We start from the raw sequence: 93,365 nt of genomic DNA on the forward strand, positions 1-93,365 counted from the left end.
CCATGCCGAACTCAGTAGTGAAACGAAACAGCGCCGATGATAGTGTAGCATTTGCTATGTGAAAGTAGGACATTACCAGGCTTCAAATTGTAGAAAGCCCGAATCTAACGATTCGGGCTTTTTTACGTCTGTAGAAAAATAAAATGCGCGCAATTAATAGACACTCACATCAACATCCATCACGTAGGCCGGGCGAGCGTAGTGACTCCTGGCGCTAAAGTTATGTTTAATCACACCAAAATCACTCAATATCTCTGCACGCCGATAAGTATGTAGCATTTGCTAGGTGACTTTTTACCGCTGTGGGCACTACTACATCCTACTGCGTAGCGCACCGACTTCAAATTGTAGAAAGCCCGAGTCTAACGATTTTGGTTTTTTTACGTCTGCAGAAAAGTGAAAACGCGCAATTAACACACACTCACAGCAACACCCATCACGTAGGTCGGGCGGGCGTAGTGACTCCTGACGCTAAAATTATGTTTAATCACTCAATATCTCTGCACGCCGATAAGTATGTAGCATTTCACTGTTGTCCTTTACCGTTGTGTATAATAGCTTCTATTGCGTAGCGCACCGACTTCACATTGTAGAAGGTCCGTATCTAACAATTTGGGCTTTTTTGCGTCTATAGAAAGGAAAATATGAGTGAATAATATCGATATAAAATATATAAGCAGATTGGTATTACATAAAAAGTATGAGATTCTCATAAATTAAAGTTATTTTTAAATTAATGGTATGAGTTAATGACTAGCCATTAACAAACTACTGACTTAACTTGTTTATAAAGGCAATGAATACTAATATAATTTCATGACTATATAACTAGAATTTTTTGAGTTAGTTGTTTTAAAATTATCACCAATAATGATTGTGAGCTGTAACTAAATGCACTATGAAACATTTTTAGATGACTCTACTTCGCTAGTTGAATTTACACGTATTTACTTAGCTATTTTTTATACTTTTGTTGCGGGGTTTTATACATTTAGAATTATTTATAAAAATAGAAACACACCATCTGGCGTTGTTTATCCAGGAGATAAATTTTGTTCTAGTTGGTGGAACCATATGGTTTTTAAGTTTTTCAGAGCTGCTATTTGGTTTGTATGTGTAGTGAGAGTGTTTGTACCTGAGTTAGATAGTTATTTGGGTCTGTTTTCGATATTTAATGGCTGGCCAGGAGTATTGTTTGGCGATATTTTATTAAGTGCGGGTTTTATTTTGACGATGTTTGTACATTTCCATATGTCTGAGCTTTGGCGATCAGGAATTGATCCTAAAGGACCGCATGAGCTTAAAACCTCTGGGTTATATGAATATTCTAGAAATCCGATGTATTTAGGTATCGTAGCAGCACAAGTAGGTTTCTTTTTAGCCTTACCTAGTATATTTAGTTTGATCTGCTTAGTGGTTGGTTTAATTGCTATATATAGACAAACTTTAGTTGAGGAAGCTCATTTGACCCATCGTTTTTCTACACAATATAAAGAGTATAAATTACTTGTCCCTCGCTGGTTATAGCTTGAGGTAAGGCTATAAGTATATTGAACGTAAATTAAGAGTTATGGGGTTTTCTATGTTGAATTGTAAAAGGTTCACACGATAGACAAAAATTAGATCACTTCTTTTTGTTCTATGTATTTTCCCATAAACTCTTTTTTAGAAATAGCCTTTGAAAAGAAGTAGCCCTGAATATAATCACAAGCAAGATGCTTTAATAGGTTGTATTGTTTTTGTGTCTCAACGCCTTCAGCAACAACCATAACATCTAGGTTGTGCGCCATGGTAATAATAGCTTTAACTAGAGCAATACTATTATCATTTGATTCAATATCTTTAATGAATGAACGATCTATTTTTAATATATCTATGTCTAAGCGCTGTAAATATGCAAGCGAAGAGTATCCAACACCAAAGTCGTCAATGGCTATGTCTATATTAATTGTACTTAAGCGTTTTAACTGTTGTTGTATTGAGGAGTCTGGGTCCATTAATGTATTTTCTGTAACTTCAATTAAAATAGTATTTGCGGGAAGTTGGTATTTTTTGCTTGCGGTAATCCAATCATCCACCCAGCAACCAACACGATCAATTTCAAGAGGTGATGTGTTCACACTTATTTGAATCGTTTTCTCACTCAAAATATTAAATTGGACGGTATCTTGAATTGCTTGAGATTTAACCCATTGCCCTATTCCGTTTATTAATCCATTTTTTTCTGCTACAGGTATAAACTCATTTGGTCCTATTAGACCTCGCGTAGGGTGATTCCAACGTATAAGGGCTTCAGCTTTTGGTACTGATTTTCCATCAATTGAAAAAATAGGTTGGTAATATAATTCAAATTGATTTTGAATGATTGCAATACGTATCTCTTCTATTAAACGACGCTTTTCTGTAGCTTTTTCTTCAATAGCATAAGAAAAGAACTCATAGCGATTACGCCCTTTATTCTTAGACAAGTACATTGCTTGATCAGCACGTTTAACGAGCTCTTCTACTGTTAAGCCATCAGCAGGGAAAAACGTTAAACCTATACTTGCTGTAACATACACTGTTTCTTTTTTTATTTTTATACTTTGCATTAAGCTGTTTTTTACAACTTCGGCAATTTTTGATGCCTCATCTGAACTACTTACGCCCTCTAAAATCAACGTAAATTCGTCTCCGCCTAAACGAGCTACTGTATCTTTACTTGTTATACAGCTTTGAAGTCTGGTTCCTACTTGGTGTAATAGTAAATCGCCGTAGTCATGGCCAAGGCTATCGTTTACCTCTTTAAAACCATCTAAATCGATAAATATAAGGGCGAATTTCATTCCTTCAACACTTACTAAGCTTTGTAGTTTCTCGTAAAAATACCGTCTATTTGGTAAATCGGTTAACCCGTCTTGGTAAGCATACTGTTGAAGCTGAGAATTTGCATTTTCAAGTTCGTTAGTGCGAAGCCTTACTTGATTTTCTAACGAATTTTCCCTTTGCTCAATATTGTGCAGCATATCGTTAAAACAAGAAGTAAGTTGTCCCACTTCATCTTGAGATAATAGCTTGGCACGTAAGCTGTAATCATGTGATGTTGTTATTTTATTAGCCGTTTGCGCTAAATACAGTATTGGATTTAAAAATCGGCGCCTGAGTAATAAAGACAAAAGTAAACTTACTGCAAACGTAAAAGCCATTAAAATTAAAATAAACTTAATATAAAAAGTAATTCTATCTCTAATATAGCTGTCATTTGCACGTATTTGTAGGTCTCCATAATGGTTAGTGTCGAGCGTTAGAGGGGTATTTACTTCAATACTATGTTCAACCTCCATTGCTTCTGATTTAGCTATTGCTAATTGTTTTCCAGTCTTATTATTTACAGCTACGCTAATAACATCAGATCGAATCAGTATTGGATTAATAAGCTCCTGAATAGCTTCTATATCATCAAACATAAGTGCTGTTGTTATATTTGGGGAGAGCATCTTTGAGAGAGAATCTAAGCTTTCTATTTGGTCTTCTTTGGCACTTGTAATTTCATAAGCACTGAATACAAGAGTAACAGTTGCAGTAGAAACAAGTGCCACGCTCATTAGGATGAATAACAATTTTTTGCTTATTGTATTTAGTGCAAATAATTTCTTCATTGCATTACCTATCTACAACGCGGGCAAGGCGTAGTACTTTTGAACTCATAGTAATGCCTGCATCTTTAAGTTGCTTTGGCGCAATTTCAAAGCGAATTTTTCCACTCGATAGAAAAAATCGGATATGACCACCGCTTTGAATAAATACATCGGTTTCACCTACTACCATTATATTATTTTGCATTAAAGGTTTTGCAATGTTCCAAGCCTCTACAGTATCGGATGTAATGAATAGCATGTTGCATTTTGTACTAGCTAATTCCTCGAATGAAATAAATTTACTACGAAGTGGTAAGTCCTGAATTGTTCTGTTTTTCAAAGCAACGTTTGCTATATCAATGAAGTTTTGGTCTGGGCTACATAAAATAAATGCTTTTTGTTCACTCAACGAAGTATGCCATTGCCCAAATCTAGCGAAGTTATATAAAAAGCCTGCTTTTAACATATATTCTTTTTCCATAGCATAACTGTTCGTACTAAGTGAAAGTACAAAAAGTATTATAAGGCTATGAAATGATCGTTTAAATTTCAGCATTTATTAACTTAAAATGTCGCTTTAATAGTAAAGGTAATACATTCATCAATATAGTTAGGTATTGTGTAAGTTTCGCGAGTATTTCCATATTCTATATGAGAACCCGCAAATAAATTTTTACCTGAAAGCGCCGTTGACCACTTTGGATTGATTTGATAGTTCCAAGTAAGATCTAGAGTTGTGTAGCTATCGGTATTGTAAGCATCAGAATTTTCTACGCGCAATGTCGCAAATATATTATGGTTCTTAAGTAGTGTGTAATTGGCTTTAGCAAATAGCTGCCTATTCGTTGAATCAAACCCAATGGAGGGGGTTGTGCCTACTGGTAAGTCGTAATCAATCCTTGTGTAGCTGTAACCAACTTCTGTACTTAGTGTATTTAAAGGGTGCCATGAAATAACAGCATCAAGGCCATTAGTCGTTGTTGCCCCTACAGATACTAAATCTAAATCAATTTGTGTTGTTGTGAGTGCTAAGGCCGCTTGCTGAAATTGCCCTGCTTGAAAAAAAGCGAGAGCGGGCAAAAACTGATCTGCGTGCGTATTTAAATTAATGACTGCAACGTGCTTAGCATCAGTATGAAAAGTCGAGAAGTCCACTGACCATTTTTCATCTGTAAATCGGTAACCTAATTCGTAGGATGTATAATTTTCTGATTTAACGTCATCGTTACCATTTAAAAATGTAGCAATACGATACTCGTCAATTGCTATTACGCCAGTGCTTGAGCCTAACGCTTCGATAACTTTAGTACCGTTTACTGTAAAGTTATCATTAAACTCAATAAGGGTGGGTGTTCGTACACTTCTTGATAGAGCGCTCCATACTAAATGGTTTTCAATTGGTTTATACACGAGTCTTGCAGATGGTTGGTTTTCCCATCCAGTTAAATCATTATGATCGAATTTAGTGCCAATTATAAAGTCTAGTGTATTTGGAATGAAGTTATATTGAGCCTGAATAAGCCCGCCATATTGCTGTAAGCTATCAAGGTCTTTATCGCTGTCTAAAAACACGCTTTTTTCAAAAGAAATACTATTGTATCGATAACTCAACCCCCAATCTAATTGTAGGGACTGATAAATAAAGTTCATTTGATAATCTATATCAATAGATTCAAAATCTTCCTTTATATATTTTTGAGAACCGTTTTGTTTAAGCCAAGAGACTTGTAACATTTGATTGGCATCAGGCGAGATTCGATTTTCTAAGCGAGCCATAACGCGAGAGTCTGTTCTTTCTAAGCCGTCTGAGAAAGAAATGTTTTCATTAGTATCATCAATCACACCGCGATAATTTTGTCCTAAATCAGAATGAGTAATAGTACCTTGAAACAATCCAGACCATTCATCATTAGGCGTAAAGTCAGCTCGGATACCAAATGATTGTTGTTTTGTAGTGTCACTAGGTGTCAGTGAAACACCTTTTTTGGATTCATTGGCATCTTTTAAGTGGCCATAAACACGGTAACTGCCGATGTTACTTATATCACCACCGTAGCGAAGATTTGCATCTGCATTTATTTGATTACCAGTTGTTACACTGGCGTACCCTCCGCGAGTATCAATACTGTTTTTAGTAATTATATTAATAACGCCATTATTTGCGTTACTACCCCAAAGTAGTCCGCCTTGCCCGCGTATTACTTCAATGCGTTCAATATCGTATAAAGGAACATTTAGCGTTTCCCAATAGACTGCGGCAAATTTAGGTGTATATAAACTTTGCCCGTCAATCATTACTAACAGTTTGCTTGAAAAACGAGAAGCAATACCTCTTGAAGAAATAGCCCATTGATTGTTATCAAGCTGACGTACAATTAAACCAGGTACCATTTTAAGGGCTTCGGGAACTGAGGTTGCTCCAGACTTTGTTATTTGCTCTTTGCTAAGCACATAAATTGATGAGGCTGTATCGAAAGCTGACTGTGCTCTTTTCATCGCGGAAGTTACTTGCACATCCATACCCATTAAGGCATCAAGATCGAGGTCTTCATCTTCAAACGGCTCAGCCGTTACAAGAGGGCACACAAAAAGTAATGGCCAAAATAAACGTTGTGATATTTTCACCCGAAAGTCTCCTGCGCAATCAAAAAATCAAAAACAATGACTGTTTTTGTAATACATGTGATATCACACAATATTAACATACATTAACAGCGTAAAAGTATAAATGCGATTAAATCAAAATAACTAATGTTGTAGTAGTTAATAATTTAACTACGGCCAATAAAACAATAAAACAATAAAAAATACAGTAGATACATTTTATACAAGTACATTTATTAAAGAGTAAAAAAATAGAAGTTACTGAGAGCTATATGGTTATTTACAATTTAAAATTTAAGCTATTTTTGAAGGACTTCAAAGTATTTTGCGGTTATTGATTATTTAACTTTGCATATCATGCTTTTGCAGGGCGATATTAATTATACGTGCACGATTAATCTAACTTTGTATTAATTATTAGTGTAGTTTCAATTACCTTTGCTTTTATTAAAGGTATATAGAATACTTAAATTCGCTTGGTTTTGCTTTAAAGGCACCAGAGTATGATGAAAAATGAATTGATTAATGTAGAAGAAGTACTCGATTTAATGCTTGATGCCGTGTGTGTGGTAGATAAACAAGGCACATTTGTTTTTGTAAGTGCTGCATTTGAGCAAATTTTTGGTTATACAGCCGATGAAGTTGTTGGCAAAAAAATGATTAACTATGTTTACGAAGGTGATCATCATAAAACCCATAACGCAGTAACTTCGCTATTGTCTGGCGAAACGGTAAACCCTCGCTTCGAAAACCGCTGGATGAGAAAAGATGGTCAAGTAGTCCATATATTATGGTCTGTTCGCTGGTCAGAGCAACATCAAGTAAGAATTGCAGTAGCGCACGATATAACTGAGCGAAAAGTAATGGAAGAGCAGCTCCATTACATGGCTCGGCACGATGTGTTAACAGGTCTGCCTAATCGATCTTTATTGATGGACCAGTTAGAAAAGGTAATTGTTAGTGCAACCAGAGACAACACATTTTTTTCCTTACTGTTTATAGACATAAATGGCTTTAAAGCAGTAAACGACACCCACGGACACGAAACTGGCGATAAGCTTTTATGCGCCATTGCAAAAAGGCTCTCAGCATCGGTTAGACACTACGATACAGTAGGGCGTTTAGGCGGAGATGAATTTTTAATTATTTTAGATAATTTAAGTTCTAGCCACGAAACTGTCAGAATCAAAAATAAAGTCCTCACTGAGTTTAAGGCCGTCTTTAAGTTAGGTGACGTACTATTAAATATTTCACCTAGTATTGGTATTGCAAACTACCCAGAGCACGGTCAAACAGATCACGAACTTATAAAATATGCCGACCAAGCTATGTATAAAAATAAACAACGAGGATTAGATAACGTAACCTACTTACCTCAGTAACTAAGCTGAATTACCACCTTAGATTAAACAATAGTCAAAACGCCCTTAACTATAATACCTTACTTGTCGCCATATTTTTAATATCGGTTTGCCAGTGCTGCGCTAAAAAGTCGATGAAAGCACGCACTGCCGTTTGCTGATAATTACGTGATAAATAAACTGTCCACAAATTATGTCCAGATGATAATGAAAGCGATTACCGTGTTGGCAGCAATACATATTTTACTAATGACGCAGGCGAGAGCAAAGTTTTGGTCACTGATTACGCAACAGCAATGGTTGATGAAGCGCAAAAAGGAGTGTACGTAAATCAGCATATTAGTATTGCCTACTAATATGATTACTAATCAAAAACGTTTGATTATTTAGATATAACAATACTGGCTCATAAGGCTAAAATAATTTAATCTGAGCGTACTAATTCTTATTAAATTACTTGCCTTATGAGTCTTCTTTTTTCTCTTGCGTTAGCAAGCCTTCCCGCTTTACCTGAGCCAGTTGCGAATAATGCTGTTGCTAAAGTTATAGTACAAAACCAAACCTATTTTTTAAGCTTTATGGGATTAGGCAGCGATAAGCTGCACTCGTCAGTGCATAACAAAGTGTGGGCGCTTAAAGTTGGCGATTCACAGTGGCAATCTAAAACTGGTGTGCCTTCAAGCTTGCCATTAAAAGGGCGCTTAGCTAGCACCGCAGTCGGTTTAGGCGAGTACGCCTATGTATTTGGCGGCTATACGGTAGCAGAAGATCATACTGAAGTTTCAAGCCCAGACGTTTATAAGTACGACGTAATAAAAGATACTTACACTCATCTTGCGAGCATGCCAGTACCCGTAGACGATAGCGTAGCGCTGAGCTACAAAGCGCGTTACATTTATCTAATTAGCGGTTGGCATAACGATGGCAACGTAAACTTAGTGCAAGTATACGACACGCAAAATAATACATGGCAACAAGCCTCGCCATTTTTAGGTGAACCCGTGTTTGGTCAGGCAGCTGCAATTAGTGGGAATACCATTGTTATTTGTGATGGCGTTAAAACACAAGCTAACCCTGATTCGCGTCGCTCGTTTACAGGTGTAGCACAGTGCTTAAAAGGCACAATAGATTCAACTAATCCACAAAAAATAGATTGGCGTACGTTGCCTCATCCAACGGGCATCGCTCACTATCGAATGGCAGCTAGCAGCTATAATGGCAATATTTATATGATGGCAGGCTCTAATAACCCATATAACTACAGCGCAATAGGTTACGACGGTAAGCCTGCACCAGCAAGTGATCATGTTTGGCGTTTTAGTGTGGATAAAAACGAATGGCAGGTTTTATCACCGGCTAAAGTAAAAAGTATGGATCACCGTGGTTTACTTGAGCACAAAGGTGTTTTATACCGAGTTGGCGGTATTGATAATAACCAGCAAGTAAGTGCTAACGTACTCAGTTATAAGGTTGAAAAATGAACACCCTTTACATTACCGGCGCAGGAGTAAGCGCAGCCAGTGGCATTCCCACTTTTAGAGGTGAGGACGGTTATTGGACCATAGGCAGTAAAAATTATACGCCTATGGAAATGGCAACACGCGCAATGTATCAAAATGCCCCTAAAGAGTTTTTAGCATGGTATTACCATCGCTTTGCAACGTATCGCAACCACGGCCCAAACGACGTGCATCATTGGCTGAGTAACAAAAACCTAATTACTCAAAACATAGATGGGCTTGATGGCAAAGCAGGTAATAAAAACTACATTGCTATTCATGGCAGGCTTGACCAAATGACCTTATTTCATGAGCAAGGTGATGACGTAACCCCATTTACAGCTCCGTGGGAAGAAGTTGATGAAAGCTGCTTACACAACTCTTTATTTGAAGTGTTTAATATTCAAAGCCAAGCACCTGAGCTTAATTACTCTTTTAAACCCTTTGTTTTATTGTTTGATGAGTACTACACCGAGCTTTATAGAATTAGCGAAGCGCAAAAGCGTATGAGCAACGCCGATAAAATCGTATTTATGGGTACCTCGTTTAGCGTTAACATTACGCAAATGGCGATTGAAATAGCCCGCGATTACAATATTCCCATTGAAGTTGTAGACCCCGAGCCAGCTCATATTTTACACCCCAATGTGAGCTATAAAAAAATGACGGCACTGGAATACATTCAAAACAATTAAAGTAAGCATTTTATGAGCATTTAACGTGCAATATTTAATGTTATTTACAATTTTGCAAAGTTTTTATCTCTCCAGTTATACATGTTGTTCTATAATGAAAGTAATCGCCTTTAAAAACATAATAATATATAAGAGACATAAATGAGTGATTTAACCGCAATATCCAATTTATCAATATTATTAGTAGAACCTTCAGACGTTCAACAAAAAATAATTATAAAATCGTTATTAGATAGTGGCGTTAAACAAGTAGAAACGGCAACCACACAAGAGCAAACATTAGCACTCCTTATTAAATATCAACCAGATTTAGTAATAAGCGCAATGTATTTGGCCGATGGAACAGCCGACACCTTATTGCAAAAAATCAGATCAAACCCAAGCACCGAACATCAACCGTTTATGCTCGTATCAAGCGAGCGAAATAAAAAGTATTTAGAGCAACTACGTCAATCGGGTGTATTAGCCATTTTACCAAAGCCTTTTAGTGCAACCGCTATTACACGCGCTCTTAAAGCCACGCTAGATATAATTAGTGAAGAAGAAGTAGACCTTGAACATTTTGATGTAACATTGCTAAGAGTGCTGGTTGTAGATGACAGCCGCTTTGCGCGTAAACACATTATTCGTGTACTTGCGGGTATGGGAATACCTGCCCCAGTAGAAGCCGAAAATGGTAAAGAAGCTATTGAGCACTTAAACAACCAATCATTCGACTTAATAGTAACCGACTACAACATGCCAGAAATGGACGGGCGAGAACTAACCGAAACCGTTAGAAGCTCAAATAGCTACTCGCATATTCCTATTTTAATGGTGAGCTCAGAAGCCAACGAAACGCACCTAGCAAACATAGCCCAAGCAGGGGTCGATGCAATTTGTGATAAACCGTTTGAGCCAGCAACCGTAAAAGATTTACTGTTTAAAATAATGTCTTAAATTATTAACCCAAAGGCTAACGTTAAAACACATTAGCCTAAGTGAATATAATAAAAGCAGCGCTTGTTAAAAGTCGCTGCTTTTATTTTATTGGCTAGGTACGTTATAAAGACTAAACGCCACAAAACATAATATAACTGCAATTGCGGTATCAAATACTCGCCATCTAAATGGTGAACTTAATATGCCTTTAAGTTTAGGTGCAAAAAGTACTAAGCTGCTAAACCAAATTATTGAGCCAACACAAGCGCCAAGTGCAAAATGCATTGGGTTTGGTTGTAAAGCGCCAATATTGCCAAGTAATAACACGGTATCTAAATACACATGTGGATTTAACAAACTAATTGCAAAGGCCGAAAGAGCAGTACTCCACCAGCTTACTTTTTCTACTTGGCTTACCTTTAAACCCGAAGTCCCTTTAACTGCTCGCATTGCAGATCCATACGCTAAGTACAAGAGCATCGCAATACCGCCCCACGTTAACCAAGGTAGTAAGCCCGGTAATAATTGCTGTAATTCATTTGCTGCAAATACACCTATTAAAATAAGAGTCGCGTCACAAATAATGCATACCGAGGCTAAAACAAACCGATTAGCGCCAGCCATACATTGGCTTAAAATCCATATGTTTTGCGCGCCAATAGCAATAATTAAACTTAGTCCCAGAATCACACCCGATAAAAACGACATACTTTAAATCCACTCAATTATTCAATGCCTTGCAGGGTAGGGGGTATTCTGTTACAAATCCAATGAATATATTTAGGGTTATATGCGTAAAACTCATGATTGATTATCAACTACTCAATGCACTTTCGGCGGTTATTAGTGAAGGCGGGTTTGAAAAAGCCTCTAAAAAACTATTTATTACGCAATCGGCAGTAAGTCGGCGAATTCATCAACTCGAAGCCAAACTTGGAGAGCCTGTAATTATTAGAACGCAGCCACCTCGCCCGACCGCTCTTGGCAAGCGTTTACTTAATCATTTACAGCAAGTGCTGCAGTTAGAAGTTGCTTTAAACGTAGATGCACTTAACGAACACTCCAGCTTAAATACACCTCTTAGTGTAAAGTTGGCTGCCAATGCTGACTCACTAGCTACATGGTTGCCAGAAGCCCTTGCCATACTAGATACAGAATCTGATTGTAAATTTAGATTTGAAGTGATCTCAGAGGATCAATCCATCGCTCATAAAAGAATGAAAGATGGCGAGGTAATGGTGTGTATCAGCTCATCTCCTGAGCCTGTAAATGGCGGGTTAGCAAGCCCATTAGGCGCTATACGCTACAAGGCAATTGCGAGTCCTGACTTTATTAAACAGCATAATCTCACTTCGCTTTCGCAATTGGCGCAGCTGCCCTGTTTAGTTTTTAGTGAGTACGATAAGCTACAGCACCAGTTTTTAGAAGATATTAACGGCTCAACGCCAGAGTATATGCATATATATCCTTCATCAGAGGGATTTAAACAAGCCATGATAGCAGGCCTAGGCTATGGTTTATTGCCGACTTTGCAGCTTGGCGATTCCTTGCAAAAAGGGGAGTTAGTTGACTTATTTCCAGAGTATTATATTGATACGCCCTTGTACTGGCATTATTGGCAAAGTGAAAGCCCGCAACTTAAAGCACTGCGTAAGTTTGCAATGCAAGTTGCGGCTAACCGATTAGAACCAATTTAAAGGTGTTTATAACTGCCCTAATCTATAAATGAGTAATGCAGTTTTTTTAATGTTCTTATCAAGGCTGGTTAAATCGGCCGTTTCGTTTTTAGTGTGCGCGCCGCTGCCCATTAAGCCTAAACCATCAAGTGCCATATCAACATGGTTTGCGGCAAACGAAATATCTGCCGCGCCTGCATTACGTGGATTAGCGGCTACTACTTTGTTAAAGCCTAAATCATGGCTTGCGTCGCTGTATAATTCTAATAGCTTTTTATTGCCATCAGTTAATGCCATTGGCGGGTAACCGTCTTCAAAAATAAGCTCTGCTTTACTGCCATTTAGACTGTTGCTAGCAATAAGTTGCATTGATCTTTTTGCGTTTTCTAATTGTTTTGGTGAAAGTGCGCGTAAATCACCTGCTACATGCACGGTTTGTGCTATTACATTACTTTTACCAAACGCCGTTGCTGACGAATTAGCACTGTCGTAATCGGCATTTGTACCGCCCACAATAAGCCCCGGATTAAATGTTAAGTTAGGTTGCGTGGCAAGCTGCTCTCTAAAATCATTTAAAATACGTGATGCCTCGTAAATAGCGCCATAACCAACGTTTTCGCTAAATATTTGCGAAGAATGCGCCGCATTTGCCGTTACGTTTAGCGTCCAACCGGTATAACCACGGCGCGCCGCCATAGCGGTTTTAATATTGTTGTCGCCATTTTCATAACCAAGCGCTACATCAGCCCAAATTGCTGCATCAACAATAGCTTGTTTAGATAAGCTAAGCGGGCGACCGCTGCTTTCTTCATCGCCAGTCAGTAATACTTTTATGCTTACATTTTCGAGCAAATTAAGGGCTTGCAAGCTTTTAAGTGCGGTAATTATTATCGTGTTACCGCCTTTCATATCGGCAACGCCTGGGCCACTGGCTGTATCGGCATCAAGTTGTTTGTAGGTAGTAAAGTTATCGTTTTTGGCAAATACCGTATCTAGATGGCCGATCATCAGTATTTTTATTGCATCGGGTTCATTACTCTCATGGGTTGCTAATACATGCCCTGCGCGGTTAAACGCAATGCCATCTAGCCATTCTACTTTAAAACCTATGGCTTTAAGCTGCTCGCTTGTCAGCGCCCCTACTTTTTTTACACCTTCAATATTAAGCGAACCGCTATTAATATTTACGGCTTGCTCTATTTCTTCAAGTGCTTGGGGAATGTTTTTATCGACCTGTTTTACTATTTCACGCTCGTTTTTATCAAGCGCAGCATGGCTTGTAAGCGGTAAGGTACTAGCAAGTGTGAGAATAAGTGCATGGCTAAATTTTAAAAATGACATAACAGCATAATAAGTGAGAAATAAGAGTATTTAATATGAAGTAAAAATACACAGGATTCAATAGGGAAGGGGGTTGAAAAAGCTGGTTTATCATATGAGGTATGTTGTACCTTAGACTTTAACTAGTTGGTTATATCAAATTATAACCTTTCACTCATTTTATAATTATTCGTTAATACGTACAGCGCTTTTATCGAGTTTTATTTGGTATTTATGGACAGAAAAAAATTAGATGCTTGGCAAAAAGCACCTGTAAAAATAGTTAGTGAAGCAATTTATCATGCGGAAAAGCAGAATGAAGAAGATAATTTAATATCCTTTTTATTGCTAGATGTTGGTGCTGAAATGCTATTTAAAACTTATCTAGGGTTACCAAAACATATTACGGGGTCAATAACTCTCGAAGATGAAAGGTATAATATTATCCGTAAAGGCTTTCATGGTGTTATTGAGGGAGTTAAAAATAGTAGGCAGGGTATTAGTGCTAAAGAGCTTGCTAGAGTCGAGTTTTTCCATGGTTTAAGGAATAAGCTTTATCATCAAGGAAATGGTTTAACAGTTCAGCGAAGTCATCTTGATGAATATATAGCTATTATTAAATCACTTTTTAAGCAGCTCTTAAAGGTCGATATTGATGAACAACTCTCAAGTACTACTTTAACAAAAGATGAGGCAGAGCGCATAGCTGAGTTGAGAGAGGAGATTGATAGCTTATTAGAGTTATCACAAACTAAGAGTAATACCCTGAAAACACTGTGCAGCTTAATTGTTGAAAAAATCGCATCACAACTACTTTTACCTTCATTTGCTAGAGAGTTTGAAGTCCTGCGAGACAGAGCTTATAGCGAAGAAGGCTTTAGCATAAGTAAAGGTGAGGTGACTTCTTATAAAACTTTACCTAATGATACCAGCATGCGCATGGAAATTTTAGGTTGGTTTGAAGAGCTTATTATGCCCATTATTAAAACCTCTCCTTACTTTGAGACCTTACAAAAAAAGGTAAAAGTTGGTAATAAACTCCACATAGATTCATTGTCCAGCCACTTAGGTATAAAAAACGTAGAAGTAGTAAGGCATGAAGTACCTGTTATATTGAGTATTATTTTTGACGATTTTTTTAACTTAGATGACTTTTATTTTAATATTGTTGAAATTATTGTATTTGGTGATATTGATTTTCAATGGCAGTGGAACTTTATGTGTTTTACCCTAAAAGATATTTACCCAATGCAACATAATGAGACCGAGTTGGAATATTGGGTATCTACATTGGATACATGCAATTCACAAAATAGAAAGTTAGATGGCTTTATTAAGCAGGCTAACTATTGGTTAGAGAACGGATGTAGACTTTGAATATACAAATATTTTAGTTTCAAATTAAGAATCAGAACCATCAGGTTTAACGCCATTGGCATTAAACCTGACAGCTCAAACTCAACCAAGCAACATTTAATTAGTTGGCATTAAATAAATCTCGCGTACGCTGTTGCGCTGGTTTGCTTCAATAGCAAACAGTACGGCGTCGGCTACATCTTGTGGGTCGAGTTTGTCGGGTTTAGCTTCATCAAAAAATGGGGTGTTTACCATGCCTGGTGCTATGGTTGTGCAGCGGCCATTCCACTCACTCATTTCCTCAGCTAAGTTTTGTCCAAAGCCATAAGCAAACCATTTAGTTGCACCGTAAATAGAGCCACCAATTGGCTTACGGCCAGCGGCAGAGCTGGTTAATATAAAGTGACCTTTATTTTGGCGTAAATGCGGCAGGGTTAATTTTGCAGTCCACAGTAGGGCTTTAATGTTTATATCAATCATGGTTGACCACTCATCTGGGTCACCTTTTTCGGTGCCTGCGGTTGAAACGCCCATACCTGCATTAGCAAAGGCTACGTCTAATCGACCAAACTTTTCAATGCCTTTGGTAACCACGCTTTCAAGTGCGGTAAAGTCGGTTGCATCTGCAGCTACGCTCAGTGCGTTATTTGAGCCTAATGATTCAACTAATTTAGTTAATTTGTCTTCGCTTCTGGCGGTTAAAATGACTTTGTGGCCATTGTTAACCAGCGTTTTTGCGGTTGCTTCGCCAATACCGCTTGAAGCACCTGTAATGAGGACTATTTTTTCTTTCGCCATGATTATTTCTCCTATGTTTACATATTCAAAATTATGAGAATAGTTTTACTAATGAGTTGGTCTTAAATGTATTTCTCTGATGTTATTGCGCTGATTTGCCTCAATGGCAAATAACACAGCATCGGCAACATCTTGCGGGTATAACTTGTCAGGTCTTGCTTCATCAGTAAAAGGGGTATTTACAGCGCCTGGGGTGATGGTTGTACAGCGCCCATCCCACTCACTAATTTCTTGTGCTAGGTTTTGAGAAAAACCATAAGTAAACCATTTGCTTGCACCGTATATAGAGCCTTTAACAGCTCTGCGACCAGTTGCTGAGCTAGTAATAATAAAGTGTCCTTTGCTTTGGCGTAAATGCGCAAGCGTTAGTTTTGCAGTCCACAATAGGGCTTTAATGTTTATGTCGATCATGGTTGACCACTCATCGGGGTCGCCTTTTTCAACCCCTAAAGTGTCTAGCCCTTTACCTGCATTAGCAAAGGCAACATCTAAACGACCAAATTTTTCAATGCCTTTAGCAACTACGTTTTCAAGCGCGGTAAAGTCTGTTGCATCTGCGGCTACGCTAATGGCGTTATCTGAGCCCAACGACTCTGCTAATTCAGTTAATTTATCTTCGCGTCTAGCGGTAAGTATTACTTTATGACCATTGTTAACCAGCATTTTTGCGGTTGCTTCGCCAATACCACTTGAAGCGCCGGTTATGAGTACTATTTTCTCTTTTCCCATAGATAACCTCTTTTGTGAACATTGAAAGCTTAAAATAACCATACCAATAAACGATTAACCTATATTGAATAGGCGCTATAAATTAGCCGTAAATAGGCGGGCTTTACGTATCAAAAACCATAGTTTTAACGGTATTTTTAAAGTTGAAATAAGTGATTAAAAAAGATAGGTTTAAATTTTTTATTCTATATACTCGCGCCACTTCTTTTGAAGTCGGTTTTTATTAGATTTAACCATTATTTTGCTGAGTTTCAGCCACATTTATCGGAACAAACATGAAAGATAAGCTTTTAGCGTTTTGGCAAAGCCATTCAGAAACAATCATCACTTTAGGGTACAAAGTGATTTTAGCGTTGGTGATTTTAGTTGCGAGTGCCTTAATTGCACGCTCGGTTAAAAAAGCGATTAAAAACTCTAAATCTCCATTAAAAAGAGTAGATAGTACGCTACTCCCACTTTTATCGAGTATTGCTGGTTATTTAGTTTATATAATTGGCGGGCTATTTATTTTAGATATTTTTGGCGTTAATACGGCAAGCTTAATTGCGCTAATGGGCGCTGCGGGTTTAGCGATTGGTTTAGCCCTTAAAAATACGCTGAGCAATATTGCTGCGGGTATTATGCTGCTAATACTCAGACCTTTTAAAATAGGCGACTTTGTTGATGCCAGTGGCACGCTTGGTACTGTGAACGAAATAAACCTGTTTACCACTATTTTTAAAACCACCGACGGTCTTTATATAGCATCGCCTAACGGCAAAGTATGGGGTGGCAATATTAAAAACTTTACCCGTAATGGCAAAAGACGGATGGACATAGTGGTGGGTATTTCGTATGCCGACTCTATTGATGTTGGCTTAAATGTACTTAAAGAATTAGCCGCATCAGAGAGCCGATTACTTGCAGAGCCTGCACCTAAAGTAATGGTGACATCAATAGGTGAAAGCGCAGTAAACATTCAATTACGTGCGTGGGCTATTAATGGTGATTATTGGCAAACCGTGTGGGATTTAAATAAACGTGTTAAAGAGGCAATTGAAGGCGCTGGGCTGAGTATTCCGTTTCCGCAGCGTACGCTGCATATATCGGAGTCGATGGCGTCGGCAATAACTGTTAACAAAGATGCTTAAATATGTATTAACATAAACATAAACACGAATAAAAATAGCGAGCCTTTGCTCGCTATTTTTGTATTAGCCTTTGTGCTGACTAGGTATTAACCTTCTAATTGAAAGTCGTACACTGAGCCTAAATTAAGTAGCTGCGTTAGCTCATCAAGTGCTTGGTAGCTTTCGGTGAGTAGGGCTGAATCTGCAAAGTCACTTGCGCCTAATTTGTCGCGGTAATTACGTTTTGCCCAGTCACACAGTTGTGTGTATTTAGTATCAGTTAAAATAACCTCTGGGTTTACTGCAGCAAGTTCTTGCTCGTTAAGGGCTACACGTAAACGCAAGCAAGCTGGGCCGCCGCCATTTTGCATACTTTGGCGTAAATCAAAAAACTGCACTTGGTTTACTGGGTTATCAGCCATAATCATTTCTTCAATGTAGGCGTTAACCGCGCTGTTGCGTTTACACTCTTGTGGTGCCACTAACAGCATTGAACCATCTTCAAGGCTCACTAACTGGCTATTAAATAAGTAACTACTTACAGCATCGGAAATACTTACTTTGTCGGTAGGTACTTCAATAATGTAAAATTCTTTATTGCCTACATACGCTTCGCGAATATCTTGCAGTGCCAGAGCTTGGTTTAAAAATGCTTGCTGGTGGCACAGTAATACATTGGCGTTACCTACTGCAATTACATCATTATGAAACACACCTTGGTCTATTACGTCTGGGTTTTGCTGTAGTAAAATTTGGCTTGAATCTTTTAAGTTATGTAAACGACAAATTGCTTCTGAAGCTTCGAGTGTTTGCCTTGCAGGAAACTTAGCGGGTTTTGGTAATTGGCTGTTAAACGCGCTGGCACCAAATACAAACATTTCAAGGCCTTGTTCGCCGTGGCTGTCACAAAAACGAGTATGGTTTGCTGCACCTTCGTCGCCAAAAAAGCCTTGGTCTGGCAAATGGGTATGGTGCGCAAAGTATTTGTCGTTATTAAACATCGCTTTTAATAAGCGTGTAGTAGTTGCAGGCTCTAATGAACGATGAAACTTATTATTTAAATTAGCTGAAGTAAAATGTACTTTGCCGTCGGTTGTATCAGGAGATGGCGATACCGTAGCAGCATTGGCTGTCCACATTGCTGACGCTGAATAACATGCGCGTAATAAAATAGGGTCAGCTTTAAACGCTTTATGAATTACTTGTGCATCGTTACCGGTAAAGCCTAAGCGGCGCAGTACGTTTAAGTCGGGGCGCGCATGAGGGGCAAATACACCTTGAGTTAGGCCTTTGTCATGCATGGCTTTCATTTTTTCAAGGCCTTGAAGTACTGCCTCTTGAGGATTTGAAAAGCTTGCTGCGTTATTTAACGAAGCAACATTACCATACGATAAACCAGCGTAGTTGTGAGTAGGACCCACTAAGCCATCAAAATTAACTTCCAAAGCGTTCATACACGTTCCAACTAAAAATTTTCAATAGGGTGCAACAATACAACGCAATAGGGTTGCTTGCAAAGTTATAAACGCAGTGTTTTTACTAATTTTTGATGTTTTTAAATGAGGAATTTATTACAAGGGGGGTTATTTTTATATTGAACGATTAATTTGAAGTTTAACTAAAATGTACATATAAATTTCATAGTGTGTAAAAGCTTAGCCTAAAGTAGGTTTATACATTTAAGCTTTATGCCAAGCCTTTACACAATACGATGTTACTTAACATAGGCGCGTTCTTTATCAGCGGTTGTATGGGTATTTGTTGGATCATTAACTTGCCAAACGCTAATGTCTAAACGCCATAATAGATAAAGGGTATGGTATAAATTGAACATGGTTTTTCCTTGGTATTTTCACTGAACACATCAGTTTATAGGAAGAAGTATGCCAACATTAACTTGAATATTTTATGAATAAAAATCAGGTATTTAGTATTTAAGTGTAAATACATACTTAAGGATTAGCACCAAAGAGGTGAAGTATTACTAAAAGATGCACCAGTGTGGTGTTTTTAGCAAAAAGCCCTGCAACTATTGGGTCACTTAAATGTGCAAGGCTTTTTAAAAATGTAGTCACTTAAAAAGTAAATTAACGGCCTACTTTTCCTTTTACTAAAGGCTCGAACGACATTACTTTAAACTTGCCGTGGCTTTGATTTTTGCCATTATTAAGCACTGGAGAATTATGTAAATCGTCAACGGTAAAGTATATTTTATGATCGGCTCCATAACTAAAACCATCAGGCCAGCTCAAACGTTCGTCTTTAAATAATACTTCGTAGTCGCCAGTGGGTTTAACTACGCCAATTGCGCCATTGGTTATGTCGGTTACATATACGTTACCGCCGCCATCAACAATAATACCGTCTGAAATTGGCTTAGTGCCGTAACGCGTAACTTTGTCTTCAAGCGCTTTAGCCGAAAGGCTCTCGTTATTTATAGCGCTGGTGGCAATGCGGTAAACCGACGTGCCCGACATAGATCCAAAGTAAAGCCAGTCTTCGTTAGGGTCAAGCGTAATAGGGTTAACACCTAAGCGGGCAGGTTGGCCGCCAAGGCTCATTGTGCGCCCATCAATAACCATATCGACATTTTCGGCAGTGGTGTAATGGCTGTCTTGTAATACTCTGCGTGCGACACCTGTTTTAAGGTTTACCGTAATAATAGCGGCTTGGCTGCCTTGGGCTGTATCGGCAATGTATACAACGCCATGCTTATTATCGATGACTAAATCGTTTAAAAACGAGGTGTCGGTAATGGTTGGTTTAGCCAGATAAATGATTTTGTGCAGTTGCTCTTTATTTGTATCCCAACCTACTAAGCGCCCAGCGTGATCGGGCCCTGAGGTGTCGAGCATCCATAAAACGCCATCGCTTGATACGTTTATGCCAAGCACATCGTAAAAACCTTTACCGTTATTGTACGCGTATGCCCACTCTTCATTAGGGTAGGGCTTAGTTGTACCATCGCTTAAAAGCTCCATAATTTTTTGCTTTTGGCCAAAAAAACCATGCACAGATAAAAACTTTCTGCCCGATGGAGTAATAGCAATGTTACCCGGTGGATGCTGCGCATCAAATGTGGCTACTGTTTTTAAATCAGCATTTTGATTATCGGTATTAGCAGATAAAGCGTTGCTACCTAAAAGAGCCGTGCTACACGCCGCTGCTAATAGTAATTTTTTAATATGGGTCATTTTTAGAACCTTTTAAAACACGTTTATTGTTTAAAAATTAAGAGCCTAATCGGCTAAGTCGTTTACTACTAAATCGAGCAGCTGAATTAACTGCTGTGCTTGTGTTGCATCTACACTATCAAATTTACATAAAATATTTTTAGGGATATCGGCTGCTTTTAATTTAAGTGATTGGCCATGCTGGGTTAGCTGCACTAGGCGTTTGCGTTTGTCGTGCTCATCTTTAATAACAGCCAGTAATGATTTGTCGCTCATTTTTTTGAGTATTTGGGTCATTGCACCGCCGTCTATCGCGGTTTTATCTTTTAGCTCGGCAATTGTTATTTCATCTAGCTCCCACAGGGCCATCATTACTACGTATTGTGGGTAAGTTAAATTTAGTTCACTTAAAGGCTCGCGATACGCACGCGCAATGCTGTTAGATGCCATGTATAACCGATGACATAACTGATTCTTTAACTTTAATTGCTCAAACGACATAACTTTATCCTTCATTTCGATACATGCCATTTTAATTTGCATGCAAAATATTTGCAATCTCTAATTACTTGTTCTATTATTTTGCACACAAACTAAATTGATTGATATTTTTAAACTTTGGAGTTCATTATGAATGTATTACAAAACGTAGCTTACACAGCAAAAGCAACTGCAACTGGCGGCCGTGAAGGCGTAGCTAAATCTGATGATGGTCGTTTAGATGTAAATTTATCAACACCTAAAGGTTTAGGCGGAGACGACGGACAAGGAACTAACCCAGAGCAATTATTTGCCGCAGGTTATGCAGCATGTTTTATTGGCGCACTTAAATTTGTTGCAGGTAGCGAAAAAATAGAATTACCAAGCGACACGCATATTAACTCACAAGTGTCTATTGGCGCGATCGAAGGCGGTTTTGGGATTGCGGTAAAACTTGCTGTATCATTAGGTGATATGGATAAAACAGCAGCGCAAGAGCTTGTAGATAAAGCGCACCAAGTATGCCCGTATTCAAACGCAACACGTGGCAACATCGAAATAGAGCTTTCAGTTATTTAATAACTAAATAAAGAAAAGTTATAAAAGCACACTTCAGTTACTGAAGTGTGCTTTTTGCGTTTTAGGGTAAAATCACTTTAATATGCAAAAAATCATATATTCACTATTCCATATGTTCTGTTTTTGTTTTATTGTATGTGTACTAACACAGTGAGGACAGTATGGAACAATTCAACCCACTCCAATTTTATAAATGCCTAGCAGACGATACGCGTTTAAAGGCAATGCTATTAATTAGCCATCAAGAAGAGCTATGTGTATGTGAGCTGGTTGCTGCACTTGAGTTAAGCCAGCCTAAAGTGTCTCGCCATTTAGCGCAGTTAAGACAATGCGGATTATTGAGCGACCGAAAACAAAATCAATGGGTTTATTACAGTATTAATAAAGCCCTGCCAGAGTGGGCTAAAAATGTATTATCGCAAACCCTGACTGCTAACCCTTCATTTTATGAAAACGATTTAACGCGCTTAAATGTTATGGGTAATCGCCCTGAACGTATTACTAGCTGCTGCAACTAACTAATAAACTAACTTATTAAAGGTATTTAATTATGACTATTAAAGTAGGTATTAACGGTTTTGGCCGTATGGGGCGTTTAACACTGCGTGCAGCAGTTGATTGGCCAGAAATAGAGTTTATTAAAGTAAATGATGTAGCGGGCGATGCTAAAACCCACGCACATTTAATTGAGTTTGACTCAGTACACGGACGTTTAGCACAACAGGTTTCTAGTGACGATAATAGCTTTAGTGTGGGTAAACACACGATTGCAGTTACCAACAACAAAACCATAAACGAAACTGATTGGTCAGATTGCGATGTAGTTATAGAAGCCAGCGGTAAAATGAAAACCACTGAGCTGTTAAATCAATATTTAGCGCAAGGTGTTAAGCGTGTTGTGGTAACAGCACCTGTAAAAGAAGACGGTATTTTAAATGTAGTTATGGGTGTAAACGATGATCTATATAACCCAAGTGAGCATAAAATTGTTACAGCAGCTTCTTGCACAACTAATTGTTTAGCGCCAATAGTAAAAGTACTGCAAGAAAAAGTGGGTATTAAGCACGGCTCAATGACCACTATTCACGACATTACTAATACTCAAACGATTATTGATGCCCCTCATAAAGATTTACGCCGTGCGCGTTCTTGTGGCACAAGTTTAATACCTACTACAACCGGTAGTGCAACGGCTATTACGCATATTTTCCCTGAGCTAAAAGGTAAATTAAACGGCCATGCTGTACGTGTACCGTTAACTAATGCATCCATTACTGACTGTGTTTTTGAGCTGGAGCGAGGTGTTACACAAAGTGAAGTAAACACGTGGTTTAAAGATGCTGCAAATAATGAGCTAAAAGACATTCTAGGCTACGAAGAAAGACCGCTTGTATCTATAGATTACAAAACAGATCCGCGCAGCTGCACCATAGATGCCCTTTCTACTATGGTAATTAACAACACTCAACTTAAATTATACGCTTGGTATGATAACGAGTGGGGTTATGCAAACCGTACTGCTGAGCTAATGCTTAAAGTTGCAAAAAGTGATTTAGTTTAATCTCATTTAAAAGGTTTAACGCTATGTTTGCGCAGTTGGCTAACTTACCGAGTTCTATAAAACAATATTTAATAATTACTGGTAACTATTGGGCATTTACTTTAACCGACGGTGCACTACGCATGTTGGTGGTGCTGTATTTTCATCAGTTAGGTTATGGTGCATTTGCAATAGCCATGTTGTTTTTGTTTTATGAAATTTTTGGTGTGATCACTAATTTAGTCGGAGGTTGGCTTGGCGCGCATTTAGGGTTAAACAAAACCATGAATGTAGGGCTTGGGCTGCAGCTTGTAGCTTTAGCTATGCTTTGCGTGCCAGGGGATTGGCTAACCGTTGCCTATGTTATGGCAGCGCAAGCATTGAGTGGCATAGCTAAAGACTTAAATAAAATGAGTGCCAAAAGCGCCATTAAGTATTTAGTACCGCAAAGCGATGAGGGGCAAAGCCAATTATATAAATGGATTGCCATACTTACAGGCTCTAAAAATGCGTTAAAAGGGGTGGGCTTTTTTTTAGGCGGCTTATTACTTACTGTATTTGGTTTTGTAGGTGCACTAATAAGCCTAATTGCATTACTTAGTGTTGCGTGGGTTATTAGTTTAATTTTTTTGAAAGGCGATATTGGCAAAGCTAAAAACAAACCTAAGTTTAAAGAGTTATTTTCTAAATCTCGTGCAATCAACTTACTTAGTGCTGCGCGTTTATGTTTGTTTGCAGCGCGTGATGTGTGGTTTGTCGTTGCATTACCGGTTTACTTAGCCGCTCAGTTTAACTGGGATCACTGGTGGGTAAGCGGCTTTATGGCTTTGTGGGTTATTGCTTATGGGCTGGTGCAATCGCAAGCTCCGCGCATAACTGGGCAAAGCGATTCAAATTCACACTCAGTCAAAAAAGCATATTGGTGGGTTGCTTTATTAAGTGGCGTAACCTGTATTTTAGCGTTGGTGATGCAATTTGATATTGCGATACATTTTACGCTTGTAATTGGCTTACTTATTTTTGGTGGTGTATTTGCCGTAAATTCATCACTGCACAGTTACTTAATAGTAAGTTTTGCTAAAAATGACGGGGTGTCCCTCGACGTTGGTTTTTACTATATGGCTAATGCAATAGGGCGCTTGCTTGGTACGGTGCTTTCTGGCTGGGTTTTTCAAGTGTATGGGCTTAGTGCATGTTTATGGGGGAGTGTGTGTTTATTAATTGCGGCCTCAATTACAACGGCACGCTTAGCTAAACTTTAAAAAACTCAACATATTGTATTAAATTCAGTTTCTTTAACGATATTCATAGCTTCGTTGGTTAGATCTACTAAACTATATCAGTAGTTTTAATTTAAGGGTGAGATGAATGCGGGAAATATCGCTAGCAAAAAAATTACTTTGGCTTACTGTCGGAAGTATATTTATCACTGTATTAGTGCTTTCGAGCATTTTGTGGTGGCAGTTATCTGCAAGTAATACCGAACTAGCAAGCAAGTCAGAAGATTATATTGTTGCTGAAGTGGAAGAAAAGTTAAATGCGAATGCAGCAATATATGGTGAAAAAATAGCGGGCTTTATTAACGAAGCTTACCGAGTGCCATACTCTTTAGCTGCGTTATTAGGTGATGCAGCTAAAAGCGAAAGCCTTAGTCGCGATACAGTAGTAAGTATTAATCGCTCTATTTTAGAACAAAATACATTACTATCATCTATTTACTCTCAGTTTGAACCAAATGCGTTTGATGGACAAGATTCAAGTTTTACAACCGGTTATAAGCACTCGGTTAATGGCGATGGTACGCTAGAAGTTTATATAACACGCGATCAGAATAACGTGATTGAGCAGCAAAAAGTAGCTAATGCCGCTGATAAATATATTACCTCACTTAATGAGTTCGGCATTCGTGAAGCGCATTGGTACTTGTGTGCAAAAGACACACTCAAGCCTTGTATTATGGAACCGTATTTATACGAAATCCCATCTGGCGATTCAGTAATGCTTACCTCATTAACAGTGCCTATTTTAAAATCGGGTCAGTTTATTGGTTTAGCGGGTGTTGATTTAACACTGCCGACCTTTCAGGCCATGACTGAGGAACTTTCTAAACAGCTTTATAATGGCCAAGCTAAAGTAACCGTGCTTAGCGATATTGGTTTAGTAGTGGGAAGTAGCCATTATAAATCTAAATTAGGGCGCCCATTCAAAGAAGCTGTTAGTTCTAACTTGTTTAAAGAGCTTGAAAAATTTAAGGGCCAAAAAGGCATATTTAAAACATCGTCTGAGTACTTAGTTAATTACCCTATAAATATAAAGCTAGCTAATAGACAGTGGTCTTTACTTATTGAAGTACCTAGTAACTTAGCTTTAGCGGGCCCTGATGCACTGTCACAAGATATGGCAGATACTGCAAACGATTTAGGCGCGATGATTTTAATTACAGGTGCTGTTATTGGCGTTATTGCATTTTTAATAATGAAATTTGTTATTGGTAGCGTGGTTGCGCCTCTTCAGCAAATTCAACAACGTGTAGATAACTTAGCAAGTTCTGAAGGCGATTTAACGCATACACTTCATGTTGAAACTCATGCAGAGCTCATTGCTTTAGCTGGTGGCTTTAATGCCTTTTTATCTAAGTTACGTATTTTAATTACAGAACTTAAAGATGTGTCTGATCAAACCAAGCAACAAGGTGAAATAGCGCAGCATATAGCTATTGATACTAAGCACAATGTTCAATCTCAATTTCAAGAAATTGAAAGTGTGGTAACGGCTATGAACGAAATGAGCGCAACAGCACTCGAAGTCGCCAGAGCATCAGAGCAATCAGCCCAACAAGCCGATGAAATAAACAGCTTGGTAGTAAGCAGTGAATCGAGTTTATCGTCAGCGATGACGCAAGTTAAAACCATGTCTGAAGAAATTAAAGAAGCTAATCAAGCCGTTGAAAAAGTAGCTTCGCGCAGTAAAGACATTACGCAAATATTAGATGTAATTCGTACTATTTCAGAACAAACAAACTTACTTGCTCTTAATGCAGCTATTGAAGCTGCGCGCGCTGGTGAACATGGCCGAGGCTTTGCCGTTGTTGCTGATGAAGTACGTGCACTTGCTTCTAAAACGCGTTCATCAACAGATGACATAAGCCAGTTAATTGATAGCTTATTATCTGAAGTGGGTAATGCGTCTACCGTTATTGAAAAAGGCGTAGTACGTGCGCAAAATGCTGTTGATGAAACATCAGTAGCTTTTGATGCTCTGCACAGTGTTGTCGTTAAAGTTGATGAAATAACCAATCAAATTACACATATTGCAACCGCTGCTGAAGAACAAAGCTTAGTGACCGAAGAAATTAACCGTAATTTAACGCTTATATCTGATGCCGCCTCGCAACTTGCTGACTTATCTACACAAGCGGGGGATAGTAGCGAAGCGCTTAACAAACTTGTTGCGCAGCAAGACTCAGAGCTAAATAAATTAAAAACATAATACTTATTAAGTATTCAGATAAAATAAAAACGGCAGTAATTTAATTACTGCCGTTTTTTATTCAAATTATTGATTGGAAGGTGTTTATAGGCTTTTTATGATCTTGAACATTTGATTGATCATAGGCTGAGCAAGAGACTCTACACCTGGGCGGTTAAAGTAACCACGTAACCCAGTAAATTGAACTTCAAAAAAACGTGCATATTCTTGCGCTGATATATTATTACTCAACTCATTGTTTTCAATTGCTTGCTCAAAAAGAATCGAAAGATAGTTTTCAAACTTATCAGCTAAATCTAAACTTAGTTGATATAAATTGCTATCTTTATCGGCAAACTCGCAATTAGCTTTTACCAACATGCAAATAGCACTCGGTGTACTTTCTTTCTTTGTGACGACATCCTCAACAAAAGCACGTAAACCACCAATAATGCTGTCTGATGTAGATAGGCATTCTTTAATCTGGCTTTCCATTTGCACTGTGTAGTCTTTTAACGATTCAATATAGAGGCCTTCTTTTGAACCAAAAGCAGAATAGATACTTCCTGGGCGCATGTTTACAACATCTTGTAAATCACGCGTCGAAGTTGCATGAAAACCCTTTTCCCAGAATAGCTGACTTGCAAGGCGGACAACTGTCTCGCGCTCAAACTTCACCTTATTAACCATGTTGTTTCTCAATTAATTTGAACATTTGCTCAATTTTAACTTGAACAGTCGCTCAAAATCAAATATTATGTGTCTCGAAGTTACTTAAACCTAATTATTTATTGGAGCTAAACATGGCAGAATTTACTTTATACACAGCAGATAACGCACCTGAAGAATCAAAATCTCTAATGGCTGATTCAGTAGCTGCATTTGGTATGGTACCTAACTTACACGCAGTAATGGCTGAAGCACCAACATTACTTAAAGGTTACCAAGTACTGCATGAGCTGTTTCAAAAAACATCGTTCAATGCAGAAGAGCTTACAGTGGTATGGCAATCAATTAATGTTGAGCACGCGTGCCATTACTGTGTACCAGCACACAGCGCCATTGCTGCGTCAATGAAAGTTGACCAAGGTATTGTTGATGCACTTGTAAATAAAACACCACTTGAAAATCCTAAGCTAGAAACTCTTCGTGAAACTACACTAGCAATGACACGTGAACGTGGCGTGATCAGTGATGAGCAAATCGAAAAGTTCTTTGCAGCAGGTTACGGCAAGCAGCAACTACTTGAAATTATTGTTGGCTTATCTCAAAAAGTAATGAGCAACTACACTAATCATCTTGCAGATACACCTGTAGATGCACCATTTAAAAAATTCGTAAAATAATTTACGACTTTTAAAGAATGAAATAACAAAAAGGCAGCCTAGGCTGTCTTTTGTATTTATAAATCGCGGCTATTTAAATTTAACCACTTTTGTACTGCGTGTATAAGTACGGCTTTCAGGTTTAGTCCACTCACCCTTTTTAAGATAAGAGGTCGATACAATAAATTTATCGTCTTTCAAATCACTAGTCGATTTAACCTTTGTGATCCCATCTTTGCTGCCTGTTACATCTTCATAAGCGACAAACTGAGTAGGGCTTAATACCTTCATAATCCCTTTTGTATAAAATCCTGCGGTGGTAAAGTAGTAAAATACGAGTGACTGCTTTTTAGTATCGTAAAAAATCATCGACTCGCCACCATACTCACCTTCATTAATTGAGTGCATAGTGCGTATAGCCTTACCATTTAGCGCGCGTTCCCATTTACCCACATCTTGCACAGGTTTTGCACCTTCAGGTACTTTAAAGTCTGCTTGCCACGTTCCTAAGTAAGGTTTAAACACTTCTAGCTCTTTATCAAGGTTACTGGCAGTTTCATTAGCAAAGCTACTAAATGTGCACAAACATAATACTAAGAATAGAGATTTAAAATATGTCATAATTTGACTCTTGTTGTTAGGTTTTTATAAGCCCAGTATAGGTGATAATTAATTGATAAAGAAAATATTAATAACGTTCTCATTACTTTACTTAGCTGCCATTTGGCTGGCTTACCCACTGCAATACTTACCCGTTTATATACCAATATATGTACCTGGTTATATAAGTGTATTAAGTGCTATAACCTTTTTTATGTACGCGTGGGATAAGCGACAAGCTAAACGCTCTTCACATACAAAAGTAAACCGTACACCAGAGCGCACACTGCAGCTTCTTGCATTATTTGGAGGATGGCCAGGGGCATTAATTGCTCAACAATTACTTCGTCATAAATCGCAAAAGCGACGTTTTATTATTGTGTTGTGGTTATGTGTTTTAGTGAATGTTGCGGCTATGGGGGGATTATATTTTTTTGTGTAGTTTAAAATTATGCCTTTAATACATGTGAAATGTTCAAAGGCATAATTAAAGTTTAGATATTGGACTAGTTAGCCGCTTCAGTTGCTGCTACTTCATCTAAATTTACTGTTAAAATTGTCTTTTTATCGACTACAACCCACTTGCGGTAAGTTAAGTAACCTGGCTTGCTTACTTCAACGTCATACTTACCTTCTTTAAGTTCAATAGCATCTTGGTACACAGGCGCAATGTTCATAATGCGTACGCGTGCATCACTAGGGTTAGTGATTACAGTTAATGAAATAGGTGCTACAGCTTCAACAATTTCTTCTTGTACTTGAACTGCTTCTTCTTTTGCAAGTTGCTGCGTTTCATCTACAGACGATGTAGTTGAACAACCACTTAGTATTAGTAATGCCGCTAGTGCGCTTATCTTTTTCATAGGTACTCCATAAACTCATTTAAATAGTGATAATTACGAAAAATCTTGGAGGAGTTTATGCAAAATGATCGCTCAACCCGTCGTCCTTGACCTTCGTTTGTTAAAACAAAACGTTTGTTAGTTTAATATATTTTTAGTTATTTGGTGATGCTCACGAAATAAAATAGTTGTTTAAAGCATTACATTATCAAGAGATTGAGTAATAGCTTCACTTCTTTCAACTAATTGTTCTGCTGTACGGTACATCTTTCTTTTCATTAACGTATTTGCCATAGTGATATAGCGTCTAGATAATTCTTGTTTTAAAGAAACGAGTAATGAAAAGTCTTTAGGTAATGTTGCAGACTCGGTATTGATTAATTCTTCAAAATCTAATAAATCTTTGTACTCTTCAATCGCCTCTAGTTTTTGTGTGTATCTATCAAATCTAGGACCGTAAAATACGATGGCATCTTCAGTAGGAAAATCAGCTGGCTCACCTAGGTTTACTTTCTTTTGGTAAAGCGTTAAAGCATCTATCGCCGACTCTCTTTTTAGCAGATTGGCAAAGCCAAGTTCGTTTTTTTGATTATTGGTGAAAATAGCTTTACCAACATTAAGTAAAGATTTTTGCGTGATAACATCATCTTCTTCAATAGCTTTATCTAAGGCAAGTTTATAGTTATCAAAATGTACTTCAGACGGGCGATAAACGTAGGTGCTATCGACTACACTTAAATCATTGATTAATTGTGGAATACTATTATTGTCCAGTTCACTATAGCGAGATTGCTCAAGTAACAAATCAATACGAGAAGTAATATCTGAAATTATTGATTGGCGCTCTCTTAAAATGCTTTCGAGTTGTACCGATAGCTTTTCTGAATCTGGGTAATACTCCAAGGCCTTACTATAAACATTAATTGTTTCATCAAAGTCTTTAAACTTGTTAGCGCTTGTATTGATTTGATTCGCTCTGTAATCAAAACGTTGTAGAATATTAGCTTGATTAGATCTTAATAAGCCTTGTTTTAATACCTCGTATTGAGGTGGGATTTCTGCAAGCTTGTTTAGAATCTCCGGTCCATTCCAAGACATCCATGTTTCTACTTGTTGGTTTATTGCTTTTGCATTATCTAATTTAGCTTCAAGCTGCTTTATATTATTTGTATTTGATAGATAGTATTGACCAGCCAAAAGGGCTAACACAACAGTACTGGCTGCAAGTGCTATTGCCGGTTTAAAGTTACTTTGAAGCTTATCTAAAACAGGCTTTAACGAATCAGTTCTTTTTGCTGCATCTAAAGAAATTGCTTTATTAAGCGTGCCCCACAACCATAAAGGGCAGTTACTAGGACGTTTTGCCGATGTATCTTTAGGGAGTGTGTCTGCTGCAACACGGTTATATGGATGTTTGCTACTTAATAACTCTAGGGCAATACACGCATAAGAAAAAACGTCATCTTTAACGGATGCTGCAGCACCTTTTAATTGTTCAGGACTTGCATAGGTTGGCGTATAACCTCCTACAGTGCCTAGGCTTGATTCACTATTAACTGCATAGGCATCTTCAATGGTTTTGTGTTTAGCAATACCAAAGTCAAGTACCTTGAGGCTACCATTTGAATCGAAGATTATATTCGATGGCTTTAAATCGTTATGAATAACGCCACGAGAATGGGCATAAATTAATGCATCAGCAAGTTGGTTGAGAATTACATTCGCTTTTTTGAAAACCATTCCAGAGGGTTTATTGCGCTTGATTATTTGCTCAAGCGTTTCGCCTTCTACTAATTCCATGGTTACATAATGTAAACCATTATCAGAGCCTGCAGAATATACTTTTACAATATTAGGGTGAGAGAGCTGTTGTGTTTTAGTTGTTTCATCTTTAAGAAGTGAAATAGCTTCTTCAGAATGAGAAAACTCTTCTAACAATACTTTAATCGCTACAAAAACTTCAGGACGACTCGCACTTTCTAAAAATAAATCTCTGGCTCGGTATATGTAACACATACCACCTTGGCCGATAAGTTCTTCAACTAAGTAGCGATCCGATACTTTTTTACCAATAAGGTTTAATTTATTTATTGCTTTTGACGTGCGAAGTTTTGAGTCAAGTGAAGCTATCTGCGTTTTATCATTAGAACTGTTGACACCGCTCATTATAAATCCTTTTATTGTGCATATTAAAATAATCGCAAAGGTGAGTTTTTTATTATTTATCAATTCTCCCTTTGATAAGGGCCGTATTTTTACAAAAATTAGCTAACTTAGCAATGTTTCTATAGCAGAACTTTCGTACAAAACTTTAAAAAATTTAGGGCTTTTATATTAATTTTTGAAATATCGTTTAATTGCTATTTGTTTTTATAAACAGTGTAGGCCTACAGGCATTGTTTTGTAACACTTCTAGGTGCTTAAAATGAATAAAATGTAATGCTAATTATTAAATAGCAATTTTTTAAATGGGAACATACAAAATATCTTTTGTAAGCTTTGGAAGGGCTTTTTTATAGAGGTTTTGTTTAATTTAATTTATTTAAATTTGAGCTTTTGTATGGTTGAGTATATTTTTATATATTAATTTCAATGTTGACAATAGTTTCTCTTCTACTTTATCCTAATGAGAATGTAGATTTATGGGACTAACTTATCAAATGGAACTGATACTAAACATCACTAGTTATCATAGACTCTCTCCAGAAATTGAAGCAACTAAAACAGTAAAAGACTCTCTAATATTTGGCCGTTCAGAAGTATGTGATTGGCATTTTCCGGATCCTGAAAAAATCATTTCTAGTAAGCACGGACGCATAGTAAAAGAGGGTGATTCCTTTTATGTTTACGACACATCTACAAATGGTACTTTTGTAAATTTTGGCGTAGCTCCATTAGGTCAAGGTAATAAACAACGCTTGTCGGATAGTGATACGATCACCGTGGGTGATTTTCAAATAGAGGTGAAATTAGCTACTAATGAAAAAACACCTGATACCGATTATGGTAATTTAAGTGCAGCAGCTAGTATTAGCAAAGAGCCAGCAAGATCTTATCAGCATCCTACTGAGCATTTTTCTGATCCAGAACAGTACTTTAATGAATCAATAATGGATGAGTCTATGCCTGCGGTTTCTATGACTCAGGCAGCTGACGATAATTCAGCAAACCAAATACCTGAGAACTGGGATGAGCTTGCTCACTTAATGAACCCTGGCGCTGTAACTCAACAAGCACCCGTTGCAAGTAAACCACAACAAAAACCAGCTGTTGAACAGCAAATTTCAGTTAATACACCAGTACTAGATACGCCTGTAACTAAACCTCAAGCAGTAAAGCCTGCTCATAAACCAGTAGTGCAAAAAAATCCAACATCACATAATGAAGACACCGCTTTAACTGATGCTTTTTTAAACGGGTTGGGGGTTAAAGCTGAGTTACAAAATTCATTAAACTCACAAGAACTTTGGTTTGAAATGGGCCAAGGGTTAAATCTATTACTGACCGAGTTGATGGAGTCTCTTCGCCAAAGAGCGCTTGTAAAAAACCAATTGCGTTTAAACCAAACGATGTTTCAAACTCAACAAAATAACCCAATTAAGTTTTCGGCAGATATTGATGACGTTATTCAGAATTTATTCATCAGAAATAGTGCAAGCTTCCTGTCGTCTCAAGAATCAATCAAAGAAAGCTTTGTTGATACGCGAAGACATGAACATGCTTTATTAGCAGGAGCTGACGGCGTATTAAAAGGGATGTTAGAGCAAGTTTCTCCCCAACATATAAATCAACAAATAAATGATAATTCTAACGTATTAAAAATCATCCCTGGCCAAACAGAGTCTAAGTGCTGGAAGTTATACCAAAATTTATATGATGAGTTATCTCATGATGTAAATAGTAAGGGAGCTATGGCATTGTCGGATGATTTCTTAAAAGCATACAACGATAGAATTAAAGAATCGTTCTAGAAAGGAAAGTAGATAATGAACAAATTTAAGCTCTTTTTAATGAGTTTCAGTTTACTGTTTTTAGCCATGGGTTGTTCAACTGTTAATAAGTTTGTGCCTCCTTCTACGGATCTAAAAATTAATGTGTCTAAAAATGTAAACCCAGACACGTCGGATAGACCTTCACCGGTAGTAATGAAAATTTTTGAGTTGAGCTCGAGGACAATTTTTGATACTCAGGATTTCTTTAGCTTGTATGAAACACCTGAAAAACAATTAGGCCCAGACTTATTAAAGAAAGATGAATTAGAATTACAGCCAAACTCTGTTCAAGAATATAAAATGACCTTAAACCGCAATACACGATATGTTGGTGTTGTTGTAGCGTACAGAAATATAGATCAAGCACGATGGAGAGCTGTAATCGAAGTTGACCCAACTGGCTATGACGATATAGATGTAAATGTTGAAGCAATTGCTACATACATGAGAGAGCAATAAAAAGGATTTGTATAATGAGTGATAACACTCGTGTTGCCTGGACCGAAGGGATGTTCTTAAGGCCGCAACACTTTCAGCAGTCAGATAAGCACTTTTCGCATTTAATTAAGCAAATTTGTAATGGGAACTTAGCAGATCCTTGGGGCATACTTGATATAAGTATTGACACTCAACTATTAAGTTCAGGCCAGTTTGCTATTGAGTCATTGTCAGCTATTACTCCTGATTTGTTACCTATCGATATGCCTCAATCAACCTCTTTGCCTGAGCCTTTAGTGGTTGGCAAAGATGTTTATGACGAAATAATTTATTTAGCGGTTCCTGCTCTAAAAGCCAGTGGTATTAATATTTCATCGTTGGATGAGGATATTGTTACGCGTTATAAACTTAATGACTTATCAGTAAGCGATGACTCTTTAGGTGCGCAAGCTCAAGAACTTATTCAAGTTGCTAAGGTATTTAGTAAGCTAGTATTGTCATCAGACGATCACGCTGGCTATATATTATTGCCATTAGCACGCATTGTTGAAGTAAGTAGCGAAGGGCAAATTAAGCTCGATTCAAAGTATATTCCAGCTTCTTTAAAAGTAGGTCAGTGTAAGCCATTACTTGGTCTAGTGAGAGAAATTGGCTCAATGATAAAGCAGCGCTCAGAAAGTATCGCTGTTAGGTTGTGCCAAGGCTATGCGGGGAGCACATCTGTAGCTGATTTTATTATGCTGCAAACGCTAAATAAGTATGACGCTGTTTTTGAAAACCTGTTATCAGTTAATAACCTTCACCCAAATATTCTTTATACACGTTTAATAGAGCTTGCAGGTGAGCTATCTACTTTTAGTACAGTAAACAAAAGAGTACCTAAATTACCTAAGTACGATCATAAAAATTTAGGTCCGGTATTTAGTGAAGTCGTAAACTTTTTATATCAATCTTTAAGTCATGTAATCGAGCAAACTGCAACAGAAATAAAGCTAGAGCAGAGCAAGTTTGGTATTTCTTTTGGTGCGCTCAAAGACAAATCTGTACTTAGCTCAGGTCAATTTATATTGGCTATTAAGGCGAGTGTTCCTCACGAAGAGCTTCGTAAGATATTACCTTCTCAAATAAAAATAGGTAGCGTTGAGACGATCCGAGATTTAGTAAACAATCAGATCCCAGGTATTACAATCAGTAACTTACCAACTGCACCGCGTCAAATTCCTTACCATGCAGGTTTTCATTATTTTGAATTAAATAAACATGGTGAGCATTGGGCAAAACTTCATTCAAGTGGTGGTATTGCTATTCACTTGTCAGGAAGTTACCCCGAGTTACAACTAAGCCTATGGGCAATAAGAACTTAACTTTTAAAAGGAAGAGTTTCAATGGACGAAACCATTATAAAACCACGTCCTGGTCGATTAGGGCGTGATGCCTCAAATAATAATCAAGTAGATAATGATCCAGACAAAACAGTCATGTCTGTTGAGCCTGTAGCAAGTAGTATTCCTAGTAATGCAAAGGTATCTATATTTAAAAACCCATTAATGGAAGCAGCAACAGACTGCTTTTCATTGGTTATTTCAATTAGAAAATCAGTTGAGATGACTAACTTGGCTGCTTTAAAGCATCGATGTGTAGAGGCTATTAAACGCTTTGAAGTCGAAGTTCGTAATCAAAACCTATCAAAAGATGTAATCAAAAACTCCCGTTATTGCTTATGTGCAATTTTAGATGAGTCTGTTTTAAATTCTAAATGGAGCTCTATGGAATGGGCTGACGAAAGCTTGCTTTCAACATTTCATAAAGAGACCTTTGGCGGTGAGTACTTTTATACTTTACTAGACAATGCATTGTCTCAGCCAGAGCAACACAAAGCCTTTTTAGAGCTTCAGTACCACTGTTTAAATTTAGGTTTTAAAGGTAAGTACAGGTTAGATACTGTGGGTGATAATAAAGTAGAAGAATACCGCTCACAAATGTACCACCTATTAAATCAATTAGATGGGCCAATCAATAATAAGCTTTCTCCTAACTGGAAGCAAAGAGTAGCCGCTGGTGTAGAATTAAGAAATCAGGTGCCGTTGTGGGTTATTTTTTCTGTTCTGGGCTTACTTTTACTTACTGTTTATTTATTTATAAATATGAAGCTAAATGATGATGTTACGACTGTTAATGACAAGCTTGCTATCATTCATCCTCTAGCTGAAGACCAAGCAATAGACAAAAAGGATCAGCAGCTACTTGTATTAGAGCAGCTATTACAAACTGAGATTCAAATGGGGATTGTAACGATAAAGAAAAATATCGATAGAATCAGAATCTCTATTAATAGTGAGAGCCTTTTTAACCAAGGTGACTCTAAATTATTACCTTCATTTCAACCTATTTTAGAAAAGCTAGCATTGAGCCTTGGAGGAACTAAAGGACGTATTTTAATAACTGGCCACACAGACGATACACCAATTAGAACTGATAAGTATCCTTCAAATTGGCACCTTTCTTTAGCGCGCGCAACGCAAGTTGCAAACTCTATGGCTAAAAGTACAAACCTCAGTGGGCGTTTATGGCCCGAAGGTAAGGGCGCAGCAGAGCCTATTGCCAGTAATTCAGATTCAGCTTCTCGGTCACTTAACCGACGAATTGAAATCGATTTATTATTTTAAGAGGCTGAAATGAGTTTTTCACAAAAAATAAAAAAAGTGACCTACGCACTTACATCTCGTACGGCAATGCTAGTTATTGGCTTTTTGGCCTTATCATTACTAATTTGGTTTGGCGGCCCATTAATAGCGATAGCTGACTATGTACCACTACAAAGTATTGCAGCAAGACTGTTTACTATTATATTGGTTTTATTGGTTTTTTCTGTGTCTAAAATTTATCGTCTTATGCAACAAAGCAAACGAGACGAAAAAATGGCTGATGAGTTAATTGATAGTAATAGCGATACAAATAGCTCTGAAGTAAATGAAGAAATTACCACGCTTAAAACGCGAATGAACGAAGCTATCGATCTTTTAAAAGATGTAAAGCTGTTCAAAGGTAAAAACATTTACCAGCTGCCTTGGTACATAATGATAGGACCGCCAGGGGCTGGCAAAACTACCGTTATTCATAACTCAGGGCTTGATTACCCACTAAAGGATAAGCTGGGTGTTGATTTAGTTCATGGTGTTGGCGGTACGCGTAATTGTGATTGGTGGTTTACCAATAAAGCTGTTTTAATTGACACTGCAGGGCGCTACACAACGCAAAGCAGCCACGCAAAGCATGATTCACGTGCATGGGAAGGCTTTTTAGGATTACTTCGTAAGTACCGTCCTCTTAGGCCGATTAATGGTGTAATGATCAGTATGGGTATTTCTGAGCTTATGAGCCAGACCAAAACTGAGAGAAACCTACATGCTCGCGCTATTAAACAGCGATTACAAGAGCTACAAAGCCAATTAGGCATGACTTTTCCTGTTTACGTTATTTTTTCTAAAGTTGATTTAATAGAAGGCTTTAGAGAGTTTTTTGGCGAATTAACTGAAGAAGAATGTGAGCAGGTCTGGGGCGTAACCTTTGAACTTGATTTAGATAAAGACACGCAAGTAGATGCATTTAATAAAGAATTTCACACATTAATTTCTAAATTAACCGAGATGTTAAATCGTAGATTAATTAATGAAAGAAACGAAGAAATTCGCGCTAAAATATTCGAATTCCCAAGGCAGCTTCGTGTGCTACAAGGTGTAGGAGATGCTTTTTTAAAAGAAATATTCACTCCTAATGCATACGAAGAACTACCAATGTTTCGTGGTGTTTATCTTACAAGTGCAACGCAAGAAGGTACGCCATCAAGCTTTTTAAACGAAGCAAACGCAGGCGAATCTGGATACATTAACCAATCTAAAAGCTTTTTTATAAAGAATGTATTAGAAGGTGTAATTTTTCCAGAGCAAAACTTAGCAAGCACTAACAAACATCATGACAAACAAAATAAATGGCTTCGTGTTGGTAGCATATCGCTTGCATGCATAGCTTTATTTGGTTTTTCAACATCGTGGTACTTTAGTTTTGCTTGGAATAGTAACTTAATTTCAGAGACTGAGGATGCGATTGCAACGTACCAAGAGCTTGATACCGCCTCATTTGATCGTAATAACTTATTGGTATTAAACGACAGATTAAAAGCTCTTAGAAACTTACCTGCAAGCAACCCTGAACTTGTTAATACACAAGAGTCTAAATCAATTGGGTTTAACAAACTAAATGAAATAAAAATGGCTTCTACACAAGCCTACGACCGTTCATTGCAAACGTATTTAGAACCGTTTATTGCAAGTACCTTAATTAAAGAAATGGAAGCTCATCCTGAGCACTTGAGTTATTTATACGAAACACTGAAGTGTTACCTCATGTTGTTTCAGCCTGAATACTTTGAAGGCGAAGATATAACGGTATGGTTTAACGCGTATTTAGAACGTAATTTACCAGGCGATAAAAATATGCAAACCAGAGTAGAGCTGATGGAGCATGTTGCTACATTACTTGAAAACGGTGTTAGCCAAATTGAAATTGATAATCAAGCAGTGCGTGTTGCACGAGCTGAGCTAACTAAGCTACCAATTGCTGAGCGAGCATACCAACGACTTCAAGCCGACTTCTTAGATAGCAGTATCCCGCCATTTAGGCTTACAGATATTATTAGTTTCGAAAGTGCGCAAAAATTTACTTTTAGAAATGACGGTGAGCTTACGCGAAGTATTCCTGGCTTATATACATTTAATGGTTTCCACGGCATTTTTAATGTTGAGAAAAGTAAAATGCTTGGTAATTTAATGGCAAGTAGCTGGGTGTATGGTGAAGAGGCCACGGGTACCTACGATATTTCTAAAGATGAAATAGAGAAAAAGCTAGAGCAGCGATATTTTCAAGATTATATCTATTATTGGCAATCATTTATTGATGATTTGAGCCTTAATCAATATAGCTCTCCTGCTGAGGGGGTTAATATCACTGATGCTCTAGCGGGTTCTGAAGCTCCTATTAAAAATATTATCACTGCTGTTCAAAAAAATGTGCAGCTAACTAAATTACCAGTATCTGATAATCAAAAGGCTGCAGGTAAAGTGGCAGCAAATGCTGCTGAAATTGCTATGCAAACAAAGGCTAATCGTATCAAACGATTTTTACCTGACGAAGCCCCTAAATTTGATATTAAATTACCGGGTCATCAAGTTGAAGAAGCCTTTGAAGATGTAATAAAAATTGATGCCCAACAATTAGATAATATTCAGAAAAACCTGAGAGAGTTAAACGTTTACTTAACCAAACTTGATAGAGGCGATCAGTTAAAGTCGTCAATTAAAGATCAAATTAGCGGTAAAAGTAAGCCAAGCTTTATTCGTCAACTTGAGTTCCAAAGCCGAGACTTACCTTATCCGTTTAATAGTTGGTTGTTAGATATCAGTCGTGATACTAGCAATATAACTAAAAATAGTGCCAACAGACACTTAAACGAGATGTGGAAAAGTAAGGTGTTACGCGAATATAACGCTGCAATTGTTGGCCGTTATCCGTTCTCTCCATACGCAGATAAAGAAGTGAATATGAAAGATTTCACTCGATTTTTCGGCCCAGGTGGAACAATTGATAGCTTTTTCACAAACTATATTGCGCCTAGTGTAGATATGAGCTCAACGCCATGGAAATTTGAAAAAGATATAGGCATTAGCCGAGATACATTAGCGATGTTTGAGCTTGCTAATCAAATTCAAACTGTCTTTTTTGATGGCGGTAGTGCAACACCAAGAATTGAGTTTGGTTTAAGGACTGTAGAATTAGATCAATCAGTATCAAAGTTCAGGGTCGAAATTGATGGGCAATCTATGTCATATCGTCATGGGCCAATCAAAATAACTAACTTTGTATGGCCAGGATCAACAGGGCAAAGTAATACTCGGATTGAATTTACTCCTCCAAGTGGTGGTCGCCCCATTAATACAACTTACCAAGGTGAATGGTCGCTATACCGTATGTTAGACGAGTTAAGTGCTAAAAGAGCAAAAACACGTGAAGACTTAGAGTTACATTTTTCACTCATGGGGAACAATGCGAAAGTCGAGTTATTGCCTAAATCAATCAGGCATCCATTTTGGAACAAAAGTGTAGAGAAGTTTTCATGTCCGACCCGATTATAAATATTGGTTATCTTGGCAAAGTGCCTAGTTTAGGTGACTTTGTACAAGATAACGTATCGAAAGAGTTTTCAGAGCATTGGGAGCAATGGCTACAAGCTGCTATTGCAGTGAGTAAAGAGCAACTAGGTGAAGTATGGCAAGATAACTACTTAACCGGACCAGTATGGCACTTTGCATTATCGCCAAATATTGTTGGTGACAAAGGGGTTATGGGCACGTTGTTTCCGAGTATGGATGCCGTGGGACGACATTACCCTTTTACAGTTGCAAGCACATTAGAGCAAGCACCGATTGAAGTTTTAAACTCAGGAGTGTTCTCTTTAGAGTATGAAGATACTGTATTAAAAGTTCTAGATAGTTCCGTTGATTTGTTTTCTTGGCGTAAAGAGGTTGCTAAGTCTTTAAGTGCTATATCTGGAGTTAAAAAGCAGGTTAGCTTTTTAAATTCAGCAGATAAAAATAAAAGTGCAGAAGCATTTGAGTTTTCAGGTGATGAGTTATCGAATGAAGTTCTTCAAGATGCAATGCATGCTCTTTTATTAAAAAGACATGGCGATTACAGTGTTTGGTGGACGCATGGCTCTTGCAACATAAAACCAATGGTACTTATAACTCCTGGCTTGCCTGCGGTAAATCAAGTTGCGGCAATGTTAGATGGAAGGTGGAAACACTGGGAATGGAATTTTACACAGGTAAGAAATAGTGATTAGCAAGTTTAGTACAAGTTATGCAATTACCCATCGTGGTGCTGTCAGGCAGCTTAACGAGGATGCGCATGTAGAAATAAACAGCCATAACTTATGGGTTGTCGCAGATGGGATGGGTGGTCACGAGGCTGGTGAAGTTGCCAGCCAACTTGTTGTAGATGTATTAAGAGCAAAAATTGAAGAGCTTCCACTTGAAAAACTAGAAGTATCATACATAGTTGAAGCCATTGAAGATGCTAATAGGCAATTAAACGAATACAGTGCCCAATATCTAGGTAGTAAAACCGCGGGCAGTACAGTTACCGCATTATTTTTAAAAAATAATAAGTACTATGTTTTGTGGGTTGGCGATAGCAGAGCTTACATGCTGCGAGATGGTCAACTTAGGCAAATATCAAGAGATCACAGCCAAGTAAATGATTTAATCGATGAAGGGATTATCTCAGTAGAAGAAGCTAAGACGCATCCATTATCAAATGTAATCACAAGGGCTGTAGGTGTAACCGAAGAAGTAAAAGTGGACGTTATTCAAAATGAAGTGAAAACAGGCGATATATTTTTACTTTGTTCAGATGGGCTCACCGGCGAATTGTCAGATGAAGACATATGTTTGTCATTAGAGCCAAGTAGTATTATTGATTCAGGAATGGCGTTAATGCACTCATCATTAGTGAGAGGTGCAAGAGACAACGTAACGTGTATTTTAATAAAGTACGATGAAAGTTATGCTGGCAATAATTCAGAAACATTCAACATTCAAGATGAAGCTACAATTCCATTGTTTTCAAGGTAGCTCTATTTTAAAATGAAATTGTTTTAGTTTACTTTATTTGAGTTTTTACTTTAATTACATTTATTAATTTAAAGTATATTAATATTCTAATTGTTTATGTAAAAGCAATAATTAAGGTTTAAACTCAATTGTAACTAGGCTTGTAATTTATTATAAAGAATGTAATATAAAATCCGCTCAGCTTTATTAGAGTTTTATGGATAATTATTAGGACGACGGAATGTTTTTATTTGAAGAGTATATTTCCCCTATTTCAGACACCGAGATTGCAGGTATTGATCCCCGTTCTGATGTTTCTCCTACGTCGACTTATTACGCCTTAAAAGATTTAAGAAACCAGCTTCGTGCCGCAGAAAGAAATGCGTTGGTTGATGAAGAAGGTATTTCTTCATTAGCAAGAGATTGGCTTCCTTTATTAGAACAATGCAGTAAAGCAATTAAAAACGAAAGCAAAGATATTGAATATTTAGCTTGGTTTATAGAAGGCCTTTGCCGTATTCACGGTTTTAAAGGCTTAGCTTTTGGTTTTAAGGTTGCTCATAATCTGCTCGATAGTTATTTTGATAAGCTGTATCCGTCATTAGATGACGATGATGAGTTATCCGATAAAATTTCAGCTTTAGTTGGTCTTAATGGCTCTGCTGGTGAAGGTACTTTAATAATTCCTATTAAAAGCATCTACTTGACAGACAGTTCCAGTATGGAATCGTACTCTTTTTGGGAGTATCAACAAGGCTACGACATTTCTCGTTTAAGTGATGAAAAAAGAGAGAAAAAGCTTAATCTAGGCGCGGTTGACTATGAACTCATAGAAAGAAGTGCATCAGAAACCAGTACTGAATTTTTTGTGACTTTGAAGCATGATATCGAAAGTGCTATTGAACAGTTTGCTTTATTAAGCGAAGTTATGGATAGAGTGACAGGTCAACCTCAGCCAACGTCTAACATAAAGCAAGCGTTAGAAGTTAGCCTTGGAGCTGTTGAACATGTTGCGGCTGATAAACTTGAAGCTGCAGAAAAAGCTAAAGCAGCTCTCAATGCGGTACAAGAAGTTGTTCACAGTGATGACGAAGAAGGTCAAACTACTGTAAATCAAACTGTAAAAGCTAATAACGAAATTAACTCAAGAGAAAGTGCGATAGATAAACTCAAAGAAATTGCATCTTTTTTTAGAAAAACAGAACCACACTCGCCTATGTCTTACACCATAGAGCAAGTAATTCGATGGAGCGAGTTGTCGCTACCTGAATTGTTAAATGAATTAATTACAGATAGTGATGCTAGGACTGGGTACTTTAAGTTGTCTGGCATTAAAATCAGCGAAACTGAAACATAAGTAAAAGGAGTTCTCTATGAGTATCCATGATAAATTAAAACGAGTTCGTAAGCCTCGCGTACACATCACTTATGATGTGGAAACTGAAGGCACTGCAGTAAAAAAAGAATTACCATTTGTTGTTGGTGTTATGGGCGACTTCTCTGGTGATAACACTGAAGCATTAAAACCACTTAAAGATAGACGATTTGTGCAAATAGATCGTGAAAACTTTAATGACGTTTTAAAGCGTATGAGCCCTTCACTAAAATTATTAGTTGATAATACGCTTAATGATGATGGTTCTGAATTTGAAGTAAAACTTAACTTTAAATCGATTGACGATTTTGAGCCAGCAGCTGTTGTGAATCAAGTTGAACCATTACGTAAATTAATGGAAACACGCAACAAGTTACGCGATTTAATGACTAAGATTGATCGCTCAGAAGAATTAGAAAACGTACTTGAAGAAGTATTAAGCAATACAGCAAGCTTAGACTCTATCGCAAAAGAACTAAAAATAGAGGAGACTGAAAAATGAGTACAGAGCAACTAAGTACTGAATTAGAGTCTACTTCAGAAGCAACGTCTTCACTTTTAGAGCAAGCAATTGGCGCAACTAAACAAACAGATGCAAGCCGTGCAGAAGAGTTACTTAAAACACTGACAGAAGAAGCCTTAAAAGGGACTGTTCAGTGGAACAAAAACATGACAGTGACGTTTAATGAAGCGATTCAATTAATCGACCAAAAAATATCTAAACAGCTAAGTGTAGTTATGCATAGCGAAGAGTTTCAAAAGTTAGAAGGCTCTTGGCGAGGTTTGCACCATTTAGTGATGAATTCTGAGACAAGTGCTACACTTAAAATTCGTATGCTAAATATGAAGAAAAAAGAACTTCATAAAGACTTAAGTAAAGCTGTTGAATTTGATCAAAGTCAAACATTTAAGAAAATCTATGAATCTGAATTTGGTACTCCAGGTGGCGAACCTTACGGTACTATCGTAGGTGACTTTGAGTTTACTAATCATCCTGAAGACGTTGAAACATTAAGCCTAATGTCTAATGTTGCAGCAGCTGGTTTCTGTCCGTTTATTGCAGCTTCATCTCCTTCATTATTTGGTTTTGATAATTGGGAAGAGCTAACTAAACCTCGCGATTTAGAAAAAGTATTTGAATCTCTAGAATACACAAAATGGCGCTCGTTTAGAGACAGTGATGATTCACGCTTTGTATCACTAACAATGCCTCGTTTCCTATCTCGTCTGCCTTATGGCGCAGCTTCAAAACCAGTTGAAGAATTTAACTACGAAGAGTTTGAAGTAGAGCCAAAAGATGGCCGTTCATTAAGCACTGATAACAGCGACTATTGCTGGAGTAATGCTGCATATGCTATGGCTACTAATATGACTAAAGCATTCGCTCAGTATGGTTTTTGTACTGCAATACGTGGTGCTGAAGGTGGCGGTAAAGTAGAAGGTCTTCCTACGCATATTTTCACTAGCGATGATGGCGATCCAGATCTTAAATGTCCGACTGAAATTGGCATTACAGACCGACGTGAAGCAGAACTAAGCAAGTTAGGTTTCTTACCTCTTTGTCATTACAAAAATACAGATTATGCAGTATTTTTTGGTGGCCAAAGCTGTCAAAAACCACAAATTTACTCTACTCCTGATGCAACAGCAAATGCGGCAATATCGGCTCGCTTACCTTACTTGATGGCTACTTCTCGTTTTGCTCATTACTTAAAAGTAATGGCGCGCGACAAAATTGGTAGCTTTATGGAAGCGGAAGATGTTGAATCTTGGTTAAACCGTTGGATCTTATCGTACGTAAATGCGACTGAGGGTGGTGGTCAAGATATCAGAGCGCGTTATCCTCTAGCTGATGCAAAAGTATCGGTTAAGGAAATTCCAGGTCAGCCAGGTGCATACAATGCAGTTGCATGGTTACGACCTTGGCTACAAATGGAAGAGCTTACTTCTTCTTTACGTCTTGTAGCTAAAATTCCAGAGATCGGTTAATAAACTGATCTTTAGCGTTAAGGATAATGCAGTAGAATGAATCACGAAGAGTTTTCATTTATAAATCAAGACTTCGCTTTTGTACAAAAAGCGCAGTCTAGAATAAGTGATAATGAGGCTTTACTCGATAGGTTTTTAAACGAAAAAAACCTAGATAAAGCCTTGTTGTTATGGCTTGAAGGCTCTTCAGATTCACCTATATCTTGGACTAAAGAATCACTTGGTCCTTATTTACAGCGCGTAATTGTTGAACTTGATCAACTCATTTCAGAACAATTAAACCTCATAATTCATAATGATAGATTTCAAAAGCTAGAAGCCAGTTGGCGTAATCTTTGGTGGCTGATACTTCAAAGCGAACAATACGACAAAGAAAATAAAGTAAAAATAAAAGTATTGAACTGCGATTGGGCAACACTCTCTAAAGATGTAAACAAAGCTATTGATTTTGACCAAAGCCTATTTTTTCAACTACTTTATCAAAGTGAGTTTGATAGCGCAGGTGGCGAGCCATTTGGTGTAGTAGTAGGTGATTATGAAATTAGTAACATGTGCTCAGCAGGCACAATTTATAATGACATAGACACAATAAAAGAAATATCTAGAACCGCTGCCGCTGCTTTCTCTCCATTTATTTGCTCAGCTTCTCCTAACTTATTTGGTGCAGACAACTTTTCTGATTTAGGCTATTACGCAGACTTATTTAACCAGTTTGAACAACCCGAATACGCTAAATGGCAAAGCTTTCGAGCGATGGAAGAATCTCGTTTTATTGGGCTTACGCTTCCTCATGTATTAGTTAGACCGCCATATAGCAATGATGGAAAACGTCATCAAGATTTTTACTTTAAAGAACAAATTAAAGACCCTGAAAGCGATATGCTTTGGGGCAATGCCGCATATCAATTTGTATCTACCTTAATAAGAGCATATTGCGATAGTGGCTGGTTTGGTCACATTCGTGGTATTGAGCCGGGTAAAATTTCAAAGGGGCTGGTTACAGGGCTGGCGAGAGACAGTTTTGCAAACGACACCTATCAAAAAGAAGCAAAGCCACCACTAAACTTGTTAGTGACAAGTAAGTTTGAAAAGCAATTTTCTGAACTTGGCTTTATTCCAACATCGTCAGTGACTAATACAGAACACATTGTTTTTTATAGTAATGCATCGGTTCAAAAAACCAAAAACTATGAATCAAGTGCCGCTAATATTAATGCGCGCTTATCTTCAATGCTGCAATATATTTTGTGTGTATCTCGTTTTGCTCACTATTTAAAGCTACTAGCTCGAGACCGTGTCGGCTCTTATAACACGGCACAAGCTTGTGAGCGAGACCTACAAGCGTGGATAAATAATTATACAACGGCTTCAGACTCCTCCTCCGAGCATATAAGAAGTAAGTACCCGTTAAGTAATGCCAGAATAAAAGTCAGTGAAAATAAAGCCAATCCAGGGCATTACTTTTCTGTTTTACAATTACAGCCACATTTTCAATTAGATCAGATGATCTCCAGTATTAAATTAATTACAGAGCTCAGTCCTCATCATAAAATAAAGGAATAGTCATGAAAAAAATACATAGCTTAATTCGCGAGGGGAAACTTACTGATGCATTATCTTGTTGTGCTACAGAGCTTCAAGATGAGCCATTAAACTTTGATATCAGAAGTATTTACGCCGAATTACTTTGCATAAATGGTGAACTTGAAAAAGCCGATAAACAGCTAGATTTCATGGTACAAAAAAATCCAGAATTTGCAGTAGGTGCAGTAAATTTAAGGCACTTAATTCGTGCTCAGCAATCTCGTGTAGATTTTTATCAAGGTAAAGGCATTCCTAAGTTATTTCATGATGCGAATGAGTTAGACACACTATTTTTGAAAATGCATGTTGCTCTGTTAGAAGGCTCAACTGACGAAGCAGCTCAGTTAGCTCAAGAGATGGAGTCTTTAAGAGTTAGCACAGACGAGGCATCAACAAGAGATCTCGATGATTGCTTAAGCCCGTACCTAGAGGTTTTAGGTACTAATGGTGAGTTTTATCTAGCAAACTTTAACGAAATTGAATCGTTAAAAATGGAGCCAGTAGAATCTTTATTAGAAAGTATTTGGTTACGTGTTGAAATTACAATTAAAGATGGTCCGTCAGGTACAGCTCATTTACCACTTGTTTATATTAACTCTGAATCGGAGCTTGAAAAGCTAGGTCAAGTGTCTGACTGGGTTGAGTTAAAAGATGAATTTATTATAGGTAAGGGCATGAAAATGCTGTTTGTTGATGATGAGGCTATCACCATCCCAAATTTAAAAATAAGCTCACTTGAAACAGCATAATTTAAGCTTAAGCAACCATGATAGAGCATAAACAACAGCTTCAAGCATCCATTATAGATAGGCTCATTGACGATGAGCCCGACTTCCAGGATGCACCATCACGTACCGAAGGCATCACTATTAGTGAGCTTAGAAAAAACGTGCGCAGAGATATAGAAGCTTTGCTAAATGCTCGAATTCAATGGCATACATGGCCAACTCAATACACCGAGCTGGCTACTTCATGTTTGTCTTATGGTTTACCTGACTTTTCGAGTATGTCTGTAAGCTCTCACGAAGGGCGCGCATTACTGTGCGAAACCGTCAGAAATACAATTTTAAAATTTGAGCCACGGTTTCTTGAAGTTGAAGTGTTCACTGACGAAGAAGTACCTTTAAATAGAGTATTAAATTTAAGAATAAATGCGCTTTTATACGCCGATCCTGAGCCAGAATTTATTAGTTTTGATTCAGAAGTAGAGCCCGTGAACTTGGGTATGAAGATTATTGAGGCATCATTATGAACGATGAGTTATTGAAGTATTACAATCGTGAATTAGCATTTGTGCGTCATCTAGGTAAAGACTTTGCTGAAAAATATCCAAAAGTTGCAGGGCGTTTAAAGTTAAGTGAAGATCATATTGAAGACCCTCATGTCTCAAGATTAATAGAATCTTTTGCATTTTTAACTGCCAATATAAGGCAAAAGCTCGACGATAGTTTCCCGGAGTTAACGGATGCTTTGCTAGGGCAAATGCTACCAGATTACCAAGCGCCAATTCCATCAATGTCAGTTGTTAAGCTCGAAGCTGAGAACTTATCTACGGCAGGTGTGGTTATACCAAAGGCAAGTGAAGTAGAAACTAACGTTGACTCAATGAAGCAATGTAAATTTCAAACGTGTTATGAAACCTACCTTTGGCCTGTCGAAATAACAAATGTGCAATTTGATAATAGCCCATTTGTAGCGCCTAAGCCTCGCTGGCAAGAAAAAGCAAAATCTATTTTCAAAATAGAATTAACAGGTGAGTATAAAGGGGTTTCGCTTGCAGAAACTGGCCTTGAAAAATTACGAATTTTTATAAATGGCCAATGGCATCATACACTTAAAGTTTACGAACTACTGTTCAAACATAGTATTGGTATTGCTATAGACAATGGCGATGAAGGTATTCGATATCTGTCAAAAAGCCAATTAAAAGCAGTGGGCTTTGATTCTAACGAAGCAGTGGTCCCTTATTCGCAGCGCTCATCTGCCGGATATCGTTTGCTCGTCGAAAACTTTACTTTTCCTGAGAAGTTTAGGTTTTTTGAGCTTGAAGGCATTCTTTCATCACTCCCTAAGCAATCTAATAAATGTAGTATTTATATTTACCTAGATACTGAATCTGCTGAGCTTGAAAAGCAAGTAGATAAAGATATGTTCTTATTAGGCTGTACACCAATAATAAACTTATTTGAACAAGAGCTTGAGCCAATACGACCTGAGATCAGTGAATATGAATATCAGTTAACACCACGTTATATGGACTCGGAAATATCAGAAGTAATTGGTATATCGGAAGTTATTGCATTTGACCATAAGGGCAATAAACAAATTGTTTCGCCTTTTTATGGTCAAACACATCCTAAATATCATGGACATGATGATTTGTTTTGGCATATTCGTCGAGAAACTGCCTCTTGGGCTGGCGGTTATGTAGAGTCAGGTACCGAAACATTTTTATCGTTAGTTGATGCTACTTTTGAAAACAGTGCTATGGAATATGGTGACGGAAACTCTGTACTTACTGTGCGCGCAAATTGTAGTAATCGTAACCTACCGGCAAGCATGCCATTTGGTGATGATGAACTTGGTTTATTAATGCCTGAGCGCGGCGATGTAATTAAAAAAATTAGATGTTTAACGCCATTTACTCATGCAGTGAGACCTATATTAGCTGATGCAACACGGTGGCAGTTAGTTAATCATTTAACGCTTGATACCTTTAGTGGTGAAGACGCATGTAATAAGCTTAAGGAAGTTTTGCGTTTATACGATTTTAGAGCATCACCACAAACTAAAGGCATGATAGATAATATTTATAGAGTGGTAATAGAGCCCTCAACTGCCCGTGTGATTCAAAAAGGTAAAGTAAGCTTTGCAACAGGCAGCGAAATTGAAATTACATTTGCTAACGATGACTTTTCTGGCAGCGGGATGTTTTTCTTTGCATCAATACTTGATCACTTTTTTGCTCAATTTGCAGCAATAAATAGCTACACACGTTTAAGCTTAAGGCTTAAAGAGCAAGAACAAATTTATTTTCAATGGCCTGCAAGAGTGGGTGACAGTCCATTATTATGATTAAGCAAATAATCTCACAAGCTTCTCAAATTGATTTTTATAAAGCTGTTTTCATAATTGAAAATCAGCTCAAAAAGCGCGGCTTAGATTATCGACATGTCGGTTACGACAGTAATCCAAAGCAAGAGTTGATTAAGTTTACAGCTACCCAAAAGTTTGGCTATCCAGGTAATGCAATTACCAAATTAGAAGAAATAGGTTTCGAAGACGGTATGCATAAAGTAAATATGCAGGTTTCTTTTATGGGGCTAACGGGTTGTTCAGGCGCTTTACCCCAGTTTTATAGCGAACTCGTGATGCAGCGTTTGCGCTATAAAGATACAACCATGCGTGACTTTTACGACATGTTTAATCATCGTTTAATCTCACTGTATTACCGTGCTTGGAAAAAATATAAACCATCGCTTAATCACGTAAATAAAGATAGAAACAGAGATCCTTATACACAAATACTGGGTCTATTAAGTGGTGGTTACAACGAACACCAACTGCATTTTTCGGGTTTATATAGCCGTAAAATTAGAAATGCATTTGATTTAAAAAATGTACTTTCGTCATACTTAGGCTGTGAAGTATCAATTAAACAAATGGTTGGCCAATGGCACGAGCTAAAAGAGCAAGAACAAACCCGTTTAGCAAGCCAAACATTATATGAAGGCCAGCACGCCCGTTTAGGCGTTGATACCATGATTGGAAATAAAGTATGGGACGTATCTTCTAATATCGAAATTCACATAAAATCAGATGATCCAGATAAAGCAAAACAACTTTTGCCCAAAGGTCCGCTTTTCGAAATCGCGAATAAAATAACAAAAGACTATGTTGGAAATGCCATTAACTTTCGCTTAGTCATTGAGTCAAATTTTCAAAATTTAGGTGCCGCTAAACTTTCAAAAAATGAGTGTCAGTTAGGTGCCAATAGCTTCTTATCTGTACAAGATAACAAATTAAAATCTAACCCTACTAAGTTATCGTTTAAGGGATAATTAAAATTAAAAGGAAAAAAGTATGTCTTCGATGACACTGAATAAACTAGTTGAAAAACTGAGTCCTGATTGCAGAAAAAGCCTAGAAGGTGCTGTTGCTATATGTAATAGCCGCAGTCATTTCACGGTTGAACTTGAGCATTGGCTACTTTCAATGATTGAGCAGCAACTAGATGACGTTAGACTGATTTTTGGCTCATTCGATATAGATATTGATAAAGTTCAGCAGGATTTAAATCAATCATTAGAGTCGTTTAAAACGGGTAGTGAGTCATCTCCTAGTTTGTCAGTGCATGTAACCAGTCTCCTCAAGCAATCATGGTTAAGTACTAGTATTGAGTTTACAGATAATCAAATTCGTAGTGCATATGTTATTTATACCCTTACCAAAGACGATACATTATCCAGCTTAGTAACACGTTGTAGTAAGTTATTTAATAAAATAGAACCAGGTCAATTGCTTCATGCATGGCCTGAAATCGTTGCGCAATCTCAAGAGCGTAACTATTCAGTACAAAATGCGTCGACTCAGGCAAATGCTGGCTCTAAAACCCCAAGCTTAGATCAATTCACTGTTGATTTAACTGCCCAAGCACTCGCTGGAAAAATCGACCCTATTCTTGGTCGTGACTTCGAAATTCGCCAAATGGTTGACATTTTAACAAGGCGTCGTCAAAACAACCCAATTTTAACTGGTGAAGCAGGTGTAGGTAAAACAGCAGTTGTTGAAGGGCTCGCGTTAAGAATTGCTCAAAAAGATGTACCGGCTGTATTACAAAATGTAAAAATTCACAGTTTAGATTTAGCACTACTACAAGCTGGTGCGGGTATGAAAGGTGAATTCGAAAATCGCCTCAAATCGCTTATCAACGAAGTAAAAAATGCGGTAAATCCGGTTGTTTTGTTTATTGATGAAGCACATACCATGATTGGTAGCGGTGGTGCAGCGGGTCAAAATGATGCGGCAAACCTATTAAAGCCCGCTTTAGCACGTGGCGAATTACGCACAATAGCGGCGACTACTTGGGCTGAATACAAAAAGTTTTTTGAGAAAGACGCTGCATTAACGCGCCGATTCCAAGTTGTAAAAGTTGAAGAGCCAACGCCCGAAAAAGCCGTAGCTATGTTACGTGGCTTAGTGCCGGTAATGGAAAAGCATCACAAGGTGTTTATCTCTGAGCAAGCACTTGAAGGCGCAGTGCATTTATCTCATCGTTATATTACGGCTAGACAATTGCCAGACAAAGCTGTGGCGCTATTAGATACAGCTTGTGCACGTGTTGCAATGAGCCAAGCATCTACTCCAAATACTATTGAGCAGCTTGTAAATCGCTTAAGCGAAATAGAAACACAAGTAAAAATGCTTAATAGAGAACAAAAAACAGGTTTAGATCACGCAGAGCAGTTAGACACTTTAAAAGCAGAGCTTATTACAATTGAAGAGCAATTAGAGCCTTTAAAAGCGCAATTTAAAACTGAAAAAGAAATAGTCGCTGAGCTTAATCAAGCGTTAGAGCTTATTAACTCACAAGATGAAGAGTCATCTCAAGAAGTACTCAATAAGCTTAGAGCTAGTAAAGAAAAACTAGCCGCTTTTGAACATAATATGGTGCATTGGCAAGTCAACGAGGAGCTAATTGCACAAGTTATTTCAGATTGGACGGGTATTCCTGTTGGTAAAATGCATGAAGATGAAATTCATGGGATTTTAAATTTAGCCACACAAATGAAGCAACGCGTTGTAGGGCAAGACCATTCTCTTGATTTAATAGCTAAAGTTGTTCAAACATCGCGTGCTCAGCTAGCAGATGAAAGCCGCCCTAATGGTATATTTATGTTAGCTGGGCCGAGCGGTGTAGGTAAAACCGAAACAGCTCTATCACTTGCTCAAGAAGTATATGGCAGTGAAGACAACGTTACCGTAATTAATATGTCTGAGTTCAAAGAAGAACATAAAGTGTCTTTATTACTTGGCTCACCCCCAGGATACGTAGGTTACGGTGAAGGTGGCATATTAACCGAAGCGGTAAGAAGAAAACCATACAGTGTTGTACTTTTAGATGAGATGGAAAAAGCACACCCTGGCGTGCAAGATATTTTCTATCAAGTGTTTGATAAAGGTACAATTAAAGACGGTGAAGGCCGCGATATCGATTTTAAGAATACAATTATAATTATGACCTCAAACGTGGGTACAGACACCACAATGAGTTTATTTGAAGACGAAGAAAGTAAACCGAGTATTAAGGGTTTATTAAAGGCATTACAAGATGATTTACTCGCGTCATTTAAACCTGCGTTTTTAGGGCGTATTAATGTAATACCTTATATACCGTTAAGTGATGATATTCTTACTGAAATTGCAGCTATTCAAATAAACAAAATAATTAAACGAGTTAAAAAACACTACAATGCAGAGCTAACTTATAATAATGATGTAATTGAGTATATTATTGCTAATTGTCAAAATGCAGGCTCAGGCGCACGTAATATTCACACTATACTGCAAAACAGAGTGCTGCCATTATTGTCTGAAGTTTTACTTTCTAGCATGATTGAAGACAAAGAAATTAATAGTATATCGTTATTAATAAAAGATAATGAATTTGAACTAGAGCTGAATTAAAGATTAATTAAAGTTAATTTGAAATAACTTGTTATTAAGGTTGTTTCTTTAGTTTGAGGGCATTATAATTTTGGTGCCTGATATCACTACATGGAATTTTTGAGACATTGTCTTCATCTAAGGAAAGGAATCAGAAGGCCTTTTCATTGCTGTATTAAAGATAATGGTTTCAAAGGAATTTTGGTATAAGCCAAAGTAAAGAATCCAGTATTAATGGATAACATTGTTTAATAAAAAGGAGCATTATCGAATGCAAGCAAATACATATTTAAAATACGGTTCAATCAAAGGCGAAACTACTGCTGAGTCTTTCAAAGATTTAATTACAGTTTTATCTCTTGATTGGAATGTAAGTCGTGAAATTAGCTCAGCTACTGGTACAGCGATGGACCGTGAGTCAAGCTCTACTCGTTTAGGCGATGTAACAATCACTAAACTTCAAGATAAAGCATCTCCGGATCTTTTCAAAGAAGCGACAATCGGTAAAGGTTTACCAGCTGTTTTCCATATCACTAAACAAGGTGATAAAGTTGAAGAAATCATGAAAATCGAACTTACAGATGCAATGATTTCTAGCTACTCAGTATCAGTACAAAACGATCGTCCGATCGAAACAATCACTATCAGCTACACAGAAATGATGATGACTGTTACTCCAACAGACGACAAAAATAACATTACTGCTCCACTTGTATACGGTTACAGCGGTGTTAAAGGTCAACAAATGTAATATTTGTTACCTTCATAATGGCTCTGGGCATTGCTCAGAGCTTTTTTTGATCTTTAGGACGGGAAAAGCAAGGAATGCAAAAAGCAACACAAGATAAAAACGTAATTCAAATAAGCACCCCTGCTGGTAAAGATGCCCTCTATTTAACTCGTTTTGTTGCCCAGGAGGCAATGTCTGATTTATTTGTTATGTCTGCCAATATGTACACCATTGGAAAACAAATAGCACACGAAGATCTAGTTGGTAAACCTGTATCAATTAAAGTAAAGAATGCAGATGGCGGTGGTGAGCGTTACTACCACGGCATAGTCAGTCACTTGGTTTCAAACGGAAGCCGTACAGCAGATGTAGACGAACAAAAAAACTATATCGACTATCAAGCCACCATAGTTCCTTTTGCAGCTTCTATGCGCAACCGTAAAAACAGCCGCATCTTTCAAAAGAAAACAATTAAAGAAATATTTGCTGATTTATTTGGCCAACACAATGTTGCCTTTAGCGATAAAACAAGTAAGACCTATCCTAAGTACGAATATTGCGTTCAGTACCAAGAGTCCGATTTTGATTTTATTCAGCGCTTATTTCAACAAGAAGGTATTTTTTACTTTTTTGAACACTCAAACAGTAGCCATACGCTTGTTTTAGCTGATGATATAACAGCCTATGAGGTGTGTGGTGAAGGTAAGGTTGTATTTTCAACTGGTCACTTAAGCGAATCGCATGTATCGCGTTGGCAAGGTGGTTTAAGTATAGCCCCAGGTAGCTTTAAACGTGTTGGTTACGATTTTAAACAGCCATCTCGATATCCTGATGGCGAGCAAGCAAACCCTGAACTTCCTACGCAGTCGGTCTCTGAGATTTTCGAATACACGGGCGAGCAAGAGTGCCACCCGCGTGCTGCTAATTTAGCGTCAGTACAATTAGAATCACTACAAAGAGACATGAAGCTTTCGAGTGGCCGCAGTGACTGTCGCTCATTTACGGTTGGTAAATTATTTAGTTTTAAAAAACATGAAGACCCACGGCTTGAAGGTAAAACATTTGTAATTACCTCTATGATGACTTCAATTACAGTACCCAACCAATCAGGTTCGCAGCAGTCATCGCTAGAAGAAGTTTATTCAAACCACTTTGAATGTGTACCAAAAGAAATTCCTTACAGAGCCCAAATTAATAAGAAAAAGCCTGTAATTAACGGTGTGCAAACAGCCATTGTAACCGGTGATAGCGCCGATGAAATAATGATTGACCAATTTGGACGCGTAAAAGTACAGTTTGATTGGGATCGTGAAGGTAAAAAAGATTCAAAAAGCTCATGTTGGATCCGCGTATCGCAAAACTGGGCCGGTAAAAAATGGGGCGCTTTTTTCTTCCCACGAGTTGGCCAAGAAGTCTTGGTTGATTTTATTAATGGCGACCCTGATCAACCAATAATAAGTGGGGCAGTGTATAACGCAGACTTAATGCCTCCGTACGCATTGCCTGCTGAAAAGACACAAAGCGGTATAAAAACCCGCTCTACAAAAGAAGGCGGGGCTGATAATTTTAACGAGCTTAGATTTGAAGATAAAAAAGGCAGCGAGCTTTTATATATTCAGGCAGAAAAAGACAAACAGCTATACGTTAAAAACGATCAAAATGACAAAACAGACAATGACCATAATGTTGAGATTGGCAACGACAGAAAAGTAGATATTGCTAACAACGACAGCCTTAAAGTTGCTAAAAATCGTATTGCCGAAATGGGCGACAACGATACTTTAAAAGTTGGCAAAACATTAAATATAGAAGCTGGTGATGAAATTATTATTAAAACAGGTTCAGCACAAATTAAAATGAGCAGTAGTGGTAATATAACTATCGAAGGTACTAATATAGATATTAAAGGTAGTAATGTTAAAGTTGACGGCAGTGCTATAACTTTATCAGCCGGAATAATTAAATTAAATTAGTGCAAATATGGAAATAATAAACAGTTATTACACAGGGCTAAGAAACGGAATTAATAATAACGGATATGTTGTATATTGCCGTTATGGGTTGGCATATTTAATATGCTTACCAATTAATAGACCCGACGATCCATTGCTAAATCCAGCATTAAGTCACTTAAAAGCAATGAATGGTTATTACGCTAGCCAGTTTTTAAATAATTTACACCCAGCATTAAATAGTGAAGATATTGTGTCGGGATTATATCAATATGCTATGCAAAGCCCAGTTGCACTTTCAGATTACTCTCAAAGTGAATTAATAGAGTGTTTATCGCTTTTAGTGGCGCACAGTAAGTTATTAATAATCCCTTTATTTGATTAGTTTATTATAAAAATATAAACAGACAAGGAGTCTTTATGGGTAAGCCCGCAGCTACAATTGGTCACATGCATGTGTGCCCTAAAACAACCGGCACAGTGCCGCATGTAGGCGGCCCTGTAGTTATTGGCTCAACTAATGTGTTAATTGGTGGTATGCCCGCTGCGCGTAAAGGCGACATGATGGTGTGTATTGGCCCGCCAGATAGCATTAAATCGGGTTCTGGCTCAGTTAAAATTAACGGTAAGCCAGCCGCTAGAATGGGTGATGACAGTTCCCATGGTGGTAAAATTGTTGTTGGCAATCCTACAGTATTAATAGGTGGCTAACCTTGCTATATACATACCTAAGTAATCATAAAGCGCAACTGCTAGCAATTAGTGAAGCACAATATTGCCCTTTTACATGCGTAGGTTTTATAAAAACGCTCAAAACAAAGTTACTAGAAGCTTGTTGGTTAACGGCTAAAAAAAATAACGTAACACAAAAATTCAGCCAGCCAGATTTAGCACAATTAATTGCTTTTTTACAAAGTGACACCAACATTGATTCCACAGCACAAGCATGTATTGAAGTTATGGCTAATTTGCCCCAAAACATTAACCTAGCGTTTATTAACGCTTTAATGAATGAGCCCACCTTACATAGCCTAACTAAATTAATTATTTATAAAGTGTTATTACAACAACATAGCTTTAATTTAATCGCTTATATTGATTTAAAAACGCTGGGCTTTGCATTAACCACTAATCAAGAGTCGCTTGAGCATTTGCAGCCTGCGTTGGATAAAAATTTTTTAGTAAGCAGCCAAACAAAAAATACCGATGTAATAAATACGTTTAAACACTTATGCAATGCTGGGCTTATTAATTCCCCGTTAATGTCGCTTTTTTTATTATCACTAAGTTGGGAACAAGTAAACGTAGTTGGCAACCATGCAAGTAACACCTTAACGGTTGATCAAACCATGCAGATATTACTGCAAAGTAGCTTTGCAAAACTTGTTCCTTTAGCTAATACCTCTTTAAGTAAAGTTGAAGAACCACGTACTATTATTGCTTTAATAAGGCGCTTGCTTGGTGATAAGCTTGATTTATTGGTGAGTTTTGAAACGCAATTACAAGCGTGGCAAGGTGATGCGCTATCCTGCAGTGAATTTAAGCGCCAGTTACAAACTAACTGGCCAAAGTACGAAAGTGAGCTTTCACCTTTGCGCTTAATAGCTGGAAAGGCATTAAATACTAAGTTAAATGCGATAGAAATGTCTGCTATGGATAGCTATAGCCAAGCTGTATTTAACTTATACAGCTATTACCAGCACGCTACAGCTAAAAAGCTAGATGCGAAGGCACCGCTATGAATGCTTTTAATATTAATATGGAGTCCTTTTTAGCGCCATTTTCACAAGACATAGATGAGCTTTTATACGGCGAAAAGCCACCATCAAATGAGTTTAAAGAATGGCAATCGTGGAATGCATGCATTTACGATTGCGTATTAAAGGCAAAAGAATTATTTGCAAAAGTTGAAGACTTACAAGCGCCTTTAGTTTGGTTGCTTCCTGCGCTTGAATACCAAGGCGAGCTCAAGCAACTTTTAGCAAATAGTTTAAAGCAGTTATTTCCACAGCATGTAAATCATATTTTGTTTTATGGCGCTACAGGCGCTAATGCAATGATTGAACTTGTACAGAAAAATCAGTGGGAAAAGGTGAATGTACTTGCAGTAGATGCAACATACAAAGCTAATATTAACGGTGAATATACCTATCAAGGTGTTGGTGGTGCATTTGCAACGGTTACAGCAGGTAAAGCGGGTTGGATGCAACAAAGCCACGAACTAGCTCCATCTGTAGATTTTATAAAGCATAATCAGTTAAGTGGGATGTTTTCTAACATTGCGCTTAATAGCAAAAAACAAATAGATTTTATATGTGCGCCAGGTAATGGCGTAAACCACGAAAGCGATGTGTGGTTAACAAATTTACAATTGCTCAGTAGCTTAATTAGTGAGCATACACATTATGAATTACCTAATTACAAATTGGGTAAAATTGGTGCGCTTGAAGGACTCGTCAATTTATATCAATTGACCTCAAGCCCAGCTATTGTAAATCACTTTAAACACGCGTTAGTGATTTCTCAAGAACAATCAAAATACCAAGCTGCAGCATCATACTTATGGATAAGTGAGGAAGTACACAACTAATGCAAAGTAATACAGTTGTTTTACAAGGAACAAGTTACCCCATTTGCCTCGTTGCTGGTAAAGGCCAAACGCCCTCTGGCTATGCACCTGCAGTAGCAAACACGGCACAAAGTGCTAAACAGCAAATAGCTGAAATTGGTGGTGCGCTAACTGGCGATGCTGCCAAACGCCTCGACGTAATTAACTTATTAAATAGCGCTGGCGTTAGCTGCCCACGCAGCGCCTCTGCCCGCGAAACCGCAAGCGTACTTACCCAGGCCTTAGTAAGTGGCGCAGTAACGTGTTACCACCAAAAAGCAAAATCGACCATTCAAGTAAGCGATAATACTAATAGTGGCTCAGCGGGAAAAAAGTCGAGCAATAAATCAAGCTCAACCGCATCAGGGAAAAGCGCATCGCAAGCACCCGCTAAAAACACGGGTGGTGCGAGCAATAACACCGCAAGCGAAGAGCCCATTACAAATCAAGAATGCCGCTCAGATCCGGTTTCAATGCTCTCTGGCGAAGAAATCCTCCCGCTTATCGACTTTACCCTAGCAGGGAGTCGCCAATTAATATGGCGACGTTTGTATCGCTCATCTCATGCTGATGTGTGCACAACAATGGGTAATGGTTGGCGCCACGACTTTATGGCAAGCCTTACTGAGCATTACTTGCCACCGCCAAAAGTGGGCCCTAAACAAAAAGGGACATACTGGTTAGAGTACCAAGACGAGCACGGCGCTAAACATAGATTCGAAAAGGTAAAACCTGGTCAATCGAGCTATCAGTTAAGTAGTAACCTTGCGCTACATTACCAAACAAATGGTAAGCAAGTACTTGTAACACCAGATGACCAACACCTTACCTTTAAACCAGGCGAAAGCGCGTGGTTGCTTGAAAAAATAATTAACGAAAAAGGCCAAAGCATCGCGTTTTATTACGATGCTAAAGAGCGCCTACACCGTATAGAAGTAAACAAAGTGCGCGGCTGTATTATTAGCTACAACGCGCAAGGTTTCTTAAGCAAAATAGCAGCGTACTACACCGATAAAAACAACAAACAACAATTGCTATCGCCATTACTAGCAAGCTATGAGTACGACGAAAACAAAAACCTTGTTCAGTCTACTAATCAGCAAAACGAAACTGAGCGCTACGCCTACAACGCCGCTAATTTATTAACAAAGCGTACCCGAGCCAGTGGCTTTAGCCATCATTTTGAGTGGGATAGCTACTCACCCAGCGCTAAATGTATAAAGCAGTGGGGCGATAACAACACCTATACTTACCAGTTTGAATACAACCTTGAGTGCGGTGAAACAACCTGTATAGACTCTCGCGGTCACAAAGAGCACTTTGTACATAACGCACAAGGTAAATTGGTAAAACATACCGACCCTAACGGCAATGTTTGGCAATATACATACAATGCACAAGGCCAAAAACTCAGTGAAATAAAGCCCGATAGCAGCACAACGCGCTATAGCTACACACCTTTCGGCCAATTAGAAACAATAACGCAGCCAGATGGTAGCCAAACCCATTTTGCTTACAACCAACTTGGGCAACGTGTATTAACTACCTTACCTGATGGCCAAACCATTACGCGTAAATACAGTGTGGCTGGCTTATTACAAAGCGAAACCTTTGGCGATGGCCGCACCACATTATACAGCTACGATAAGCTCGGCCAGTTAACCCAGCATATTAATAAAAATGGGCAAATCACCAAGTTTATTTGGAACGAGCAAGGCGAGCTATTAGCAAAGCATCATAACGATGAGTTAATACGTTACAGCTACGACAGCTTAGGCCGCGTAAATGCCACACTTAATAACGCAGGCTTACTCACTCAATATAAATACAATGAGCACGGCCAGCTTACACAAACAGTTGCCTTTGATGAAAACGAGCCTGAAAATAAACAGCATCAATATTTTAGCTACGACGAAGCAGGGCGATTAATTAGCTCGCAAAACAGCAAAGGCGACACCACAGAGCAATATTTTGAAGGGCTAAGCCAACCGCATTGTGTTATTCAGCCCGATGGCAGCGCACTGCATTTAACATACGACAAAGAGCGAAACTTAACAGCCATAGAGCGAAGCGACGGCCATGTATACCGCATAAGTTACGACGCGAACGAAAACCCAACACAAATAACCGGGTTTGATGGCACGTTACAGCAATATAAATACGATGCCTGTAACCGCTTAGCCTCAGTAACGCAAAGCAACAAACGCCATGTAAAAATAGAGCGCGACAGCCTTGGCCGCGTAACTGCGCAGCATGCAAGCCTTGCAAGCGACTCACATATAATTAATAACGCCAATTACTACAGCTATAACCTGCAAGGTAAAATTACTCGTGCACATAATGCGCAATCAACACTTAAACAACGCTTTGATAAAGGCGGCAGGCTACTGTGCGCCGAGCAAATTAATAACCAGCAACAAGCGCATACCTTAAAATACAGTTATGACGAATACGGCAAAAGGCAAACCCTTACGCTGCCAGACTCAACCACGCTTAAATACAGCTATAACCAGTTTGGCCAGCTAAGCGGTATTAACTTACTGCAAACCAACAGCAAAGAGGTAGAACTTGCACAGCCGCTCGTAACATTAAGCTACGACAGCCAAGGTAATATTAAGACCCAGCAGTTTGGTAACAGTATTACCCTTACTCAACAGTTTGATGTATTCAACCGTTTAACGCAGCAACAGCTTACACATCCAGCGCAAACATTATTTGATACCTGTACGTACAACTACGACAGCGTAAACCAGCTTATTGCCCGTAAAAACGAAGGTGTAAGCAGCCAAAATATCAATTTTGAATACAACAGCCTCGGCCAGTTAATACAACAAACATTGGCAAGCTCACGTGCCGATACAACCACACATTACCAGTGGGATAGCTTTGGTAACCCGCAAAGCCAAACAGTTAAATCAAACACAAGCGATGCAGACAATAGCGGAACAGACACTAGTAATACAGCTAACAGCGAGCAAGGTGCAAAACATAAGGCTGCCAGTAACGAGCATACAGCCAGCTCTTCTATTGATTTAACACACGCCACCCATAGCGAATACAATGAGTTAGCACCAAACAGTAATGAAAGTAGTAGTAAAAGTAGTAGTAAAAATAGTAGCAACGCTGACTCAGTAGCAAACAATAAAAGTACTAACAACACCACAATAAACAGTGCCACCGACGCTGACCGCCTAACACAATTTGGCGACAGCGACTTTTACTACGACGAGTTCGGTAACCAAATACGCGAAACCGGCAAAGGCATAAAAACCCGTCGTGAATACAACGCGTTTAATCAGTTAAGCTGTTTTAACAACAACGGCACGCTCACCCAATACGACTACGACCCATTAGGTCGTCGTATCGCCAAGCACACCGAGCACGGTAAAATTGACTACATTTGGGATAACGACCAGCTAATCGGTGAATGCCAGCACGGTGAATATACGTGGTACATTAACCTGCCAAATCAGTTTCACCCAGTCGCGTTGATAAAAAAAGGTGAGGTGTATTACTACCACCTAGACCAACTTAACACCCCACGCTTTGTAACCAACAGCAAAGCAGAAGTCGTATGGGAAAACCAAGCCGATGTATATGGTTATGAGGAGCCAAAAGCTGAGCCTGACACTAATAAAGAAAACACCTTCACTCAGCCAATTCGTTTTCAGGGGCAATATTTAGATGAAGAGAGTGGCCTGCATTACAACCGTTACCGCTATTACAGCCCCAAACAACAGCGTTTTATAAATCAAGATCCGATAGGGCTTGTGGGTGGCATAAACCACTATCAATATGTGCCAAATCCGGTGAATTGGGTAGATCCAATGGGTTTGTTGTGTAAAGAAGGGCAAGCAAAAGTAAAAGCTGCACTTGATGCTAATTCAGCTATACCATCTAAATTGAGGAAGAAGTTGATTGAGCTTTCAGAATTAGAAACCTCTCCTTTTACAGCCGATGAAGTTATTTTTGGTATAAATAATACTTCTATCTCCTATTTGGATATGCTTACGACAGATGTAAACAATCAAGGAATACCTATTTCGTATCTGGACGAAGTCGCAAATGCAACAAATAGGACAAGAGCGGAAATAGAAAGCCTTTATGATAAGCTTGAAAATGAAACCGGGGTCGATTATAAAACGCATATTGAAAATTATGTAGATAATAATGAGCATGAAATTAATTTAAAGGATGCTTACTTAATAATGGGTTATACAACAAACTTTTTCATGAAGGGCAGGCTAGCACCTAAGATGCTGAGTGGTGCTAAACTAACTGAAGCTGAAGAGGCTTTAGTTTGTAGCCTAAATTTAGCATTGGACAAACTACCTTCTGAATCAGGAGTATTTTATCGGGGACTTGGTAAGTCACCTCTTCCAGATTGGTTTGATGATAAATATAAAAGGGGCTCAGTGTTGACTGAAACATTCTTCGCTTCTGTTAGTGAAGAGTTAAGTCCAGAATATGAGGGAGGGAAAGTGATGATTTTTAAAGCGAATAATGTAAAAGACGTTTCACCGCTTGCTATGGACGTCCATTTTGCTGATAAAATTGGACAGTCACCTGCTAAATCCGAGCATCTCATACAATCTGGTCATAAGCTGGTTGTTGATTCAAATATTGAAGGTGTTGTTAAATTAACTCAACTTTAAGGATGCAATTATGATCGATATAAATAACTTTAACTTGGATATATATAATTTACATAAAGAAGATTTTTTATCCAGTAACGAAGAAGTAATAATAAGGTTTTTCTTAATAGAAAATAATAATTTAATTCTCGTTCAATTTATTTCAGACAATAATCTCAATTCTGCTTTCTTTAATGTTTCCGATTTGCAAAGGATACCCAAAGAAGCTCGCTATAGAGAGTATCATGGCAAAGAGATGAGAGAAGTGATTGAAGAATATTCATTAATCGAAACAATTAAGGTTGATTTAGAAACGGGTGATGAGTCCATTGTTGGAAAGGTATTTAAAGAAAATAAAATTGTTTATGAGTGTTGTTATAGTCGATACTCAGATTCAATTGAGCCTACTTTATGGGAGCTCTTTCAAATATCAGAAAATAGGAAAGTAAAATCTGAATTGAGACTTGAAGAAGATGTTTTAAGATTCCAAAAGATGATTTTTCTTGAAAAGGTCGAGTTTCTCCGTTCTAAGTTTAGAAGTATTTATAAAACACGCTGGGAGTTAGGTATTGCGCCTGAGGAATGCTTTTTAGATAAGCAAGAAATTGTGAAATATAGCGCAGATCTGGATTTTAAAAGTGCCTTAAAAGAAGTGCTAGACTTAGAAAAAGAACTAACAGGAAAATCTGTTCTTGAAATGTATTCGAATATTATAGCTCAAGGTGATAATTAGTTAATGTTAATAGAAATAGCTATAGCAGATGCCTATGGGGCTGGTTTCGAGTTTTCTTCGGAAAAAAAAGTGGTACTTTATAATGATCTGTCTAGTTATTCACGACATGATTTATATGGGTTCTCAGCTAAATATACCGATGATACCCAGATGACAATCGCCATAGTGGAATTAATGTTAAATAACGAAAAATTTACGAGCGAAATTATTGCAGATAAGTTTATTGAATGCTTTAAGCGAGATCAACGCTTAGGATATTCAAAGGGCTTCTATCAACTTTTATTAAGTGTAGAATCTGGATTTGATCTAATAAATATAATCAAGCCCAATAGCGAAAGAAATGGTGCAGCTATGAGATCTGTACCGATAGGTTTTTTTAAAGAAAAAAATAAGCTTCTCGAATTTGCTAAAATGCAAGCCCAAATTACGCACAATTCTTCTATAGCTATACAATCTAGTTGCGCTATTGCCTTAGCTTGTCACTTTGGCATCCATCACAAAGGTAAATTATTAAACTTAGAAAAGTTTTTAGAAGGTGAAGGTTATGCCGATTGGGATTTTGACTGGGGCAAGGAGGTTTCTATTAAAGCATTCGATACTGTTAGTGCTGCCTTTAGCTGTTTAATAAAAAATAGTAACCTTAAAGATTTACTGCAAAGCTGTGTTGCACTTCGAGGGGATACAGACAGTGTCGCTTCTATAGCTGTTGGATTAGCTTGCTGCTTTGATGAATACGAGAAGAACCTGCCTTTAAATTTGATTAAAGATTTAGATGAGCCAAATTATGGCATTCTATTTTTGAGCAAGCTAGATGAAGAATTAAGAAAAAAATTCACTTTGTAATGTTGTCTCAAAATAAACTAGACAATTACCCGAATAACAGTGACACCTACTCTCAGTTTTGGACTCTGTGAAACGAAGAACTAGGTTTTTTAGAGTAACAAAGACACCCACTTTAAATACTGGCATCGATTTACTACTAATACATTGTAATTAATAGATATAATATTAAAGAAAAGGATACTTCGATGGCAGCAATCAGAATAACCCAATCTGTTGGATTGGGCGGCACTAACAGTTTAAATGATGTAAAAACGGTACAAACGGCTTTGAATAAATTACTAAAACTTATTCCACCTACACAAGCTTTAGTTGTCGATGGTCGCTTACACCCTCGCCCAGATAGCTCTAAAACTATTGCCGCCATTAAATTATTTCAAAGTAAAGTATTAAACATTGTTCGTCCCGATGGAAAAATAGATCCTAATGGGTGTACACATCGAAAAATCAATGAAAAGCTAGCAGCTTCGACTAATGCTAATTTATCTATAGTATTCAGCACTAAGGGAGTTGACTTATTAAAGTCAATCGAGAGGTTTCGAAGAAAACCTTATGATGATCAAACAGGTGATGAAATTACTTCGTGGGTAGAGGGGGCAACTATAGGTTATGGCCATTTGATTGCTGAAAGTGATTGGCAAAAGTATAGTACCCCAATTACAGAAAGCGATGCTTTAACTCTATTTAAGAGTGATTTAGCTCCATTCGTTAACATAGTTAGACAACAAGTAAAAGTACCACTAACTCAGCAACAGTTCGATGCATTAGTTCTGTTGGTTTTTAATATTGGTGATAACTTTAAATTTTCCTCTGTGTTAAAGCTTATTAATGATCCTACAGCGATTACATCTTATTCCAGCCTAGAGTTAGCGTGGAAAGCATGGAATAAATCTCAAGGTGAAGTTATGAAGGGATTAAATAATCGCAGAAATAGTGAGTGGAATATTTATACAAAAGGGATCTATAAAGGATGGTAAATAAAATTAAAGCAATTATCGTGTTATCCATGTTAGTGAGCGTTTCATCATGCTTTGCTATAGATAATCCTGATGCACCAGACTACGTTAATAATTTTTTAACTGAAGTAAAAGTGTACGAAGATAAGATATCCGAGTGTAATTGTGACTCTATTGAACTACGGGATCGATATGGTGATTTCAATATGTTTTTAGAAGAAAAATTATCACATGCAAAACGTTTAGTCGGACACTTTGTTGAGGGAGAAGCAAAGGAAAAGTTTCTTTCCTCTCAAGCAGCTTGGGAGATATTCTCTCAAAAAGAGAAAGAGTTTGTATCGGCTAATTGGACTAGAGAGAGCTTTGGTACTTCTTATTTATTATCTCGTTTAAATTACACTAATAGTATAAATAAACAGCGGGTAATTACTCTTTATTATTATGCGAAAAATTATCCAGCTTTATAAAGAATAGTCTTTGGAAAATAGATGCATCCATTTTAAATTTTTCAAAATAACCAAAAAATAGCAACGGCACCTACTTTAAATAGTGGGAAAACAAACAAGACACCCATTCTAATTTATACAGTTTGGCTAACTAAGTACTAGTTTTTTTCAGTGTAAAAAACAAGCAGGGTGTCTTATGGCAATCGTAAGAAAGCGTCAAGTAAGTTTGGCTGATACAAAATATTACCACTGTATCTCGCGTTGTGTTCGGCGAGCTTTTTAGTGTGGTGAAGACTATTCCCTGGTATGTATTACGCGCATCGCAGAGGCTGGGTTGAAGAAAAGTTACTTATGCTTGCCAAAGTGTTTTGTATTGATGTGTGTGCTTATGCAGTAATGAGTAACCACACCCATTTAGTGCTGTATGTAGATGATAAAAAAGCGAATCGATTAAATGACAAAGCGATTGTTATTCACTGGCATAAGCTGTGTAAGGGCACCGAACTTACGCAAAAGGTCATGCAAGGTGAAGAGCTAAGTAAAGCTGAATCTATTTTTTAATCGAACGGTCAAACAGTATCGCGAGTAGCTGAGAGGTATTATCTGGTTTATGCGTTTATTTAATGAAAACAAGATAGTAGAGCAAAAAATAAGGTAACGTTACAGGTTTCTTTTGGGAGCCAATTCAAATAGTAAGCACTATCAGATGAAGCTGCACTTGCTGCGAGTATGGCGCGCATTCAACATGCTATGGCTAATGAGGTAACGGTTGAAAGTGATTCACTTCCACGTTTTTTAATTAATGGTACTTATTTTAAATAATTAGAAATATAGGTAAGGAGGCCCAAACCACTATGTTTGGTTTAATAAAAAAATATGACGTACATATGTGCTCTGAAGTTAAAGGAATTATTACTTTAAACGGCAATCCCGTTGAAGGTGTTTTAATTAATCGCAGCCTCAAATTTGCACATAAAATTGAAAAAGAAGATCAGGTCATTACAGCTTCCGATGGCACCTTTAATATGCCAGAAGTTGTTGTTGAGTCAAAAATACCCGGTGATATGTTCTCCCATGAAGTTACTTATCAACTTATTACTGCAATTCATGGCGGTGAAGAGTATGAGCTTTGGAATAGTGAGCTACGTGGTATTGATGAGCCCGACGAGTACAAACAAAAGCTAAGCAGTCTAAACGCCGATTTAGTATCACCTAATGTGGATTTTATATTTCCTAACCATGCTCATGAAAATTTAGATTTTTATGGCTCGAGTATTTGTAGATGGGAAAGTGACTTTGAAATCTATGAAACTGGAGACGACGATACGGATTATTTTAAAGATTTTAAATAATAAAAGGATTTTACATGAAAATTTTATCTCCTAGCATAGCGGCACAACTGGCTGATTTTGCGTACAAAAGCATTGCGGTTTCGGCGGCTGGTGATCAGTCAAAAAAAATAAAGTCGAATCCAATTATTAGTAAGCATTTTGCATTTGATTCAAAAATATCAACACTAACAGGTGTAAGTGGCACAACAGCAGAGCATGTATTGAACCAATCTACTGGTTTTGGCTTTTTTGGTGTAGGCAAAGGTACCGGTAACCATGCGGGCGAGATTGTTATAGCAATACGGGGTACTGCTGGGCTTGCTGATGCGTTAACAGATTTACACTGTGGTGTTACCGTTGGCCCAAATTTAGCTCCGGTACATTCTGGATTTAATCGTACTTTTGAAACTATTAAACCGCAACTAGCAGCAATATTGAGTAAGGCAGGTGGGCGCCCTGTTCACTGTATTGGCCATAGCCTTGGTGGTGCTTTAGCAACGTTAGCAGCAAATTGGATTAAAGCTCAATATAAGGTGCCTGTAAAACTTTATACTTTTGGATCTCCAAGGGTGGGTCTTAACCCTTTCGCAATTAAAACAGAGACAAGATTAGATGGCATTTATAGGGCTGTTCATCGTAGCGACCCTGTAGCTATGGTTCCTGTTTGGCCGTTTGTACATGCGGGGAGCGAATATAGGCTAAGTACGTGTGTTTCATTAACGGGTGCGGCGCATAAAATGGCAGGTAATGCGCCAGGTTATATTAACACTGCAGCTAGTTACCCTGACTATAAAAGTATGCAGAAAGGCTCGATATCTAACTTAACGATGACACGTCTAAAGTACTATAACCGCCATCATGCTTCTTTTAATGCACATTGGTCTGAAAAAATCACAAGTGCCCTTATCACTTTATTACGTGAGAGCGGTAAGTTAGCAAGTATTATGGGTCAAATAGGCACATCAGGTGTTTTAACTATTTATGATTTATTAGCTCGGTCAATTGTAGAGATTTCTCAAATGTCGATTAAGTTTGCTGAAGATAGTAAAGGGCTAATTGGGCATATACTTAACTTTGTAGGAAAGCCATTTGTTGCCGTTGATATAACTTATGCAGGTGTAAAAAAAGCTTTAACTTGGATGTTAGAAAAACTTAAAACACTAGTAATTGCTGCGGTCAAAGTTTCACCTCATATCGCCTTTGGCTAGTAATTAAATTAAGGCTCAGGTAACTACTGAGTCATTTTTATAAAGCGGGCCACAATTAGTAAATGTAAAATATCTAGTTTAAAAGCCCTTCGAAGTTATTAAACATAAGGAAATACAGTGAATAAAATAAACACGGATGTAAATTATAAAACAATGGCCGGTAATGCGCGCTTAGTGATGCTTGGTGAATCAAGCCATAGCACTGCCGGATATAAATATGAAGCAATAAAGGCAATCAAACAGCTAAAAGCTGCTGGTTTCACGCATTTTGCAATCGAAATGCTACCAAGAGCTATGCAGGAGAAAATAGACTTTTATCAGCGCACAGGTAAAGGTTTTAATGTTATACAGCAGTATTTTAATAAGTATTGGACCCATGGTTATTTAACACCTCATGCTTATGGAGAACTTGTTAAGGCTGCGCGCGATATTGGAATGAAAATAGTCGCGCTCGACGTATTAGTTGAAACAATGGATATAATGGATAGTGTATGTTCTTCAGAGAAGGGTATAGGAGGCGATTGCTTTGATACTCATACTTATAGAAACGCACTTTGGGCAGTTAATTTAGCTACTATATTAAACCGTTCAAGTCAGAATAGAGTTGTTGCTTTTATGCATCGTTTTCATGCTGTACTAAATGCAGCAGACCAGCCTGGTGTTGATGTATTTCTTAAAGATCACAATATTTTCAATGTACGCTTTATCGACTTTATTGGAGGACTTAGTTGCATAAGTGATAGACGTTGCTCAGGTGACTCGAATCAGGATAAATCCCTAAAAGAGCTTTATTTTTATCGAGAAGGCTACCCGTACGATTCATCTGTTAAATCTTTTCAAGTGCACATACCTGAAAAGCGTGTGAATAGTGATGGTTCACTACAATGGTAAAAATAATATCAATAATTATCTTTACTTGGTGTTTTGTATTTTCTTCGGTTTTGAGAGCATCACTTTTTCCTAATATAGATATTAACTCCCCTAACCTAACTGTAGAGAAGGTCGCTAAGCAATGCCAAAAAAGCTTAATGCATGCACCTGAACAATTAGAAGCATGGTGTGAAAAAGCATATAGTCTTGGTGATTGGGAGGCTTTATATTACATAGGCGTGCACACTGGAGATGGTACTCGTTATTTAGAGGAAATTAATTCTCGTATTGCAAATAACGAGTACAGTGCTTTAAAAAAACTTGCTTGGATATACCGAAGTGGCCACTTCGTAAAAAAGGATTTAAGAGAATCTGCACGATTATATGAATTGTATTTACTGCATGATAATGAAATAAACTTTCAAACTGTTTCGGCACATTTTGAACTATCCACTATTTACCAAAGACTTGGTATGTGGAATAAAGTGATTACCCATACTGATTACGTTATAAATTATGCAAACAGAGCTGATTGGGAGCATCGCGCTAAATATATACAAAAGCAAGCTAAAGCCTCGTTAGCTGAAAATTAAACTTTGAATGTATTTACCTAGAAATATAAAAGGAGCTACAAACGCCTAAGCTAAGGCGCTATAGAAATGATATGGAACAACAAAACCAACACACACTAACTAACCTTGTTTACGATATATACGAGAACCCAACTTTAATAGAAGAGCATCAAGTGCTTATAAACCCTTTGTTGAGCGATTTAGTTGCTAGTGCGCCAGCTGGGTTTGAGGGCATGGCGACGATGATTAATACTCATATTTCTAATGGGTTTAAATTCAAAAATCCTAAAATACAAAAATTTGAACTTGAGTCGGGGCTTTTAAAACTTAAAACGTATTTTCAAAAAATAAACCTGTAATACAGTTCATAATTACTCACTCAATTTTTAACGCTGTTTTCACAAGCTTTATTTTTATGTTTAGCTCTTTTTAAAGAGACAGAGTAGAGAGCCTCAAGTCGTCTGTTTTAGTGGGAGTGCTCTATCTGGAACGGTGAATTCACTTGCAATTGGAATATATGAGGAGTTGAGTAAGTAGTGTCTAAAAACGATGAGGTATTTCTATTATTTCCACCATGGAAGCTTTTACGTAGGTTTCTATTAGTAACAGTGCTCTTACTTTTGGGTACTGTATACTCCGGAATGACTGTGTTAACGCAATACTTTGATACAGATCCTGAGTGGCTGTTAGGTATTTTATTTTCTGCTGGGATAGCATTTTGCCTTATAAACTTTAAAGTAAGCCAAGGCTCTTTTTTTTGCGCAAATATATTAAAATTCTATGCTTTATTTTTAGCTGTGATTTGCTTACCAACTTTTATAATTTTAGAAGGTAATGGGTATTATATTGCAACAGCTATCAATATAGCCTTTATGTTGCTCTCTTTTTATTTAATTAAAGGAGAAAAATACCAAGGTCTTATTAAATATCAGTATGATTTTTTTAAAGATATAAAAGACGCTCGTGCTGCTGTCGAAAAAGAAATGGCAAAAGGTAACCGAAGGAACAAAAAGTAATAAATTTTATTTACCTTTATTCAATTTAGAACTCTAGGGAGCTATAAACGCCTAAGCTAAGGCGCTATAGAAATGATATGGAACAACAAAACCAACAAACATTAACTAACCTTGTTTACGATATATACGAAGACCCAACTTTAATAGAAGAGCATCAAGTGCTTATAAAACCTTTGCTGTGCGATTTAGTTGCTAGTGCGCCAGCTGGGTTTGAGGGTATGGCGACGATGATTAATACCCATATTTCTAATGGGTTTAAATTCAAAAACCCTAAAATACAAAAATTTGAACTTGAGTCGGGGCTTTTAAAACTTAAAACGTATTTTCAAAAAATAAACTTATAACACCTACCTCTCTTTATTATTGAGCACCCACATATTTAATTTTAATGCAGCACGTGTGCTGCATTCGTTTCTTCTCATTAAGGATGATGTATGAGCCTTATCACCACGAGTATTTTAATGCTGTTTTTGCAGCCTTTATTTGTATATTTAGCTTTTTTTAAAGAGTCTGAGCGGAGTGCCCAAAACCGTTCACTTGATAACGAAGATGCTATGTATCTATTTATCGCGCCAGGGTTAGCTGTATTTTATCCTGATGACTTTTGGCAGGCAGTACTTTATTTAGGAAGTGTATGCCTATTAGGTTTAATGCTTGCCATTATTGTAAAAAGCAAAGCTAAAAAACGATTAACAAGGGATGACGCTATCGGGTTTACTATTGCCAGTTTTTTATTTTTTTGGCTTATAAAATTAATTATTGGTGGGATAGGATATTTTTTTAGCGAAAATGCCGCGAATGCTTCAGCGCCTGTCATAGGTGAACAAACTTATTCATCAACTACAGGTGAGCTTTTAAACTGGGGCTATTTGTATTATCAGTTTTGGCCAACGCTATGCTTTTTACTCTTTATGTTAGCAACATTAGTTATAAAAATAATTGAGAGCCGGTTTAATAAATATTCATTTTCAGGCTCGCTCTTAATATTGGGCGCAGTTTTGGCAGGTGTAGCACCGTTATTTGGGCATGCTTTTATTTTAGGCGTTATCGCTAACTTTTTTATATTTTTTGTTGTGTGCACGGCATGTATAGAAATTGATAAAAGGAGCGATCCTTCAGCTGGTGCTATTAGTTTTATATATGGTTTTTTGCTTATGGGCGGCATTATGTTTAGTGGCATGGGTAAATTAATATATACACTATTTTATAATTAGATTAGTGATTGTTTTTTGATTAAAAAACATGCAGTATAATTGTACCTAATTAGACCCCTGTTTTTTTATATAAATATGGCTTGTGTAATTAATTAGCCATATACATTAAGTAGCTTATAGCTAGTGGGAGAGTTTTTACTTTGTTTTTATCGCGTTTAAAAATTTTTGTGTTGGTAATAGCCTCTATTACCGTTGTTTTTTTTACTACATCACAGGCTTGTGCAGATATGTTTGGCTTTTTTAATAAACAAGAATTTTATTTATCGGCTCCAGTAAAAGGTCAGCTATTAGATAATGGGCAGCCAGTTGCAAACACTAAAGTAATGCGCTCACTTACTTATGGCGATGAATTCGTTGATGAAACCACGACAGATGAACAGGGGTATTTTACTTTTACAGAAAAAACAATAAAAACAGGTAAACCCTCTAATATGTTTGATAACGACTCGTTGGTTCAGCATATTTATTTAGAAAACGGCACGCCAGAAGGAATTGTTTTATGGTACACGCTTGTTTCAATTCATGAAAAAAGTGACACACTTAAAGAGCTTCTTGCAAACTTGAAGTGTGATATTTCTAAAGAGCCGCAAACATACGATATTCCAATTAAAGAAGATACAAGCCACGCTTTTGCGATTTACACATCATGTAAACTTTAACTATTAATTTAAAGGGAACTTATATGAATACTTTGACGCCAACCCAAGCTGTACAGTTAGCTAACCTTGCTTATAAAGCAAAAAGCATTAAAACCACTAACTTACTTCATCGTTCACTTCATGCATCTTTGCGCGACAATTTTAACTTTTCAGTTAACCCAGGCGCAGTACAAGGTGTAACGGGCGGTTTTTTCTCCCATTTATTTAATTTAAGTACGGGTTTTGCTCTAGTAGGGCATGGGCTTGGCGATTATCAGGGGGATTCAGTTATAACAATTCGTGGTACTAACTCGCTAAGAGATGGCTTAACTGATGGTCATTTTGGTTTAAGTGGAGGCTCAAACGGTAGTATGGTGCATGCTGGGTTTAATAAGACCTTTTACAGTATGAAGCCCGCGTTACAGGAGTTTGTTGAAGCTAATATTAAAGATAAAGTAACTGATTGTATTCATTTAGTTGGCCACAGCTTAGGTGGTGCATTAGCGACGCTTTCTGCTGATTGGATTAGAGCTGAATATTCAATACCTGTAAAGCTATATACGTTTGGCTCACCGCGCGTTGGGCTTGAAAACTTCTCTCGGGCTGCTACATCGAGAATTGATAAAATTTATCGCTGTACTCATGGCGCAGACCCAGTTGCTAAGGTACCTTTGTGGCCGTTCTCGCATGCGCCTTCTAGCGGTCAAGAAATACGCTTAGATAATGGGCAAGGTTTAAAAGGTGCAGCGCATACCCTCAATGGTACGCCTGGCTATATAAACACAGCCAATAGTAATAATTGGAACAACTTAACCATTCAAGCTAATCATTTTTTGAGTACCCCCGTACGTTTGAAGTTTGAAGATAGAAATCAAGCCTCTTTTACTTCCCACTGGGCTGATAAACTAGGGGCTGCGTTAGTCACACTTTTAAAAGATGCCGGCTATTACAGTGCAGTTGCTGCCCAAGCCGCTATTGGTACTGGGCTCACTTTTTACGATATGTTGGCGCGTACTTTAGATAAAATAGCTAAAGCGTCAGCCTCGTTTGCAACACAAACCTTAGGTTTACTAGGGCATATGTTAGTGTTTGCAGGCAAAGTAATTAGTAAAGCGGTGGAGCTTACATATAGCTTTATAAAATCTGTATTCGATTCAACCCTAGGTGCATTATACCGAGCGGCGAGAGAGGGGCTAAGCGGCTTAGATTAACTTTAATCTAGCTCTCAATCTCGCTCTAACAAGATAGCACCACTTTGGTTTTCGCCTAAGTGGTCATTTTTGTTATAAATAGGGCATTTACTCATAGATAAGCACCCACAGCCAATACATCCATCAACGCGATCACGCAAACGCTGCATATACGCTATTCGCTCGTCCAGCTGTGCTTGCCATTGCTTTGAAAGGGCTGCCCAGTCTTTTTGCGTGGGTGTGCGCTGATCAGGTAATGTTGCCAGTGTTTGTTTAATTTCATCAAGGGTTATTCCCATGGCTTGTGCGGCTTTTATTACCGCTATACGTCGCAGTACATCTTTTTTGTAACGGCGTTGATTACCGCCATTTCGCCAGCTACGTATTAGTCCTTTTGTTTCGTAAAAATGCAGGGTTGATACTTTTACGCCGCTACGCTTTGCTACATAACCTACTGTTAAGTTGGCCTCAGTTAGTTTTTTTTGATCTGTTTGCATTATTTTTTAATTTCCGTTTGACCTCAATACAACTTGAGGTTTTAAGCTTCTTTCAACATTAAAAAAGGAGCTAACTAAATGCAACAAAAACTTGAGCGTAGTACGGTTATTATTTATTCAAGCGCACGCAAAAATGGTAATACACAGGCGCACGTTAACGGATTTGCAGAGCAAAATAATGTGCGTGTAATATGTTTGGATGATTATAAAATAGCGCCGTACTGCTATAACAAAAACTATAATAATGATGACTTTTACGCTGTGTTTGAAGCACTTTTAACGTATGAGCATTGGGTGTTTGCTTCGCCAGTTTATTGGTACAGCACCACAGTACAAATGAAATTATTTATTGATAGAATAACCGATTACATGGACGATGAAGCATTAAAACCTAAGCTTCGTAGTTTACGTAGTAAGCATTTTTCAGTGCTTTCGAATGCGTCATCAAGCGAAGCTCCCGCCTGTTTTGTCGAGCAGTTTAAAAATACGTTTAGCTATTTAGGTATGCAGTTTATTAACCACAACCATAAAAGTACCCAAAAGGTTGCTTAAATTGCAGCCTTTTTTGGTTGTCTCTGGTAGTTTAGTAATACGCTTAAAAAACAAAGGATAGTTTAATGAAATATTTACTATGGTTAGTACTAATTTTTAGCCCGTTTATTAATGCTAATGAGCAACCAATTAAAGGGTTTGGGAATTATTACAATGTTCCTCAACATGATGAAATAAATGACTCTACGGTATTTAAAATAGCCTTTGATGTTGCAGAGGGCGCTAAAAAAGGTGAGCAGAACAATTCAATGAACTCACTTGCACGTTTTATTAATATGCATGTAGCACACGGTGTAAAGCCAGATAACATTCAATTAGCGTTAGTTGTGCACGGTAGTGCAAGTGTTGATGTGTTAGCTAATAGCGAATATAAAAAACGTTTTGACGCTGACAATAAAAACCAAGCGTTAATTGAGCAGCTACTTGCTAATAACACTAAAGTGTATGTTTGCGGGCAATCGGCTACTCACTTTAAAGTAACGCCAGAGCTTTTAATTGATGGCGTAAAAATGTCACTTTCTGCGATGACAGCACATGCTCAGTTACAACAACAAGGTTATACACTTAACCCATTTTAATGACTCAAATGATAAAAAATATACTCTGCTTTGGTGATTCTAATACCTGGGGATTAAACTCTATAACGGGTAAACGCTTTGGTGAAAATACCCGTTGGACATCGCTATTAGCTAAGAATTTAGAGTGTGCTTTTGCTATTATTGAGGCGGGGCAACCTAACCGCACGTTAGTGCATAACCCGCCTTTTGATGGTGTGCTGAGTGGTGTTAGCTATTTAAAGCCTTATTTAGAGGCGCATCGAATTGACTTTATTATTATTGCCCTTGGTACAAACGATCTTAAAAAACGTTTTAATTTAACTCCTAGTTTAATAGCAGATGGCTTGAATGATTTAATTAACTCAATACATAGTTATTATCAGAAAAGTAGTACTTTAAAATCACCTAAAATTATTATTGCTAGCCCACCTAAAATAAGAATTACCGAGCAGTATTCGCGTATTTATGAAGATGCAGATATAAAAGCAACAGAGCTCTCTAGTGCATTTAAAAGTGTTGCGGCTAATAATAAGTGCGCTTTTATTGATTTTAACTCGTTTATTAACATAACAGATGGTGATGGGATTCATTTTGATGATATCCAACATTTGGCAATAGGCTCTAAAATAACGCAATTGGTTCAAAACTCACTCAACAATTCTTGAATCTATCTATTTGAATTTAGTACGACTTATGTAATCATCTAAAAAAAAGCGACATAAATTAACAACTTCGAGATGCTATGAAAAAGTACCAACAAAAATCTATTATAGCCATTTTAACCGGAGGGTTGGTATTTGTAGCTGGCTGTTTTATTTTGCTCAACTTTGCAGCTCAACAATTAACAGCACAAACAAAATCTGATGCTGAGTATATTCTCACTCATATAGAAGGTGCAATTGCGGAGAGGCGTCGAATACTTACCCCATTAAATAAGCTTGCGTTTAAACAGTGTGACAACACAACTCTTCTTGAGATGCGCCGCGCTTTATTTGATGCAAAATATGTAATTGATATAGGCTTTTTTAAAGGTAACCAGCTAGTTTGCACTACGGGTGCAGGCTTACTAAGTAAACCAATTAACGACAAACAGCCTGACTTTATTCGAGATGATGAACAGGTGAGAGTTCGTTTTGAGCCAGAGCTTTATCTATTATTATTTAGTGAGCGCCCTATGGAGGTAATTATAGTCAGGCAAGGGGACTATAATTTAATTATGCAGAGTACGCCTTTTACCAACATTGGAATTACTGCGCCAGATTGGGAAGTTATTTATAAAACACCAAATGCTTTGCATCATTTAGCAGGTAAAGAAGGGCTATATCAGCAGGTAAAAAGTAATATTTTTTTTCCTTACGAAACTAATTCAGTTTGTAGTTCTACAAGTAGTCAATATTGTGTAGTAGTGCGCTTACCTTGGAGTCTGTTTTTTTCTAATAATCACTTATTATTAATAATTTCGTTAATTTTAACTTGTTTAGCGGGCATATCGAGTGCGTTAATAGTTGATGCGAGAATTGCTGCACGCCGCTCTACCAATCAGCGTATTCGTAAAGGACTTAAAAAGGGGTCATTTTATTGGACTTACCAGCCCATTATTTGTTTGCAAAGTGGCAAGCTGATTGGTTGCGAGGTACTTGCACGTTTTGAAGATAAGTACGGAGCTTTATTTCCTGATGAGTTTATTCCGGTTATCAGAAAAAATAATTTAACATGGACTTTTACTGAAGCAATGATTGCAACGGCAATAAAAGAGTTAACCTCTATAGAGGTATTGCCAGAAGGCTTTAAAGTGTCGCTTAATATATTTCCGTGTGATGTAGAGCTGGGTAATGTGTCGTTACTGCCGCAAATTACAGAGCTTACCAACTCACGCTTTATTATTTGTTTAGAGATAACTGAAGACGAATACCTTGATACAAGTATCGCGCATGCTCATTTTAGAACCTTGGTTGAGTCGGGATTTAACTTATCATTAGATGACTTTGGTACGGGTTACTCAAATTTAAGAAACTTACAAAATTTGAGTTTTCATCAACTAAAAATTGACCGTACATTTGTACAAGATATAGCCACTGAGGGCTTAAAAGCCTCTATGATCCCAAATATTATGGAACTTGTGCATAAGTTTAATTATACCTGCGTAGCAGAAGGGATTGAAACTACAGAGCAAGAAGCTATTTTAAAAATGGCGGGAGTACATTATGGACAAGGTTGGAAGTATGGCAAGGCCATGACCGCGTCTAAATTTAAAAATTACATAGCTAATCAACACTTTTAGATCTCAGCTGCCATACTAAGCGTATCGTTATGAAATTTAAAAAATATTAGGTTTATTATGATCAAATTAACATTAAGTGCTTTTGCATTTTTACTACTTAGTGCATGTACAACACAATACCCAAACCAACAATTAACAGGTAAACAGTTTCCAAGCATTAGTGGCGAAAGCCTAGAGCAAAGTGTGGTGACTATACCTAGTGATTTTAAAGCAGATAAAACACTGCTGCTTATTGGTTACAAGCAAGACAGCCAGTTTGATATAGACCGTTGGTTAATTGGCTTAGACATGGCAGGTGTTACGCTTCCTACCTACGAGCTACCTACTATTGCGGGCATGGCACCACGGATGTTCAGCACATTTATAGACAGCGGTATGCGCAAGGGCATCCCTAAAGAATTATGGGGTGGAGTAATCACTATTTATAAAGACGGTGAAGCTGTTCAAAAATTTACAGGTAACCAAAGTCCAAATAACTCTCGTGTAGTACTTATTAATAGCAGTGGCGAAATTTTATATTTTTACGACCGTGGTTTTTCGGTTGATGCGCTGAATAAATTAAAAGCGAATATTGAGTAATTTAGCTTTTAAGTTTATTTGTTTAGGTTAATTAAAATGAAAGGGAGCGAATGCTCCCTTAATCTTATCAAAGTTAAAACGCGTAGCTTACACTAAAGCGAGTGGTGCGCGGCATAATGTAACGGCCATTTGGCGCATCGGCATTACGTGGATCACCCTCGGTAATACCTTGCTCATCAGTTAAGTTATCAATGGCTACCTGAAGTTTAATACCTTCCATTGGCTCTAAAATTAGTCCTAAGTCTACTTTTTCGTAGCCATCTAGAGTAACCGTGTTTTCGTTGTTACCAAAACGGTCATCAACTGCCGAAAGTGTACCGTATAAAGTTGCATACATACCTTGCAGTTCAAAGTCGTAGCTTGGTGTTACACGTACTTGCCATTTTGGTTGGCGCTGCGACTGGTTACCATCGTTTGTTGGGCTCTCTGTAATTTCAGCATCTTGTAATGTCGTATTTAAATTAACAGAAAAACCAGACTCATGATTAAAGTTGTAATCAAGCTCTATACCGTATGCTTCGTTTGTTAAAATTTCTGCTGGTACGCCAGGTCGTCGTACAAATGTGTCACCTTTAACTTCATTTACAAATACGGTTGCATAAAAGTCGGTTGATTCAGTAATTAACTTATAGCCAAGCTCGCCTTGAGTTATCTCTTTAATAAGCTTTTCGCCGCCTTCGTAAGCATCAAAGTTATCTCTAAAGTCATCAAAGTAAGGCATTTTATAACCACGGTTAACACGGGCAAACACACCCATATCATCATTAATTGAGTAGTTTAACCCTGTAGTCCACGATGTTTTACTTTCATCATAGCTAACGGTTTTAGTAATAATACCGTCAAGGCCTTCATCTACACTGTATTCTACTTCGTGGTTTTCTTGACGTACGCCAACATCAAGTGTAAACGCATCAGCAAATTTGTATTCACCGGTGACATAAAACGCGTTAGTGCGCGCATCACCTGTTGAGCTTATGTCGTAGTTAAAATCACAACCATCGGTGCTTTGATTACATTCAATCCCAGTCAATGCTTCGCCACCTGATTCAAGTACATGGTATGCAGTGTTACCTAAGCTCCACCAATCTTTTGCTGAAGTACTTGCAGTGTAATACCCAAAGGTTGTTGATAGGTCGCCAAATTTTTTCGAAAAAGCTAAATCATTAGTAAATGAGCTGATTTCTTTAAGTACTACCCATCGACCAAGTTGTTGGACTGGGGTGTCGCTTTCGTATTCAGTGTTTGTAACTGCTCCAAATGCAGTTTGGCCGTTATCAGCAACTGCTCCAACCGTTGTTGCTGAGCCACTAGGTACTAAACCGTAGGTATTTGCATCGCCTTTGGTAATGTTAAAGCGATCTGAAAAATGCCAACCATCTTTTAGCTCTAGCTTAATACTACCGCCCGAAACATGGCCGTCCCACCCTCGGCCATCACCTAGGTCAATATCAAGTGCTTGTGCATCGGGGCCTGTAAATATTGTTGCTTGACGATTCAGCGTACCAAGTTGCGAATATTCTGCGTCAATTCCATCAACATTAAGGGGTGTTGGTAAGTACCATGCGCCGTGATCGTCTGTTTGGCGGGTATAAAAGTTAAGCTCACCGTTGTCTAAATCTTTAGTAATGTTGATTGTAAATTGGCTACCTTTTTCTGAAGTAAAGCCCGCATCACGAATACCCGGAGAGCTTTTTACGTAACCGCCAACCATAAAGTATAAATCGTCAGTAATTTCACCACTCATCACAGCATCAACGCGCTGTAAGTCGTAATCAGAAGTCGTGTATTTAAATAAGCCTTCTGTTTCTTCGCCACCACGTTTTAATCTAAAGTTGGTTGTTAATCCAGGTTGTCCGTTAGATAAAACAGGATTAGGTCCACCACGCAGGGCTTCTACTGTCTCAATGGTTTCATCAATACGAAACATTGATGAGTTTTCTAAAAATGACAACGTTGAAGCAGGATAAATAGGTGAGCCTTCAATGCTGAGTGTTAAAAATGGGGCATCACCCCCACCAGGAAAACCACGAACAAATACATTAGCACCCGATTCACCACCTGAGCTTTCTACCCAAACACCAGGTATTGCTTTAAACAAGTCGGCAGTGCTTTTAGGAGACAGTTTAATAATTTGTTCACTATCGATATTAGTTACCGCATAGCTGGCATCTATTTTTCTAACTCCAACACCGGTAGGTGTTCCCGATACCACAATGCGCTCAACTTTCTGTTTTTCTTGTGTTTGCTCTGCTGCAAATGCGCATTGAGTGCTAAGCGCTAAAGTAATTGCACACGCTAATGTGCTTTTGGCTTTATTGATTTTCATGTGTGTGATCCCGTTTAGTGTGTGAAACAGTGTGATTTTTTAGCCTTAACTCTTAAAATTTAATGTAAATAGGCTGTGTATGTTGAAACCTTAGAGATAAATGCAAACGTTTGCAATATTTATTTGTAAATTATTTATGAATTTATATAGTTTATTTATTGAGCTTATTTATCAGATAAACAATTTTTAAGGCGTTGTTCGCGCCAGCAAAAAATAATAATGCTATATTGTCAGCAGGTTAGATAATTGTATAAAGCAACCAGAGTTCAGGTTTATTAGTGGCAACCGGCGATTTAGGAAAATCATGAATAATAAAAAAATTAAATTAATTGATTTAGCAAAACTAGCAGGTGTATCGACTTCAACAGTTTCGCGTGCGCTTAATGATAATCCGCTAATTAAGCAAGAAACCCGCGATAAACTACAGCGCTTAGCTAAAGAACACAATTTTAGCCTGAATACTGNCGGTTATAATTAACCTTGACGAACAAACAGAACAGTCGATTAGCGACCCTTTTTTACTTAAAGTGGTGAGCGAAATTAACCTTGCGCTTAATCAACAAGGGTTAGAGCTTTTATTATCAAACTCAATAATGGCGCAAGGCGATTGGGCTAATTACTTTATTAATAGCCGCCGTGCAGACGGCATTATTGTGGTAGGTCAAGGTAAGAGCCAAACCAATATCGAAAATGCAGCTAACGCAGGTATTCCGCTGGTAGTATGGGGGGATCCTAAAACACCCTGTAATTATGCCATTGTAGGGAGTGACAACTATTTAGGGGGCTTGCAAGCAACCACGCATTTAATAGAGCATGGAGCCAAAAATATTATATTTTTAGGTGACCCAGAACATGGTGAAATTAGCGAACGTCATCGAGGGTACTCTGCTGCATTAGCAACCCACAAATTAAAGGAACATGTTGTATCTATTGATATTACAAGTAGCTCTGCGTACCAATCTATTAACCAATTACTGCGTGAAAAAGGCCTTTATTTTGATGCTATAGTTGCATGTAGTGACATGGTTGCTTTAGGGGCAATGAAAGCCTTAAAAGAGCGCTATGTAAGTATTCCTAATGATGTCGCTCTAGTAGGCTTTGATGATATTGCTATGGCCGACATTAGCCACCCTTCATTATCGACCATCCGACAAAACACACAGTACGCAGCCACGCTACTAGTTCAAAAGCTAATGCAACAACTCGCTGGTGAAAAAGTTGAATCACAAGTGATTGATATTGAATTAATTACCCGTCAATCGAGTAAACGTTAACTTATAAATGATGTTGAGTTAATGTTAAAATCATAATGCAAACGATTGCATTGGAGGTTGTTCTAAACTAAACTCAAATCTCACTGATATAAATACACACAGTGTATGCACTCATTATGGGCATACAATAAAGGTCGTTATAGCGTTTAAATAACGCTGTAAAGCGGGGGCAGTTATGAGTAAAACAAAAGTCACACTGGCTATTGCAGCAAGTTACTTTATTTTCGCTATTTTATTAAATAGTGTAGGTACCGTTATTTTGCAGGCAATAAATACTCTAGGGGTAAGTAAAACAGAGGCCTCAGTTCTAGAAGGGTTTAAAGATTTATCCATTGCGGTAATGTCATTTATAGTGGCTTCGTTTATTCCTCGTTTGGGCTATAAGCTTGCCATGCTTGGGGCGCTTACTATTGTTGCGCTTGCTTGTGTAAGTACGGCTTTAATTAGTGACTTTTATGTGTTTAAAATTTTATTTGCAGCTATTGGTTGTGGCTTTGCTGTGGTTAAAGTATCTGTTTACTCTATTATTGGCCAAGTAACAGACGATGCAAACAGCCACTCCTCATTACTAAACACCATCGAAGGCATTTTTATGGTTGGTGTATTAAGCGGTTATTGGATTTTTACTGCTTTTATAGATCCAAGTGACTCAACCGCTTGGCTTAACGTTTATTACTTGCTGGCAGCTCTAACCCTAATTGTTATAGCAAGCGTCATTGCAGCACCTATAAAGCCAGCAATTGTAAGTAAAACTAAACGCTCAAGCTGGTATGACTTTATAGCGATGCTAAAGCTAACATATCAACCATTAGTGCTTATATTCATAATTAGCGCTTTTTTATACGTGCTAATTGAGCAGGGCGTAGGTACTTGGTTACCTACATTTAATAATGAAGTTTTAAAACTCCCTGTCGCTATTAGTATTCAGTTGGCTAGTATTTTTGCTGCGGCACTTGCGCTTGGACGCTTAGTGGCAGGGCAAGTACTTAAACACATTAATTGGTTTGCTGTATTGTGCAGTTGTTTAGTTGCTATGGCTGGTTTAATACTCATCACCTTGCCACTTACTGAAAATATTACTGAAAATAACGTAACTAGTTTGTTTGACGCTCCTCTCGCTGCATTTATTTTGCCGTTAATTGGTTTTTTTATGGCACCTATTTATCCGGTACTTAACTCCGTTATGCTCAGCGCACTTGAAAAACATCGTCATGCAGCTATGACTGGTTTGATTGTGGTTTTTTCGGCACTTGGAGGCACAACAGGCTCAATAATAACCGGTTATGTATTTGAGCACTTTAGTGGGCAGCACGCGTTTTACTTTTCTTTGGTTCCTATTAGTTTAATTTTTATTAGCGTGATTTTTTTCAAAAAACGTACAGATGCTATCTCACAACACGCAACCACAGCTTAAAAGTAAGGAAAGTTATGAGTTTTTTCGAGAGCCAATTATTTAAAGATGTTCAAACGCAGAATGTATTTAGTGACTGTAAAACATTCGCAGATGCAATTGCGCGTGTTAATTGGCAAAGTGCATGTAAAAGTTATGAGCAACTAGCTCCTTTAAATGACGCGCAGCTTAGTGAGTTTGTAAACGCACACTTTATTACCTCCCCAGTGCTAACAATGGGCACTAAGGCTGATACGTCATCTGTTAAACAGTATATAAATTCGTTATGGACTGGCCTTAGAAGGGAAGCCGATATTCCAAAGCAAGACTCATTACTTGCACTAAAACACAGCTATATTGTGCCTGGGGGACGTTTTCAAGAAATTTACTATTGGGATAGCTATTTTACAGCCTTGGGTTTAATTGATGCAGATAAAATTGATGTAGTTGAAGATATGCTACTTAATTTTATCGATTTAATTAACGATTATGGCAGTATTCCAAATGGTAACCGCCGTTATTATTTATCACGCTCGCAGCCACCTGTTTTAGCACTCATGGTCGAATTATTATGGGAGCATACACACCGTAAGTCGCTTAATATGAAATGGCTTAATATGTGTGTTGCAGCGCTTGAAAAAGAATATAGGTTTTGGATGCAAGGCGCGCAGTTGCTTTCAGATAATATATTGAGTTCAAACCGCGTGGTAAGAATGCCTTGTGGCGGTATTTTAAATCGTTATTGGGATGATGCGGGCGAGCCAAGGGCTGAGTCACTACGAGAAGATTTAGAGTTAGCACAAGAGTTAGCTGAGGAAAGTAAAGCTGATTTTTATCGTAATATTCGTGCTGCGTGTGAGTCGGGATGGGATTTTAGTTCTCGTTGGTTGGGAGAATCTAATTTACTAAGCTCTATTCAAACCACTGATATTGTTCCTATTGATTTAAACTGCCTTATATATAACTTAGAAAGTCGGCTAAGTGAGTTTTTTAAACTGCTCGGCAATAGTGAGCAAGCTCAGCATTACAAATCACTTGCTGGCAATCGTAAAGCACTTATAAATACGTATCTTTGGAATGAATCCATCGGCTTTTTTGTTGATTATAACGGCCGGTTGGCCACTCAATCTCCAATACTTAGTGCCGCGGCAACTACAGCGTTATTTGTTAATTTAGCCAGCAATGACCAAGCAACTAAAGTAGCAACGTTACTAGCTAATGATTTTTTAAAAGAGGGTGGTATTGTTACAACCATTACTCATACATCACAACAATGGGATAGCCCAAATGGTTGGGCACCATTGCAGTGGTTTGCTGTAAAAGGGCTTAATAATTACGGTATTACACAATTAAGCACGAATATAATGCAAAACTGGCTAAAGATGGTTGAGCAAAATTTTGAGATAAATAAGTGCTTGCTCGAAAAATATAATGTGTGCACCCCTAATGTTTTAGCTAGTGGAGGTGAATATCAAGTACAGCAGGGATTTGGTTGGACAAATGGCGTAACAACTCGATTTTATAAGTTACTAAGCGACTAATCCGATCTGTTATTTATCTTATAAAAGCAATTTTTAAAATGAAATAAATGATGGTTATATGCTGATTTTATTCGTCTTTATTTATTTTAGGATGAAATATAAGAATATCGCTTTAATACCAAAATCTGATTGTAAGTTGTATTTGGTTTCGGTAATGTGGGGTAAATGTTTCAAGGACGAAATTTATGCTAGATAAAAGCTCAGTATTTGTAAAAACAACATTTCAAACATCTTTTCACTCACATAATTACACCGCTATTTTAAGAACGCTTCAAGCATTGTTTAGTGATGTTAAAATGGATGATGCTGTGCCTAAAACTGAGCAGCGAGCTAATTATGATTTGTTTTTAATCGATGGTGCTAAAAGCAAATGGCAAGACCTCATTCCTGCAGATCTTATTTGTTTAGCTAAACACTATAACGTTGTCATTTTTAATGTTGATAGAGAAGATGTGTGCGAGCAAAACTTATTACTTAACCATTTTAATGGTGTTTTTTATAAATCAGATGCACCAGAAGATATTTTCAAAGGATTACTTCGGGTTAATACTGGCGAGCTTTGGTTTACACGCAAAGTGATTTCAAAAGCATTTAACGATATTTTAGCCGTAGCATCATCGTTTAATAGCCTACACGACGACATCGAATTAAAGCAGGACGATTACGATCATTTAACAAAGCGTGAAAAGTCTGTTATTCATTTAATTGCACAAGGTGCGAGTAATCATACAATTGCTGATAAACTTAATATTAGTGACCATACTGTAAAAACACATCTTTATAGCGCGTTTAAAAAAACGAACTCACGCAATAGAGTAGAACTTGCTAATTGGGCTCAGCGCTATATATCAGTTTTGCTGCCAATGGCTAAATAAGAGTAAAGCCACCAAGATGTTATCTAGGTCAATTAAGTCAATTAAGTAAAATTTTATCCTCTAGATTCTTATAAAGTTAGGGTAAGCGAGTTATTTTCAACTAACTAGTCACATAACCTATAAAGGCTACAATATGTAGCCTTTAGTTAATTCAGGAAATCAGTTTACGCTGATTTTTTAGCCCATAAGCCTTTATCAATACCTTTTGTTATAAGATCTGTAAGCGCTTTTTCTATTGCTTGTGTTACACAAATACTCATAGGTTCGTTGTCGCTAAAGCCAGCTTCAGCTTCGGCTAAACGTTTGTAGCTCACGTATCTAAAAAATCCTGCACGCATTTCTTGGCTTAATACTTTTTTGCTGGTGGCTACACTTAGTAATACTTGCCCTGTTCGAACATCAACAGCACGTAGATATATTGAAATAGCATCTTCGCGATAAAGCTCAGAGGCGCCTATACCAAAGTACTCCATACCTAAACCACCTGTTTTTACATTGGTGTCGTAGCTTATAATACCGCCTTCTAAAATAATTTTGGCGGTGGTAAGCGGTGGTAAATCAGCTTGGTTAGGATTATCGGCTTGACCCGCACGAATGATTTTTCGCTCAGTTAAAATATTTTGTAAACCCTCACGTTCTACTGGCGTAAACCAATCTGATTCGTGTAGTGCTTGGACAAGTATTGAGTTAGCACCTTGAGTAACAGCCGTCGAAAACGAGCTTACGTTAGTTTGTGGCTTATATTGCCCGGTTTGATCTCTAAATGAGTAAACCGACACAGGAATACTACCGACAGGTTTAGGTAGGTTTTTTAGATCCGCAAATAATTCAGTTGGCTCTAAGCTAATAGCTTTTTGCTGTGATGGTGGAATAAGATTTCCCAAACTTGCACAGCCGCTCAAACCCAGTAATGTTATTGTTATTAGTAGTTTATACATTATCCAAACCTCGGTACTTCAATTATTACAACAGAGTCATCTAATATATTTGTTATTTTTACTGTAATAGAATCGGTTGTGCTGGTTATAACTTCAATTTGATAATCACCACTCATAAAAATAGAGTCCTGATTAAAAAGGCTATCTTCTATGTCCTCACCAAATGCCATATCGGTAATTTCTCTTACCATGCGGTTTAAATAGGTGCGCTCTAAAGAATCTTGAAATTGTTCAGCGTAACCTTTTTCGATTACTGGCGCTTTATGCTTGTTTTGAGCTTGCGCTTTGCTCAGCAACATATTTGCGTTTAGTGGGTTTCCACCAAAGCTTGGGTTGATTGGGGTATAAATTATTTCAGTCGCTTGGGACGAAAAGCTTAATGTTGTTATTATTATAAGGGCTATTTTTTTCATTTTACCATCCATCTTTAGCCATATCAGGGGTTGATGCAGCCATGTTTGAGCGAGCCATTGCATCTATTACTGTATAAACAGCTTGCTCTACACGCTCATCAAGGGGTTCTAATCTGCGACCTAAATAAGTCGCGTAAACAAGCTGGTTATTCATTATTAAAGAAAGCTGTGTACCTGCTTTTGGTATTACGGTTTCTTTTATTTCTATATTAAAACCAGCCGTTGAGGGGAGATCTCGCCAATAGTTTGAAAATTCATAATAAAATTGATGACCAAAGCGGCTAATACTTCTATCTAGTAATAAGCCATCTATTTCTAGTTCATCAGCAGCATGAGTTGCCCCAGAAAAACATAGGAAGAGTGTGAGTAGGTAACTATTAAAGCTAATGTTTTTTTTCATAATTTAAAATGGGGAGAGGGTCGCTCTCCCCACCTCAATAATTACATTTGAGTAATTGTTGCTGTATTTCCATCACCCATTTGGGTAACAGATACAGTGCTGTTAAAGCCAATTACAGAGCCTTCAACAATGTTATCGTTACCAATTTGAGTAACACTAAATGATACGTTTTCACCGCCAACTAAAAATGCTGATTGTTCAACGCCAGTAACCCAGTTACCTTCGCCTGTTTGTGAAATATCAATACTATGGTTGTTGCCTTCAACCATCATATCAATAAGATTTAACATGCCATTTTGTGCAATATCAATTTGATTATCGTTACTGTCTAAAATGCCTGCAAGTGTAACAATTGCTTCGTTTTGCGAGCCATTTTGGGTAATATCGATATCGTTATTATTAGATGTAAGTGATACATCGGGGTATGACGATTGCACTAGCATTGCATTTTCATCACCAGACTGAACCAAATCAACATCGTTACCTGTGCCATTAAAGTTAGCTAAATGAACCGAGTTTAAATCGCCCACTTGATTGGTCATAAACTCATTATCAGAGCCAATAACACCCATATAAGTTTCGTTTAAGTCACCCATTTGGATGGCAGTAACTTCGTTATTATCACCAATAATATCGGCAGTTGTTAAGTTTTCAGCGCCAACTTGTGTAGCAGAAACTTCGTTATTTGAGCCTTCAAACAAGTTAGATTCAATAGTATTCATTGATCCTTCTTGATCTAAATCTATTTCATTATCGTTGCCAATAACGGCTGCAAATGTTACTGCGTTTGTATTACCATCTTGTTCAATTGAAAGCTCATTAGCATCACCAGAAATGGAGCTAAATGTTGCTGTATTGCGATCCCCCAATTGCTCAACTTCAAGTTCATTTTCATTACCTTGAAGACTACTTACTTTGAATGTACTCCAATATCCATCTTGTACTAAATCGAGAACATTTTCGTCGCCCGTAAGCATGGTTATTTCAGCTTCATGCCATTCACCTGTTTGTAGTGAGGTGATTTCATTTGCGTTTCCTTGCATATCCATGTTGTAGAACCAGTGGCCACCAGTGCCTTGTTCAACATCAATGATATTATCATCGCCAGTTACAATATTAATTGCTTCGTTATTTACAAAAAAGCCTTGGCCAAATTGCGAAACAAATAACATGTTATTATTGCCAGTCACCTCAGTAATAAAACCATTAGCAACACCATCTTGGGCGTATACTTGCGCGTTGTTATCGCCAATAGTTGTAACTTCACCGTAGTTTCCAGATTGAAGTTGAGAAACTTCAGTTTCATTGTTGTTACCTGTCGTAGTAACAAGCATGGTATTGCTGTCGCCGTCTTGAGTTAGTAGCGCAGTATTTTCATTAAAAGTTTGTGTTAGAGTCATCGAGTTTTCAATACTTGCTACAGAAACGTTAGTAGCAAGTTCTGAGTTTGATGCTGACTTGCTTGGCGTATCTGCATAAGAGGCAAAGCTAGTACCCATTGCAATTGCTACTGCGCAGCTTAAAAGTGATTTGTTCAACTTCATTATTTTCTCCTTGAAATATTAAAACCAAACACCTTAAATTTTATAGGTTTTATAAGGTATTTGCTGTGTCAGCATGCCGTGCCGATATAATGTTTTGTGATCCACCTGAAAAGCTCTAAAGTAAAATTTACGATGTCATTAATAATTATTACTAAGCGATTTGTCATTATTCTTAACTTACGTTTAATAACTGTTAACTATTAAGTACCCAATTACTGTATTCCTCTAATGTCATTTCTTAAATCATCATTTTTTACCAATTATTTAGTTTTTATTTTTCAGTTGCTTATGAAGGTTTTTGTTTTTTTTTATTAATTTGATATAAAAAGCAGTAAAAATTAACGGCCCTGTATTAGGTAAGTTGCTGAGTGTTAATTTCATTAAAAGGTCTGTATTTAATGTTTTTTTAATACATTAACTGGTCAAAATAGTTGGTTTTTACAGCGTTTTCATTTTTTAGCTTGTTTAATGATTCGTTTGGTTGTTTCCTAAACATATGCCATGTGATCCCTTGTACTCGAAATAGTGAAAGAACGTGCTTAGAGCATCTAAGCTAACCCAACAAAACTATGGATAGAACAATGAAAACAAAATTATCTATTATTACTCTTGCTTTACTACCGTGTTTAGCTGCAGCAAAACTTCCTGATGTGGGTGTAAAGCAATCTGTAGCTGCTAGCAGTGATTCAATAATTGTTAAATATAAAAGTAATGCAACGAAAGAAATGCGTAAGCAGGCTCGTTCATTAGTTAAAGCTAAAATTACTGATATAAATAAAGATGAAATTGACGACAGTTATACGTCTTTACTTTCAGGGCGTTTAGCTAAGTTTAAAGTGTCGGGAATGAGTACTAAAGACGCTATTGCTCTTTTAAAGTCTCATCAAGCAATTGAATACGTAGAACCTGATTATCGTGTAAGTATAGCAAGCGCACCAAATGATCCTCGCTTTGACGAGCTTTGGGGCTTAAATAATGAAGGTCAGACTGGCGGNCATTGATGCAGTCGAAGCATGGACGATTTCTACAGGTAGCCGAGATGTAGTTGTGGGTGTAATTGATACAGGTATTGATTATAGTCATAGTGATTTAGCGAGCAATATGTGGGTAAATACCTCTGAAATTGCAGGCGATGGTATCGATAATGACGGTAATGGCTTTATCGATGATATTCATGGTATTAATGCGATTACCGATAGCGGTGACCCTATGGATGATGAAGGTCACGGAACGCATGTGTCTGGAACTATAGGTGCCAGTGGTAATAACTCTGTGGGAGTAGTGGGTGTAAATCATGAAGTATCACTTGTAGGTTGTAAGTTTTTAGATGCTGCGGGTAATGGTTCAACATCAGACGCTATTAAGTGTATTGATTATATGGTTGGCCTTAAAAATTCTGGAGTTAACCTACGCGTATTAAACAATAGCTGGGGCGGTGGTGGTTACAGCCAAGCATTAGCTGATGCTATAGACTCTAGCGAANGGCCGATTTACTATTTGTAGCTGCAGCGGGTAACGATACTATTGATAACGATGTTAACCCTCACTACCCATCAAACTATGAAAACGCCAGTGTGTTATCGGTTGCTAGTACGAATCAAACTGATGATATTTCGTGGTTTTCGCACTATGGTTTAACAAGTGTTGACATGGGCGCACCAGGCACAGCTATTTTATCTACTACACCGGGTGAAAGTTACGCGTCATACTCAGGTACTTCAATGGCAACCCCCCATGTTGCAGGTGCTGCAGCGTTAGTGTTATCGGTTAATCCTGAGCTAAGTACTCAAGAGCTTAAAGAACTACTAATGAGCTCTGGCGATGCGAATGCTGCGCTACAAGGTGTAACTGTTGCAGGTACTCGTCTTAATGTAAACCAGGCACTTATTGATGCCGATCCAACACCAGGCTTTAAAATTTCAGCCGATCCACTTACGCAACAAGTTGAGGCCGGCCAGGCTACATACTACACATTTACAATTGGCTCTATTGCCGAGTGGGATGAAGAAGTAACGCTTGAATTATCAACAACATTAGCTGGTGCTTACTTATCAGCAGTTACAGCGCGTCCTGGCGATGAAGTAAGACTTAACGTTGAAACAGACGTTGACACTCAGTGGGGTGATTACGAGCTGATGGTAACAGCTACGGCAGGTGATATTGTTAAGCAGCAATCAGTTGATTTAATGATTCAGCCTGTAGGATTAAACGACTTTACTTATAGCAGTAGTCAAAGCGTTGAAATTCCTGATAACTCACCAGTAGGGGCCGTATCAGTAATTAACATTGGCGATGATTTAACCGTATTTGGCACTACAGCAGATGTTGATATTTCTCATACTTACTCTGGCGACTTAGTGGTTAAGTTAGTATCTGCCCAAGGCACACAAGTAACACTACAAAGCAATGTAGGTGGTTCAGCAGATGATATTGTTAGAAGCTTTACGTCTGAATCATTTAACGGTGAAGTAGCTACCGGCGATTGGACACTACAAGTAGAAGATACTGCCGNCAGCCGATACCGGCACAATTAATGGTTGGTCATTAACGCTAAGCGCTATTGGCGAAGTTAGCCCACAACCACCACGCGCAGATTTTGAGGCTGAAACACAAGGTCTAACAGTTAATTTTACGGACTCAAGCACTGATGCTAATAACGATATTATACAGTGGAGCTGGGACTTTGGTGATGGTGCAACATCATCTGATCAAAACCCTATGCATGTGTATGCAGCATCAGGTAATTACGATGTTGAACTTACGGTAACAGATAGTGAAGGCAATACAAGTACATCAACTCAAACGGTTGTAGTAAGTGATGTAGAGCTAGAACTGACCTTAAAGCGTGCTAATAAGTCTCGCCTTGATACTATGCGAGTAGATTTAAGCTGGGAAGAAGTTGGTGCTGAATCTCTAAGCGTATACCGTAACGGTGAGCTGGTAGATACAACATCAGATAGTGGTCGTTACCGTGATTACGTGCGTGGAGCTACGTTACCATCGTACGATTACCAATTATGTGTAACAGAAAATGTGTGTTCGAATATCATCACAGTTTCTTTTGAATAAATTTCACTACTCCTAAAGTGACCTTAAGCCCAGCATTGCTGGGCTTTTTTTGTTTAAGCTATTAGAGTTTATTCTGAATGGTATATCGGAACTAAGCTTTTTTATACGGGTGTTTTTTAAGCCAGTGCTCGGCGATTTGCTCGCGCGTGGCAAACCAAACCTGCTCATGCGAGCGGGCATATTCTAAAAACCGCGCTAATGCTTTTATTCTTCCAGGTCTGCCAATTAAGCGGCAATGCAAACCTATCGACATCATTTTAGGGGAGTTTTCACCTTCTGGATCGCCTTCCTCGTAGAGCGTATCGAATGCATCTTTTAAGTAATTAAAAAACTGATCCCCTGCATTAAAGCCTTGAACAGCTGCAAAGCGCATGTCGTTTACATCAAGCGTGTAGGGCACTATTAACTGTGGTTTACCTTCTTTAATACTGTAAAAGGGCAGGTCGTCGCTGTAATCGTCGGCGTCATATAAAAATGTGCCATTCTCAACAACAAGGCCTGCGGTATTTGGGCTAGTTCGGCCGGTATACCAGCCTTTGGGCTTTTTACCTGTAAGCGTTTTAATGACATCAATGGCTTGTTGCATATGCTCGCGCTCAGTTTGTTTATCAATGTTTTGATAATTAATCCAGCGCAGGCCATGGCTTGCAATTTCGTGGCCTGCTTCAACAAAGGCTTTAGCTACATCGGGGTGGCGCTCAAGGGCCATCGCCACTGCAAAAATGGTGACCGGTATATCGTATTTTTTAAAGAGTTTAAGTAAACGCCATACACCTGCTCGCGAGCCA

At 37.9% G+C, this 93,365-nt stretch carries 81 protein-coding genes and 3 pseudogenes; 63 read left to right on the top strand and 21 right to left on the bottom strand.

The window, feature by feature from the left end:
- The first annotated feature begins 891 nt into the window (after positions 1-891).
- The gene (locus L656_RS0105680; RefSeq protein WP_024598455.1) at positions 892-1,527 is read left to right on the top strand and encodes a methyltransferase family protein; all 636 of its coding nucleotides are present in this window, start codon (positions 892-894) and stop codon (positions 1,525-1,527) included.
- Between the two features lie 92 nt (positions 1,528-1,619).
- Here the strand turns inward: L656_RS0105680 and L656_RS0105685 are convergent, their stop codons facing one another.
- From L656_RS0105685 to L656_RS0105695, 3 genes are read right to left on the bottom strand one after another with little or no spacing between them, the layout of a single operon-like run.
- Positions 1,620-3,638: an EAL domain-containing protein gene (locus L656_RS0105685; RefSeq protein WP_024598456.1), complete on the bottom strand. Its 2,019-nt coding sequence runs from the start codon at positions 3,636-3,638 to the stop codon at positions 1,620-1,622.
- A gap of 4 nt (positions 3,639-3,642) precedes the next feature.
- Positions 3,643-4,173, bottom strand: a complete 531-nt coding sequence (locus L656_RS0105690; protein WP_024598457.1) for a YfiR family protein — start codon at positions 4,171-4,173, stop codon at positions 3,643-3,645.
- Positions 4,174-4,181: 8 nt separating this feature from the next.
- Positions 4,182-6,242 (bottom strand): TonB-dependent receptor plug domain-containing protein, encoded by a 2,061-nt coding sequence (locus L656_RS0105695; protein WP_024598458.1) that lies wholly within the window; start codon positions 6,240-6,242, stop codon positions 4,182-4,184.
- 482 nt (positions 6,243-6,724) lie between these two features.
- Between L656_RS0105695 and L656_RS0105700 the strand changes: the two genes are divergently transcribed.
- The 4 genes from L656_RS0105700 to L656_RS0105720 all read left to right on the top strand — a co-directional run bounded on the left by L656_RS0105700 (position 6,725) and on the right by L656_RS0105720 (position 10,715).
- On the top strand, positions 6,725-7,603 hold the full coding sequence (locus tag L656_RS0105700) for a diguanylate cyclase domain-containing protein (protein WP_024598459.1): 879 nt from the start codon (positions 6,725-6,727) through the stop codon (positions 7,601-7,603).
- Positions 7,604-8,046: 443 nt separating this feature from the next.
- Positions 8,047-9,063 carry a Kelch repeat-containing protein gene (locus tag L656_RS0105710; RefSeq protein WP_024598460.1) on the top strand — a complete coding sequence of 339 codons (1,017 nt, stop codon included), beginning with the start codon at positions 8,047-8,049 and terminating at the stop codon, positions 9,061-9,063.
- Positions 9,060-9,776, top strand: coding sequence for an SIR2 family NAD-dependent protein deacylase (locus L656_RS0105715; protein ID WP_024598461.1), 717 nt, complete (start codon positions 9,060-9,062; stop codon positions 9,774-9,776). The genes L656_RS0105710 and L656_RS0105715 overlap by 4 nt, the downstream gene beginning before the upstream one ends.
- 141 nt (positions 9,777-9,917) lie before the next feature.
- The gene (locus L656_RS0105720; RefSeq protein WP_024598462.1) at positions 9,918-10,715 is read left to right on the top strand and encodes a response regulator; all 798 of its coding nucleotides are present in this window, start codon (positions 9,918-9,920) and stop codon (positions 10,713-10,715) included.
- Positions 10,716-10,802: 87 nt separating this feature from the next.
- Here the strand turns inward: L656_RS0105720 and L656_RS0105725 are convergent, their stop codons facing one another.
- Positions 10,803-11,405, bottom strand: a complete 603-nt coding sequence (locus L656_RS0105725) for a LysE/ArgO family amino acid transporter (protein ID WP_024598463.1) — start codon at positions 11,403-11,405, stop codon at positions 10,803-10,805.
- A gap of 95 nt (positions 11,406-11,500) precedes the next feature.
- Between L656_RS0105725 and L656_RS0105730 the strand changes: the two genes are divergently transcribed.
- The gene (locus L656_RS0105730; RefSeq protein WP_024598464.1) at positions 11,501-12,394 is read left to right on the top strand and encodes a LysR family transcriptional regulator ArgP; all 894 of its coding nucleotides are present in this window, start codon (positions 11,501-11,503) and stop codon (positions 12,392-12,394) included.
- Positions 12,395-12,400: 6 nt separating this feature from the next.
- Here L656_RS0105730 and L656_RS0105735 read toward each other — a convergent pair whose 3' ends face one another.
- Positions 12,401-13,714: a M20/M25/M40 family metallo-hydrolase gene (locus L656_RS0105735; RefSeq protein WP_024598465.1), complete on the bottom strand. Its 1,314-nt coding sequence runs from the start codon at positions 13,712-13,714 to the stop codon at positions 12,401-12,403.
- Positions 13,715-13,927: 213 nt separating this feature from the next.
- On the opposite strand from L656_RS0105735, the gene L656_RS0105740 reads away from it, so the two are divergent.
- Positions 13,928-15,070: a hypothetical protein gene (locus tag L656_RS0105740; RefSeq protein WP_024598466.1), complete on the top strand. Its 1,143-nt coding sequence runs from the start codon at positions 13,928-13,930 to the stop codon at positions 15,068-15,070.
- Positions 15,071-15,166: 96 nt separating this feature from the next.
- Here the strand turns inward: L656_RS0105740 and L656_RS0105745 are convergent, their stop codons facing one another.
- Together L656_RS0105745 and L656_RS0105750 are read right to left on the bottom strand one after the other, a co-directional pair.
- Positions 15,167-15,847, bottom strand: coding sequence for an SDR family oxidoreductase (locus L656_RS0105745; RefSeq protein WP_024598467.1), 681 nt, complete (start codon positions 15,845-15,847; stop codon positions 15,167-15,169).
- A 48-nt stretch (positions 15,848-15,895) separates the two neighbouring features.
- A complete protein-coding gene (locus L656_RS0105750) occupies positions 15,896-16,576 on the bottom strand; it encodes an SDR family oxidoreductase (protein WP_024598468.1) in 681 nt (226 codons plus the stop codon).
- 275 nt (positions 16,577-16,851) lie between these two features.
- Between L656_RS0105750 and L656_RS0105755 the strand changes: the two genes are divergently transcribed.
- Positions 16,852-17,706 carry a mechanosensitive ion channel family protein gene (locus L656_RS0105755; RefSeq protein ID WP_024598469.1) on the top strand — a complete coding sequence of 285 codons (855 nt, stop codon included), beginning with the start codon at positions 16,852-16,854 and terminating at the stop codon, positions 17,704-17,706.
- A gap of 86 nt (positions 17,707-17,792) precedes the next feature.
- On the opposite strand, the gene astB is transcribed toward L656_RS0105755, so the two are convergent.
- The 3 genes from astB to L656_RS0105780 form a co-directional block, all read right to left on the bottom strand.
- Positions 17,793-19,139, bottom strand: coding sequence for an N-succinylarginine dihydrolase (astB, locus tag L656_RS0105760; protein WP_024598470.1), 1,347 nt, complete (start codon positions 19,137-19,139; stop codon positions 17,793-17,795).
- A gap of 633 nt (positions 19,140-19,772) precedes the next feature.
- Positions 19,773-20,879: an L-dopachrome tautomerase-related protein gene (locus L656_RS0105775; protein WP_024598471.1), complete on the bottom strand. Its 1,107-nt coding sequence runs from the start codon at positions 20,877-20,879 to the stop codon at positions 19,773-19,775.
- Between the two features lie 45 nt (positions 20,880-20,924).
- Entirely contained in the window at positions 20,925-21,359 is a 435-nt protein-coding gene (locus tag L656_RS0105780; protein WP_024598472.1) for a MarR family winged helix-turn-helix transcriptional regulator, read from the bottom strand.
- Positions 21,360-21,488: 129 nt separating this feature from the next.
- Here L656_RS0105780 and L656_RS0105785 point away from each other — a divergent pair, with 129 nt between their 5' ends.
- The 5 genes from L656_RS0105785 (at position 21,489) to L656_RS0105805 (ending at position 26,946) form a co-directional block, all read left to right on the top strand.
- Positions 21,489-21,917, top strand: coding sequence for an organic hydroperoxide resistance protein (locus L656_RS0105785; RefSeq protein ID WP_024598473.1), 429 nt, complete (start codon positions 21,489-21,491; stop codon positions 21,915-21,917).
- A 161-nt stretch (positions 21,918-22,078) separates the two neighbouring features.
- Positions 22,079-22,435 (top strand): metalloregulator ArsR/SmtB family transcription factor, encoded by a 357-nt coding sequence (locus L656_RS0105790; protein WP_024598474.1) that lies wholly within the window; start codon positions 22,079-22,081, stop codon positions 22,433-22,435.
- Between the two features lie 32 nt (positions 22,436-22,467).
- Positions 22,468-23,478, top strand: coding sequence for an ArsJ-associated glyceraldehyde-3-phosphate dehydrogenase (locus L656_RS0105795; RefSeq protein WP_024598475.1), 1,011 nt, complete (start codon positions 22,468-22,470; stop codon positions 23,476-23,478).
- Between the two features lie 23 nt (positions 23,479-23,501).
- Positions 23,502-24,719 (top strand): organoarsenical effux MFS transporter ArsJ, encoded by a 1,218-nt coding sequence (arsJ, locus tag L656_RS0105800; protein ID WP_024598476.1) that lies wholly within the window; start codon positions 23,502-23,504, stop codon positions 24,717-24,719.
- A gap of 106 nt (positions 24,720-24,825) precedes the next feature.
- The gene (locus tag L656_RS0105805) at positions 24,826-26,946 is read left to right on the top strand and encodes a methyl-accepting chemotaxis protein (RefSeq protein WP_024598477.1); all 2,121 of its coding nucleotides are present in this window, start codon (positions 24,826-24,828) and stop codon (positions 26,944-26,946) included.
- Between the two features lie 84 nt (positions 26,947-27,030).
- On the opposite strand, the gene L656_RS0105810 is transcribed toward L656_RS0105805, so the two are convergent.
- On the bottom strand, positions 27,031-27,615 hold the full coding sequence (locus L656_RS0105810) for a TetR/AcrR family transcriptional regulator (protein WP_024598478.1): 585 nt from the start codon (positions 27,613-27,615) through the stop codon (positions 27,031-27,033).
- Positions 27,616-27,728: 113 nt separating this feature from the next.
- Between L656_RS0105810 and L656_RS0105815 the strand changes: the two genes are divergently transcribed.
- The gene (locus tag L656_RS0105815; RefSeq protein WP_024598479.1) at positions 27,729-28,271 is read left to right on the top strand and encodes a carboxymuconolactone decarboxylase family protein; all 543 of its coding nucleotides are present in this window, start codon (positions 27,729-27,731) and stop codon (positions 28,269-28,271) included.
- A gap of 69 nt (positions 28,272-28,340) precedes the next feature.
- Here the strand turns inward: L656_RS0105815 and L656_RS0105820 are convergent, their stop codons facing one another.
- A complete protein-coding gene (locus L656_RS0105820) occupies positions 28,341-28,871 on the bottom strand; it encodes a hypothetical protein (protein ID WP_024598480.1) in 531 nt (176 codons plus the stop codon).
- Between the two features lie 52 nt (positions 28,872-28,923).
- Here L656_RS0105820 and L656_RS0105825 point away from each other — a divergent pair, with 52 nt between their 5' ends.
- Positions 28,924-29,292, top strand: coding sequence for a DUF1294 domain-containing protein (locus L656_RS0105825; protein WP_024598481.1), 369 nt, complete (start codon positions 28,924-28,926; stop codon positions 29,290-29,292).
- 64 nt (positions 29,293-29,356) lie between these two features.
- Here the strand turns inward: L656_RS0105825 and L656_RS0105830 are convergent, their stop codons facing one another.
- Positions 29,357-29,713 (bottom strand): PEGA domain-containing protein, encoded by a 357-nt coding sequence (locus L656_RS0105830; protein ID WP_024595403.1) that lies wholly within the window; start codon positions 29,711-29,713, stop codon positions 29,357-29,359.
- A gap of 171 nt (positions 29,714-29,884) precedes the next feature.
- The gene (locus L656_RS0105835) at positions 29,885-31,858 is read right to left on the bottom strand and encodes a serine/threonine protein kinase (RefSeq protein WP_024598482.1); all 1,974 of its coding nucleotides are present in this window, start codon (positions 31,856-31,858) and stop codon (positions 29,885-29,887) included.
- Between the two features lie 494 nt (positions 31,859-32,352).
- Here L656_RS0105835 and tagH point away from each other — a divergent pair, with 494 nt between their 5' ends.
- The 38 genes and pseudogenes from tagH (at position 32,353) to L656_RS0106025 (ending at position 74,362) form a co-directional block, all read left to right on the top strand.
- Complete coding sequence (gene tagH, locus L656_RS0105840; protein ID WP_024598483.1) at positions 32,353-33,663, top strand: type VI secretion system-associated FHA domain protein TagH; 1,311 nt, start codon at positions 32,353-32,355, stop codon at positions 33,661-33,663.
- A 15-nt stretch (positions 33,664-33,678) separates the two neighbouring features.
- A complete protein-coding gene (gene tssJ / locus L656_RS0105845; protein ID WP_024598484.1) occupies positions 33,679-34,143 on the top strand; it encodes a type VI secretion system lipoprotein TssJ in 465 nt (154 codons plus the stop codon).
- Positions 34,144-34,157: 14 nt separating this feature from the next.
- The gene (gene tssK, locus L656_RS0105850; RefSeq protein WP_024598485.1) at positions 34,158-35,486 is read left to right on the top strand and encodes a type VI secretion system baseplate subunit TssK; all 1,329 of its coding nucleotides are present in this window, start codon (positions 34,158-34,160) and stop codon (positions 35,484-35,486) included.
- 21 nt (positions 35,487-35,507) lie between these two features.
- Complete coding sequence (gene tssL, locus L656_RS0105855; RefSeq protein WP_024598486.1) at positions 35,508-36,788, top strand: type VI secretion system protein TssL, long form; 1,281 nt, start codon at positions 35,508-35,510, stop codon at positions 36,786-36,788.
- Between the two features lie 9 nt (positions 36,789-36,797).
- Positions 36,798-40,310, top strand: coding sequence for a type VI secretion system membrane subunit TssM (gene tssM / locus L656_RS0105860; RefSeq protein WP_024598487.1), 3,513 nt, complete (start codon positions 36,798-36,800; stop codon positions 40,308-40,310).
- Positions 40,292-41,020, top strand: coding sequence for a type VI secretion system-associated protein TagF (gene tagF, locus L656_RS0105865; RefSeq protein WP_024598488.1), 729 nt, complete (start codon positions 40,292-40,294; stop codon positions 41,018-41,020). Before tssM ends, tagF begins: the two co-directional genes overlap by 19 nt.
- On the top strand, positions 41,013-41,810 hold the full coding sequence (locus L656_RS0105870; protein ID WP_024598489.1) for a PP2C family protein-serine/threonine phosphatase: 798 nt from the start codon (positions 41,013-41,015) through the stop codon (positions 41,808-41,810). The genes tagF and L656_RS0105870 overlap by 8 nt, the downstream gene beginning before the upstream one ends.
- A gap of 220 nt (positions 41,811-42,030) precedes the next feature.
- Positions 42,031-43,146, top strand: coding sequence for a type VI secretion system protein TssA (gene tssA, locus L656_RS0105875; RefSeq protein WP_024598490.1), 1,116 nt, complete (start codon positions 42,031-42,033; stop codon positions 43,144-43,146).
- A 16-nt stretch (positions 43,147-43,162) separates the two neighbouring features.
- Positions 43,163-43,666, top strand: a complete 504-nt coding sequence (gene tssB / locus L656_RS0105880; RefSeq protein ID WP_024598491.1) for a type VI secretion system contractile sheath small subunit — start codon at positions 43,163-43,165, stop codon at positions 43,664-43,666.
- Complete coding sequence (tssC, locus tag L656_RS0105885; RefSeq protein WP_024598492.1) at positions 43,663-45,153, top strand: type VI secretion system contractile sheath large subunit; 1,491 nt, start codon at positions 43,663-43,665, stop codon at positions 45,151-45,153. The genes tssB and tssC (L656_RS0105885) overlap by 4 nt, the downstream gene beginning before the upstream one ends.
- 36 nt (positions 45,154-45,189) lie before the next feature.
- Positions 45,190-46,716: a type VI secretion system contractile sheath large subunit gene (gene tssC, locus L656_RS0105890; protein WP_024598493.1), complete on the top strand. Its 1,527-nt coding sequence runs from the start codon at positions 45,190-45,192 to the stop codon at positions 46,714-46,716.
- 2 nt (positions 46,717-46,718) lie between these two features.
- The gene (locus tag L656_RS0105895; RefSeq protein WP_024598494.1) at positions 46,719-47,486 is read left to right on the top strand and encodes a type VI secretion system accessory protein TagJ; all 768 of its coding nucleotides are present in this window, start codon (positions 46,719-46,721) and stop codon (positions 47,484-47,486) included.
- Between the two features lie 17 nt (positions 47,487-47,503).
- Positions 47,504-47,989, top strand: coding sequence for a type VI secretion system baseplate subunit TssE (tssE, locus tag L656_RS0105900; RefSeq protein WP_024594570.1), 486 nt, complete (start codon positions 47,504-47,506; stop codon positions 47,987-47,989).
- Complete coding sequence (gene tssF, locus L656_RS0105905) at positions 47,986-49,812, top strand: type VI secretion system baseplate subunit TssF (protein ID WP_024598495.1); 1,827 nt, start codon at positions 47,986-47,988, stop codon at positions 49,810-49,812. The genes tssE and tssF overlap by 4 nt, the downstream gene beginning before the upstream one ends.
- Positions 49,809-50,798 carry a type VI secretion system baseplate subunit TssG gene (gene tssG, locus L656_RS0105910; RefSeq protein WP_024598496.1) on the top strand — a complete coding sequence of 330 codons (990 nt, stop codon included), beginning with the start codon at positions 49,809-49,811 and terminating at the stop codon, positions 50,796-50,798. The genes tssF and tssG overlap by 4 nt, the downstream gene beginning before the upstream one ends.
- 22 nt (positions 50,799-50,820) lie before the next feature.
- Positions 50,821-53,424, top strand: a complete 2,604-nt coding sequence (gene tssH / locus L656_RS0105915) for a type VI secretion system ATPase TssH (RefSeq protein WP_024598497.1) — start codon at positions 50,821-50,823, stop codon at positions 53,422-53,424.
- Between the two features lie 250 nt (positions 53,425-53,674).
- Positions 53,675-54,154: an Hcp family type VI secretion system effector gene (locus L656_RS0105920; protein ID WP_024594574.1), complete on the top strand. Its 480-nt coding sequence runs from the start codon at positions 53,675-53,677 to the stop codon at positions 54,152-54,154.
- Positions 54,155-54,228: 74 nt separating this feature from the next.
- On the top strand, positions 54,229-56,106 hold the full coding sequence (locus tag L656_RS0105925) for a type VI secretion system Vgr family protein (RefSeq protein ID WP_024598498.1): 1,878 nt from the start codon (positions 54,229-54,231) through the stop codon (positions 56,104-56,106).
- A gap of 7 nt (positions 56,107-56,113) precedes the next feature.
- On the top strand, positions 56,114-56,470 hold the full coding sequence (locus L656_RS0105930) for a hypothetical protein (RefSeq protein ID WP_024598499.1): 357 nt from the start codon (positions 56,114-56,116) through the stop codon (positions 56,468-56,470).
- Between the two features lie 35 nt (positions 56,471-56,505).
- Complete coding sequence (locus tag L656_RS0105935) at positions 56,506-56,796, top strand: PAAR domain-containing protein (RefSeq protein WP_024595244.1); 291 nt, start codon at positions 56,506-56,508, stop codon at positions 56,794-56,796.
- A 2-nt stretch (positions 56,797-56,798) separates the two neighbouring features.
- The gene (locus L656_RS0105940; protein WP_024598500.1) at positions 56,799-57,827 is read left to right on the top strand and encodes a hypothetical protein; all 1,029 of its coding nucleotides are present in this window, start codon (positions 56,799-56,801) and stop codon (positions 57,825-57,827) included.
- On the top strand, positions 57,824-58,675 hold the full coding sequence (locus L656_RS0105945) for a hypothetical protein (protein WP_024598501.1): 852 nt from the start codon (positions 57,824-57,826) through the stop codon (positions 58,673-58,675). The genes L656_RS0105940 and L656_RS0105945 overlap by 4 nt, the downstream gene beginning before the upstream one ends.
- Positions 58,675-63,348, top strand: a complete 4,674-nt coding sequence (locus L656_RS0105950; RefSeq protein ID WP_024598502.1) for an RHS repeat-associated core domain-containing protein — start codon at positions 58,675-58,677, stop codon at positions 63,346-63,348. Before L656_RS0105945 ends, L656_RS0105950 begins: the two co-directional genes overlap by 1 nt.
- Before the next feature lie 10 nt (positions 63,349-63,358).
- The gene (locus L656_RS0105955; protein WP_024598503.1) at positions 63,359-64,060 is read left to right on the top strand and encodes a hypothetical protein; all 702 of its coding nucleotides are present in this window, start codon (positions 63,359-63,361) and stop codon (positions 64,058-64,060) included.
- A 3-nt stretch (positions 64,061-64,063) separates the two neighbouring features.
- Positions 64,064-64,903 carry an ADP-ribosylglycohydrolase family protein gene (locus L656_RS0105960; RefSeq protein ID WP_024598504.1) on the top strand — a complete coding sequence of 280 codons (840 nt, stop codon included), beginning with the start codon at positions 64,064-64,066 and terminating at the stop codon, positions 64,901-64,903.
- A 185-nt stretch (positions 64,904-65,088) separates the two neighbouring features.
- A complete protein-coding gene (locus L656_RS0105965) occupies positions 65,089-65,877 on the top strand; it encodes a glycoside hydrolase family protein (RefSeq protein ID WP_024598505.1) in 789 nt (262 codons plus the stop codon).
- Entirely contained in the window at positions 65,871-66,323 is a 453-nt protein-coding gene (locus L656_RS0105970; RefSeq protein ID WP_024598506.1) for a hypothetical protein, read from the top strand. The genes L656_RS0105965 and L656_RS0105970 overlap by 7 nt, the downstream gene beginning before the upstream one ends.
- A 175-nt stretch (positions 66,324-66,498) precedes the next feature.
- Positions 66,499-67,043 (top strand): annotated as a pseudogene (locus L656_RS01000000121965) (transposase); the annotation flags it as partial.
- 113 nt (positions 67,044-67,156) lie between these two features.
- A complete protein-coding gene (locus tag L656_RS0105980; protein WP_024598508.1) occupies positions 67,157-67,654 on the top strand; it encodes a DUF6795 domain-containing protein in 498 nt (165 codons plus the stop codon).
- A 14-nt stretch (positions 67,655-67,668) separates the two neighbouring features.
- Positions 67,669-68,841, top strand: coding sequence for a lipase family protein (locus tag L656_RS0105985; protein WP_024598509.1), 1,173 nt, complete (start codon positions 67,669-67,671; stop codon positions 68,839-68,841).
- A gap of 117 nt (positions 68,842-68,958) precedes the next feature.
- Entirely contained in the window at positions 68,959-69,732 is a 774-nt protein-coding gene (locus L656_RS0105990; protein WP_024598510.1) for a ChaN family lipoprotein, read from the top strand.
- Positions 69,726-70,304 carry a hypothetical protein gene (locus L656_RS0105995; protein ID WP_024598511.1) on the top strand — a complete coding sequence of 193 codons (579 nt, stop codon included), beginning with the start codon at positions 69,726-69,728 and terminating at the stop codon, positions 70,302-70,304. The genes L656_RS0105990 and L656_RS0105995 overlap by 7 nt, the downstream gene beginning before the upstream one ends.
- A 71-nt stretch (positions 70,305-70,375) precedes the next feature.
- Positions 70,376-70,642, top strand: a complete 267-nt coding sequence (locus L656_RS0106000; protein WP_024598512.1) for a hypothetical protein — start codon at positions 70,376-70,378, stop codon at positions 70,640-70,642.
- 177 nt (positions 70,643-70,819) lie between these two features.
- Positions 70,820-71,299: a hypothetical protein gene (locus L656_RS0106005; RefSeq protein WP_024598513.1), complete on the top strand. Its 480-nt coding sequence runs from the start codon at positions 70,820-70,822 to the stop codon at positions 71,297-71,299.
- Positions 71,300-71,376: 77 nt separating this feature from the next.
- Entirely contained in the window at positions 71,377-71,643 is a 267-nt protein-coding gene (locus L656_RS0106010) for a hypothetical protein (RefSeq protein ID WP_024598514.1), read from the top strand.
- 90 nt (positions 71,644-71,733) lie between these two features.
- Positions 71,734-72,513: a hypothetical protein gene (locus L656_RS0106015; protein WP_024598515.1), complete on the top strand. Its 780-nt coding sequence runs from the start codon at positions 71,734-71,736 to the stop codon at positions 72,511-72,513.
- Between the two features lie 227 nt (positions 72,514-72,740).
- Positions 72,741-73,172, top strand: a complete 432-nt coding sequence (locus tag L656_RS0106020) for a DUF4198 domain-containing protein (protein WP_241763421.1) — start codon at positions 72,741-72,743, stop codon at positions 73,170-73,172.
- Positions 73,173-73,195: 23 nt separating this feature from the next.
- Entirely contained in the window at positions 73,196-74,362 is a 1,167-nt protein-coding gene (locus tag L656_RS0106025; protein ID WP_024598517.1) for a lipase family protein, read from the top strand.
- Between the two features lie 14 nt (positions 74,363-74,376).
- Here the strand turns inward: L656_RS0106025 and soxR are convergent, their stop codons facing one another.
- Positions 74,377-74,838 (bottom strand): redox-sensitive transcriptional activator SoxR, encoded by a 462-nt coding sequence (gene soxR, locus L656_RS0106030; protein ID WP_024598518.1) that lies wholly within the window; start codon positions 74,836-74,838, stop codon positions 74,377-74,379.
- 78 nt (positions 74,839-74,916) lie between these two features.
- Between soxR and L656_RS0106035 the strand changes: the two genes are divergently transcribed.
- The 5 genes from L656_RS0106035 (at position 74,917) to L656_RS0106055 (ending at position 78,807) form a co-directional block, all read left to right on the top strand.
- On the top strand, positions 74,917-75,390 hold the full coding sequence (locus tag L656_RS0106035) for a flavodoxin family protein (protein ID WP_024598519.1): 474 nt from the start codon (positions 74,917-74,919) through the stop codon (positions 75,388-75,390).
- A 65-nt stretch (positions 75,391-75,455) separates the two neighbouring features.
- Positions 75,456-75,968: a DsrE family protein gene (locus L656_RS0106040; protein WP_024598520.1), complete on the top strand. Its 513-nt coding sequence runs from the start codon at positions 75,456-75,458 to the stop codon at positions 75,966-75,968.
- 8 nt (positions 75,969-75,976) lie between these two features.
- On the top strand, positions 75,977-76,612 hold the full coding sequence (locus L656_RS0106045; protein ID WP_024598521.1) for an SGNH/GDSL hydrolase family protein: 636 nt from the start codon (positions 75,977-75,979) through the stop codon (positions 76,610-76,612).
- A 77-nt stretch (positions 76,613-76,689) separates the two neighbouring features.
- A complete protein-coding gene (locus L656_RS0106050; protein ID WP_024598522.1) occupies positions 76,690-78,228 on the top strand; it encodes an EAL domain-containing protein in 1,539 nt (512 codons plus the stop codon).
- 57 nt (positions 78,229-78,285) lie between these two features.
- Positions 78,286-78,807, top strand: a complete 522-nt coding sequence (locus L656_RS0106055; RefSeq protein WP_024598523.1) for a hypothetical protein — start codon at positions 78,286-78,288, stop codon at positions 78,805-78,807.
- A 73-nt stretch (positions 78,808-78,880) separates the two neighbouring features.
- On the opposite strand, the gene L656_RS0106060 is transcribed toward L656_RS0106055, so the two are convergent.
- On the bottom strand, positions 78,881-81,133 hold the full coding sequence (locus L656_RS0106060; RefSeq protein ID WP_024598524.1) for a TonB-dependent receptor: 2,253 nt from the start codon (positions 81,131-81,133) through the stop codon (positions 78,881-78,883).
- Positions 81,134-81,437: 304 nt separating this feature from the next.
- Here L656_RS0106060 and L656_RS01000000121970 point away from each other — a divergent pair.
- The 4 genes and pseudogenes from L656_RS01000000121970 (at position 81,438) to L656_RS0106080 (ending at position 86,213) form a co-directional block, all read left to right on the top strand.
- Positions 81,438-82,407: pseudogene (locus tag L656_RS01000000121970) on the top strand (LacI family DNA-binding transcriptional regulator).
- A gap of 175 nt (positions 82,408-82,582) precedes the next feature.
- Positions 82,583-83,821, top strand: a complete 1,239-nt coding sequence (locus tag L656_RS0106070; RefSeq protein WP_024598525.1) for an MFS transporter — start codon at positions 82,583-82,585, stop codon at positions 83,819-83,821.
- Between the two features lie 14 nt (positions 83,822-83,835).
- Positions 83,836-85,338 (top strand): trehalase family glycosidase, encoded by a 1,503-nt coding sequence (locus L656_RS0106075; RefSeq protein ID WP_024598526.1) that lies wholly within the window; start codon positions 83,836-83,838, stop codon positions 85,336-85,338.
- Positions 85,339-85,523: 185 nt separating this feature from the next.
- Entirely contained in the window at positions 85,524-86,213 is a 690-nt protein-coding gene (locus tag L656_RS0106080; protein WP_024598527.1) for a response regulator transcription factor, read from the top strand.
- Between the two features lie 164 nt (positions 86,214-86,377).
- Here L656_RS0106080 and L656_RS0106085 read toward each other — a convergent pair whose 3' ends face one another.
- From L656_RS0106085 to L656_RS0106100, 4 genes are read right to left on the bottom strand one after another with little or no spacing between them, the layout of a single operon-like run.
- On the bottom strand, positions 86,378-87,151 hold the full coding sequence (locus L656_RS0106085; protein ID WP_024598528.1) for a CsgG/HfaB family protein: 774 nt from the start codon (positions 87,149-87,151) through the stop codon (positions 86,378-86,380).
- Entirely contained in the window at positions 87,151-87,576 is a 426-nt protein-coding gene (locus tag L656_RS0106090) for a curli assembly protein CsgF (RefSeq protein ID WP_024598529.1), read from the bottom strand. The genes L656_RS0106085 and L656_RS0106090 overlap by 1 nt, the downstream gene beginning before the upstream one ends.
- The gene (locus L656_RS0106095) at positions 87,566-87,964 is read right to left on the bottom strand and encodes a curli production assembly/transport protein CsgE (protein ID WP_024598530.1); all 399 of its coding nucleotides are present in this window, start codon (positions 87,962-87,964) and stop codon (positions 87,566-87,568) included. Before L656_RS0106095 ends, L656_RS0106090 begins: the two co-directional genes overlap by 11 nt.
- A gap of 41 nt (positions 87,965-88,005) precedes the next feature.
- Entirely contained in the window at positions 88,006-89,508 is a 1,503-nt protein-coding gene (locus L656_RS0106100; protein WP_024598531.1) for a curlin, read from the bottom strand.
- Between the two features lie 581 nt (positions 89,509-90,089).
- On the opposite strand from L656_RS0106100, the pseudogene L656_RS01000000121975 reads away from it, so the two are divergent.
- Positions 90,090-92,577 (top strand): annotated as a pseudogene (locus L656_RS01000000121975) (S8 family serine peptidase).
- Positions 92,578-92,668: 91 nt separating this feature from the next.
- Here the strand turns inward: L656_RS01000000121975 and L656_RS0106110 are convergent.
- On the bottom strand, positions 92,669-93,365 hold a 697-nt coding region (locus L656_RS0106110; RefSeq protein ID WP_024598532.1), incomplete at its 5' end, for a polysaccharide deacetylase family protein.

Origin of the sequence: Pseudoalteromonas sp. TAE56, from assembly GCF_000497955.1 — a bacterium.
Lineage (GTDB): Bacteria > Pseudomonadota > Gammaproteobacteria > Enterobacterales > Alteromonadaceae > Pseudoalteromonas.

Bases quoted from the DNA above. Each gene is read 5' to 3' on its own strand.
- L656_RS0105680 (WP_024598455.1), top strand. From the start codon at position 892: ATGCACTATGAAACATTTTTAGATGACTCTACTTCGCTAGTTGAATTT.
- L656_RS0105685 (WP_024598456.1), bottom strand. From the start codon at position 3,638: ATGAAGAAATTATTTGCACTAAATACAATAAGCAAAAAATTGTTATTC.
- L656_RS0105690 (WP_024598457.1), bottom strand. From the start codon at position 4,173: ATGCTGAAATTTAAACGATCATTTCATAGCCTTATAATACTTTTTGTA.
- L656_RS0105700 (WP_024598459.1), top strand. From the start codon at position 6,725: ATGATGAAAAATGAATTGATTAATGTAGAAGAAGTACTCGATTTAATG.
- L656_RS0105710 (WP_024598460.1), top strand. From the start codon at position 8,047: ATGAGTCTTCTTTTTTCTCTTGCGTTAGCAAGCCTTCCCGCTTTACCT.
- L656_RS0105715 (WP_024598461.1), top strand. From the start codon at position 9,060: ATGAACACCCTTTACATTACCGGCGCAGGAGTAAGCGCAGCCAGTGGC.
- L656_RS0105720 (WP_024598462.1), top strand. From the start codon at position 9,918: ATGAGTGATTTAACCGCAATATCCAATTTATCAATATTATTAGTAGAA.
- L656_RS0105725 (WP_024598463.1), bottom strand. From the start codon at position 11,405: ATGTCGTTTTTATCGGGTGTGATTCTGGGACTAAGTTTAATTATTGCT.
- L656_RS0105730 (WP_024598464.1), top strand. From the start codon at position 11,501: ATGATTGATTATCAACTACTCAATGCACTTTCGGCGGTTATTAGTGAA.
- L656_RS0105735 (WP_024598465.1), bottom strand. From the start codon at position 13,714: ATGTCATTTTTAAAATTTAGCCATGCACTTATTCTCACACTTGCTAGT.
- L656_RS0105740 (WP_024598466.1), top strand. From the start codon at position 13,928: ATGGACAGAAAAAAATTAGATGCTTGGCAAAAAGCACCTGTAAAAATA.
- L656_RS0105745 (WP_024598467.1), bottom strand. From the start codon at position 15,847: ATGGCGAAAGAAAAAATAGTCCTCATTACAGGTGCTTCAAGCGGTATT.
- L656_RS0105750 (WP_024598468.1), bottom strand. From the start codon at position 16,576: ATGGGAAAAGAGAAAATAGTACTCATAACCGGCGCTTCAAGTGGTATT.
- L656_RS0105755 (WP_024598469.1), top strand. From the start codon at position 16,852: ATGAAAGATAAGCTTTTAGCGTTTTGGCAAAGCCATTCAGAAACAATC.
- astB (WP_024598470.1), bottom strand. From the start codon at position 19,139: ATGAACGCTTTGGAAGTTAATTTTGATGGCTTAGTGGGTCCTACTCAC.
- L656_RS0105775 (WP_024598471.1), bottom strand. From the start codon at position 20,879: ATGACCCATATTAAAAAATTACTATTAGCAGCGGCGTGTAGCACGGCT.
- L656_RS0105780 (WP_024598472.1), bottom strand. From the start codon at position 21,359: ATGTCGTTTGAGCAATTAAAGTTAAAGAATCAGTTATGTCATCGGTTA.
- L656_RS0105785 (WP_024598473.1), top strand. From the start codon at position 21,489: ATGAATGTATTACAAAACGTAGCTTACACAGCAAAAGCAACTGCAACT.
- L656_RS0105790 (WP_024598474.1), top strand. From the start codon at position 22,079: ATGGAACAATTCAACCCACTCCAATTTTATAAATGCCTAGCAGACGAT.
- L656_RS0105795 (WP_024598475.1), top strand. From the start codon at position 22,468: ATGACTATTAAAGTAGGTATTAACGGTTTTGGCCGTATGGGGCGTTTA.
- arsJ (WP_024598476.1), top strand. From the start codon at position 23,502: ATGTTTGCGCAGTTGGCTAACTTACCGAGTTCTATAAAACAATATTTA.
- L656_RS0105805 (WP_024598477.1), top strand. From the start codon at position 24,826: ATGCGGGAAATATCGCTAGCAAAAAAATTACTTTGGCTTACTGTCGGA.
- L656_RS0105810 (WP_024598478.1), bottom strand. From the start codon at position 27,615: ATGGTTAATAAGGTGAAGTTTGAGCGCGAGACAGTTGTCCGCCTTGCA.
- L656_RS0105815 (WP_024598479.1), top strand. From the start codon at position 27,729: ATGGCAGAATTTACTTTATACACAGCAGATAACGCACCTGAAGAATCA.
- L656_RS0105820 (WP_024598480.1), bottom strand. From the start codon at position 28,871: ATGACATATTTTAAATCTCTATTCTTAGTATTATGTTTGTGCACATTT.
- L656_RS0105830 (WP_024595403.1), bottom strand. From the start codon at position 29,713: ATGAAAAAGATAAGCGCACTAGCGGCATTACTAATACTAAGTGGTTGT.
- L656_RS0105835 (WP_024598482.1), bottom strand. From the start codon at position 31,858: ATGAGCGGTGTCAACAGTTCTAATGATAAAACGCAGATAGCTTCACTT.
- tagH (WP_024598483.1), top strand. From the start codon at position 32,353: ATGGAACTGATACTAAACATCACTAGTTATCATAGACTCTCTCCAGAA.
- tssJ (WP_024598484.1), top strand. From the start codon at position 33,679: ATGAACAAATTTAAGCTCTTTTTAATGAGTTTCAGTTTACTGTTTTTA.
- tssK (WP_024598485.1), top strand. From the start codon at position 34,158: ATGAGTGATAACACTCGTGTTGCCTGGACCGAAGGGATGTTCTTAAGG.
- tssL (WP_024598486.1), top strand. From the start codon at position 35,508: ATGGACGAAACCATTATAAAACCACGTCCTGGTCGATTAGGGCGTGAT.
- tssM (WP_024598487.1), top strand. From the start codon at position 36,798: ATGAGTTTTTCACAAAAAATAAAAAAAGTGACCTACGCACTTACATCT.
- tagF (WP_024598488.1), top strand. From the start codon at position 40,292: ATGTCCGACCCGATTATAAATATTGGTTATCTTGGCAAAGTGCCTAGT.
- tssA (WP_024598490.1), top strand. From the start codon at position 42,031: ATGTTTTTATTTGAAGAGTATATTTCCCCTATTTCAGACACCGAGATT.
- tssB (WP_024598491.1), top strand. From the start codon at position 43,163: ATGAGTATCCATGATAAATTAAAACGAGTTCGTAAGCCTCGCGTACAC.
- tssC (WP_024598492.1), top strand. From the start codon at position 43,663: ATGAGTACAGAGCAACTAAGTACTGAATTAGAGTCTACTTCAGAAGCA.
- tssC (WP_024598493.1), top strand. From the start codon at position 45,190: ATGAATCACGAAGAGTTTTCATTTATAAATCAAGACTTCGCTTTTGTA.
- L656_RS0105895 (WP_024598494.1), top strand. From the start codon at position 46,719: ATGAAAAAAATACATAGCTTAATTCGCGAGGGGAAACTTACTGATGCA.
- tssE (WP_024594570.1), top strand. From the start codon at position 47,504: ATGATAGAGCATAAACAACAGCTTCAAGCATCCATTATAGATAGGCTC.
- tssF (WP_024598495.1), top strand. From the start codon at position 47,986: ATGAACGATGAGTTATTGAAGTATTACAATCGTGAATTAGCATTTGTG.
- tssG (WP_024598496.1), top strand. From the start codon at position 49,809: ATGATTAAGCAAATAATCTCACAAGCTTCTCAAATTGATTTTTATAAA.
- tssH (WP_024598497.1), top strand. From the start codon at position 50,821: ATGTCTTCGATGACACTGAATAAACTAGTTGAAAAACTGAGTCCTGAT.
- L656_RS0105920 (WP_024594574.1), top strand. From the start codon at position 53,675: ATGCAAGCAAATACATATTTAAAATACGGTTCAATCAAAGGCGAAACT.
- L656_RS0105925 (WP_024598498.1), top strand. From the start codon at position 54,229: ATGCAAAAAGCAACACAAGATAAAAACGTAATTCAAATAAGCACCCCT.
- L656_RS0105930 (WP_024598499.1), top strand. From the start codon at position 56,114: ATGGAAATAATAAACAGTTATTACACAGGGCTAAGAAACGGAATTAAT.
- L656_RS0105935 (WP_024595244.1), top strand. From the start codon at position 56,506: ATGGGTAAGCCCGCAGCTACAATTGGTCACATGCATGTGTGCCCTAAA.
- L656_RS0105945 (WP_024598501.1), top strand. From the start codon at position 57,824: ATGAATGCTTTTAATATTAATATGGAGTCCTTTTTAGCGCCATTTTCA.
- L656_RS0105950 (WP_024598502.1), top strand. From the start codon at position 58,675: ATGCAAAGTAATACAGTTGTTTTACAAGGAACAAGTTACCCCATTTGC.
- L656_RS0105955 (WP_024598503.1), top strand. From the start codon at position 63,359: ATGATCGATATAAATAACTTTAACTTGGATATATATAATTTACATAAA.
- L656_RS0105960 (WP_024598504.1), top strand. From the start codon at position 64,064: ATGTTAATAGAAATAGCTATAGCAGATGCCTATGGGGCTGGTTTCGAG.
- L656_RS0105965 (WP_024598505.1), top strand. From the start codon at position 65,089: ATGGCAGCAATCAGAATAACCCAATCTGTTGGATTGGGCGGCACTAAC.
- L656_RS0105970 (WP_024598506.1), top strand. From the start codon at position 65,871: ATGGTAAATAAAATTAAAGCAATTATCGTGTTATCCATGTTAGTGAGC.
- L656_RS0105980 (WP_024598508.1), top strand. From the start codon at position 67,157: ATGTTTGGTTTAATAAAAAAATATGACGTACATATGTGCTCTGAAGTT.
- L656_RS0105985 (WP_024598509.1), top strand. From the start codon at position 67,669: ATGAAAATTTTATCTCCTAGCATAGCGGCACAACTGGCTGATTTTGCG.
- L656_RS0105995 (WP_024598511.1), top strand. From the start codon at position 69,726: ATGGTAAAAATAATATCAATAATTATCTTTACTTGGTGTTTTGTATTT.
- L656_RS0106000 (WP_024598512.1), top strand. From the start codon at position 70,376: ATGGAACAACAAAACCAACACACACTAACTAACCTTGTTTACGATATA.
- L656_RS0106010 (WP_024598514.1), top strand. From the start codon at position 71,377: ATGGAACAACAAAACCAACAAACATTAACTAACCTTGTTTACGATATA.
- L656_RS0106015 (WP_024598515.1), top strand. From the start codon at position 71,734: ATGAGCCTTATCACCACGAGTATTTTAATGCTGTTTTTGCAGCCTTTA.
- L656_RS0106020 (WP_241763421.1), top strand. From the start codon at position 72,741: ATGTTTGGCTTTTTTAATAAACAAGAATTTTATTTATCGGCTCCAGTA.
- L656_RS0106025 (WP_024598517.1), top strand. From the start codon at position 73,196: ATGAATACTTTGACGCCAACCCAAGCTGTACAGTTAGCTAACCTTGCT.
- soxR (WP_024598518.1), bottom strand. From the start codon at position 74,838: ATGCAAACAGATCAAAAAAAACTAACTGAGGCCAACTTAACAGTAGGT.
- L656_RS0106035 (WP_024598519.1), top strand. From the start codon at position 74,917: ATGCAACAAAAACTTGAGCGTAGTACGGTTATTATTTATTCAAGCGCA.
- L656_RS0106040 (WP_024598520.1), top strand. From the start codon at position 75,456: ATGAAATATTTACTATGGTTAGTACTAATTTTTAGCCCGTTTATTAAT.
- L656_RS0106045 (WP_024598521.1), top strand. From the start codon at position 75,977: ATGATAAAAAATATACTCTGCTTTGGTGATTCTAATACCTGGGGATTA.
- L656_RS0106050 (WP_024598522.1), top strand. From the start codon at position 76,690: ATGAAAAAGTACCAACAAAAATCTATTATAGCCATTTTAACCGGAGGG.
- L656_RS0106055 (WP_024598523.1), top strand. From the start codon at position 78,286: ATGATCAAATTAACATTAAGTGCTTTTGCATTTTTACTACTTAGTGCA.
- L656_RS0106060 (WP_024598524.1), bottom strand. From the start codon at position 81,133: ATGAAAATCAATAAAGCCAAAAGCACATTAGCGTGTGCAATTACTTTA.
- L656_RS0106070 (WP_024598525.1), top strand. From the start codon at position 82,583: ATGAGTAAAACAAAAGTCACACTGGCTATTGCAGCAAGTTACTTTATT.
- L656_RS0106075 (WP_024598526.1), top strand. From the start codon at position 83,836: ATGAGTTTTTTCGAGAGCCAATTATTTAAAGATGTTCAAACGCAGAAT.
- L656_RS0106080 (WP_024598527.1), top strand. From the start codon at position 85,524: ATGCTAGATAAAAGCTCAGTATTTGTAAAAACAACATTTCAAACATCT.
- L656_RS0106085 (WP_024598528.1), bottom strand. From the start codon at position 87,151: ATGTATAAACTACTAATAACAATAACATTACTGGGTTTGAGCGGCTGT.
- L656_RS0106090 (WP_024598529.1), bottom strand. From the start codon at position 87,576: ATGGATGGTAAAATGAAAAAAATAGCCCTTATAATAATAACAACATTA.
- L656_RS0106095 (WP_024598530.1), bottom strand. From the start codon at position 87,964: ATGAAAAAAAACATTAGCTTTAATAGTTACCTACTCACACTCTTCCTA.
- L656_RS0106100 (WP_024598531.1), bottom strand. From the start codon at position 89,508: ATGAAGTTGAACAAATCACTTTTAAGCTGCGCAGTAGCAATTGCAATG.